Annotated in this window: 98 protein-coding genes, 1 tRNA gene and 3 pseudogenes (2 of these 102 running past the window's edge); 68 read left to right on the top strand and 34 right to left on the bottom strand. The window is 63.9% G+C overall.

Annotation, left to right across the window (positions count from 1 at the left end; genetic code table 11):
* From ACR9ZC_RS14570 to ACR9ZC_RS14580, 3 genes are all read left to right on the top strand, one after another.
* Positions 1-566 carry the 3' portion of a glutathione S-transferase gene (locus tag ACR9ZC_RS14570; protein WP_481580842.1) on the top strand. The gene continues 55 nt to the left of window position 1, outside the view, so only the last 566 of its 621 coding nucleotides appear in the window; its start codon lies beyond the left edge, outside the window; the stop codon is at positions 564-566.
* Between the two features lie 152 nt (positions 567-718).
* Positions 719-919 (top strand): hypothetical protein, encoded by a 201-nt coding sequence (locus ACR9ZC_RS14575; protein ID WP_331566824.1) that lies wholly within the window; start codon positions 719-721, stop codon positions 917-919.
* 23 nt (positions 920-942) lie between these two features.
* Complete coding sequence (locus tag ACR9ZC_RS14580) at positions 943-1419, top strand: metallophosphoesterase family protein (protein ID WP_481580843.1); 477 nt, start codon at positions 943-945, stop codon at positions 1417-1419.
* Between the two features lie 73 nt (positions 1420-1492).
* On the opposite strand, the pseudogene ACR9ZC_RS14585 reads toward ACR9ZC_RS14580, so the two are convergent.
* Positions 1493-1767 (bottom strand): annotated as a pseudogene (locus tag ACR9ZC_RS14585) (oxidative damage protection protein).
* 67 nt (positions 1768-1834) lie between these two features.
* Positions 1835-3214, bottom strand: a complete 1380-nt coding sequence (gene argA, locus ACR9ZC_RS14590) for an amino-acid N-acetyltransferase (RefSeq protein ID WP_331566830.1) — start codon at positions 3212-3214, stop codon at positions 1835-1837.
* A 22-nt stretch (positions 3215-3236) separates the two neighbouring features.
* On the opposite strand from argA, the gene hrpA reads away from it, so the two are divergent.
* The 5 genes from hrpA (at position 3237) to ACR9ZC_RS14615 (ending at position 11252) form a co-directional block, all read left to right on the top strand.
* Complete coding sequence (gene hrpA / locus ACR9ZC_RS14595) at positions 3237-7343, top strand: ATP-dependent RNA helicase HrpA (protein WP_481580844.1); 4107 nt, start codon at positions 3237-3239, stop codon at positions 7341-7343.
* A 133-nt stretch (positions 7344-7476) separates the two neighbouring features.
* Positions 7477-8502 carry a YVTN family beta-propeller repeat protein gene (locus tag ACR9ZC_RS14600; RefSeq protein ID WP_481580845.1) on the top strand — a complete coding sequence of 342 codons (1026 nt, stop codon included), beginning with the start codon at positions 7477-7479 and terminating at the stop codon, positions 8500-8502.
* 22 nt (positions 8503-8524) lie between these two features.
* Positions 8525-9523, top strand: a complete 999-nt coding sequence (locus ACR9ZC_RS14605) for a sterol desaturase family protein (RefSeq protein ID WP_481580846.1) — start codon at positions 8525-8527, stop codon at positions 9521-9523.
* Between the two features lie 12 nt (positions 9524-9535).
* Positions 9536-10396: an EI24 domain-containing protein gene (locus ACR9ZC_RS14610; protein WP_481580847.1), complete on the top strand. Its 861-nt coding sequence runs from the start codon at positions 9536-9538 to the stop codon at positions 10394-10396.
* A 37-nt stretch (positions 10397-10433) separates the two neighbouring features.
* Positions 10434-11252 (top strand): competence/damage-inducible protein A, encoded by an 819-nt coding sequence (locus tag ACR9ZC_RS14615; protein WP_481580848.1) that lies wholly within the window; start codon positions 10434-10436, stop codon positions 11250-11252.
* Between the two features lie 52 nt (positions 11253-11304).
* Here the strand turns inward: ACR9ZC_RS14615 and ACR9ZC_RS14620 are convergent, their stop codons facing one another.
* A complete protein-coding gene (locus tag ACR9ZC_RS14620) occupies positions 11305-11769 on the bottom strand; it encodes a rhodanese-like domain-containing protein (protein WP_481580849.1) in 465 nt (154 codons plus the stop codon).
* A gap of 419 nt (positions 11770-12188) precedes the next feature.
* Here ACR9ZC_RS14620 and glnA point away from each other — a divergent pair, with 419 nt between their 5' ends.
* From glnA to ntrC, 3 genes are all read left to right on the top strand, one after another.
* Positions 12189-13604 (top strand): type I glutamate--ammonia ligase, encoded by a 1416-nt coding sequence (gene glnA, locus ACR9ZC_RS14625; protein ID WP_331566845.1) that lies wholly within the window; start codon positions 12189-12191, stop codon positions 13602-13604.
* A gap of 168 nt (positions 13605-13772) precedes the next feature.
* Positions 13773-14915, top strand: a complete 1143-nt coding sequence (gene glnL, locus ACR9ZC_RS14630) for a nitrogen regulation protein NR(II) (RefSeq protein ID WP_331566847.1) — start codon at positions 13773-13775, stop codon at positions 14913-14915.
* 13 nt (positions 14916-14928) lie between these two features.
* On the top strand, positions 14929-16461 hold the full coding sequence (ntrC, locus tag ACR9ZC_RS14635; protein WP_481580850.1) for a nitrogen regulation protein NR(I): 1533 nt from the start codon (positions 14929-14931) through the stop codon (positions 16459-16461).
* A gap of 92 nt (positions 16462-16553) precedes the next feature.
* On the opposite strand, the gene ACR9ZC_RS14640 is transcribed toward ntrC, so the two are convergent.
* Both ACR9ZC_RS14640 and xth read right to left on the bottom strand, forming a co-directional pair.
* Entirely contained in the window at positions 16554-17132 is a 579-nt protein-coding gene (locus ACR9ZC_RS14640; protein ID WP_481580851.1) for a hypothetical protein, read from the bottom strand.
* Between the two features lie 54 nt (positions 17133-17186).
* Positions 17187-17963 carry an exodeoxyribonuclease III gene (gene xth / locus ACR9ZC_RS14645; RefSeq protein WP_481580852.1) on the bottom strand — a complete coding sequence of 259 codons (777 nt, stop codon included), beginning with the start codon at positions 17961-17963 and terminating at the stop codon, positions 17187-17189.
* Positions 17964-18146: 183 nt separating this feature from the next.
* Here xth and xopAU point away from each other — a divergent pair, with 183 nt between their 5' ends.
* The 10 genes from xopAU to ACR9ZC_RS14695 all read left to right on the top strand — a co-directional run bounded on the left by xopAU (position 18147) and on the right by ACR9ZC_RS14695 (position 27491).
* A complete protein-coding gene (gene xopAU / locus ACR9ZC_RS14650; protein WP_481580853.1) occupies positions 18147-19997 on the top strand; it encodes a XopAU family type III secretion system effector serine/threonine kinase in 1851 nt (616 codons plus the stop codon).
* Positions 19998-20199: 202 nt separating this feature from the next.
* Positions 20200-20679, top strand: a complete 480-nt coding sequence (locus ACR9ZC_RS14655) for an SUF system Fe-S cluster assembly regulator (protein ID WP_331566857.1) — start codon at positions 20200-20202, stop codon at positions 20677-20679.
* Positions 20680-20694: 15 nt separating this feature from the next.
* Positions 20695-22143 (top strand): Fe-S cluster assembly protein SufB, encoded by a 1449-nt coding sequence (sufB, locus tag ACR9ZC_RS14660; protein WP_481580854.1) that lies wholly within the window; start codon positions 20695-20697, stop codon positions 22141-22143.
* Between the two features lie 24 nt (positions 22144-22167).
* Positions 22168-22941, top strand: coding sequence for a Fe-S cluster assembly ATPase SufC (sufC, locus tag ACR9ZC_RS14665; protein ID WP_481580855.1), 774 nt, complete (start codon positions 22168-22170; stop codon positions 22939-22941).
* Complete coding sequence (gene sufD, locus ACR9ZC_RS14670; protein ID WP_481580856.1) at positions 22938-24263, top strand: Fe-S cluster assembly protein SufD; 1326 nt, start codon at positions 22938-22940, stop codon at positions 24261-24263. Before sufC ends, sufD begins: the two co-directional genes overlap by 4 nt.
* A complete protein-coding gene (locus ACR9ZC_RS14675) occupies positions 24260-25513 on the top strand; it encodes a SufS family cysteine desulfurase (protein WP_481580857.1) in 1254 nt (417 codons plus the stop codon). Before sufD ends, ACR9ZC_RS14675 begins: the two co-directional genes overlap by 4 nt.
* Positions 25510-25965, top strand: coding sequence for a Fe-S cluster assembly sulfur transfer protein SufU (sufU, locus tag ACR9ZC_RS14680; protein ID WP_481580858.1), 456 nt, complete (start codon positions 25510-25512; stop codon positions 25963-25965). The genes ACR9ZC_RS14675 and sufU overlap by 4 nt, the downstream gene beginning before the upstream one ends.
* A gap of 10 nt (positions 25966-25975) precedes the next feature.
* Positions 25976-26335, top strand: a complete 360-nt coding sequence (locus ACR9ZC_RS14685; RefSeq protein ID WP_481580859.1) for an SUF system Fe-S cluster assembly protein — start codon at positions 25976-25978, stop codon at positions 26333-26335.
* Entirely contained in the window at positions 26335-26667 is a 333-nt protein-coding gene (locus ACR9ZC_RS14690) for a non-heme iron oxygenase ferredoxin subunit (protein WP_481580860.1), read from the top strand. The genes ACR9ZC_RS14685 and ACR9ZC_RS14690 overlap by 1 nt, the downstream gene beginning before the upstream one ends.
* 104 nt (positions 26668-26771) lie before the next feature.
* Positions 26772-27491: a ferredoxin--NADP reductase gene (locus tag ACR9ZC_RS14695; RefSeq protein ID WP_481580861.1), complete on the top strand. Its 720-nt coding sequence runs from the start codon at positions 26772-26774 to the stop codon at positions 27489-27491.
* A gap of 28 nt (positions 27492-27519) precedes the next feature.
* Here ACR9ZC_RS14695 and ACR9ZC_RS14700 read toward each other — a convergent pair whose 3' ends face one another.
* Positions 27520-28590, bottom strand: coding sequence for an aldose epimerase family protein (locus tag ACR9ZC_RS14700; RefSeq protein WP_481580862.1), 1071 nt, complete (start codon positions 28588-28590; stop codon positions 27520-27522).
* 60 nt (positions 28591-28650) lie between these two features.
* Positions 28651-29865 (bottom strand): XylR family transcriptional regulator, encoded by a 1215-nt coding sequence (locus ACR9ZC_RS14705; protein ID WP_481580863.1) that lies wholly within the window; start codon positions 29863-29865, stop codon positions 28651-28653.
* 316 nt (positions 29866-30181) lie between these two features.
* Here ACR9ZC_RS14705 and xylF point away from each other — a divergent pair, with 316 nt between their 5' ends.
* The 7 genes from xylF (at position 30182) to ACR9ZC_RS14740 (ending at position 38497) form a co-directional block, all read left to right on the top strand.
* Complete coding sequence (xylF, locus tag ACR9ZC_RS14710) at positions 30182-31210, top strand: D-xylose ABC transporter substrate-binding protein (RefSeq protein ID WP_481580864.1); 1029 nt, start codon at positions 30182-30184, stop codon at positions 31208-31210.
* A gap of 76 nt (positions 31211-31286) precedes the next feature.
* Positions 31287-32846, top strand: a complete 1560-nt coding sequence (gene xylG / locus ACR9ZC_RS14715; RefSeq protein ID WP_481580865.1) for a D-xylose ABC transporter ATP-binding protein — start codon at positions 31287-31289, stop codon at positions 32844-32846.
* Positions 32843-34042: a sugar ABC transporter permease gene (locus ACR9ZC_RS14720; RefSeq protein ID WP_481580866.1), complete on the top strand. Its 1200-nt coding sequence runs from the start codon at positions 32843-32845 to the stop codon at positions 34040-34042. Before xylG ends, ACR9ZC_RS14720 begins: the two co-directional genes overlap by 4 nt.
* Before the next feature lie 50 nt (positions 34043-34092).
* Positions 34093-34860: a D-xylose 1-dehydrogenase gene (gene xylB / locus ACR9ZC_RS14725; protein ID WP_481580867.1), complete on the top strand. Its 768-nt coding sequence runs from the start codon at positions 34093-34095 to the stop codon at positions 34858-34860.
* 54 nt (positions 34861-34914) lie between these two features.
* Complete coding sequence (locus tag ACR9ZC_RS14730; RefSeq protein WP_481580868.1) at positions 34915-36684, top strand: IlvD/Edd family dehydratase; 1770 nt, start codon at positions 34915-34917, stop codon at positions 36682-36684.
* Positions 36685-36782: 98 nt separating this feature from the next.
* Entirely contained in the window at positions 36783-38357 is a 1575-nt protein-coding gene (locus tag ACR9ZC_RS14735; RefSeq protein ID WP_481580869.1) for an outer membrane protein assembly factor BamB family protein, read from the top strand.
* A 63-nt stretch (positions 38358-38420) separates the two neighbouring features.
* A tRNA-Met gene (locus tag ACR9ZC_RS14740) sits at positions 38421-38497 on the top strand.
* A 154-nt stretch (positions 38498-38651) separates the two neighbouring features.
* Here ACR9ZC_RS14740 and ACR9ZC_RS14745 read toward each other — a convergent pair.
* Positions 38652-39041 carry a DUF1493 family protein gene (locus ACR9ZC_RS14745; RefSeq protein WP_481580870.1) on the bottom strand — a complete coding sequence of 130 codons (390 nt, stop codon included), beginning with the start codon at positions 39039-39041 and terminating at the stop codon, positions 38652-38654.
* Between the two features lie 517 nt (positions 39042-39558).
* Here ACR9ZC_RS14745 and ACR9ZC_RS14750 point away from each other — a divergent pair.
* The 3 genes from ACR9ZC_RS14750 to ACR9ZC_RS14760 all read left to right on the top strand — a co-directional run bounded on the left by ACR9ZC_RS14750 (position 39559) and on the right by ACR9ZC_RS14760 (position 43766).
* Positions 39559-41130: a methyl-accepting chemotaxis protein gene (locus tag ACR9ZC_RS14750; RefSeq protein WP_481580871.1), complete on the top strand. Its 1572-nt coding sequence runs from the start codon at positions 39559-39561 to the stop codon at positions 41128-41130.
* Positions 41131-41210: 80 nt separating this feature from the next.
* Complete coding sequence (gene dinB / locus ACR9ZC_RS14755; RefSeq protein WP_481580872.1) at positions 41211-42395, top strand: DNA polymerase IV; 1185 nt, start codon at positions 41211-41213, stop codon at positions 42393-42395.
* Positions 42396-42479: 84 nt separating this feature from the next.
* A complete protein-coding gene (locus tag ACR9ZC_RS14760; protein WP_481580873.1) occupies positions 42480-43766 on the top strand; it encodes an amidohydrolase family protein in 1287 nt (428 codons plus the stop codon).
* 74 nt (positions 43767-43840) lie between these two features.
* Here the strand turns inward: ACR9ZC_RS14760 and ACR9ZC_RS14765 are convergent, their stop codons facing one another.
* From ACR9ZC_RS14765 to fixL, 4 genes are all read right to left on the bottom strand, one after another.
* Complete coding sequence (locus ACR9ZC_RS14765) at positions 43841-45979, bottom strand: M3 family metallopeptidase (RefSeq protein ID WP_481580874.1); 2139 nt, start codon at positions 45977-45979, stop codon at positions 43841-43843.
* Positions 45980-46055: 76 nt separating this feature from the next.
* Complete coding sequence (folD, locus tag ACR9ZC_RS14770; protein WP_481580875.1) at positions 46056-46925, bottom strand: bifunctional methylenetetrahydrofolate dehydrogenase/methenyltetrahydrofolate cyclohydrolase FolD; 870 nt, start codon at positions 46923-46925, stop codon at positions 46056-46058.
* A 304-nt stretch (positions 46926-47229) separates the two neighbouring features.
* Positions 47230-47868: an oxygen response regulator transcription factor FixJ gene (gene fixJ, locus ACR9ZC_RS14775; protein ID WP_331570745.1), complete on the bottom strand. Its 639-nt coding sequence runs from the start codon at positions 47866-47868 to the stop codon at positions 47230-47232.
* Positions 47865-50378 (bottom strand): oxygen sensor histidine kinase FixL, encoded by a 2514-nt coding sequence (gene fixL, locus ACR9ZC_RS14780; RefSeq protein WP_481580876.1) that lies wholly within the window; start codon positions 50376-50378, stop codon positions 47865-47867. The genes fixJ and fixL overlap by 4 nt, the downstream gene beginning before the upstream one ends.
* A gap of 266 nt (positions 50379-50644) precedes the next feature.
* Between fixL and aceE the strand changes: the two genes are divergently transcribed.
* The 3 genes and pseudogenes from aceE (at position 50645) to lpdA (ending at position 56892) form a co-directional block, all read left to right on the top strand.
* Positions 50645-53341, top strand: a complete 2697-nt coding sequence (gene aceE, locus ACR9ZC_RS14785; RefSeq protein WP_481580877.1) for a pyruvate dehydrogenase (acetyl-transferring), homodimeric type — start codon at positions 50645-50647, stop codon at positions 53339-53341.
* A gap of 82 nt (positions 53342-53423) precedes the next feature.
* Positions 53424-55084 (top strand): annotated as a pseudogene (gene aceF / locus ACR9ZC_RS14790) (dihydrolipoyllysine-residue acetyltransferase).
* A gap of 29 nt (positions 55085-55113) precedes the next feature.
* A complete protein-coding gene (gene lpdA / locus ACR9ZC_RS14795) occupies positions 55114-56892 on the top strand; it encodes a dihydrolipoyl dehydrogenase (protein ID WP_481580878.1) in 1779 nt (592 codons plus the stop codon).
* Positions 56893-57028: 136 nt separating this feature from the next.
* On the opposite strand, the gene ACR9ZC_RS14800 is transcribed toward lpdA, so the two are convergent.
* Complete coding sequence (locus tag ACR9ZC_RS14800; protein WP_481580879.1) at positions 57029-57610, bottom strand: phasin family protein; 582 nt, start codon at positions 57608-57610, stop codon at positions 57029-57031.
* 685 nt (positions 57611-58295) lie between these two features.
* Here ACR9ZC_RS14800 and pbpG point away from each other — a divergent pair.
* Complete coding sequence (pbpG, locus tag ACR9ZC_RS14805; RefSeq protein ID WP_481580880.1) at positions 58296-59453, top strand: D-alanyl-D-alanine endopeptidase; 1158 nt, start codon at positions 58296-58298, stop codon at positions 59451-59453.
* A 125-nt stretch (positions 59454-59578) separates the two neighbouring features.
* On the opposite strand, the gene ACR9ZC_RS14810 is transcribed toward pbpG, so the two are convergent.
* Positions 59579-60385, bottom strand: coding sequence for an IclR family transcriptional regulator (locus tag ACR9ZC_RS14810; RefSeq protein WP_331570757.1), 807 nt, complete (start codon positions 60383-60385; stop codon positions 59579-59581).
* 160 nt (positions 60386-60545) lie between these two features.
* Here ACR9ZC_RS14810 and ACR9ZC_RS14815 point away from each other — a divergent pair, with 160 nt between their 5' ends.
* The 12 genes from ACR9ZC_RS14815 to iscX all read left to right on the top strand — a co-directional run bounded on the left by ACR9ZC_RS14815 (position 60546) and on the right by iscX (position 69661).
* The gene (locus ACR9ZC_RS14815) at positions 60546-61268 is read left to right on the top strand and encodes a (Fe-S)-binding protein (protein ID WP_331570759.1); all 723 of its coding nucleotides are present in this window, start codon (positions 60546-60548) and stop codon (positions 61266-61268) included.
* A gap of 33 nt (positions 61269-61301) precedes the next feature.
* On the top strand, positions 61302-62714 hold the full coding sequence (locus ACR9ZC_RS14820; protein WP_481580881.1) for a lactate utilization protein B: 1413 nt from the start codon (positions 61302-61304) through the stop codon (positions 62712-62714).
* Positions 62715-62887: 173 nt separating this feature from the next.
* The gene (locus ACR9ZC_RS14825; protein ID WP_481580882.1) at positions 62888-63127 is read left to right on the top strand and encodes a hypothetical protein; all 240 of its coding nucleotides are present in this window, start codon (positions 62888-62890) and stop codon (positions 63125-63127) included.
* An 87-nt stretch (positions 63128-63214) separates the two neighbouring features.
* Complete coding sequence (locus ACR9ZC_RS14830; RefSeq protein WP_481580883.1) at positions 63215-63706, top strand: low molecular weight protein-tyrosine-phosphatase; 492 nt, start codon at positions 63215-63217, stop codon at positions 63704-63706.
* A 105-nt stretch (positions 63707-63811) separates the two neighbouring features.
* Positions 63812-64342 carry a Fe-S cluster assembly transcriptional regulator IscR gene (gene iscR / locus ACR9ZC_RS14835; RefSeq protein ID WP_173255424.1) on the top strand — a complete coding sequence of 177 codons (531 nt, stop codon included), beginning with the start codon at positions 63812-63814 and terminating at the stop codon, positions 64340-64342.
* Between the two features lie 88 nt (positions 64343-64430).
* A complete protein-coding gene (locus tag ACR9ZC_RS14840; RefSeq protein WP_481580884.1) occupies positions 64431-65654 on the top strand; it encodes an IscS subfamily cysteine desulfurase in 1224 nt (407 codons plus the stop codon).
* Positions 65655-65684: 30 nt separating this feature from the next.
* The gene (iscU, locus tag ACR9ZC_RS14845) at positions 65685-66110 is read left to right on the top strand and encodes a Fe-S cluster assembly scaffold IscU (protein ID WP_331570768.1); all 426 of its coding nucleotides are present in this window, start codon (positions 65685-65687) and stop codon (positions 66108-66110) included.
* 6 nt (positions 66111-66116) lie between these two features.
* On the top strand, positions 66117-66440 hold the full coding sequence (gene iscA, locus ACR9ZC_RS14850; RefSeq protein WP_481580885.1) for an iron-sulfur cluster assembly protein IscA: 324 nt from the start codon (positions 66117-66119) through the stop codon (positions 66438-66440).
* A gap of 126 nt (positions 66441-66566) precedes the next feature.
* Entirely contained in the window at positions 66567-67094 is a 528-nt protein-coding gene (gene hscB / locus ACR9ZC_RS14855) for a Fe-S protein assembly co-chaperone HscB (protein WP_481580886.1), read from the top strand.
* 78 nt (positions 67095-67172) lie between these two features.
* The gene (gene hscA, locus ACR9ZC_RS14860) at positions 67173-69038 is read left to right on the top strand and encodes a Fe-S protein assembly chaperone HscA (protein ID WP_481580887.1); all 1866 of its coding nucleotides are present in this window, start codon (positions 67173-67175) and stop codon (positions 69036-69038) included.
* Between the two features lie 67 nt (positions 69039-69105).
* Complete coding sequence (gene fdx, locus ACR9ZC_RS14865) at positions 69106-69447, top strand: ISC system 2Fe-2S type ferredoxin (RefSeq protein ID WP_331570774.1); 342 nt, start codon at positions 69106-69108, stop codon at positions 69445-69447.
* Between the two features lie 16 nt (positions 69448-69463).
* Positions 69464-69661: a Fe-S cluster assembly protein IscX gene (gene iscX, locus ACR9ZC_RS14870; RefSeq protein WP_481580888.1), complete on the top strand. Its 198-nt coding sequence runs from the start codon at positions 69464-69466 to the stop codon at positions 69659-69661.
* A gap of 107 nt (positions 69662-69768) precedes the next feature.
* On the opposite strand, the gene ACR9ZC_RS14875 is transcribed toward iscX, so the two are convergent.
* The 6 genes from ACR9ZC_RS14875 to ACR9ZC_RS14900 form a co-directional block, all read right to left on the bottom strand.
* Positions 69769-70632: an outer membrane lipoprotein gene (locus ACR9ZC_RS14875; RefSeq protein ID WP_481580889.1), complete on the bottom strand. Its 864-nt coding sequence runs from the start codon at positions 70630-70632 to the stop codon at positions 69769-69771.
* A 272-nt stretch (positions 70633-70904) separates the two neighbouring features.
* Positions 70905-72431 (bottom strand): lysine--tRNA ligase, encoded by a 1527-nt coding sequence (gene lysS / locus ACR9ZC_RS14880; protein WP_331570778.1) that lies wholly within the window; start codon positions 72429-72431, stop codon positions 70905-70907.
* 87 nt (positions 72432-72518) lie between these two features.
* A protein-coding gene (prfB, locus tag ACR9ZC_RS14885; RefSeq protein WP_331570780.1) for a peptide chain release factor 2 occupies positions 72519-73623 on the bottom strand; the annotation gives its coding sequence in 2 pieces (ribosomal slippage) (positions 72519-73541 and positions 73543-73623; 1104 coding nt in all).
* Between the two features lie 94 nt (positions 73624-73717).
* Positions 73718-75391, bottom strand: coding sequence for a histidine phosphatase family protein (locus ACR9ZC_RS14890; RefSeq protein WP_481580890.1), 1674 nt, complete (start codon positions 75389-75391; stop codon positions 73718-73720).
* Between the two features lie 207 nt (positions 75392-75598).
* Entirely contained in the window at positions 75599-77314 is a 1716-nt protein-coding gene (recJ, locus tag ACR9ZC_RS14895; protein ID WP_481580891.1) for a single-stranded-DNA-specific exonuclease RecJ, read from the bottom strand.
* An 82-nt stretch (positions 77315-77396) separates the two neighbouring features.
* Complete coding sequence (locus tag ACR9ZC_RS14900; protein WP_481580892.1) at positions 77397-78512, bottom strand: regulator; 1116 nt, start codon at positions 78510-78512, stop codon at positions 77397-77399.
* A gap of 97 nt (positions 78513-78609) precedes the next feature.
* Here ACR9ZC_RS14900 and ACR9ZC_RS14905 point away from each other — a divergent pair, with 97 nt between their 5' ends.
* The 9 genes from ACR9ZC_RS14905 to ftsB all read left to right on the top strand — a co-directional run bounded on the left by ACR9ZC_RS14905 (position 78610) and on the right by ftsB (position 89517).
* Complete coding sequence (locus ACR9ZC_RS14905; RefSeq protein ID WP_331570788.1) at positions 78610-79863, top strand: lipoprotein-releasing ABC transporter permease subunit; 1254 nt, start codon at positions 78610-78612, stop codon at positions 79861-79863.
* The gene (gene lolD, locus ACR9ZC_RS14910) at positions 79856-80599 is read left to right on the top strand and encodes a lipoprotein-releasing ABC transporter ATP-binding protein LolD (RefSeq protein WP_331570789.1); all 744 of its coding nucleotides are present in this window, start codon (positions 79856-79858) and stop codon (positions 80597-80599) included. Before ACR9ZC_RS14905 ends, lolD begins: the two co-directional genes overlap by 8 nt.
* A 33-nt stretch (positions 80600-80632) precedes the next feature.
* Positions 80633-81421, top strand: a complete 789-nt coding sequence (locus tag ACR9ZC_RS14915) for a TatD family hydrolase (RefSeq protein WP_481580893.1) — start codon at positions 80633-80635, stop codon at positions 81419-81421.
* A gap of 51 nt (positions 81422-81472) precedes the next feature.
* On the top strand, positions 81473-84073 hold the full coding sequence (locus ACR9ZC_RS14920) for a DNA internalization-related competence protein ComEC/Rec2 (RefSeq protein ID WP_481580894.1): 2601 nt from the start codon (positions 81473-81475) through the stop codon (positions 84071-84073).
* A 69-nt stretch (positions 84074-84142) separates the two neighbouring features.
* Positions 84143-84946 carry an alpha/beta fold hydrolase gene (locus ACR9ZC_RS14925; protein WP_481580895.1) on the top strand — a complete coding sequence of 268 codons (804 nt, stop codon included), beginning with the start codon at positions 84143-84145 and terminating at the stop codon, positions 84944-84946.
* Between the two features lie 86 nt (positions 84947-85032).
* On the top strand, positions 85033-86694 hold the full coding sequence (locus ACR9ZC_RS14930) for a CTP synthase (protein ID WP_481580896.1): 1662 nt from the start codon (positions 85033-85035) through the stop codon (positions 86692-86694).
* Positions 86691-87545, top strand: coding sequence for a 3-deoxy-8-phosphooctulonate synthase (gene kdsA, locus ACR9ZC_RS14935; protein ID WP_481580897.1), 855 nt, complete (start codon positions 86691-86693; stop codon positions 87543-87545). Before ACR9ZC_RS14930 ends, kdsA begins: the two co-directional genes overlap by 4 nt.
* Before the next feature lie 163 nt (positions 87546-87708).
* A complete protein-coding gene (gene eno, locus ACR9ZC_RS14940; protein ID WP_173255444.1) occupies positions 87709-88992 on the top strand; it encodes a phosphopyruvate hydratase in 1284 nt (427 codons plus the stop codon).
* 84 nt (positions 88993-89076) lie between these two features.
* On the top strand, positions 89077-89517 hold the full coding sequence (gene ftsB / locus ACR9ZC_RS14945; protein ID WP_481580898.1) for a cell division protein FtsB: 441 nt from the start codon (positions 89077-89079) through the stop codon (positions 89515-89517).
* 57 nt (positions 89518-89574) lie between these two features.
* Here the strand turns inward: ftsB and ACR9ZC_RS14950 are convergent, their stop codons facing one another.
* The 3 genes from ACR9ZC_RS14950 to ACR9ZC_RS14960 all read right to left on the bottom strand — a co-directional run bounded on the left by ACR9ZC_RS14950 (position 89575) and on the right by ACR9ZC_RS14960 (position 91641).
* The gene (locus ACR9ZC_RS14950; RefSeq protein WP_481582675.1) at positions 89575-89946 is read right to left on the bottom strand and encodes a hypothetical protein; all 372 of its coding nucleotides are present in this window, start codon (positions 89944-89946) and stop codon (positions 89575-89577) included.
* Between the two features lie 158 nt (positions 89947-90104).
* Positions 90105-91067, bottom strand: a complete 963-nt coding sequence (gene hslO, locus ACR9ZC_RS14955; RefSeq protein ID WP_481580899.1) for an Hsp33 family molecular chaperone HslO — start codon at positions 91065-91067, stop codon at positions 90105-90107.
* A gap of 49 nt (positions 91068-91116) precedes the next feature.
* Positions 91117-91641: a gamma carbonic anhydrase family protein gene (locus ACR9ZC_RS14960; RefSeq protein ID WP_481580900.1), complete on the bottom strand. Its 525-nt coding sequence runs from the start codon at positions 91639-91641 to the stop codon at positions 91117-91119.
* Positions 91642-91849: 208 nt separating this feature from the next.
* Between ACR9ZC_RS14960 and ACR9ZC_RS14965 the strand changes: the two genes are divergently transcribed.
* The 10 genes from ACR9ZC_RS14965 to ACR9ZC_RS15010 all read left to right on the top strand — a co-directional run bounded on the left by ACR9ZC_RS14965 (position 91850) and on the right by ACR9ZC_RS15010 (position 101008).
* Entirely contained in the window at positions 91850-92710 is an 861-nt protein-coding gene (locus ACR9ZC_RS14965) for a ferritin-like domain-containing protein (RefSeq protein ID WP_481580901.1), read from the top strand.
* A 116-nt stretch (positions 92711-92826) separates the two neighbouring features.
* On the top strand, positions 92827-93711 hold the full coding sequence (locus ACR9ZC_RS14970) for an alpha/beta fold hydrolase (RefSeq protein ID WP_481580902.1): 885 nt from the start codon (positions 92827-92829) through the stop codon (positions 93709-93711).
* A 90-nt stretch (positions 93712-93801) separates the two neighbouring features.
* A complete protein-coding gene (locus ACR9ZC_RS14975; protein WP_481580903.1) occupies positions 93802-94632 on the top strand; it encodes a 3',5'-nucleoside bisphosphate phosphatase in 831 nt (276 codons plus the stop codon).
* 113 nt (positions 94633-94745) lie between these two features.
* A complete protein-coding gene (locus tag ACR9ZC_RS14980; RefSeq protein WP_481580904.1) occupies positions 94746-95384 on the top strand; it encodes an L-threonylcarbamoyladenylate synthase in 639 nt (212 codons plus the stop codon).
* Positions 95385-95457: 73 nt separating this feature from the next.
* Complete coding sequence (locus tag ACR9ZC_RS14985) at positions 95458-96123, top strand: site-2 protease family protein (protein ID WP_481580905.1); 666 nt, start codon at positions 95458-95460, stop codon at positions 96121-96123.
* Between the two features lie 4 nt (positions 96124-96127).
* Positions 96128-97330, top strand: a complete 1203-nt coding sequence (locus tag ACR9ZC_RS14990; RefSeq protein WP_331570817.1) for a tryptophan--tRNA ligase — start codon at positions 96128-96130, stop codon at positions 97328-97330.
* Between the two features lie 48 nt (positions 97331-97378).
* The gene (locus ACR9ZC_RS14995) at positions 97379-97984 is read left to right on the top strand and encodes a class I SAM-dependent methyltransferase (RefSeq protein ID WP_481580906.1); all 606 of its coding nucleotides are present in this window, start codon (positions 97379-97381) and stop codon (positions 97982-97984) included.
* A 42-nt stretch (positions 97985-98026) separates the two neighbouring features.
* Entirely contained in the window at positions 98027-98944 is a 918-nt protein-coding gene (gene dapA / locus ACR9ZC_RS15000; RefSeq protein WP_481580907.1) for a 4-hydroxy-tetrahydrodipicolinate synthase, read from the top strand.
* A 125-nt stretch (positions 98945-99069) separates the two neighbouring features.
* Entirely contained in the window at positions 99070-100209 is a 1140-nt protein-coding gene (gene bamC, locus ACR9ZC_RS15005; RefSeq protein WP_481580908.1) for an outer membrane protein assembly factor BamC, read from the top strand.
* A gap of 10 nt (positions 100210-100219) precedes the next feature.
* The gene (locus ACR9ZC_RS15010) at positions 100220-101008 is read left to right on the top strand and encodes an MBL fold metallo-hydrolase (protein WP_440559150.1); all 789 of its coding nucleotides are present in this window, start codon (positions 100220-100222) and stop codon (positions 101006-101008) included.
* 95 nt (positions 101009-101103) lie between these two features.
* On the opposite strand, the gene ACR9ZC_RS15015 is transcribed toward ACR9ZC_RS15010, so the two are convergent.
* Positions 101104-101358: a hypothetical protein gene (locus ACR9ZC_RS15015; RefSeq protein ID WP_414720274.1), complete on the bottom strand. Its 255-nt coding sequence runs from the start codon at positions 101356-101358 to the stop codon at positions 101104-101106.
* Between the two features lie 227 nt (positions 101359-101585).
* Positions 101586-102827: a JmjC domain-containing protein gene (locus ACR9ZC_RS15020; protein ID WP_481580909.1), complete on the bottom strand. Its 1242-nt coding sequence runs from the start codon at positions 102825-102827 to the stop codon at positions 101586-101588.
* 32 nt (positions 102828-102859) lie between these two features.
* Between ACR9ZC_RS15020 and ACR9ZC_RS15025 the strand changes: the two genes are divergently transcribed.
* Positions 102860-103399, top strand: a complete 540-nt coding sequence (locus tag ACR9ZC_RS15025) for an FKBP-type peptidyl-prolyl cis-trans isomerase (RefSeq protein WP_173255459.1) — start codon at positions 102860-102862, stop codon at positions 103397-103399.
* On the opposite strand, the gene ACR9ZC_RS15030 is transcribed toward ACR9ZC_RS15025, so the two are convergent.
* The 8 genes from ACR9ZC_RS15030 to senB form a co-directional block, all read right to left on the bottom strand.
* The gene (locus tag ACR9ZC_RS15030; protein WP_481580910.1) at positions 103379-104698 is read right to left on the bottom strand and encodes a hypothetical protein; all 1320 of its coding nucleotides are present in this window, start codon (positions 104696-104698) and stop codon (positions 103379-103381) included. The genes ACR9ZC_RS15025 and ACR9ZC_RS15030 overlap by 21 nt on opposite strands.
* A complete protein-coding gene (gene mutS / locus ACR9ZC_RS15035; RefSeq protein ID WP_481580911.1) occupies positions 104661-107327 on the bottom strand; it encodes a DNA mismatch repair protein MutS in 2667 nt (888 codons plus the stop codon). The genes ACR9ZC_RS15030 and mutS overlap by 38 nt, the downstream gene beginning before the upstream one ends.
* 216 nt (positions 107328-107543) lie before the next feature.
* Positions 107544-108290 carry a phosphonate ABC transporter, permease protein PhnE gene (phnE, locus tag ACR9ZC_RS15040; RefSeq protein WP_481580912.1) on the bottom strand — a complete coding sequence of 249 codons (747 nt, stop codon included), beginning with the start codon at positions 108288-108290 and terminating at the stop codon, positions 107544-107546.
* A gap of 51 nt (positions 108291-108341) precedes the next feature.
* Entirely contained in the window at positions 108342-109163 is an 822-nt protein-coding gene (locus tag ACR9ZC_RS15045) for a PhnE/PtxC family ABC transporter permease (protein ID WP_481580913.1), read from the bottom strand.
* Complete coding sequence (locus ACR9ZC_RS15050) at positions 109160-109981, bottom strand: phosphonate ABC transporter ATP-binding protein (protein WP_481580914.1); 822 nt, start codon at positions 109979-109981, stop codon at positions 109160-109162. The genes ACR9ZC_RS15045 and ACR9ZC_RS15050 overlap by 4 nt, the downstream gene beginning before the upstream one ends.
* Positions 109978-110853: a putative selenate ABC transporter substrate-binding protein gene (locus tag ACR9ZC_RS15055; protein WP_481580915.1), complete on the bottom strand. Its 876-nt coding sequence runs from the start codon at positions 110851-110853 to the stop codon at positions 109978-109980. The genes ACR9ZC_RS15050 and ACR9ZC_RS15055 overlap by 4 nt, the downstream gene beginning before the upstream one ends.
* Positions 110854-110903: 50 nt before the next feature.
* Positions 110904-111959, bottom strand: a complete 1056-nt coding sequence (selD, locus tag ACR9ZC_RS15060; RefSeq protein WP_481580916.1) for a selenide, water dikinase SelD — start codon at positions 111957-111959, stop codon at positions 110904-110906.
* Between the two features lie 13 nt (positions 111960-111972).
* On the bottom strand, positions 111973-112968 hold the full coding sequence (senB, locus tag ACR9ZC_RS15065; protein ID WP_481580917.1) for a selenoneine biosynthesis selenosugar synthase SenB: 996 nt from the start codon (positions 112966-112968) through the stop codon (positions 111973-111975).
* On the opposite strand from senB, the gene senA reads away from it, so the two are divergent.
* Positions 112967-114178 (top strand): selenoneine synthase SenA, encoded by a 1212-nt coding sequence (gene senA, locus ACR9ZC_RS15070; RefSeq protein WP_481580918.1) that lies wholly within the window; start codon positions 112967-112969, stop codon positions 114176-114178. The two genes, senB and senA, sit on opposite strands and share 2 nt — an antisense overlap.
* A 127-nt stretch (positions 114179-114305) precedes the next feature.
* Here the strand turns inward: senA and ACR9ZC_RS15075 are convergent.
* Positions 114306-114328, bottom strand: a pseudogene (locus tag ACR9ZC_RS15075) (lysophospholipid transporter LplT); its annotated part runs 140 nt beyond the window's last position; the annotation flags it as partial.

Here is a 114328-nt window from a genome sequence, read left to right on the forward strand (position 1 = left end):
TGGCCGTGCTCGATATCGGCTTCGAGCACCGTCCGCTCTCCGTGTTTCGTCATTTCGACGCGTTTTCCGCGGTCAACCCCGTCGTCAAGGCGCCGACGCTGATCGACGACGACGGCACGCTGCTCATCGATTCCAGCCTGATTCTCGACTATCTCGATCAGAAGGTGCCGCCGGAGCGCCGGCTGATGCCTCAGGAACTGGCGCAACGCCGGCGCGCGCTTCATCTGATCGGTTTTGCGCTTGCCGCCGGCGAAAAGACAGTGCAGATCGTCTATGAGCGTAACCTTCGGCCGGCGGAGAAGCAGCACGAACCTTGGGTCGACCGCGTGTCGGGCCAACTGTCCTCCGCCTACGCGCTGCTCGAGCGCGAAGTCGGTTCGGCCGGCGGTGCGGGCTGGCTCACGGGTGAGCGCCTGATGCAAGCCGATATCACCGTGGCGGTGGCTTGGCGCTTCACGCAACACATCCTGCCCGGTGCGATCGATCCCGCGCTTCACCCGGCGCTGGCCGCCTTCTCCGAGCGTGCTGAAGCGCTGGCGGAGTTCGCGGCTGCGCCGCTCGATTGATCGGCCTGGTGTTCCTATTGTTCGCGAAGGCCGACAAGTGACTTTCCATTTTGCGGATTTATCGCGCCTCGCGGTCTGCCTAGAATGGCTTCATGTCGAAGTCGTCATAGCAGGTCGCGGGTCGAGCCGCACCAAGCAAGGGGAAAGCCACCATGAAAGCCCTCATCGAACGTCAGCTTTACAGCCCGTCGGTTGTCTTGCCGATGGTTGCTTTCATGGAACTGCTCGTATCGCACGATTTCAATCTCGGGCAGGTCGGAGCGGTCGTGGCCACCCGCGGGGCGCGCGCGGCGCTGACCCGTTCGCGCGGGCTGCTTTTCCCGCCGCGCAGCCATGCCGGCCTGGCTGCCTGAAACCCGTGGTTCCGATCGTGGCCATGACAGGCATGGCAAACGCGGTACGGATCGGCCTCATTTCCGATACGCACAATCTTGTGCGCCCGGAAGCGCTCGCGTGGTTGTCCGGTGTGCAGGCCATCGTGCATGCCGGAGATATCTGCAAGCCTGAAGTGCTCGACACTTTGTCTGCGATCGCTCCGGTCACTGCCGTTCGGGGCAACAACGACAAGGGCGCGTGGGCCGAGCGGCTGCCGTTGTGGACGACGCTCGTGATCGAAGGGGTGGCGATTCACGTCGTGCACGACATCGCCGATTTGCGGTTGAGCGAGGCCGGCTCACGTATCGATGTCGTCGTGACGGGGCATTCGCATCAGCCCGCGCTCGCGCTTCGCGAGGGCGTGCTGTTCGTGAACCCGGGGAGCGCCGGGCCGCGCCGCTTCAAGCTGCCCGTATCGGCGGGCGTCCTCTTGATCGAAGGCGGGCGCGCACGCGCTGAACTCCATACGCTCGTCTGACCCACGATAAAAAAGCCGGCGCGCTGATGCGGCCGGCCTCGTCGTTCGCGGGCAAGCAGTATGCGCTCGCCGCTCAGCCTTCGGTCGGCGGAACGTATCCGGTTGCCTGATCGGCACCGTCGCCGAAGAAGAACTTCTCCGTTTGCTTCATCAGATACTGACGCGCACGCGGATCGGCCATATTGAGCCGGTTTTCGTTGATCAGCATCGTCTGATGCTTGAGCCAGGCCTGCCACGCCTCCTTGGAGACGCTTTCATAGATGCGCTTGCCCAATTCGCCGGGCAGCGGGGGAAATCGAGGCCCTCGGCTTCCTTGCCGAGCTTCGCGCATTGAACCATGCGTGTCATTGTGGGTTTCTCCAGAAAATCGAATAAGGACGCGCCGCGCGAGCGCGATGTACGGTGCGCGTCGCGCTCAAAGATGCTTCATCAGCACGAGCGACTTGCGCTGCCAGTTGTAGAGGCGCCTGCGGTCTTCGGGTAGGTCGTCGACACTGACTTTCACGAAGCCGCGCTTGAGGAACCAGTGTTCGGTGCGGGTCGTCAGCACGAAGATGCGCGTCAAGCCGCGCGCCCTCGCGCGTTGCTCGACGCGTTTCAAGAGGCGCTCGCCGTCACCGGAGCCCTGGGCGTCCGGGGCGACGGTGAGGCACGCCATTTCGCCGATGCGCTCCTGCGGGTACGGATAGAGCGCCGCGCAGCCGAACAGCACCCCATCGTGCTCGATGACCGAGAAGTGGTCGATGTCGCGTTCGATCTGGTGCCGGCCGCGTTTGACGAGCGTGCCGTCCGATTCGAGCGGCTCGATCAGCGTCAGGATGCCGCCCACGTCGTCGGGCGTGGCTTCGCGCAGGCTTTCGAGGTTCTCGTACGAGATCATCGTGCCCACGCCGTCGTGCAGGAACAGTTCGAGCAGCAAGCTGCCGTCGAGCGAGTAAGGGATGATATGCGCGCGCGGGACGCCGCCGCGGCAGGCGCGCACCGCATGCTTCAGGTAAAAGCCCGCGTCGCCTTTCACTTCGCCGCTTTCGTGCAGACGGTAGGCGTCGTCGAGCGAAAGCTCGCGCACGAGATCGCCGGCTTCGTTCATGATGCCGGGCGTTTCGGTCAGGAAGATGATCTTGTCGGCACGCAGCGCGATGGCCGCCGCGGAGGCGACGTCTTCCATCGAGAGGTTGAACGCTTCGCCGGTGGGCGAGAAACCGAGCGGCGACAGCAGCACGAGCTTGCGGCTCGCGAGCGAATGGCGGATCGATTCGGCATCGATCTTGCGCACGACGCCCGTGTGAGCGAAATCGACGCCATCGAGAATGCCGACGGGCCGGGCCGTCACGAAATTGCCTGACACCACGCTGATGTGCGCATGTGCCATGGGCGTGTTGGGCAGGCCCTGGCTGATCGCGGCTTCGATATCGAGCCGCACTTCGCCCGCCGCTTCCTTGGCCGATTCGAGCGCGCGCGCATCGGTGATGCGCATACCGTGCGAGAACTCCGATTGCACGCCGTGCAGGTTCATCTGTTCCTCGACCTGCGGGCGGGACCCATGCACGAGCACGATCTGGATACCCATCGCCTGCAAGAGCGCGATGTCCGACACGAGCGCGTTCAGGAGTCCTTGATGAACGACCTCGCCGCCGAAGCCCACGACGAACGTCTTGTTTCGAAACGCGTGGATGTACGGCGCGACCGATCGCATCCAGTCGACGAACTGGGCGTGTTGGGAAACGGGGTCGGCCGCGACGGGGCGAGTCGCGACGGGTTCCGGGATGGGGACGAGGTCGGATTGTGCGTTCATGCCGGGATTATAATGCGCCCCCATGTCGAACGTACCCAATAGTCCGGCCGCCGATGAGAGCGGACCGCCGCGCCAGGGTCGCGCCCACGGCTCGCGCCACGCGCGCGTGCCGCCGAACCCGATTCCGCCCTTCGAATTTCCCGCCGCGCTGCCGGTCACCGGTCGCCGCGAGGAGATCGCGCGTGCGATCCGCGACAATCAGGTCGTGATCGTCTCGGGCGAAACGGGCTCGGGCAAGACCACGCAACTGCCGAAGATCTGCCTCTCGCTCGGGCGCGGGCGCGGCGCGGGCGGCAGCGGGCTCATCGGTCATACGCAGCCGCGCCGGATCGCTGCGTCGGCCACGGGGCGGCGCATCGCCGAGGAACTCGGCACGCCGTTCGGCGAGGTGGTCGGCTACAAGGTGCGTTTCACCGACAATCTGGCGCCGGGCGCATCGGTCAAGCTCATGACCGATGGCATTCTGCTCGCCGAGACGCAGACCGATCCGCTGTTGCGCGCCTACGACACGCTCATCATCGACGAGGCGCACGAACGCAGCCTGAACATCGATTTTCTGCTCGGCTATCTGAAGGAGATTCTGCCGAAGCGGCCCGATCTGAAGCTGATCGTCACGTCGGCCACGATCGATGCCGAGCGCTTCGCGCGTCATTTCGGTACTGAGTCGAAGCCTGCACCCGTCATCGAAGTGAGCGGGCGGCTTTACCCGGTCGAGATCCGCTACCAGCCCGTCGAAGACCCGCGCGAGCGCAGCGCGGCGATCAAGACGGCGCAGGGCACGGCAGCCACACCGTCCCCGCGCGAACGCGCGAAGGGTGCGCGCGAAGCCGAGCGCGATCTCATCGACGCCATCGTCGATGCCGTCGACGACCTGTGCCGCGAAGGCCCGGGCGACGTGCTCGTCTTTCTGCCGGGCGAACGCGAGATTCGCGACACCGCCGAGGCGCTGCGCAAGCACCACCCGCCGCACACGGAAATTCTGCCGCTCTTCGCGCGGCTCTCCGCGGCCGAGCAGGCGCGCGTGTTCAAATCGTCGAATGCCCGGAGGATCGTGCTCGCAACGAACGTCGCCGAAACCTCGCTGACGGTGCCGGGCATTCGCTATGTCGTCGATACGGGGCTCGCGCGCGTGAAACGTTACTCGTACCGCAACAAGGTGGAGCAGTTGCAGGTCGAGCCGGTGTCGCAGGCCGCGGCCAATCAACGGGCCGGGCGTTGCGGCCGGGTGGCGGACGGCATCTGCATCCGGCTTTACGACGAAGCCGATTTTCAGGCGCGCGCGCGGTTCACCGAGCCGGAAATCCTGCGCTCGTCGCTGGCGGCGGTGATTTTGCGGATGAAGGCGCTGCACCTCACCGCCATCGAGACGTTTCCGTTCATCGAGCCGCCGCCGGGCCGCGCCATTGCCGACGGCTACCAATTGCTGGCCGAGCTGGGCGCCGTCGACGACGACAATGAACTGACGCCGCTCGGGCGCGAGCTGGCGAAGCTGCCGCTCGATCCCCGCGTGGGGCGCATGATCCTCGCCGCGCGCGATCAGGATGCGCTCGCCGAGGTGCTCGTCATTGCGAGCGCGCTTTCGGTTCAGGACCCGCGTGAGCGGCCGGCCGAGGCGCAGGAGCAGGCCGATCAGGCGCACCGTGCCTTCGCCGACGAGCGATCGGAATTCCTGCAATGGCTCAAGATCTGGCGTTGGTTCGGCGAAGCAGTGGCGCACAAGAAATCGAACCGGCAACTGGTCGATGCGTGCCGCGAGCGCTTTCTTTCGCATCTGCGGCTGCGCGAATGGCGCGATGTTCATTCTCAACTGCTCACCGTGGTGCGTGAGCACGGCTGGCGGATCAACGAAAGCGAAGCGACCTTCGAGCAGATTCATCTGGCCCTGATGACCGGCCTCATCGGCAATCTCGGCCTCAAAGCCGACGACGAGCCGTACTATCTCGGCGCTCGCGGGATCAAGTTCTTTCTCTGGCCCGGCTCGACGCTGGCCAAGAAGGCGGGGCGCTGGGTGATGGCGGCCGAGCTGGTCGAGACGAGCCGCCTCTATGCGCGCTGTCTCGCGAAAATCGAGCCGGAATGGATCGAGAAGGTCGCGTCGCACCTCCTCAGGAAATCGCTCTCGGAGCCGCATTGGGAAAAGCGTGCGGCCCAGGTGGCGGCATTCGAGCGCGCCGTGCTCTTCGGGCTGCCTGTCTACCATCGGCGGCGCGTCGCGTTCGGCTCGCAGGCTCCGGCGCGCGCGAGAGAGCTTTTCATTCGCGGTGCGCTCGTCGAGGGCGAGTTCGATACCAAGCTCGGGTTTTTCGCCCATAACCGCAAGCTGCTTGCCGACATCGAGCAACTCGAGCACAAGTCGCGCCGGCAGGACGTGCTGGTCGACGACGAACTGATCTTCGCGTTTTACGATCAGGCGCTGCCCAAAGGCATCTACACCGGGGCCGCATTCGAGCGCTGGTACCGCAATGAAGTGAAACGCAGCGGCCAGCCGGAGGACAAACTCCGCTTGCTCTATCTGTCGCGCGACGACCTCATGCGTCACGAGGCGGCGGGCATTACGACCGATCTGTTTCCGAAGCGTGCGGCGATGGCGGGTGTCGACATGGCGCTCGCCTATCATTTCGAGCCGGGCTCGCCGCGCGACGGCGTGACGCTCGCCGTGCCGCTTTTTGCGCTCAATCAGGTCGACGCGCTGCGCGCCGAATGGCTCGTGCCGGGCATGCTGAAGGAAAAGGTCCAGTTGCTGCTCAAATCGCTGCCGCAGAAGCTGCGCCGGCATTGCGTGCCGCTGCCGGAGTACGCAGCGGGATTCGTCGAACGTCACGCCGGACGCTTTGGCGTGCCCCCATTGCACTCCTCGAAGGGGGCTGGCGTCGGCGCGGGCGAGTCGCCTCGCGGCGCAGGTGGTCTCGTCGAGGCGCTGATCGCCGACGTGCGCGAGACGACGCAGGTCTCGATGAAACCGACCGACTTCAAGCTCGAAACGCTGCCGGCCCACCTCTTCATGAACTTCAAGGTCATCGACGAGCACGGGCGGCAGCTCGCGATGGGCCGCAATCTGGCCCAGTTGCGTGCCGAGCTCGGCGGCGAGGCGCAGCGGCAGTTCCAGAAGCTGGCCGTCGGTGCGTCGCTCGACGGCGCTGCCGGCATCGGGCAAGCGCGCCCGGATGCCGAGGCCGGCGCGCGCGGACCTGCCGGGGCGCGACAGGCGCCGCGTGAAACCGCGGCGGCCGAGTCCTCCCGCAGTGCGTCGGCCGGCGCGGGCGGCGAGGCGACGGCGCTGTACGAGAAGCTGACGACCTGGAACTTCGGCAAATTGCCGGAATTGCTGGAGATTCGCCGCGGCGGCCAGACGTTGTTCGGCTATCCGGCGCTCGTCGATCGCACGACCCATTGCGACATCGAAGTCTTCGATTCGCCCGACGAGGCGGCGCGTGCGCACCGGGCCGGTCTGCGGCGGCTTTTCGCGTTGCAATTGCGCGAGCCGATCAAATATCTGGAGAAAAACCTGCCCGGCTTGCGCGAAATGGCGCTGCAGTTCATGCCGCTCGGTACGCAAGAGGAGCTGCGCGATCAGCTGATCGACACGGCGCTCGACCGCGCGTGCCTGCAAGATCCGCTACCCGACGACGACGCGACGTTCCACGCGCGCCGCGACGAGGGCAAGAGCCGGCTTTCGTTGCTCGCGCAGGAAATCGCGCGACTCGTCGGACAAATCCTCGCCGAATACGCGGCCGTGACGAAAAAGCTCGTGCAGGCCAAGCCGCACGCGGCCGCCTATGCGGATATGCAGCAGCAACTGCAGATGCTGATCGGCAAGCGGTTCATCGTCGACACGCCGTATGCCCAGCTTGCGCATTTCCCCCGCTACTTGAAGGGCATTGCGCTGCGCATCGACAAGCTGAAGGCCGATCCGGCCCGCGACGCACGGCAATTCGCGGAGCTGCAGCCGCTCGCGCAGCAATACCAGCGCGCGCGGCAGGCCCGCGGCGGTGTACCGGACGCACGGCTCGCCGAGTTCCGCTGGTTGCTCGAGGAGCTGCGCATTTCGCTCTTCGCGCAGGAGCTGCGCACGCCGATGCCCGTTTCGACGAAGCGGCTCCATAAGGTGTGGGAATCGCTGCAAAGATGATCGAGAAAACTTCGACGGTGCCGATAACCCGATTAGGGCGCGCAAACGGAAAAAGCAGTATTTATTCCGAGGCCGTCAACCTCGGCCCGCGCCAAGCCGTTTAAAGGGGCGTTGGCCATTCGAACGAGTTCTCATGCCCAAGATTATTTCCTTCCGCGCGCGGGGCCTGATCGGCACCGCGGCGCTCGCGCTGCTGGCGGCAAGCGCCGCCGCCGTCTCGTTGCCTGCCTATGCCAACAACGTCATCGTTCTGAATTCGGCCGAGGCGACGCTTTCGCTGATCGACGAGGCGACGCATCAGGTCGTCGGTACCGTGCCGACGGGCAAGGAACCTCATCACCTGATGGCGACGCCCGACAATAAAACGTTGATCGTCGCGAATTCGGTCTCGAACGATCTGATCTTCGTCGATCCGAAGACGGGCAAGCCCCAAGGGCGCGTGCCCGGCATCGAGGACCCGTATCAGCTCGGTTTTTCGCCCGATCGCAAGTGGTTCGTCACGACGGGGCTGCGTCTGGACCGGCTCGACATCTACAGCTACGACGCGCCTACCAACGGCCTGAAGCTCGTGCGGCGCCTGCCGCTTGCGACGATGCCGAGCCATATGGCGTTTTCCAACGACAGCCGGACCGTGTTCGTGACGCTGCAGGTGTCGGGCGAACTCGCGGCGATCGATCTGCCGACGCAGACAGTGCTCTGGAAAATGCCCGTGGGTAAGACTCCGGCGGGGCTCTGGATGACGCCGGGCGACAAGTATCTGCTCGTCGGCATGACGGGCGAGGACGACGTGGCAGTCGTCGACTGGCGCACGCGGTCCGTAGTCAAGCGGATCAGGACAGGTAACGGCGCGCACAACTTCCGCTCGCTCGACGACGGCCGCCATGTGCTCGTCAGCAACCGCGTTGCGAATACGATCAGCATCCTCGATGAACAGACGCTGACGAACGTCGGCGATATCACGGGCCTGCTGCCTGGCCCCGACGACATGGAACTCACCGCGGACAAACGCTACCTCTGGGTGACGTTCCGCTTTGCGAAGCACGTCGGCATCATCGACATGACCACGAAAAAGCTCGTGCAGACGATTGCCGTCGGCCGCTCGCCGCATGGGATCTATTTCTACGATCGCGCCCCGGTAACGGCCGCGAACGGCGCGTAAGCCAGGGGCCGCGCGCGCCGCCATGCTGCATTCGGTCATCGCTTCGCTCGACGGCGTCGTTTCGGCGCTGCAGACCTGGGCCTATGTCCACGTGGTCCAGCCGCTCCTGTTCCGGTTCGGCTGGATGGACTACGACGAAGATTCCTACGATGCGCTCTATCCGGTGATCGTCGGCTTGCTGACGATCGGTGCAGCCTATCTGCTGCTGCGCCCCCTCGAGGCGCTGCGTCCGGTCGAACGATGGGAAAACCGCCGGGCCGTGCGCGTCGACGTCCTCTATACGGCCATCTCCAAGCTTGGCCTCTTCAATCTGCTGTTCTTCCTAGGTTTCCAGCCGTTCTTTGCCGACTTGCAGGTCTGGCTGCGCTATCGCGGCATCGCCAACATGGACCTCGATCACCTGTGGCCCGGCGTCACGTCGCAGCCGATCGTGGCATTCCTCATCTACCTCGTCGTACTGGATTTCGCCGGCTACTGGTATCACCGCTGGCAGCATCGCTTCGGCATCTGGTGGGAGCTGCATGCGGTTCACCATAGTCAGCGCCAGTTGTCGCTCTGGTCGGACGATCGCAACCATTTGCTCGACGGGATCGCTCAGGCTTCGTTCTTCGCTGCCATCGCGCTGGCGATCGGGGTGGCGCCGACGCAGTTCGTGGTGCTCACGGCCGTGACGAACTTTCTGCAAAGCGTGCAGCACACGAACGCGCGGCTCGGCTTCGGGCGTCTGGTCGAACGGGTACTCGTCAGCCCGGCGTTCCATCGTCGCCATCACGCGGTCGGCTACGGACACGAGGGCACCGCCTACGGCTGCAACTTCGGCGTGCTCTTCCCCTGGTGGGATATGCTCTTCGGCACTGCCTCGTGGGTTCGGTCCGTCGAGCCGACGGGGATCCGTCAGGAAATCGAGGGCGAATCGTATGGCGATGGCTTTTTCTCGCAGCACTGGCTTGCGTTCGCGCGTATCGCGCGGCGGCTCGGGTTCGGCCGCGGCGCGCGCCGAGGCAGTGCGCCGGCCGCCTGAAGGCGCATGCCGATGAACGAGCTCATGCGTGCATTCGGCCGGGCGCTCGCGGGCGTGCTGCACCCGCGCGTGCTGTGGCTCACGTTCTTGCCGTTCGTGATCGCCTCGGCGGGATGGGGGCTGTTCTTCTGGTTCACCTGGCAGGACCTCGTCGGCACCGCGCGCGGCTGGCTTGCCGGCTCGACGTTGGGGATGGCGCTTTACCGCGCGTTCGACTGGGTGGGCTTGACCAACCTGCATGCGGTGATTGCGCCGCTCATCGTCGTCGCGTTCTCGATTCCGGTCATCGTTTCCACCGTATTGCTGCTGATCGCCACGCTGTCGATGCCGATGGTGGTGCGGCACCTGTCGGCCCGCCGGTTCCCGACGCTGGAGGCGCGGCACGGCGGAACCTGGTACGGCAGCCTCGCGTACGGCATTGCGACGACGCTCGTTTGCCTGCTGCTCATTCTCCTCACGCTGCCGCTTTTCGTTCTGCTTGCGCCGCTGCTGCTGATTCCACCGCTTTTTGCCCTGATTTCGCCGCTCTTCGCGCTGATTCCGACGCTGTTATGGGGCTGGCTCACCTATCGCGTGATGACATACGACGCGCTGGCGCTGCACGCGAGCCGCGCCGAGCGGCTCGCGTTGATGCGGCGCCACCGTGTGCCGCTGCTTGCGATCGGCATTGCGAGCGGCCTCATGGGGACGCTGCCGACGTTGCTCTGGGCCTGGTCGCTCTGGCTCGTCGTGCTCTTTCCCGTCATTGCAGCCGTCACGATCTGGATGTACGCGTTCATCCTCGTGTTCTCCGCGCTCTGGTTCGGTCACTACTGCCTGGAGGCATTGCAGGCGATGCGCGAAGAAGAGGGCTTGCAGCCGTCACGATCATGAACGACGATGAGCGATCTCTCATCTTCGTGAGGCGGTCATGGCATTTGGCGTCATCATCATCGGCGATGAAATCCTGTCGGGTCGGCGTACCGACAAGCATCTGCCGAAGGTCATCGAGCTATTGAACGCGCGGGGCCTGGCGCTCGCCTGGGCCGAGTACGTCGGCGACGACCCCGCACGGATCACGGCCACGCTCGAGCGCAGTTTCGCCTCGGGCGACATCGTCTTTTCGACGGGAGGCATTGGCGCGACGCCGGACGACCATACCCGGCTTTGCGCGGCCAACGCGCTCGGTGTTCCGCTCGAGTTGCACCCGGAGGCGGCCGAACTGATCCGCCAGCGAATCCGCGACATGCACCCGGCCGGCGCGCCCCCGCTCGATCTCGATTCCCCCGAAAATCGTCATCGCCTCAATATGGGCGTCTTTCCGCGCGGCGCCTCGATTATTCCGAACGGCTACAACAAGATTCCGGGGTTCTCGATCGGAGATCACCATTTCGTTCCCGGTTTCCCCGTGATGGCGTGGCCGATGATCGAATGGGTACTCGATACGAAGTACGCGCAGATGCACCATCGAGTCGCGCATGCCGAGCGATCGCTGCTCGTGTTCGAGCTCATGGAGTCGACGCTGACGCCGTTGATGGAGAAAATCGAAGCGGATTTTCCGGGTGTTCGCGTATTCAGCCTGCCGAGCGTGGGCGACGCGGAGCGTGGCGGCGTCTATGCCCGGCGGCACATCGATCTCGGTGTGAAGGGCGAACCGGAAGCCGTCGCCGCGGCCTTCGTCAAGTTGCGCGAAGGGGTGCACCTGCTGGGCGGCGATGTCGTCGAACCCGAAGCCGGGCAGACGCGATAGCGCTCGCCCGAGAGCGCCACGACGCAGGACCTGCGTTCGCGTGGGCGCAAGCTCAGGCGCCGAGCCAGGGCAACCCGCTGTGGCACCAGCCGTCGACCGTCTTGCGATGACCGTTGCCGTCCTTCGCACCTTCGAAACCTTCCAGCAGGTCGAACGCTTTGCCGAATCCCGCCTTTTCGGCTGCGACGGCGGCCAGCTTCGAGCGCGCGGCGCTGCGGCACAAAAAGATGAGGTGCGTATCGGCCGAGACTACGCTGCGTAGTTGTTCGATGAACTCCGTGTTCGGCACGCCGCCGGGGTAGCGCGTCCATTCGATGTGGATATACTGGCCGTCGCCGACGACCGGGCGGCCGACCCAATCGAGTTCGGCGCGCGTGCGGACATCGACGAGCCGGGCCTCAGGCTTGAGCTGGAGAAACTCGAAAGCCTCGGCCGGCGTGAAAGCGCCGGCGTAGGGCAGTTGATGTTCGGCGCGGCGTTTGTCCGCTTGCGCCAGGATCTGTTCGAGCGTACTCATGAAGCCGGTCTCCTCGTGGCAAAAAAGCATTTTAGCGCGGTGAGCTTGCGTGCGAGCACGAACAGGTTGGGGCGTCCCGATAAGGGGGTGCCCCAACGGGGTGCATAATCCCACTGAGTGCACCGAATTAGAGCGCTCCGGCGCGCTGCGTTCGAATCGCGCACCGAAAAGGTGCCTTCTTGCCGACCCGCACGGCGACAAGGCACGTCACGGTGCAGCGCAGCGTTCCAATGCAGGGCGCGGCACTTGGCGTCGGCACGAGGGACCCATTGAGTCGTGCGGGAAAACGAGCATGCCTGGCACGAAAGATGCTCTAACGGGCGGCGACCGCTTGCGCGGTGGTATCCGGCGTACGAAGTCGTTCGCCGGGGCTCTCGCGCAGTGAAGAACCGCCGAACCTATCAAATGGAGAAGAGGATATGAGTAAAACCGTGGCCGACGTCATGCAGCTCGTCAAGGACGAGGACGTCAAGTTCGTCGACTTTCGCTTCACCGACACGCGCGGCAAGGAGCAGCACGTCTCCGTTCCGCTGTCGGCGTTCGACGGCGACAAGTTCGAAAGCGGCCATGCGTTCGATGGTTCCTCGATCGCGGGCTGGAAGGGCATCGAAGCATCGGACATGTTGCTCGTGCCGGACCCCAACACCGCTTTCATCGACCCGTTCTACGAAGAGCCGACGCTCGTGTTGACGTGCGATGTCGTCGAGCCTGCGGACGGCAAGGGTTACGAGCGCGATCCGCGCTCGCTCGCCAAGCGCGCCGAAGCCTACCTGAAGAGCACTGGCCTGGGCGACACCGCCTTCTTCGGACCGGAACCCGAGTTCTTCATTTTCGATTCGGTGCAGTGGAACACGGATATGTCGGGCTGCTTCGTGAAGATCGGCTCGGAAGAAGCGCCGTGGTCGTCGGGCAGGGAATTCGAAGGCGGCAACACCGGTCACCGTCCGGGCACGAAGGGCGGCTATTTCCCGGTCGCTCCGGTGGATTCGTTCCAGGACATGCGCTCGGAAATGTGTCTGCTGCTCGAGCAGATCGGCATTCCCGTCGAAGTGCACCACCATGAAGTGGCCGGCCAGGGCCAAAACGAGATCGGCACCAAGTTCGCGACGCTCGTGCAGCGCGCCGACTGGACGCAGCAGCTCAAGTACATCGTCCACAACGTCGCGCATACGTACGGCAAGACGGCGACGTTCATGCCGAAGCCGGTCGTCGGCGACAACGGTTCGGGCATGCACGTTCACCAGTCGATCTGGAAGGACGGCCAGAACCTGTTCGCCGGTAACGGTTATGCGGGCCTCTCTGAGTTCGCGCTGTTCTACATCGGCGGCATCATCAAGCATGCTCGCGCGCTGAACGCGATCACGAACCCGACGACGAACTCGTACAAGCGCCTCGTGCCGCACTTCGAAGCACCGGTGAAGCTCGCCTACTCGGCGCGCAACCGCTCGGCCTCGATCCGTATTCCGCACGTGTCGAATCCGAAGGGCCGCCGTATCGAGACGCGCTTCCCGGACCCGATGGCCAATCCGTACTTCGCGTTCTCGGCGCTGATGATGGCGGGCCTCGACGGCGTGCAGAACAAGATCCATCCGGGCGAAGCCGCGGACAAGAATCTCTACGATCTGCCGCCGGAAGAAGACGCGAAGATCCCGACCGTCTGTGCCGGTCTCGATCAGGCGCTCGAGGCGCTCGACAAGGATCGCGAGTTCCTCACGCGCGGTGGCGTGTTCACGGACGGGATGCTCGACGCGTATCTGGAGCTCAAGGAAGGCGAACTGCAACGCTACCGCATGACGACGCATCCGATCGAGTTCGAAATGTACTACTCGCTCTAAGCATTGCGATGCGCAGCGCCCACCTCCGTGGCCGTTGCGCAGAACATGCTTGCGATCGGTCTCGAGGGACGGCGCCGCCGTCCCTTTTTTGTGTGTCGGCCGCAGTGAGCGCTTCGGCGCTTGCTGCGGCTTCCTGCCGGGTCGGCCCAGGGTGACCGTGCTTTCACGATGGCGCTAAAAAATCTGATCAAGACCAGCAAAGGGCAGAGCGAGCCTTTGACAGACGATGCCGCGCTTGGCGCATCCGGTCTGTTGCCGGGTCTCGAGGCGTTGCCGACGGTCGTGCTCGTGCTCGAAAAGCGCACGCTGCGCGTCGCATTCGCGAACCCGTCCGCCGAGTCGCTGCTCGATTTATCGCGGCGTCAATTGATGCAGATGTCGTGGCCCGACATCTTTGCGAACGGTGATGTGCTCGTCGAGACGATCGCGGCGATCGCGGAACAACGATTCCATGCGACGCATCTCGACGCGGAATTCGAGCGTCCGGGCCGTGAAACGCTGCAAGTGCACATGGTGGTGGGTTTTCTCGAAAGCGCGCCGGACTACGTGTTGCTCGAGCTGTTCCAGAACGAGCGGCACTTGCGGACCGATCGCGAGGAACGCATTCACGATCTGGCGACCGCCAACAAGCAGTTGATCCGTAACCTCGCGCATGAAATCAAGAACCCGCTTGGCGGTATTCGCGGCGCGGCGCAATTGCTCGAATTGGAGCTCGACGCGCGGGAGCGGCACGAGCTGCGTGAGTACACGCAGGTGATCGTCAAGGAATCCGATCGGTTGCAAACGCTCGTCGACCGCCTGCTCGAGCCGCATCGGCATCCGCATATCGTGGGCGACGTGAATATCCATGAAGTCTGCGAACGCGTGCGCGCGGTCATCCTGGCGGAGTTTCCGCGCGGCCTCACGATCGAGCGCGATTACGACGTGAGCGTGCCCGAGCTGCGCGGCGACAAGGAGCAACTGATTCAGGCGCTGCTCAACATCGTGCGCAATGCGGCCCAGGCGCTGCGCGAACGCATCAGCGAGGGCGATGCGCGCATCGCGTTGCGCACCCGCGTGGCGCGCAATGTCACGATCGCCAAGCGCCTTCATAAACTGGCATTGGACTTGCGTGTCATCGACAACGGCCCGGGCATCCCGCACGACATCCGCGAGCGCATTTTCTATCCGCTCGTCTCCGGACGCGAGGGGGGCAGCGGGCTCGGCCTCACGCTTGCGCAGACTTTCGTGCAACAGCACGACGGGATGATCGAAGTGGAAAGCCGGCCGGGCCACACCGAGTTTCAGATTCTATTGCCGCTAGATAATTGACCAACGACCTTCCATGAAGCCGATCTGGATAGTAGACGACGACCAATCGATTCGCTGGGTGCTCGAAAAGGCGCTCGCGCGCGAGAACCTGGCCACGCGCAGCTTCCCCAACGTGCGCGAAGCGCTGGCCGCGCTCGAGCACGAGACACCGCAAGTGCTCGTCTCGGACATCCGGATGCCCGGTTCGTCGGGCCTCGATCTCTTGCAGTCGATCCGCCAGCGGCTGCCCGAGCTCCCCGTCATCATCATGACGGCGTACTCGGACCTCGACAGCGCCGTGGCCGCGTTTCAGGGCGGCGCATTCGAATACCTCGCGAAACCGTTCGATATCGATCGCGCCGTCGAGCTCATTCACCGTGCCGTCGACGAGAGCTTGCGCGGTGCCCATGCGGCCGATCCGTCGCTTGCCGACGCGCCCGAGATGCTCGGTCAGGCACCGGCGATGCAGGACATGTTCCGTGCGATCGGGCGCCTTTCGCATTCGTCCGCGACGGTGCTCATCACGGGCGAATCGGGCACCGGCAAGGAGCTCGTCGCGCGCGCATTGCACCGGCATAGCCCCCGTGCGGGCGGCCCGTTCATCGCGCTGAACACCGCGGCGATTCCGAAAGATCTTCTGGAGTCCGAACTGTTCGGCCACGAGCGCGGTGCGTTCACGGGCGCGCAGGCGATGCGGCAAGGTCGTTTCGAGCAGGCAGAGAACGGCACGCTCTTTCTCGACGAAATCGGCGACATGCCGTTCGATCTCCAAACGCGGCTGCTGCGCGTGCTGTCGGATGGGCAGTTCTATCGCGTCGGCGGCCACAGTCCGCTGCGCGCGAATGTGCGCGTGATCGCGGCGACGCACCAGAACCTCGATGCGCGCGTGCGCCAAGGCCTCTTTCGCGAAGATCTCTATCACCGGCTCAACGTCATTCGCTTGCGTTTGCCGCCGCTACGCGAACGCAAGGAGGATATCCCGCTGCTCACACGGCACTTCCTGCAAAAGAGCGCGCGCGATCTCGGGGTCGAGCCGAAGCGCGTATCCGAGGCCACCGTTGCCTATCTTGCCTCGTTGCCGTTCCCGGGCAACGTTCGTCAGCTCGAGAACCTCGCGAATTGGCTCACGGTGATGGCGCCCGCGCAGACCATCGAGATCAAGGACTTGCCGCCCGACCTCGTGCCGCTGCAACAGCCTGCGCATGCCGCCAGCGAGATCGTCGCGGGCACGGCGATAGCCGGCGCCTCGGCTGTTGCGGGCAACATGCCGCTCGAGGCAGAGGCCAACGGCGCGTCGATGACGGCGCCGACACCCGCCGTGCTGGGCACCGTGCCGACCGGCTCGCCGGTGGGCGTATGGGAAAGCGGTTTGCGTACCGAAGTGGCGCGCATGCTGCGGGAAAATGCGCCCGACGTGATGGACGAACTGGCTCGCCGTTTCGAAGCCGCGGTGATACGCGAAGCGCTCGACTTCACGCGGGGACGCAAGGTCGAGGCGGCCGAACGGCTCGGTATCGGGCGCAACACGATTACACGCAAGATCCAGGAGCTGCGTCTCGAATCGTGAGGTGCGAAGGGGTGTACACGGGACCGTGCGAGGTACAGCGAAGTGCCTCGCGGTGCGTGGCCCCGTGCTACGCTGCCTGAGCGCGGGTGCTCTCAGCGATTGCCATAACGCGGATTGGCTTCGAGAAACACGCCAACGTTGGAAGCATATTCATCGTATTTGAATTGCACATCGGCAAGACCGGCCAATGATTTCAAATAGTGCGGTTTTGTGCCGTAATACGCATCTACGCACGGTTGCTCGAGCACACGGTTGTTTTTGTCGTAACAAGCGGTAAGCGTTCGGGCGACAGGAATCTTCGTGCCGTATCCGGAGCGATTGGCGTCATATTCAGGGGCCTTCGTCCCCAGGTCTCCCTCGGCGAATTTGACTGCCTCGAATTCCGTGGTGTACTGATCGCCGCTATCGGCGTGCACGGCCGTACATTGGACCTTGTATTGGCCGCTTGGGCCGGCAAGCAGGCTTTGCAAAGTGATGACCGAAGCGCCGCTTTGCTCCTGCCCTTGCGTGGTGGTGCTTTGTCCGCCGCTATGCGTGGCGATGCATTGAACGGATCGATAGGTCCTCGCGGCGCCCTCCTGGTTGACGAAATCGATCGAGGGCGCCGCGCAAGCGACCGTGGCGACGCAAAGAGGCAGCAATCCAAAGACGGCGGTTGTTCCAAACTTCATATAGCGGCTTTTCCTATGGGTTGATGTGAGAAGCGCGCTCAGAATAACGTCGGTTCAGCCGATATTTGCGATCACCGGCGCATGATCGGACGGTTGATCCCATTTGCGCGGCGTTTTATCGACTTCGCAATGGGTGCAGCGTTCGGCGAGCGGCGGCGATAACAGGATGTGATCGATCCGCAGGCCGGCATTCCGCCTGAACGCGAGCATGCGGTAATCCCACCAGGTGAACGTTTTCTCCGGCTGTTCGAATCGGCGAAAAACGTCGACCAGTCCGAGACCGGTCAATTTGACGAATGCCGCACGTTCTTCCGGCGAGACCAGATTTTGCCCCTCCCAAGCTTTCGGGTCATGCACGTCGCGGTCTTCGGGCGCGATGTTGTAGTCGCCCAGCAGCGCGAGCGACGGGTAGCGTGTCATTTCGCCGCGGAGCCATTCGGCGAGCGCTTCGAGCCAGCGTAGCTTGTAGGCGAATTTTTCGGTGGCCGGAGCCTGGCCGTTCGGAAAGTATGCCGAGACGATGCGCAGGCCATTCACCGTGGCGGCGATCAGGCGCTGCTGTTCGTCGGCAAAGCCCGGGATGTTGCGCACGATATCGGTCTCGTCGACTTCGACGCCATCCCGCACGAGGATACCGACGCCGTTATAGGTCTTTTGCCCCGCGCACCAGCTCCGATAGCCCTTTGCGGCAAGCTCGGCATGCGGGAACTTTTCGTCGGGCATTTTCAGTTCCTGCAGGCACAGCACATCGGCTTGACTGAGCTCGAGCCAATCGATGACATGCTGCTGGCGCACCTTGAGGGAATTCACGTTCCACGTGGCGAGTTTCATGTTTTTCCGCATCCTTGCTAAGACGTTTTTATCCGGTCGGGTTGGGGCTCGTCGTTTCGTTCGCTGCGCGTCATTTTCGGCGACGGGAACGCTCGAGTCCGGTTCGATTCGCTAGCCTGCGACAGCGTGCGTTTTCCGGATCGTATCGCGCTTCGGCATACCCTGTCTTGGTCGGCGGCTCCCATGAAAATCAATCTCAGACAACTCGATATCGCTGCGATCGAGCCGGCGGATCCGGAAGCGCTCGCGTCCGAGGTGTCGCCGCGGCGGCAGCGATCGCCGTCGTCGAATGCGGCTTTGGCGCAGTTCAAGGCGCGCTCGGCCGACGAGGGCGCATCGTCGCCGCGATCGAATCGAAGCGATCTCAAGCGGCCGCTCGAGAAAGACGATGACCTGCCGGGGCCGGCGGCGGTGAAACGGCAGCGGCGCCCCGACCTGCCCAGTCCGAAATCCCCGCGCACCGGCCTGTCTCCAGGGGCTGCTTCAACGGCGCGGCCCGTGTCGTCGCCGTACAGAAAATGGGCGTCGTTCATGGACGCGGCCCGGCGTCCTGGCAAGCCACGTATGCCGGGAGACCCGTCGCGAACCGCCACGCCCGATCAACTTCTCAGAGCGGCACGCAAGTACTCGCGCCAGGGCAGCAGCGATCAAATGCTCTTCGATACGCTGAGTCCGAGCCTGGTGGCACGGCTCAATGAACTGCCGATCAAATCGACCTTGGCCTCGGCCATTGCCGCGATGAAGCCGGGCGTCGCGCAAACCAGTTCGGGATTCCGCGAGGTGAGGCTGGCTGAGTCCCCGCGAACGCGGGCTGCGCAGCCCCTCAAAGAGCCGCTCGGCAGGGGCAGGTTTGGCACTGCCTATGCGGTGACGCTTGCGGAAAATCTGATAAGGAACGGCAAAAATCTTGGCCGAGAGTTCGTTTTCAAGGCACTGCTCCGCCCGGATCCCGAGAACCCCGTGCCGGTCGATCTGTATGCGGCGTTACATGGCGACGAAATGAACGACCCGGCGGCAAGGGAAGGGGCGATTCAGAGGAAAAAGCAGCAGATAATCGATGAATTTCAGATCACGGCGGCGCTGACGAAGACCGCTCACGTCATGCAGGTCTACGACCTGGTTCGCATCGACGATGAATTCGGAATTCTGTGCGAAAAGATAAATGGCGAAAATATCGGAGGCGTCGTCAAAAAATCGCGAGCGGCGCTCGAAGCGGTCGTGATCGACGAACGAGACTATCTGGACCTCGTGAAGCAGGCGATCGCCGATATCCTCATCGCGATTGCACTATGCGAGCAGCAAGGGGTGACCCATTCGGACATTTCTCCGAACAACGTCATGTATGACGCGGATGAGAAGATGTTCAAGCTGATCGATATGGGCAATGGTCGTGAGGTAGGACAAAGGCGTCCGCCGGGCACGCCTGGGTACACCGATATCTCGACGTCGGTCGCCGATCACAAGAGCGACATCTACGGTGTCGGACAGTTGCTCGCCTATTTCGTCAAAAGCGGCACAACGCCCACCGGGATAAGTGGCTTCTCCGCCGAGAGCTTGACCGTCGACGACTTCCCGTTTTTCGACGATCTGCAGTATCTGCCATCGACGGACAGGGACGAAATCCTCGACGTCACTCGCCGTATGATTCAGCAGCCGCCTGAAAGCAGGCCTTCGTCGATCGAATTGCTGCGGCATCGATTTTTTGCGGGGCTGGCTCCTCGGGACCAGACGCACCTATCTTACGAAAAGATGGAGCGATGGCATCGCAGCCAGTCGATCTCGTCGAGGTTTACCGCGTGTTATCCCCACATCGAAGACATGCAGGCCAGAGACGCCATCTACGACCTCGTAGTGGGGTTGAACGAAATGTGGCAAGACGATCAACAGCGGAACCGTCAGGCAGACATCGGGGAGCGCTTGAAAAAACTGAGCGACCCGTCGGTTCGGCAACTGTTGGATCGCGCCGAGCAACTGCAATCGGGTGGCGCGGGGCTTGCGTCGACTGAATCCGGGCGGGCCGACGCCGACGCGTGATGCGCTTCGCCCGCGCAGTGACGGACGACCTTGACTGCGACAGGGTTTTGGCGGCGGGTCTACAATGATTCCAGTCGGTTTCAGCGCGCGTCCGGAACGTGCGCCAGTGCATACGGGCGCCCACTGATACCGTCGTCGTCCTGGGTTGGGATCGTGGGGCCTGAATCAGTACTGTTCCGGTCCTGATTAGGAGAACGATGCAATGCTGCGTATGAGCAAGCTGGCCGATTACGGCACGGTCATCCTCGTCGCGATGGCCCGGGAGCCGGAGGCTGTGCAAAGCGCCGGCAACCTCGCCAGCGTCACCGGCATTCCCGTGCCCACGGTCTCCAAGGTCATGAAGATGCTCGTGCGCGGTGGGCTGACGGCCTCGCTGCGCGGCGTCAGCGGCGGCTACCGGTTGAAACGCTCCGCCGCGCTCGTCTCGCTCGCGGACATCATCGCCGCCGTCGACGGGCCGTTCGGCATGACCGAATGCAGCCTGGCGCCGGGCGTGTGCCAGCAGGAATCGATCTGTAGCGCGCGGGCGAACTGGCAAAAGGTCAATCGTGTCGTCTTCGAAGCACTGAGGCAGGTCTCGCTGGCCGATTTGGCAGGGCCGGTGCTCAGCGATGTCGACATCAGCGCGATTCGCGCACGCGAAGCCGTACCGCTCGTACGCGCCGCCGCGCGCCGGAGCTGACCGGGAGAAACGCATATGAGTTCAACGCCATCCAGCCTCGATCGTCTGATCAATCGCGAATACCGCCACGGATTCGTGAGCGACGTGCTGGCCGATACGCTGCCGCGCGGCCTGTCCGAGGACGTGATCCGGCTCATCTCGGCGAAGAAGGACGAACCGGCATTCATGCTCGAATGGCGGCTTGCCGCCTATCGCCATTGGCTGACGATGACGGAGCCCGCCTGGGCCACGGTTCGTCACCCGCCGATCGATTATCAGGACATTGCCTACTATTCGGCGCCGTTCGCACAAAAGGATGGCCCGAAGAGTCTCGACGAAGTCGATCCCGAGTTGCTGCGCACTTACGAGAAGCTCGGTGTTCCGCTCGAGGAGCGCGAATTGCTGGCGGGTGTCGCGGTGGACGCCGTGTTCGACAGCGTCTCCGTGGCAACGACGTTTCGCGAGCAACTCGGCAAGCTCGGCATCGTGTTTTGTTCGTTCTCCGAAGCGGTTCGGGAGCACCCCGATCTGGTGCGCCAGTATCTGGGCTCGGTCGTGCCGCATACCGACAACTTCTATGCCGCACTGAACTCCGCGGTGTTCAGCGATGGATCGTTCTGCTATATCCCGCCGGGCGTACGCTGCCCGATGGAGCTCTCGACCTACTTTCGCATCAATGCGCGCAACACGGGGCAATTCGAGCGCACGCTCATCATCGCGGACAAAGGGGCATACGTGAGCTACCTCGAAGGTTGCACGGCGCCGATGCGCGACGAGAACCAGCTGCACGCGGCGGTGGTCGAGCTCGTGGCGCTGGAAGGCGCGCAAATTCGCTATTCGACGGTGCAAAACTGGTATCCGGGCGATGCTCAGGGGCGCGGGGGCATCTACAACTTCGTCACGAAGCGGGGGGATTGCCGCGAAGCCGGCGCGAAAATCTCGTGGACGCAGGTGGAGACGGGCTCGGCCATCACCTGGAAATACCCGAGCGTGATCTTGCGCGGCGACGATTCCGTCGGCGAATTCTATTCGGTCGCACTGACCAATCATCGTCAGCAAGCCGATACGGGCACGAAGATGATCCACCTGGGCCGCAACACGCGCAGCACGATCGTGTCGAAGGGCATCTCGGCCGGGCATGGCAAGAACGCCTACCGCGGTCTCGTGAAAGTCGGCCGCGACGCGCACGGGGCGCGCAATTACACGCAATGCGATTCATTGCTGCTCGGCGATCGTTGCAGCGCGCACACGTTCCCGTATATCGAGGTGAAGAATCCGAGCGCGCACGTCGAGCATGAAGCCTCGACTTCCCGTATCGGCGAGGACCAGCTCTTCTATTGCCGGCAGCGCGGCCTGTCCGAAGAAGACGCGGTTTCGATGATCGTCAACGGATTTTGCAAGGAAGTATTCAAGGAGCTGCCGATGGAGTTCGCGGTCGAGGCGCAGAAGCTGCTCGGCGTGAGCCTTGAAGGCAGCGTCGGTTGAAGCGGCGCAACAGGAACCAGAACCATGCTCCATATCGATGACCTCCATGTCGAAGTAAACGGCAAGCCCATTTTGCGCGGTATCGATCTGCATGTCGGGGCGGGCGAGGTGCACGCCATCATGGGTCCGAACGGCTCGGGCAAGAGCACGCTCGCACACGTGCTCGCCGGCCGCGACGGCTACACGGTGACGGGCGGATCGGTCCGCTACGCCGAGCGCGATCTGCTGGCGCTGGCGCCCGAAGAGCGTGCGCGCGAAGGGATATTTCTGGCGTTCCAGTACCCGGTGGAAATTCCCGGCGTCAGCAACGTCTATCTGATGAAAGCGGCTTTGAACGCGCAGCGCAGGCACCGCGGCGAGCCCGAACTCGACGCGATCGATTTCCTGCAACTCGTCAAAGCGAAAATGGCGCTGATGCGGATGGACGAGGGCCTGCTTTACCGGGCCGTCAACGAGGGTTTCTCGGGTGGCGAGAAAAAGCGCAACGAGATTCTGCAGATGGCGGTGCTCGAGCCGCGTCTCGCGATTCTCGACGAGACCGATTCCGGTCTCGATATCGATGCACTGCAGATCGTGGCGGGCGGCGTGAATGCGCTGCGAAGCGCCGAACGCGCATTTGTGCTCGTCACGCACTATCAACGGCTGCTCGATTATGTCGCGCCGGACTACGTGCATGTCCTGGCTCATGGGCGCATCGTCAAGTCGGGCGGGCGGGAATTGGCGCTCGAGCTCGAGCGCAAGGGGTATGGTTGGCTTGCCGACGAAGCAGGCAGTCGAGGCGAGGAGGGCCGGCTATGAGCGATTTAACGGTCGATCGTTATCATCACGCGTTTCGCACGCTCGCGAGGACGCTGCCGGGTGCGGAGCTGCCCTGGCTGCGCGGCGCACGACGCAGCGCGTTCGAACGGTTCGACAAGCTGCGGTTTCCGACTACGCGGCAGGAAGACTGGAAATATACGAACGTTGCGTCGATCGGTGCGCGCGAATGGCATTTTGCGTCGCCGCGCGGCGATGTCGACGTATCGGCAATCGTCGACGATCTCATACTGGACAAGTCGGTGCATCGGCTCGTGTTCGTCAACGGTCGGCATGCCCCAAGGCTCTCGCGAACGAGCGGTCTGCCAGAGGGCGTATTCATCGGCAGCCTGACGCGCGCGCTGCGGGAGATTCCCGAGCAGCTCGAGGCGCTCCTTGCCCATCACACACCGCACGACGGTTTCGAGGCGTTGAACACCGCTTTCCTCAGCGATGGTTATGTGCTCGTGTTGCCGCCCGATTGCCGGCTCGACGCGCCGATCCAGATGCTGTTCGTCGCCGAGGAAGCCGGCCTCGCCATCCATCCGTTCAATGTCGTGATAGCGGGCCGCGGCACACGCTGTACCGTCATCGAGCAGTTCGTCGGCGTGGCCGACGACAGCTATCTGACGAACACGGTGACGCGCATCGTCGTCAAGGAGGGGGCCGACGTCGAGCATTGCCGGATTCAGCAGGACGCGCGCCGCGCCTACCATATCGGCCGCCTCGCGCTGGACCAGGAGCGTGCAAGCCATGTTGTATCGCATTCGTTCGCACTCGGTGCCGCCCTGTCGAGGGTTGAGATCGATACACGTCTGATGGGCACCGACGCCGATTGCACGCTCAACGGGCTCTACTTCGCGCTCGCGCGGCAACACGTCGATCATCACACCTGCATCGATCACGAGTCCGCGCGTTGCACGAGCCGCGAGTTCTACCGCGGTGTGCTCGACGGCGCGGCGCACGGCGTGTTCAACGGCCGCGTCGTCGTGCATCAGGATGCGCAGAAGACGGACGCGCACCAGTCCAACCGCAATCTGCTGCTGTCACGCGACGCCGAGATCGACACCAAACCGCAGCTCGAAATCTATGCGGACGATGTCAAGTGTACGCACGGTGCCACCGTCGGCAAGCTCGACGAGGCGCAACTCTTTTATCTGCGCGCGCGCGGCATCGATGAGCCGCAAGCACGCGCGACGCTGATCTGGGCGTTCGCGCGCGATATCGTCGATCGCGTCAGCGACGAAAACGTGCGGTGCCGGCTCGCGAAGATGCTGCTGGCACGCATGCCCGACGGCGAACGGATACAGCGGGAGCTCGCATGAAGCCCATCGAACCGCTCGCTTTTTTCGACGACTCGGCCCATGCGCGGTGGCGCAGCGATTTCCCGATTCTCGACGAACGCGTGCATGGCAAGCCGCTCGTCTACCTCGATAACGGGGCGACGACGCAAAAACCGGCTTCGGTCATCGAGGCGCAACGGGCTTACTACCTGCACTCGAACGCGAACGTTCATCGTGGCGTGCACGAACTCTCGCAGCGTGCGACCGATGCGTACGAGGGCGCACGTGCGCGGATCGCGCGCTTCGTCAACGCGGCGCGCACCGAGGAGATCGTCTTCGTGCGCGGCACGACCGAGGCGATCAACCTCGTTGCGCAAAGTGGCGTACGTCCTCGCCTGCAGCCCGGCGACGAGATCCTCGTGAGCGCGATGGAGCATCACTCGAACATCGTGCCGTGGCAACTCGTGTGCGCCCAAACGGGCGCCCAGCTCAAAGTGGTGCCGATCGACGACAGCGGTACGCTCGATATGGCCGCCTGCGAACGCATGCTCGGCGAGCGTACGCGGCTCGCAGCGTTCGCGCATGTTTCGAACGCGCTCGGGACGATCAATCCGGTGAAGCAACTCATCGAGCTTGCGCACCGGCGCGGGGTGCCGGTGCTGATCGACGGCGCGCAGGCCATCGCACATCTGCGCGTCGATGTGCAGGCGCTCGATTGCGATTTTTACGCGTTCTCCGGACATAAGGTATATGGCCCGACCGGTATCGGCGTGCTCTATGCGAAGGCGCGCCATCTCGAGGCGATGCCGCCGTGGCAGGGCGGGGGCGACATGATTCGCTCCGTCACGTTCGAGCAAACCGAATACAACGCGATTCCATGGAAGTTCGAAGCGGGCACGCCGGACATTGCTGGGGCGATCGGGCTCGCGGCAGCGCTCGATTATGTCGATGCGATCGGCATCGATGCCATCGGGGCGCACGAAGCGGCGCTGCTCGCTTATGCGACGCAGGCCATCGGGGCGCTCCCGCATATACGCCTGATCGGTACCGCGCGCGAGAAGGCCGGCGTGCTCTCGTTCGTTCATGACGAGGTCCATGCGCACGATGTCGGCACGATTCTCGATCACGAGGGTGTTGCCGTGCGAGCCGGGCACCATTGCGCGATGCCCGTCATGCAGCGCTTCGGGGTGCCGGCGACGGTGAGGGCATCGTTCGGGCTGTACAACACGCGTGCCGACGTCGACGCGTTGCTGCGCGGGCTGGCGAAGGTGCAGGAGGTATTCGGCCGATGAGCGATCTGCGCGAGCTCTACCAGGAGGTGATTTTCGATCACTACCGGCACCCGCGCAACCGCGGGGCGCTGGCGGATGCCAATCACAAGGCCGTGGGCTATAACCCGCTGTGCGGCGATCGGATTTCGCTCTATCTGCTCGTCGAGGACGGCATCGTGAAGTCCGTGCGCTTCGAAGGCTCGGGATGTGCGATTGCGACCGCATCGGCATCGATGATGACGGAGGCGCTCGTCGGCAAAAGCGAGATGCAAGTGCAGGCGCTGTTCGAACGGTTTCACGCGATGGTGACCGAGCAACGCGAGCCATCGGCCGACGAGCGCGAAGCGCTGGGCAAGCTGGCGACGCTGGCTGGCGTGCGTGAATTCCCTGCGCGCATCAAATGCGCGACGCTGGCGTGGCACACGTTGCGTGCTGCGTTGAACGATGCGGGCGAGACGGTATCGACGGAATGAGGACGATGCGATGACTGCGATGGATTGGCTAAAACGAAGCGACCGGATCGACCAGTCGAGCGAGGGTGAACTCAAGGAGCGCGTCGTCGAGGCGTTGAGGACCGTCTACGATCCCGAGATTCCCGTCAACATCTACGATCTCGGTCTCATTTATGCGCTCGATGTCGACGAGGCCGCGGGGCGGATCGCGATTCGCATGACGTTGACCGCGCCCGGCTGCCCGGTGGCGCAGACATTTCCCTCGATCGTAGAGGATGCGGTGCTTTCGGTGGCCGGCGTCAACAACGCGACCGTCGAGCTCGTCTGGGATCCGCCGTGGGACCGGGATCGGATGTCGGAGGCCGCACGGCTGCAATTGGGGATGCTCTGATGTCCGGCTGGATCGATGTTGCACCCGTCGAAGATTTGCCGCCCGGTTCGTCGAAAACGACCGATGTGGATGGGGTGCAGATCGCGGTCTTCAATGTGGATGGCACCTGCTACGCGATCGAGGACAAGTGCACCCATGATGGAGGCGTGCTGACGGGAGGCGAGGTACAGGGCGATGTCGTCGTATGCCCTCGTCATGGAGCGCGCTTTTGCATCCGGACGGGCAAAGCGATGAGTCCGCCGGCTTATGAAGACGTGCCGACGTTCGACGTACGCATCGATTCGGGCATCGTACAGGTGCGCGATTCACGCTGGGACGACGAGGCGGACTAGGGGACGATGCGTTTCAGTCCGCTCGAGCCGCCGCAGCCGGCTACTGGACGGATCGTTCGCATTGCAGGATGATGCGGGAAAGCTACGGAGCCGGAGGCACGCCCATGAGCACTTACGATACGACGCTGAAAGTACGCGATATCGTGGCGATGGACACGATGCTGTTTGGGTTCGAACGCCCGGACGGGTTCCAGTTCAAGGCCGGCCAGGCGATGGATCTCGTGCTCGTCGAGAGCGAAATCGAGGCGGCGCGCGGTGCGCGGCACACGTTTTCGATCGTGACCGCGCCATCCGAGGACGGGCTGGCGATCGCCACACGCATGCGCGACAGCCCGTTCAAGCAGGCATTGAAGCGGTTGCCGCTGGGCGCCAAGGTCCGGCTCGACGGGCCGTTCGGTTCACTCGTGCAAAAGGATGCAAAGCGCTCGGCCGTTCTCATCGCGGGCGGCATTGGCATCACGCCGTTCATGAGCATGCTCCGCCAGGCGGCTCACGATCAAGCTCCGCAGCTCCTCATGCTCGTCTATTGCAACCGCCGCCCCGAGGATGCCCCCTTCATTTCCGAGCTGACACAGCTCGAGCGCGCCAATTCGAACTTCCGGCTCGTTGCGACGATGACCCAACCCGGAAAATCGAATATCCATTGGAACGGCCATATCGGCCGGATCGACGAGGCGTTGCTGCGGCAGGTGATGGGCCATGTCAACGAGCCCCTTTATTACCTGGCGGGGCCGCCGGCCATGGTAAGCGATGTCTACCAGACACTGAGCGACATCGGCATTTCCGACGACGCGATCCACAGCGAAGAGTTCTACGGGTACTGATGGATCGCGTCGAGCGCGCAGGCCGGCCTCAAGCGTTCGCCGCCACGGCGAGCCGGTACTTCGTCACCTGACGATACGGCTTGTCGGGCCGCACGATCAAATGATCGCGTTCGAGCCGGTTGATCTCGTTCGGAAAGGCGCCGGCCTCGAGGCAAAACCCGGCGTGCCGTGCGTACCGGCTGCCGTTGCGCCCCGGCTCGTCATCGAGGAAATTGCCCGTATAAAACTGCAAGCCGCGCTGATCGGTCGAGACCGTCAGCTCGCGGCCGCTCGTGGGGTCGTACACGCGCGCGACCTCACGCACGGGCCGCCCTTCCAGCGCCGTGCCGGGCAGTACGTAGCAGTGATCGAAGCCGCCCGCGAGCGTCAGCTGCGCGTGGGGCCAGTCGAGCCGCGCACCGATCGGCGCGCTTTGTCGAAAATCGAATGCGTTGCCGGCAACGAGCGACTCGCTGCATGGAATCAGCGCCCCATCGACCTCGAAAAAGCGGTCCGATTCGAGCGATACGACATGGCCGCGAATATCGGTGCCCGGTTCGCCCGTCAGATTGAAGTACGCATGGTTCGTCAGGTTGATCGGCGTCGGTGCGTCGCTGCGGGCCCCGTATTCGATGCTGAGCTCGCCGTCGTCGTCGAGCGAGTAGCGCACCGTGACATCCACGTTCCCCGGAAAGCCCGCTTCGCCTTCCTCCGAGTGAAGTCGCATGACGAGCCCGCCGTCGTCTTCCTCGGCGTCCCACAGCGCGCGATGAAAGCCGGCATTGCCACCGTGTAGCAGATTCGGTCCTTCGTTGCGATCGAGCGTGTACTCGACGCCGTTCAGCACGAACCGCGCGCCGGCGATGCGGTTCGCCCATCGCCCGACGGTCGCACCCATGTAAGCCGTGGAGGCAAGGTATTCGGCGGGGGTGTCGTGGCCGAGCACGACATCGCCCAGGCGTCCCGCGCGATCGGGGGCGAGCCACGACACGAGCGTCGCGCCGAGGTCGCTGATGGCGACTTTCATGCCCTGGGCGTTGCGCAGCGTGAACAGACGCACAGGTTGCGAGCCGGGCAGCATGCCCCACGGTTCGGAACACGGTATTGCGGTGTTGATCATGACGTATCGTGAAGTGAAGAGCCGGTGAAGAGAGGAAAAGAGCAAAGGGGCGGCGCCAATTCACCCCGTCGCCGGTGCGCTCGCGCGCTCCTGGAATTCGCGCGGCGTGCAGCCGAGCTCGCGACGAAAGACTGCGTGCATGTACTGTAGCGAAGTAAACCCGCAGCGAATGGCGACCTCCGCCGTTGCCATGTCGCGCCGCGCCAGCAGCGCTTTCGCGGCATCGAGTTTCTGCCGCAGGATTTCCTGGTGGATCGTGCAGCTCAGCTCGCGGCGAAAATGCTCTTCGAGGGACGAGCGCGAGACGCCCACGTAATCCGCGACCTGCTCGGTGCGGATGCCCTGGCAGGCGTATTGCCGGATGAAATGACGGGCACGCGCGACATACGGGCTGGCGATGGGGCGATGCTTCGTCGATTCGAGCACATTGATGCCGACGGGCGGCACGAGGATGCGGCGCGCCCCGAAGCGGGCCCCATGCAGCATTTGATGCAGCAGATGGGCGGCCGTACGCCCCATTTCTTCGGTGCCTTGAATGACCGACGACAGCGGAATGCGCGTGAGCGTGCGCGCGAGCGGATCGTTGTCGATGCCGATGATGGCGACGTCCTCGGGTACGGGAATACCCGACATCAGGCACGCCTGGAGCAGGTGCCGCGCTCGTGCGTCGGTCACGGCGATGATGCCAACAGGCTTCGGCAGCGCGTGCAGCCAGCCCGTGAGCTGCTCGATCGCCTGGTCCCACGTGGGCGCGCTCGTGCTGAGACCGCGATAGATTTCGCCTTCGATATCCTCGGGCGTTCGGCCGTCGGCGCGGCGCAGGCGTGCGAACGCGAGCTCACGCTGATGGGCCCAGCGGTGATTCGGCGTGGGCGGCAGGCTGTACAGCGCGAAATGCTGCAAGCCCGCGCCAATCAGATGCGTATAGGCGAGCGAGACCAGCTTGACGTTGTCCGTCGCAATATATGGGACATCGGACGGATAGTCCGACGGGTTCTCGTAGGACGAACCCACCGCCACGACGGGCAGCGGCGAGCCTTCGAGCGCTTCGCTGACGGCCGGATCGTCGAAATCCGCAATGATGCCGTCGCCGTCGAAGCGCTCGATGCCCGTCAGCCTGCAGCGGAAATCCTCTTCGAGAAAGACGTTCCACCCGATGCGCGTGGACAGCAAATAATTGCCGACGCCGGTGATGATCTCGCGATCGTAGACCTTGTTGGCGTTGAAGAGCAGGGCGATTCGGTGCGCCTTGGGCGGCACGGACGGCTTCGTCATCGCGGCGTTCGCCCGCGGGGGCGCGGTGTCTCGTGCATGCTCGTCTCCGGTATCGTTTCTTGTCTCGCTGCTCCGCGATTTTAGGCGCGAAAGCCGTTACGCGTAAGACGTGTGCCCGGCACCCGCAAGAAACGTTATGGCGGATGCGCAATTTCGTAATTGTCGCGGCCCGGGCCGCGCGGCAGTATGGCGTCACTTCGAGGGCGGCATGCTGTGCACGCCGGCGCGTCGAAGCCCGCCCGACAGACGAGGTTGCCGCCACCCGAGCGCTTTTCGTCTGCCGCGGCGTCAAGCCCAATATAAAAAGGAGTGAGACATGCAATCCGCAAAGCGTCGTTCGTTCTTGAGTTCGCTGATATGCACGGCGATCGTCGCCGGTCTGTCGGCGGCCGCCCCGCTCGCGCATGCGAGCAAGGATCGCCCCGAAATCGGTTTTTGCATCGACGATCTACGCGTCGAGCGCTGGTCGCGCGATCGCGACTATTTCGTCGAAGCCGCGAAGAAGCTCGGCGCGACGGTCTCCGTGCAGTCGGCCGATGCGAGCGAGGCCCGCCAGAATGCCCAGATCGAAAACCTCATTTCGCGCGGCGTCGATGTGATCGTCATCGTGCCGTTCAATTCGAAGACGCTCGGCAACGTCGTCGCCGAAGCGAAGAAGGCTGGCATCAAGGTGATCTCGTACGACCGGCTGATTCTCGATGCCGATGTCGACGCCTATATCTCCTTCGATAACGAAAAGGTCGGCGAACTGCAGGCGCAAGGTGTCTTCGACGCTCAGCCGAAGGGCAACTACTTCCTGCTCGGCGGCGCGCCGACGGACAACAACGCAAAGATGCTGCGTGAAGGGCAATTGAAAGTGCTCAAGCCGGCGATCGATCGAGGCGATATCAAGGTCGTCGGTCAACAGTGGGTGCCCGAATGGAGCGCATCGAATGCGCTGCGCATCGTCGAAGACGCGTTGACGGCCAACAGCAACAAGATCGACGCGATCGTCGCCTCGAACGACGGTACGGCGGGCGGCGCGATCCAGGCGCTGGCGGCGCAGCACTTGGCGGGCAAGGTTCCGGTCTCGGGCCAGGATGCCGATCTGGCGGCGGTCAAGCGCGTGATGGCCGGCACGCAGACGATGACGGTCTACAAGCCGATCCGGCAAATCGCGAGCGAGGCGGCGAAGCTCGCCGTGCAATTGGCCAAGGGCCAGAAACCCGCCTTCAACGCTCAGTACGACAACGGCAAGAAGAAGGTCGACACGATACTGTTGCAGCCGATCCTGCTCACCAAGAAAAACGTCGACATCGTCGTCAAGGACGGCTTCTATACGCAGACGCAGCTTTCGAGCAATTGACGCGAAGGCATTCGCGCGGCACTGCTGCCTGGCCCCGGCCGGTGGCGGTGCGCGCGCATCGACGTGGACGAATCGAATGACGCAAGCTCTGCTGACGATGAAAGGCATCGTCAAGACGTTCTCGGGCGTGAAGGCGTTGGACGGCATCGACCTGCGCGTTTCGCCCGGCGAGTGTCTCGGTCTGTGCGGCGAGAACGGCGCCGGCAAATCGACGTTGATGAAAGTGTTGTCGGGTGTCTATCCCCATGGCACCTGGGACGGATCGATCGTCTGGGATGGCGCCGAGCTCAAGGCGGCGAGCGTGCGCGACACCGAGCGCGCGGGCATCGTCATCATTCATCAGGAATTGATGCTCGTGCCCGAGCTCTCGGTGGCCGAGAACATCTTCCTCGGCAACGAGCTCACGCTGCCGGGTGCTCGCATGAACTACGCGGCGATGTACCAGCGCGCGGACGAATTGCTGCGCGGACTCGGCATCGCCGGCATCAACGTCGCCCAGCCCGTCATGAACTATGGCGGCGGGCATCAGCAATTGATTGAGATCGCCAAGGCGCTGAACAAAAAGGCGCGGCTCCTGATTCTCGACGAGCCGTCCTCATCGCTCACCGCGACGGAAACGCGGATCCTGCTCGATATCGTGCGCGATCTGAAGCGGCGCGGGGTGGCGTGCGTCTACATTTCGCACAAGCTCGACGAGGTCGAGGCGGTTTGCGACACGGTCACCGTGATCCGCGACGGACGCCATATCGCGACGCAGCCCATGCGCGGCCTGACGACCGAGCAAATCATCGCGATGATGGTCGGCCGCGAGATCACGAATCTTTTTCCGCGCGAGCCGCACGAGATCGGCGAGACGGTTTTCGAAGCGCGTAACGTCACCTGTCTCGATGTCACGAACCCGCGGCGCAAGCGAGTCGACGACGTGTCGTTCAACGTGCGGCGCGGCGAGATTCTAGGCGTTGCGGGCCTCGTCGGTTCGGGTCGCACGGAACTGATGCAGGCCGTTTTTGGCGCCTATGCCGGAACGAGCACCGCACACGTGCTGCTGAACGGGCAGCCGTTGTCGATTCGAAGCCCAGCCGACGCGATTCGCGCGGGCATTGCGATGGTGCCCGAAGATCGCAAGCGGCACGGCATCGTGCCGCTACTGGGCGTCGGCCACAACATCACGCTGTCGGTATTGCAGCGCTTCACCCGGCACGGCGCGCTCGACGCCGCGGCCGAACTCGATACGATCCGCACGGAGATGAAGCGTCTTTCGGTGCGCGCCGCGCATCCGATGCTGCCGATTGCGAACCTCTCGGGCGGCAATCAGCAAAAGGCGGTCCTCACGCGCATGCTGCTGACGCATCCCAAGGTGCTGATTCTCGACGAACCGACGCGTGGGGTCGACGTCGGCGCGAAGTACGAAATCTACAAACTCATCTTCGAGCTCGCGAAAACGGGTATGGCGATCATCGTCGTCTCGTCGGAGCTGCCCGAAGTACTTGGTTTGAGCGACCGCGTGCTCGTGATCGGCGAAGGCGAAGTGCGCGGCGATTTTGTCAACGACGGGCTCACGCAAGAGCAGATCCTGACGGCCGCGATTCAGCCTGCCGGCCGCCAGGCGCAACAGAACGAGGCCAATGCCGCATGACTCCCGAAACGATTTCCCCAAGCCGTGCCGGAACGACGGACGAACACTCGCTGCCGGGCACCGAGCGCGTCAGGCAACTGTTCGCGCGCTACAAGATTCTTGCGCTGCTCCTTGCGGTGGCGGTGATTTGGGTCTTCTTCGCGGTACTGACCCACGGCGCGTTCGCCACGCCGCGCAACCTTTCCAATCTGCTGCGACAGATGGCCGTGAGCGGCATGCTGGCGTGCGGCATGGTGTTCATCATCATTGCCGGCGAAATCGATCTGTCGGTGGGTTCGCTGCTCGGTTTGCTGGGCGGCGTCGCGGCGATCCTCGATGCCAACCGGCACTGGCCCATCGGGCTGACCGTGCCGGCCGTGATGGTGCTGGGCATCCTGGCGGGACTCTTCAACGGATGGCTTTCGACGTACCGGCGCATACCATCGTTCATCGTCGGATTGGGCGGCATGCTCGCCTATCGCGGCGTCTTGCTCGGTATCACGGGCGGTTCGACCATCGCGCCGGTCTCCGACCCATTCGTCTTCATCGGCCAGGGTTATTTGCCGCGCGCGGCGGGGATTGCGCTGGCGGTGGTTCTGTTCGCGCTCCTCACGTTGTTGACGGTGCGCCAGCGTGCCAACCGCCGCCGCTACGATCTGGCTCTCCTGCCGCTTTGGCAGGACGTGGCCAAGGTCGTGGTTGCCGGCGCCATTCTCGGGGTGTTCGTTGCCGTGCTGGACAGCTACGGCGGCATCCCGCTGCCCGTGCTGCTCGTGCTGGTGCTGCTGGGCGTATTCAGCTGGATCGCGACGCAGACCGTCTTCGGACGCCGGATTTACTCGGTCGGCTCGAACCTGGAAGCGACGCGCCTATCCGGCGTCGACACGAACCGCGTGAAGCTCGCCGTGTTCGCGCTGATGGGGCTCATGTGCGCATTCGCCGGCATCGTGAATACCGCCCGGCTCGCGGCCGGCTCGCCGTCCGCCGGCACGATGGGCGAACTCGACGCGATCGCGGCCTGTTTCATCGGCGGCACGTCGATGCGCGGCGGTTCGGGCACCGTTTACGGGGCGCTGATCGGCGCGCTCGTCATGGCGAGTCTCGATAACGGCATGTCGATGCTCGATGTCGATGCCTATTGGCAGATGATCGTGAAAGGCGGCATTCTTGTTCTGGCCGTCTGGATCGACGTGGTGTCCGGATCGAACCGGCGTTGAAAAACCGGGGCGGCCAGGCGCGCCCCAGATTCGCAACTCTTGGAATTCGCATGTCGTACGCAATTTATCCGAGTCTTACCGGCAAGTCCGTCGTCGTGACGGGGGGCGGCAGCGGCATCGGTGCCGCGATCGTGGAAGCGTTCGCGCGGCAGGGCGCGCGCGTATCGTTCATCGACGTGGCCGAGGACGATTCGCGCGCACTCGTGACGCGTCTGGCCGACTGCGCGCACGTACCGCGCTTTTATCGCTGCGATCTGCGCAGTCTCGACTCGCTGGCGGCAGTGTTCGCCGATATCGAAGCGGCGTCGCAGACGATCGACGTGCTCATCAATAACGCAGCGAACGACGACCGCCACGCTCTAGACGAAGTCACGCCTTCCTACTGGGACGAGCGCATCGCCGTCAACCTGCGCCACCAGTTTTTCTGTGCTCAGCATGCGGCGGCCGCAATGAAGCGGGCGGGGCACGGTGTTATTCTCAATTTCGGCTCGATCTCGTGGCATCTGGCTTTGCCCGAACTGTCGATCTACATGACCGCGAAGGCGGGCGTGGAAGGAATGACACGCGGCCTCGCCCGCGATCTGGGCCGCTTCGGCATTCGCGTGAACGCGATCGTGCCAGGTGCCGTCCGAACGCCGCGTCAGATGAAACTGTGGCAATCGGCCGATAGCGAAGCGAAGCTCGTCGCCGGTCAGTGCCTGCCGCAACGCATCGAGCCCGAGCATGTCGCGCGCATGGCGCTGTTCCTCGCCTCGGACGACGGGGAGCGATGCTCGGGGCGCGAGTATTTCGTCGACGCCGGATGGTACGGCACTTGAACGCGAACTTTCTCTCCTCATGACGAAGACGACAATCGACATGTCCTCCCCCCGATGCGCAAACTGCGCAGCCAGAAGTGGTTCGACGATCCCGCCAATGCCGACATGACGGCGCTCTATGTCGAACGTTTCATGAACTACGGTCTGACGCGCGAGGAGTTGCAGTCGGGCCGCCCCATCATCGGCATCGCGCAAACGGGCAGCGATCTGGCACCGTGCAACCGGCACCACATCGAGCTCGCGCAACGGACCAAGGCAGGCATTCGCGACGCGGGCGGCATTCCGATGGAATTTCCCGTTCATCCGCTCGCGGAGCAGTCGCGCCGGCCGACCGCCGCGCTCGACCGCAATCTGGCCTATCTCGGGCTCGTGGAGATACTGCACGGTTTTCCGCTCGACGGCGTCGTGCTGACGACGGGGTGCGACAAGACTACCCCGGCTTGTCTCATGGCCGCGGCCACCGTCGACATGCCAGCCATCGTCCTCTCCGGCGGCCCCATGCTCGACGGCTGGTTCAATGGCCGGCGCGTCGGATCCGGAACCGTCATCTGGCACGCGCGCAATCTGCTGGCGGCCGGCGAGATCGACTACGAGGGGTTCATGGAGCTCACCGTCGCCGCATCGCCGTCGATCGGACATTGCAATACGATGGGCACCGCGCTGTCGATGAACGCGCTTGCCGAAGCGCTCGGCATGTCGCTGCCGGGATGCGCGTCGATCCCGGCAGCCTATCGCGAGCGTGCTCAGATGGCATATGTGACCGGCAAGCGCATCGTCGATCTCGTGCGCGAAGATGTGCGGCCCTCTGCAATCATGACGCGCGAGGCGTTCGAAAACGCGATCGTCGTCGCCTCGGCGCTGGGTGCGTCGACCAATTGCCCGCCGCATCTGATCGCCATCGCGCGGCACATGGGTATCGAGCTGGATCTGACCGACTGGCAGCGGTTCGGCGAGGACGTACCGCTCATCGTCAACTGCATGCCGGCCGGCGAGTATCTTGGCGAGGGCTTTCATCGCGCGGGCGGCGTGCCCGCCGTGCTCCGGCAACTGCATGCGGCGGGGCGGCTCAACGGAGCGTGCGCCACGGTATCGGGCCGCACGATCGCCGAGATCGCGCAAGCCGCACCTGACGCGGACGGCGACGTCATTCGGCGTTGCGACGCGCCGCTCAAGCATCGCGCCGGGTTCATCGTGCTCGGCGGCAATTTCTTCGACAGCGCGATCATGAAGATGTCGGTCGTCGGCGAGGCGTTTCGCCGAACGTACCTGAGCGAGGCGGGCGCCGAAAATCGTTTCGAAGCGCGCGCGATCGTCTTTGACGGTCCCGAGGACTATCACGCACGCATCAACGATCCATCGCTCGACGTTGACGAGCACTGCATTCTCGTCATTCGCGGTTGCGGCACGGTGGGCTATCCGGGCAGCGCCGAAGTCGTGAACATGGCACCGCCCGCGGCGCTCATCAAGCAGGGCATCGATTCGCTGCCCTGCTTGGGCGATGGTCGACAAAGCGGCACATCGGCGAGTCCGTCGATTCTCAACATGTCGCCGGAGTCGGCGGTAGGCGGAGGGCTTGCGCTGTTGCGCACCGGCGATCGGATTCGCGTCGATCTGAACGCGCGCAGGGTCGATGTGCTCGTCGATGAAACGGAGCTCGCACGACGCCGCGGCGAGACCGCCGCGAGCGTGCCGCCGTCGCAAACGCCGTGGCAGGAAATCTATCGGCAATTCGTCGGACAGCTTTCGACAGGCGGCTGCCTGGAGCCCGCGACGCTTTACCTGAAGGTCATCGAAACGCGCGGCGATCCGCGGCATTCGCACTGACGCGCTTTTGGCGGATGGACGCTTTTGGCGTGCGCAATTGGCGCACGCCGACGCGGGTTTTGTAGCATGATTCTCGCGAGCGACGTCAGGAGCCTATCGTGGAAAAACCGCTTTCGCCGCAGCCCGGCGATTCCACTGTCGCGGGCCGCAGCCCGGCGTTCATCGCGCGCATCGCGGTGCCGCTCGTCGTGCTGGTTTCCTTCGCAGTCCTGATTTTCATGCGCGCCGCTTCGGCGTGGTCGCTCGGCGGTGGCTCGGTGCTCGGGTATCACCGGTCGGCCGATCGCGCCGGTCAGTACGTGATACGTGATCTGACATGGGAGAGCGCGGGGCAGCTTCGCCGCGACAGCGGCTTCGATGGCACGATCGAAGGGCATGTCTACGCGCAACCGCTGTACTGGCATCCGCCTGGAGCGAGCGTCGGGCTCGTGGTCGTCGCGACGGAATCGAACATCGTTTATGCGCTCGACGCGACGACGGGCCGTGTCGTCTGGAAGCGTGCGCTTGGCCAGCCGGCCCGGCGCGGCGATCTGCCGTGCGGCGATATCGATCCGCTCGGCGTGACGGGCACGCCTGTCATCGATCCCACGAAAGGCGCCCTTTACCTGGATGCGATGGTGAAGGACGGAAAGGCGCTCAAGCATCTCGTCTTCGGACTCGCGCTGCGCGACGGAGCGGTGCTGAAAGGATGGCCTGTCGACGTCGCGGCCGGTGTGAAGGCGCTCGGTACCGCATTCGATGCAACGGTGCAAAACCAGCGGGGCGCGCTCGTGCTCGCGGGCGGGCGGCTCTTCGTTCCGTACGGCGGACATACGGGGGATTGCGGCGCATACCGCGGGCGCGTGGTCGCCCTCGCGCTCGACGCGCCGGCGGTATCGGGCGAGTGGCATACGCGCGGCACGCGGGGCGGGATCTGGGCGCCGGCCGGCATCGTCGCGGCTGAGGATCATCTGTTCGTGACAACGGGCAACACGTCGGGCGCGAAGTCATGGGCCGACGGCGAGGCTGTCATTCGGCTCAACCTTGAACTCACGCGCTCGTCGGATCGAAGCGATTTTTTTGCCCCTTCCGACTGGCAGCAGCTCGATAGCGACGACAGCGACCTTGGTGCTACGAGTGCGGTGCCGATCACCGTGCATGGGCGTCGATTGATGCTGGCGCTTGGCAAGGATGGCAAGGCGTATTTGCTCGATCGCGACAAGCTTGGCGGAATCGGCGGTGCGCTCGAGGCCAGCACGGTATCGGGCGCGCCTATTCTCACCGCACCGGCAACCTGGGCCGATGGCGATGCCGCCTTCGTTGCCTTCAGAAGTTCGGCTCAACTCGAATCATGTCCGGGCGGCGGACGAGGGGCGGGGGTCACCGTGCTGCGCATCGACGGCGTGGGCAAGGGCGGCATCAAGTCCGCATGGTGCCGCCCAATGGAGGGCGGCGGCAATCCGATCACGACGACGAGCGATGGCCACTCGAACCGCATCGTCTGGATCGCGGGCGCGGAACGCGACGACCGCCTCCACGGCTTTCGTGCCGACAATGGCGAGCCCGTTTTCTCCGGTGGAGGGGACGAGGACCGCATGCCGGGGCTGCGCCGTTTTTCGACGATCGTTGCCGCGAACGGCCGGCTTTATCTGGCCGGCGATGGCAAGGTGTATGCGTTTTCGTTGCCGCGTTGAGCGCGGTGACTGGGCGCGATGTTTGACGCGTCGTGAGAAAGCGGATATACTTCTTTTCTCTGACGCGGGGTGGAGCAGTCTGGCAGCTCGTCGGGCTCATAACCCGAAGGTCGTAGGTTCAAATCCTACCCCCGCAACCAAACAGCATTCGAAGGTCTGATTTCATCGCGAAATCAGACCTTTTTGCTTTTTGGGCTGTGCTGCATGTCGTTGAAATAAGGCGATTAGATGTTCCTGACGCCTAACCTTTCGGTCTCAATGTAGGTCCGAGAGATCGCCGGTAGGCGCCGTTATTTACTTACCTTTGTTCGCCTCGGTCGCTGCAGTGCCTATGGCTTCGATCTCAGCCGTCTCCCAGCGTCCCCGCCGCATCGCTTCAGCCAACATACCCAGCGTCAGCGGCACAAGCGGGGGCCGTCGGAAATGCTTCGAAAACAATCCAAGGAATGACGAGAGCAGTTCCTGTCCTTCCGGGCTGAAGTAGCGTCTGTAAGGAAACTCCCTTACTTGCACGTTGAATGTCTCTGCCCACTTGGTGATGAATTCGACAGCGTCAAGCCCTGTCAGCCCCAGGTCTTCCTCGAGGCGCGACATCGGCTGCAAGTTCAGCTTGCCTCCAAACAGGGGGCGTCCAAGCTCTTCTCGGGCAAACGCTTCCAGGCGCTCCCAAATCTCGTCTTTCATAGCGGCCCCGATCTCCGATCATCAAACGCGGATCGCTGCTCATTCAGCACCTATCGAATACGGCGCGGAGCCGGTACTTTACACGGCTTATTGGAGCGGCCCGCGCGTTTGCTTTCAATAGCGAACCAAACGGTGCAGGACCGTTTTGACCATGACCACCCGGGTGTCGCTTCATGTTCCCTACGTCCCTAATTAAGCGCCTAAAGCAATCCATCGAGCGCTCCGTTAACACAGACACCATTGCAGTCGTCGCCGCTGCGCCTTCAAGGCGCACTCTGCGATTCTCGCCAACGGCAACTCATCTGCGGGCGCCCGCCCCAATCGATGCTCCGTATCGCTCGGCATGACTGCCTTGTTTCGCACTGCTAACAATGCGATGCGGGCCTCGCTCGCGCGAAAAAGAGACGTTTCGCGTCGCTGCGGGGAAGTTCAATCCGATGAGACGAATGGCGTCGGTCGGCGATGTGGGCATCGGTCCTTACCCACTGCGACAGGCGCATTCACGCGAGGACGCACCATGAAGTGGTTTTACAGCCTGAAGATCGCCCGTAGGCTGATGCTTTTGAATTTGACGGCGGCGCTCGCGCTGTTCCTGATTACCGGCTTCGGCATTTACCAGACACATCGCGTCTACGAAGCGGCCAGCTACTCCACCGACAATACCGTACCGAGTCTGGAAACCCTCGCGCGAGCCGCCGATGCGTTCGATGAGGTTCGTCTGCTCACCGGAAAGTACATTTCGGCGAGCGACCCTCAAGCGGCCAAAAGCGTCGAAGAGGCGATCGCGCAAAAGTCCGAGCAAGCGCGTTCCGCGTTTAAAGCGTACGAGTCGGTCACGTCCGACGACAAGGACCGCGCCCTGCTCGCGGCGGACCGCGAGGCGGTAGCCAAAACCGAGCAAGTGCGCGAGCAGGCGATCGCACTTGCTCGTGATGGCAAGAAGGAAGAAGCCTTTACCTTGTTCACAACCCAGGTCGCCGATGCCGCGCAACTGCGCAGTGCTGCGCTGACCGCGCATCGCGCGTATAACGCGCAACTGGGCAGGCAGGGTGCCGACGAAGCTACCCGCATCATGAGCAACGCTGAATGGTCCGAAGGCGTCAGCGCAGGTCTCGTGTTGATGGGCGTGCTCGCACTGGCGTCCGTGGTGGCCCGTTCGATCACAAGGCCACTGGGCGAGGCGGTCGCATTCGCACACAACGTGGCGCGCGGAGATTTGACGGGGCGCGTGAACGCGGTGAGCTCGGATGAAACCGGCAATCTGCTTGCGGCACTCTCGCAAATGTGCGAAAGCCTCAAAGAGGTAGTCGGCAAAGTCCGCGCGGGCAGCGAGACGATCGCCACCGCCACTTCGCAGATTGCCTCGGGCAACCTCGACCTCTCTTCGCGCACGGAGCAGCAAGCGTCATCGTTGCAGCAGACGGCATCGAGCATGGAAGAACTGACCTCGACGGTGCAACTGAATGCGCAAAACGCGCAGCAGGCCAGCTCGCTTGCCACCAATGCGTCCGATGTGGCGCATAAGGGAAGCGACGTCGTGGGCCGCGTGGTGGAGACCATGTCGCAGATCAGCGAGCGTTCGACGAAAATCGCCGACATCACCGGCATCATCGAGAGCATTGCGTTTCAGACCAACATCCTCGCGCTGAATGCGGCGGTCGAAGCGGCGCGGGCCGGCGAGCAGGGGCGCGGGTTCGCCGTCGTCGCAAGCGAGGTGCGTTCGCTCGCGCAACGCTCGTCGAGCGCGGCCAAGGAAATCAAGGACCTGATTACGGCTTCGGTACAAACGATCCAGGACGGCTCGGCGCTTGCCGGCGACGCGGGTCGAACGATGGCCGACGTCACGCAGGCGATCGCACGTGTCACCGACATCATGGGTGAGATCGCTGCCGCCTCGAACGAACAAAGCCGCGGCATCGAGCAAATCGGCGTGGCGATCACGCAGATGGACGAGGTGACGCAGCAAAACGCGGCACTCGTCGAAGAGGCCGCCGCCGCCTCGCAATCGCTCGACGAGCAGGGGCGGCAGTTGAGCCAGGCAGTGGCGTTCTTTCAGGTGGTGGGTAGGGCGGCTCGCGAGCCCGCTTGAACACCTCCCGAAAGCCGCATTCCTCGCCGCGGTGACGTAGCGCCGCATCACCGGCGTGCGCGGTGCTTGAATTGCCTACTGTGGTTTTGTACAGTAGTGCCACTTTGAGCCCGCGCGATTCTTCCTCTTCCGATGCGCCGAGCGCACCGTCCGGTGTGCCGGCTCCGTTCGCCCGCAAAATCATCCATTGCGATTGCGATTGTTTCTACGCGTCGGTCGAAATGCGCGACGATCCCAGCTTGCGCGGGCGCCCGCTCGCCGTGGGCGGCCGGCCCGAGCACCGAGGCGTCGTCGCCACCTGCAACTACGAAGCGCGGCGGTTCGGCATCCATTCGGCGATGTCGTCCGCGCTCGCCGTGCGCAAGTGCCCCGACTTGCTGATCCTGCCGCCGGCGATGGAAAAATACCGCATCGCCTCGCGCCAGATCATGGCGATCTACCGCGAATACACGGCCGATGTCGAGCCGCTCTCGCTCGACGAAGCCTACCTCGATGTCACCCATTCCCCCCATTGCAAGGGAAGCGCCACGTTGATGGCCGAGCAGATCCGCGAGCGCGTGCGAGCGACCGTGGGCGTGACCGTTTCGGCCGGTGTGGCACCGAACAAGTTCGTCGCCAAGATCGCATCGGATTGGAACAAGCCCGACGGCTTGTTCGTCGTGCGTCCGCATGAAGTCGACGCCTTCGTCGCCGCGTTGCCCGTGCGCAAGATTTTCGGGGTGGGGAAGGTGACGGCCGCCAAGCTCGAAAAGCTCGGCATCGTGACTTGCAACGATTTGCGAGCATGGCCGCTGGTCGACCTTCACCGCCGGTTCGGCGTCTTCGGCAAACGCCTTTACGAGCTCTCGCGCGGTATCGATCATCGGACAGTGCAGGCGGATCAGGAAAGGAAATCGGTCAGCGTCGAGACGACGTACGTAACCGATTTGCGCACGCTCGACGAATGTGCGCGGGAACTGCGTCGTCTGGCGGAACAACTCGACGTGCGCATCGAACGCGTGGGTGCCGCGGCCGCGATTCGCAAGATGTTCGTCAAGATCCGGTTCGCGGACTTTCAACGGACGACTGTCGAGTGCGTCGCCGATGCGACGCACCTGCCCACGCTGCTCGTGCTGCTCGAAAAAGGCTTGGCGCGACGAGACCGCCCGGTGCGGCTGCTCGGCGTGGGTGTGCGTCTGGAGGAAGACGAAAGCCGCATGAACGGCCAGTTTCCGCTTTTCGAGGATGGGGCGACGCAAGAGGGCGAGCCCGCGGGCGAGGGTTAGAATCGATGGCACGCCGTTCGTCGGCGTGCCGCAGCGCGCAGTGTCTGCTCCTACCTCATTCACTCATTACCCGAGGACTCGCCGATGGACCTCATCATTCGCCGCGCTACGTTGCCCTCACATGTAGCGGGGCGTGATCGGCCCGTCGACATCGGCATCGTCGGCGAACGCATCCAGGCTGTCGAACCGGATCTCGGCGCATCGGCCCAGGAGGAGATCGATGCCGCCGGTGCGCTCGTGATCCCGCCGTTCGTCGATGCGCATTTTCACCTCGATGCCGCGCTCTCATATGGGTTGCCGCGCGTGAACGAATCGGGGACCTTGCTCGAAGGCATTGCGCTATGGGGCGAGCTCAAGCCGCAGCTCACGCACGAGGCAATCATCGAGCGTGCGCTGCAGTATTGCGATTGGGCTGTTGCACGCGGCTTGCTGGCGATCCGCTCTCACGTGGATGTTTGCGATCCGCGGCTGCTCGCGGTTGAAGCGCTGCTCGAAGTGAAGCGCCGCGTTGCGCCGTATCTGGATCTCCAGCTCGTCGCTTTCCCGCAGGATGGCCTGCTGCGCAGTCCGGGCGCCTTCGACAACCTGCAGCGTGCGATTGCGATGGGCGTCGACGTGGTGGGCGGCATTCCGCATTTTGAACGGACGATGGCGGACGGCGCGGAGTCGATTCGAATGCTGTGCGAATTCGCGGCGGACAAGGGCCTGCCCGTCGACATGCATTGCGACGAATCGGACGATCCGCTGTCGCGCCATATCGAAACGCTCTGCGCGCAAGCGCATCGGCTCGGGCTTGGCGGACGTGTGACCGGCTCGCATCTGACTTCGATGCATTCGATGGACAACTACTATGTCAGCAAGCTGCTGCCGCTGATGCGCGAATCCGGTGTGGCGGCGATTGCCAATCCGCTCATCAACATTACGTTGCAAGGGCGCTCGGATACCTATCCGAAGCGGCGCGGCATGACGCGCGTACCGGAGATGCTGGCGGCCGGCATTCCGGTAGCGTTCGGCCACGATTGCGTGATGGACCCGTGGTACAGCCTGGGCTCGGGCGATATGCTCGAAGTCGCGCATATGGGGCTTCACGTGGCCCAGATGACAGGCCAAGCCGCGATGCGAGCCGCGTTCGATGCGGTCACGGTCAATGCGGCTCGTATCATCGGGCTCGATGGCTACGGCATCGAGCCGGGCTGCCGGGCCGATTGCGTCGTGCTCGACGCGCGCGATTCCGTAGAAGCGATTCGTCTGCGTGCCGCGCGGCTCGCCGTCATCAGGCGGGGAAAAGTGATCGCACGTTCTCCCGCGGCGCGGGCATCGCTTGCGATCGACGGCCGTCCGCGCGAAGTCGATTTCAAGCTCTATCGCTAAACAAACCGGGTGCGCACCGTGAGCGACACAGGCGCGGCGTGCCGGCCGTGCCGCTCCCGGAGTGCTCCCCGCGCCTACTGCGCGGGTGCCCCGGCCATGCCGTTGTGGCGCAACAGTGCGTCGATCGTCGGTGCGCGCCCGCGGAATGCCTTGAACGATTCCATCGCGGGCCGACTGCCGCCGACCTCGAGGATCTCCTGGCGATACCGCTCGCCCGTGCGTGCATCGAGCACGCTGCCATCCGCCAGCTTCGCTGCGTCCTCGAATGCCGCGTACGCGTCGGCCGACAGCACTTCCGCCCACTTGTAGCTGTAATACCCGGCAGCATAGCCGCCGGCGAAGACGTGGCTGAACGTATTCGGCCAACGCGAGAAAGACGCCTGCGGGATCACGTGGTAACGCTCGTTGATCTCCCGCGCGAGATCGTTGGCGCTTCCGGCGCCTCCAGCATCGAAGTCGATATGCAGACGCATATCGAACATCGAGAAGACGATCTGCCGCATCGTCGCGAGCCCGCTCTGAAAGTTCTTGGCGGCGAACATCTTGTCGAAGAGCGCGCGCGGCAGCTTCGCGCCCGTATCCACATGGGAAGACATATCGGCCAGGACGTCCCATTCCCAGCAGAAGTTCTCCATGAACTGCGATGGCAGCTCGACCGCATCCCATTCGACGCCGTTGATACCCGACACCGCGAGCTCGTCCACGCGCGTCAGCATGTGGTGCAGACCGTGCCCGAACTCATGAAATAGCGTAATCACCTCGTCGTGCGTAAAGCAGGCCGGCTTGCCGCCGACCGGTGCCGAGAAGTTGCAGGTCAGATAGGCGACGGGCGTTTGCAGGCCGCCCTCGTCCTCGCTTTTGCGATGGCGCGAGCGCGCATCGTCCATCCACGCGCCGCCGCGCTTGCCTTCGCGCGCGTACAAATCGAGGTAGAACTGAGCGACGAGCGAACCGTCGCTGTTCTCCACGCGGAAAAACCGTACGTCCGGATGCCAGCGCGCCGCCTCATCGGCGCGGATCCGTACGCCAAAGAGCGCCTCGGCGACCTTGAACAGCCCGCCCAGCACGGCCGGTTCCGGGAAGTACTGCTTGACTTCGTTCTCGGAGAACGCATAGCGCTTCTCCCGCAGCCGTTCACCGGCGAAAGCGATGTCCCACGGCTCGAGCTGCGCCAAGCCCAGCTCAGCGGCGGCGAACTCGCGCAGTTCCTGCCAATCCTTTTCAGCATAGGGCCGGGCGCGGTTGGCGAGATCGTCGAGGAACGCCACCACCTGTTCCGGCGAATCGGCCATCTTGGGTACGAGCGAGACTTCGGCGAAGTTGCGGTAGCCGAGCATGCGCGCTTCCTCGCGCCGCAGCTTCAAGAGTTCGGCGACGATCGCCGTGTTGTCCCACTCGGCTTTGCCCGCCCCGTAAGTACCGCCGAGCTCCGAGGCGCGGGTCACGTAGGCGCGATACATCGCTTCGCGCATCGGGCGATGTGTGGCGTACTGCATGACCGGAAAATACGAAGGAAAGTGCAGCGTAAACTTCCAGCCCTCGACACCCGCGCTCTCGGCCGCCTGGCGCGCCGCCTGGACGACGTCGTCGGGCAACCCCGCGAGCTCGGCATCGGTCTTCGCGATATACGCGTACGCATTCGTGGCATCGAGCACGTGATCGGAAAACGCCTTGGCGAGCGCGGCCTGACGCTCCTGCAGTTCCATGAAGCGCGGCTTTTGATCTTCCGGCAGTTCGGCGCCAGATAAACGGAAATCGCGCAGCGCATTCTCGAGGATCTTCTTGCGCTCGCGGCTGAGTGCCGTAAAACCCTCGCTTGCGGCGATGGCTTTGTATTTTTCGAAAAGCTCGAGATTCTGGCCGACGCTCGACCAGAACTCGGTCACGCGCGGCAGGTTCTCGCCGTAGGCTGCGCGCAACTCCGGCGTATCGGCCACGGCGTTCAAGTGACCGACGATGCCCCAGGCGCGCGAAAGCGGCTCGGTCGCCTGCTCGGTGGCCTCCACCACATCGGCCCACGTGGCCGGCGTATGCGGATCGAGCGCGTGGTCGATCGCCGCCTGCGCATCGGCAAGCAGCACGTCGAGCGCTGGCGTGACGTGTTCCGGACGGATTTCGCCGAAACGCGGCAAACCGGAGAAATCGAGCAGCGGATTGTCCTCACGCGAGCGCGTGCCGGAGGAGGCGGACGTATCGTGCGTGTTGTTGGCCATGGCGCTTCCTGTCTGTCGTTGATCGAATCCGGACATTGTCCTGCGGACCGGATAACCGTATTGGAGAACTCGTGTCCTAACGGGACTGCTCGCGATGCGAGGCGCAGCGTTCGGCCGCTTCGATCGTGTTCACGAGCAGCATCGTGATCGTCATCGGTCCGACGCCGCCGGGCACCGGTGTAATGAACCCGGCCACCGCGCTGACCCTGGCGAAATCGACGTCGCCGCAGAGCTTGCCGGCATCGTCGCGGTTCATGCCGACATCGATGACAGCGGCGCCGGGCTTGACCATATCGGCCGTGACGATGTTGCGTCGCCCCGTCGCGGCGACGATCACGTCCGCACCGCGCGTGTGCGCCGCCAGATCGCGGGTCTTGCTATGACATATGGTGACCGTTGCACCGGCTTCAAGCAGGAGCAACGCCATGGGTTTGCCGACGATGTTCGAGCGGCCGATGACGACGGCGTTCGCGCCACGCAGATCGATGCCCGAGGCCTCGAACATCTTCATGATGCCGTAGGGTGTGCAAGGACGGAAAAGCGGCTTGCCGGTCAACAGTGCACCGGCATTGGCGATGTGAAAACCGTCGACGTCTTTCTCCGGCGCGATCGCTTCGATGACTTTGTGGCTGTCGATGTGCGGCGGCAGCGGCAGTTGAACCAGGATGCCGTGAATCGACGGATCGCGGTTGAGCGCGTCGATGCGTTCGAGCAGCGCGGCTTCGGTCAGCGTGGCCGGATAGCGGTCGTACGAGGAGTGGATGCCGTTGTCCCGGCACGCTTTCACTTTGTTGCGGACGTAGACCTCGCTCGCCGGATCGTCGCCGACGAGCACGACCGCAAGACCGGGCTGGCAACCTTGTGCCGTCAACGCGGCGGCGCGTGCGGCGACGTCGCTGCGCAGGGTCTTCGAAAGGGCGATGCCGTCGATCAGTGTGGCTGTCATGGTGGTCGGTCGAGATTGAAAAAATGACGATGCGATACGCGAGACGGCGTGCCGCGGCGCGGACTTCGAAGCGAAGGGAAGAGGCGGCGTCGTAGGGCCGCGTTTGTCGCGCTGGGGCGGCGCTTATGCAACGGCGCGCAAAAGGGGGATTATACCGCCGGGCCGAAAAGCGACGCGTACTAGATCAATAGCGACATCGATGCGCGGTGCGCTCGAGAGAACGCACCGCTGCGAGGTGCTGCCGCCACCCGACTGACTGATCTGTCCGGCTGGGCGCCCCGGTGGCGCCGCCGCCGGGAAGCGATTATTGCTGCGGCTTGTTCGACAATGCGAGCCGCAGCAGATCGGCGACCGTATTGACGCTGAGCTTTTCCATGATGTTGGCGCGATGCGCCTCGACGGTCTTGATGCTGATGCCCAGATCGTCGGCGATCTGCTTGTTCAGACGCCCGGCGATGATGCGCTCGAGCACCTGATGTTCGCGGGCCGTCAGCTTCGAGAGCCGCTCGGCAGCGGCACGCTGTTGCTGCACGCTGGTGCTCTCGCTGCGGGCCTTGTCGAGCATGCGCTCGACGAGCTTGCGCAGTTCCGCCTCGTCGAACGGCTTTTCGATGAAATCCATCGCGCCTTTTTTCATCGTCGAGACGGCCATCGGCACGTCGCCGTGACCTGTCACGAAAATGATCGGCAGCGAGGCGTTTTCGGCGATAAGCCGCTCTTGCAACTCGAGGCCGCTCATGCCCGACATGCGTACATCGAGGATCAGGCAGGCGATCTGGCCGGCCTGATGTGCGGGCTGATAAGCCTCGAGGAATTGTTCAGCGCTCGAGAAGCACTGCACCCGATAGCCGTTCGCCTCGAGCAGCCAACGCAACGAATCGCGCACGGCCTCGTCGTCGTCGACGACAAAGACGGTTTCCTGACTGGTGACTGGGCTACTCATAGCTCTCCCGTAACGGTTTGTGGTCGAGGTGCCTCGGACCCGCCTTGGTTCGGATCGGCAGGTTCGCCGATCGGCAGACTACAGTGAAACGTCGCGCCTGTGATCTTTCCGTTGGTGTCGACGTTGTTCACAACCCACAGGCGGCCGCGATGCGATTCGATAATCGAACGGCATATATTGAGCCCCATGCCCATGCCATCCGATTTGGTGCTGTAAAACGGTTCGAACAGCCGTTCGATGGCGGCTTCGTCCACACCCGGCCCCTGATCGACGACGCTGATGCAGGCGAAACCGGCATCGAGCTTGACGACGACGCGGATCACGGCGTCGGTGGCGTTCGGATGGGCCTCGTGCATGGCCTCGGCGGCGTTCTTGAGCAGATTGACGAGCACTTGCTCGATGAGCACCGGGTCGACGTAGATGACAGGTAGACGCGAGCGAATCTCCGTCAGGATCCGGATGCGGCGCTTGCGCGCTTCGATCTCGGCCAGGCCCACCGCATCGGCGACGATATCCGACACGCGCGCCGCCTGCCGCTTGGGCTCGCTGCGTTTCACGAACTCGCGAATACGCTTGATGATCATGCCCGCGCGCACCGCCTGCTGAGCCGTTTTTTCGAGCACGGGCAACAACGTATCGGACTGCGTACGGCCTGCTTTGACGAGCGCGACCGTGCCCGAGCAGTAGTTATTGATCGCCGCGAGCGGCTGGTTGAGTTCGTGCGCGAGCGACGAGGCCATTTCGCCCATCGTCATGAGCCGGCTCGTGAAGTGAAGCTTTTCTTCCTGCTGGCGCGCGAGTTCCTGCGCCTGCTTGCGCGTCGTGATGTCGGTCGCGATTTGCATCTGCGCGAGATGGCCGTCGACCCACTGAATGTACTGGCGCCGGACCTCGAACCACTTCTGAATGCTCTGCACGTAGACTTCCTGCGCGTCGGCCGTGCTCTCGGTGAGCGCGGCGGCCGGCAATCCCGCATAGGTATCGATCATGTCGATCGAATCGGAAGAGGCCTGGGTGCTGTCGAAGCCACCGCCCGCGAGCTCGAGATGGCCGTCGGGCCGGATGCCGAACAGGTGCCGGTAATAGCGGTTCGCGAAAAGCAGCTCGGCTTCGTCGGCCGCGAGCACCGAGACGGCCGCGTCGAGGCTCTCGAGTACCGTGGTGAACCGCTCGTGCGCTGCCGCGAGCTCCTCTCTTGCGCGCTTGGGCTCCGTGATGTCGGTCATCGAAGACATCCAGCCCGTTTGCCGCCCCGAACTGTCGATGAGCGGCGAGACATAAAGGCGCGCGTGAAAGATTGAGCCGTCCTTGCGGCGCACCCGCAATTCGAAACCCGAGGACGGCGCCTTGCCGCGCAGCGTCATGTCGAGCTGGCGCTGCATTTCGGGGTAGGCGTCGCGCGGCCAATAGGGGAAGGGCGCCGTTTTGCCGACGAGGTCGCTTTCGTCCCAGCCCGTCATCCGGCAAAACGCCGGGTTCACGTGAGTAATGCGTCCGTGCATGTCGAGCACGCGCATGCCGATCAACACCGAGTTTTCCATCGCCCGGCGAAAGAACGCCTCGGCGTACAGTGCCTGCTGCGCCTCGAAACGCTGGCGCGTATGCTTCCAAAGACTCCACAAACTCCAGAGCACGAAGCACGACAAGCCGGCCACGAGCCATACGAGCGTGTTGTCGGTGAAGTTCGTCAACTGCGGGAACGCGTAGACCCGGACCGTCAGCCCCTGGCCCGGCGGATCGAGCGGCAGGTCGTAGAACAGATCGCGCGGCAGGCGCGGACGCGTCGACGTGGTCGCGAGCTCGCGGTTGTTCGCATCGAGCAGCGAGATCTTGTACTTCGCCGAGAGCTCGGGCGGGATATCGTGCTTGAGCACGCCTTCGATCGAAAAGACGGCGGCAATGGCGCCCAGGAATTCACGGTCGCGATAGATCGGCGTTTGCAGCGTCAGGTAGCCGTTGCCGAGGTCATCGTAGATGAGCGGCGAATAGATCTGGCGCCGCGTGGCGCGCGCTTCGCCGAATCCGGCCGTGACGGCGACATCCATCTGCGCGTCGGTGAGCCGCGCGAATCGCTGGCCTGCGAGCGGCAACGGCGTGTCGGGCCAGCGGGGCTGCTTCTGGCTCGTATACCAGTTGACGTAGAGGATTTCGGGGTGAGCTTGCACGATGTCGGTCATCGACATCTGGAACGAGTGCTGGTCCGCGTGTCCGGCCGCGAGATCGCGCGCGAGCGCCTGCAGCTGTTCCTGGGCTCCGGTCATCGAGAGCCGGATCTGCTGCTGCGCCCAGGCGACATTGCGGTACAACGTATCTTCTTGCTGCTGCTGCTCCCTGCGGTTCAGACTCCACAGGATGAGGCTCATGACGACGAGGAACACCAGGATCGACAGGAGCGGCGTCAGCAAATAGGAATTCGACCACCACGGTCCGTGGTGCCAGCGGGACGGCGTCGAGTCCGCCCGGGGACCGGACGGCCGCGCCGAGCGTGCGAAAAGCCGATCGGTCAACATGGCTCGAATTGTAGCGCAGCGCCGCCCCGCCAATTGGCGTAAAACAGGGAGAAACCCGAGGCGATTCGGACGATTGGCTGCTTTGGGTCCCGTCTTGGGCGGATTCCCGGTGCGTCGCAACAATATTCCGCATTATGAGAAATGATCTCGTAATTTGAAAAATCGATTGCGCATGAGGGGCCAGCCTCTTTACAATCGCCGACAATTGCCGCGGCCGTACCCGGCCTGCGTATGTCCAAAGAGCATTCCCTATCCAGGAGACGAGAATGTCCGCTGTGCCCGACGAAGTCATGAAGTATGTCGCCGCCGATAAAGACGACGATCCCCAGGAAACAGGCGAATGGCTCGAAGCGCTCGAGGGCGTGATCTCCGCCGTCGGTCCTGACCGCGCGCACTACCTCATCGAAAAGCAGATCGAATTCGCGCGCGTGCATGGCGAACATCTGCCGTTTTCGGCGAACACCCCCTACATCAATACGATTCCCGTTGCCAGCCAGGCGAAAATCCCGGGCGACCAGGATATCGAACATCGCATCCGCTCGTACACGCGCTGGAATGCCATTGCCATGGTGCTGCGCGCCGGCAAGGACACCAACGTCGGGGGCCATATCGCCTCGTTCGCCTCGGCCGCGACGCTTTACGATGTCGGCTTCAATCATTTTTGGCATGCGCCGTCGGACAAGCACGGCGGCGACCTCGTCTTCGTACAGGGCCACTCGTCGCCCGGTATCTACTCGCGCGCATTCCTGCTGGGCCGTCTCACTGAGAAACAGCTCGACAACTTCCGTCAGGAAGTGGGCGGCGAGGGCATTTCCTCGTATCCGCACCCGTGGCTGATGCCCGACTTCTGGCAATTCCCGACGGTGTCGATGGGCCTCGGTCCGATCATGGCGATCTATCAGGCGCGCTTCATGAAGTATCTGCACGCGCGCGGCATTGCCAACACGGATGGCCGCAAAGTCTGGGCGTTCCTGGGCGACGGCGAGACGGACGAGCCGGAATCGCTGGGCGCCATCGGCATGGCCGGCCGGGAGCGGCTCGAGAATCTGGTCTTCGTCATCAATTGCAACCTGCAGCGTCTCGACGGTCCGGTACGCGGCAACGGCAAGATCATTCAAGAGCTCGAATCCGAGTTCCGCGGCGCGGGCTGGAATGTCATCAAGGTCGTCTGGGGCAGCCGCTGGGATGCGCTGTTCGCACGCGACAGGACGGGCGCGCTGATGCGCCGCATGATGGAAGTCGTCGACGGCGAATATCAGACGTACAAGTCCGAATCGGGCGCGTTCGTGCGCGAGCACTTCTTCAATACGCCTGAGCTGAAGGCGCTCGTCGCGGATTGGTCGGACGAGGACATCTGGAACCTCAATCGCGGCGGACACGACCCGCACAAGATTTACGCGGCGTTCCATGCGGCCACGAACACGAAGGGCCAGCCGACCGTCATCCTCGCGAAGACGATCAAGGGCTATGGCATGGGCGAAGCCGGCCAGGCCATGAACATCACCCACCAGCAAAAGAAAATGCAGGTGGAGCAGCTCAAGGGGTTCCGCGACCAGTTCCGCCTGCCGATCTCGGACGAAGAGATCGGCAATGTCCCGTACCTCACGTTCGAGGAAGGCTCGAAGGAACTCGAATACATGCGTGCGCGACGGCAGGAGCTCGGCGGTTATCTGCCGACGCGCCGCGAGAAAGCGCAACCGCTGCCGGTGCCGGAGCTGTCGGTATTCGAGCCGCTGCTCAAGGGCACGGGTGAAGGGCGCGAGATTTCGACGACGATGGCGTTCGTGCGGATTCTCAACATCCTCTTGAAGGACAAGGCGCTCGGCAAGCGCATCGTGCCGATCGTGCCGGATGAGTCGCGCACCTTCGGCATGGAGGGCCTGTTCCGCCAGATCGGCATCTGGAATCAGGACGGGCAGAAGTACGTGCCCGAAGACTCCGACCAGCTCATGTTCTACAAGGAATCGGAGACGGGCCAGATTCTGCAGGAAGGCATCAACGAAGCCGGCGGGATGTGCGACTGGATCGCGGCCGCGACGTCGTACTCGACGCACGGCGAGATCATGGTGCCGTTCTACATCTTCTATTCGATGTTCGGCCTGCAGCGCATCGGCGACCTCGTCTGGGCCGCGGGCGACATGCGCTCGCGCGGCTTCCTGCTCGGCGGCACCGCCGGCCGCACGACGCTGAACGGCGAAGGCCTCCAGCACGAAGACGGCCATTCGCTGTTGTGGGCGTCGTCGGTGCCCAATTGCGTGACCTACGATCCGACGTTCGGTTACGAACTCGCCGTGATCATGCAAGACGGTATGCGCCGCATGATGCAGGAACAGGAAGACGTCTTCTACTACATCACGGTGATGAACGAGAACTACGAGCACCCGGCCCTGCCGCAGGGCGAGCACGTAGCGGAAGACATCATCAAGGGCCTGTACTCGTTGAAAAAGAGCGACGCGGCGGCCAAGGCACCGCGCGTGCAACTGATGGGCGCGGGCACGATCCTCAATGAAGTCATCGCCGCTGCCGATCTGCTCAAGAACGACTGGGGCGTCGCGGCCGATCTCTGGAGTGCGCCGAGCTTCACCGAGCTGGCCCGCGAGGGACAGGCCACGGCGCGCTGGAACCTGCTGCATCCGAACGAGCCGCGCAAGCTTTCGCACGTCGAGACACTGCTCAAGGACGCACCGGGCCCCGTCGTCGCGTCGACCGATTACGTGCGGGCGCTGGCCGAACAGATCCGCGCCTACGTGCCGCAGCGCTATGTCGTGCTCGGCACGGACGGCTTCGGCCGCTCGGATACGCGCGAAAAGCTCCGTCACTTCTTCGAAGTCGATCGCTACTGGGTCACCGTCGCGGCGCTCAACGCGCTCGCGGACGAAGGTACGATCGAGCGCAAGGTCGTCGCCGACGCGCTTGCCAAGTACCAGCTCGACCCGAACAAACCCAACCCGATGACCGTTTAAGGCATTGCCAACGCGCGCGCCCCAAGCCCGCCTGCCGCGCCAATGCGGCGGGCAGGCTCGCGAGCCCTGGAGACACCAACAAATGAGTGAAGCGATCGAAGTCAAGGTGCCGGACATCGGCGATTTCAAGGACATCCCCGTCATCGATATCCTGGTGAAGCCGGGCGATGCCGTCGAGAAGGAGCAGTCTCTCATCACGCTCGAATCGGATAAGGCGACGATGGACGTGCCGAGCCCCGCGGCGGGCACGGTGAAGGAGATCAAGGTGAAACAAGGCGATCCCGTGTCCGAAGGCACGTTGATCGTCGTGCTCGAAGGCGGGGGCGCTCCGGCCGCCGCCAAACCTGCCCAGGGCAACGGTGCAGCGGCGCCTGCCGCGGCACCGGCCGCGCCTGCTCGAGCTGCCGCGCCCGCGGCGGCAGGCGGCCAGCAGGAGGTCAAGGTTCCCGATATCGGCGATTACAAAGACGTGCCGGTCATCGAGATCGCCGTCAAGGTGGGAGACCGCGTCGAGAAGGAGCAGTCTCTCATCACGCTCGAGTCGGACAAGGCGACGATGGATGTGCCGAGCCCGGCCGCCGGCGTAGTGAAGGCGATCAACGTCAAAGTCGGCGATACGGTATCCGAGGGCGTTGTGATCCTCACGCTCGAATCGGAGAGCGGGGCCGCTGCGGCGGCACCGGCCGCGCAGCCGGCCGCGCCTGAGCCAAAGAACGTCGAGCCGCTCGATTCGCCGCGTCCCGCGGGCCCGCAAAGCGTGCCGGCGCACCCGTCGGCACTCGCGCAGGCGCCGTCGATCCCGGCCGGCGAGGGCGGTTCGCGCCAGCCGAGTCATGCATCCCCGTCGGTGCGCAAATTCGCGCGCGAACTCGGCGTGGATGTGGCGCAGGTGCGCGGCAGCGGACCGAAGGGGCGCATTACGCAGGACGACGTCACGGCTTTCGTGAAGGGCGTCATGACGGGGCAGCGCGCCCCGCGGGCACCGCGGCGCCTGCCGCGGGCGGCGGCGAACTCGGCTTGTTGCCGTGGCCGAAGATCGACTTCACGAAGTTCGGCCCGATCGAGGCGAAGCCGCTTTCGCGCATCAAGAAGATCTCGGGCGCGAACCTGCATCGCAATTGGGTGATGATCCCGCACGTCACGAACAACGACGAAGCCGACATCACCGAGCTCGAGGCGCTGCGCGTCACGCTGAACAAGGAAAACGAAAAGGCCGGCGTCAAGATCACGATGCTCGCGTTCGTCATCAAGGCCGTCGTTTCGGCGCTGAGGAAGTTCCCGACGTTCAATGCGAGCCTCGACGGCGACAACCTGGTCTTCAAGCAGTACTACCACGTCGGCTTTGCCGCGGACACGCCGAACGGCCTCGTCGTTCCTGTCATTCGCGACGCCGACAAGAAGGGCTTGATCGAGATCGCCAAGGAAATGGCGGAGCTTTCCAAGCTTGCGCGTGAAGGCAAACTCAAGCCGGATCAGATGCAAGGCGGGTGCTTCTCGATTTCGTCGCTGGGCGGCATCGGCGGCACGCACTTCACGCCGATCATCAACGCCCCCGAGGTGGCCATTCTCGGCCTGTCGCGCGGTGCGATGAAGCCCGTATGGGACGGCAAGCAATTCGTGCCGCGCCTCACGCTGCCTGTCTCGCTGTCGTATGACCATCGCGTCATCGACGGCGCCGAAGCGGCGCGCTTCAACGCCTACCTTTGCGCGCTGCTCGCCGATTTCCGGCGCGTGATCCTGTGACTGTCGACGCTAACAAGAAGGGGACGTGAATGAGTCTCGTCGAAGTAAAAGTGCCGGATATCGGCGACTTCAAGGACGTCGATGTCATCGAGGTCAACATCAAGCCGGGCGATGTCATCGAAAAGGAGCAATCGCTATTGACGCTGGAGTCGGACAAGGCGTCGATGGAAGTGCCGAGCGATACGGCCGGCACCGTCAAGGAAGTGCGGATCAAGGCGGGCGATAAGGTTTCGCAAGGCACGGTCATCGCGCTCGTCGAAGCGCAAGAGGGCGCGGCCGCGAAGCCGGCCGCGGCGGCCAGTGCGCCGGCGGCTGCATCGGCACCCGCACCTGCACCCGCACCCGCGAAAGCGGCCCCCGCGGCTGCGCCGCAGGCCGCCAGCTATGGCGGCGGCGCCGACATCGAGTGCGATATGCTCGTGCTCGGCGCGGGCCCTGGCGGCTATTCCGCCGCGTTCCGCAGCGCCGATCTCGGCATGAAGACGGTGCTCGTCGAGCGCTACTCGACGCTCGGCGGCGTCTGTCTGAACGTCGGTTGCATTCCGTCGAAGGCGCTGCTGCATACGGCGCTCATCACCGACGAGGTGGCCGCGCTCGCGGCGCACGGGATCACGTTCGGTGCGCCGCAGATCGACCTCGACAAGCTGCGCGGATTCAAATCGGGTGTCGTCAAGAAATTGACCACGGGCCTGGCCGGCATGGCGAAGGCGCGCAAGGTCGAGGTCGTCACCGGCGTCGGCACGTTTGCCGATCCGCATCATATGGAAGTGCAGACCGAGGGCGGCAAGAAGGTCGTCAAGTTCAAGCAGGCCATCATCGCGGCGGGCTCGCAGGCGGTGATGCTGCCATTCATGCCCGAGGATCCGCGTGTCGTGGACTCGACCGGCGCGCTCGAGCTGCGCCAGATTCCCCAGCGCATGCTCGTCATCGGTGGCGGCATCATCGGTCTGGAAATGGCGACGGTCTATGCCACACTCGGCGCGAAGATCGATGTCGTCGAAATGCTCGATGGCCTCATGATGGGCGCCGACCGCGATCTCGTGAAAGTCTGGGAGAAGTACAGCGGCAAGCACTTCGCCAACATGATGCTGAAGACGAAGACGACGGCTGCCGAGGCCAAGCCCGACGGCATCTACGTGAAGTTCGAAGGGGAGAAGGCGCCGGCCGAACCGCAGCGTTACGATCTCGTGCTCGTGGCGGTCGGCCGCAGTCCCAACGGCAAGAAGATCGGTGCCGAGAAAGCCGGCATTGCCGTCACCGACCGAGGCTTCATCGACGTCGACAAGCAGATGCGTACGAACGTGCCGCACATCTTTGCGATCGGCGACATCGTCGGGCAGCCGATGCTTGCGCACAAGGCCGTGCATGAGGGACACGTTGCGGCCGAGGCCGCGCACGGCGAGAAGGCATACTTCGACGCGATCCAGATTCCGTCGGTGGCTTATACCGATCCGGAAGTGGCTTGGGCGGGCAAGACCGAAGACCAGTGCAAGGCCGAGGGCATCAAATACGGCAAGGCGGTGTTCCCCTGGGCCGCTTCGGGGCGCGCCATTGCGAACGGCCGCGACGAGGGCTTCACGAAGCTGATCTTCGACGAGGCGACGCATCGCGTGATCGGCGGGGGTATCGTCGGCCTCAACGCGGGCGACCTCATCAGTGAGGTTTGCCTTGCGATCGAGATGGGCGCCGATGCGACCGATATCGGGCGGACGATTCATCCGCACCCGACGCTTGGCGAATCGATCGGGATGGCCGCCGAGCTCTACGAGGGTGTTTGCACCGACTTGCCGCCGCAAAAGAAGAAGTAACGGACGAAAGCGTTCGGCACCCGAGGGGGCCGAACGCTCGATGTCCGCTGGCATGTGAGTCGGGCGCTGAAAACAAAAACGGCGCGCTCCTTTCGGGAGCGCGCCGTTTCGTTACTGCTGCTACGGGTGAGAAAGCTTAGGCAGCCGTCTTCTTCGTAGCGGCGGCACGCGAAGCTTGCGAGGCGGCTTGCTGAGCGGCCTTCGTCGCAGCCGTGGCGGCGGCGTTGAAGTTGCTCTCGGCGATTTCGACGGCTTGCTTCGTTGCCTTGTGGACCGTTTCGTACGTCGTGTTGGCGGCCGTGATGGCCGACTTCATGACCGCAACAGCTGTTTCGGAACCAGCCGGGGCGTTCTTGGCGACGTTGTCGACGAGCGCCTGCACCTTGCGGTTCTGCTCTTCGTACTGGGCTTCCGCCACGCGGGCGAACTCAGCTTGCGTGGCCGAGGCGATTTCATACAGGTGGCGGCCATACGACAGCACCTTCTCGGCCACCGGCTGCGCCAGCGAGGCTTGCAGCGCGAGCAGTTCTTGCGCGTCCTTCACCGACAGCGCGCGTTGCGCGTTTTCCTGGCTTTCCGCGAGCGTCGACTTCACGACCTGCAGGTTCAGTTCGACCAGTTTCTCCACACCTTCGAACGCCTTGTTCGTCAAGCCGAAAAGGGATTCGAAATTGGCTTTCTGCGCTGCGGCGAATTGCTCGGGGGTCAACAGAGTCATGTTTTATGCTCCTGAAAAACGACCCGTCTCTCGCGGATCGCGTAGGTTAATGGCACGGCTTCGGAATGTATCGCGTCGTATGCTCGACGCGTATTGTGCGTCGCAACATCAGAGCCTATTTTAGGCTTGCGCGCTCAAATGTCAAGTGCAATTTGGTGCAATGCACAATGTAAAGGATTTCGCGCGGAAACAACGGCTTAGCGCGGGGGAGGGTCCGCACCCTGGAGCGTCCGGGTACGGGAATTGCTGCGGCGCGCCCGCATGCCGCATTGCCATGACAGCGGCGTGGCAAAATCACAAAAAGGGTGTCAACGCAGCGCTCCTCGCGCGCGTTATCTGATCTTCCCGACGGCCAGCAGCGGTGTGTGCGGCGCAAAGCGGTGCGGAGAAAGGGTGCGAACCTTTTGCCTGTCCCTTCGGTCCCATACACGTTTCGTCGCTCGAATGCCGGTGTTTTCCCGGCCATTCGCTTAAGTTTGCATGAGGCGCGCCGATATGTGGGTATGGCCCTACTGCTCGGCGTCGACTTGTCCCAATATACAAGCATCGATGCCGTTGGCCGTGCAGCTAGCTACAAATTGCTTCAAAGACCGACGATAAGTGCTTCTGATTGCTAATTTTTAGTAGCTTTACTACACTTGCCGTCAACGCTTCGTCTCTCGCCACCTCCGTATCAAGAACACCAATGAAAACCGCACTGTTTTCGTCGCTCAAAGTGAGGCACGGCGTGGCGCTTACGAGAGTCGTCTCGGTCACCGCAACCCTCCTTGCCGCCGTCATTTTCGCGGCTCCTATCGACGCGCTCGCAGCGTCGGGTTCGACCGATGCGGCTTCGTCCAAGCCCGCAGCCACCAAAGCACATTCATCGAAAAAAGCCGTCAAGCAAGCCGTCCGAACCGAGAAGGCGGCCGCAGCGCCCGACGAGCGCTCGCGTAAAAAGCGCGTGTCGTACACGCTGCGCACGCGTGGCCGTCATGGCGCAATGCACAGGATTGCGTTCGAGCCGCGCTCGCCCGTGGCCGGTCAGCCGTTCGGACTGCAGGAAGGCCCCGAGGGCCTCGCGTTGCGTTCGAATGTCGCTTATGTCATCGATCAAAACACGTCAGAAGCGCTTTTCGACAAGAATTCGCATTCCGTCGTACCGATCGCCTCGATCACGAAGCTGATGACGGCCATGGTGGTGCTCGATGCCAACCTGCCGCTGACGGATCTGCTCGAAGTGACCGACGAAGATCGCGATCTTGAAAAACACACGGGCTCGCGTCTTTCCGTCGGCTCGGTGCTTTCGCGTGAAGACATGCTGCACATTGCGCTGATGGCATCGGAAAACCGTGCAGCCGCGGCGCTCTCGCGCTATTTCCCGGGCGGACGTCCGGCGTTTATCGCCGCGATGAATGCAAAGGCCAAGGCGCTCGGCATGGCCGATACCCACTTCGAGAACCCGACGGGTCTGACGAGCCGCAATGTCTCGACGGCGCGCGATCTCGTGAAGATGGTCGATGCCGCGTATCAGTATCCGCTCATTCGGAAGTTCTCGACCGACCGCAGCTACACCGTCGATACGGGCAGGCGCGAGATTGCTTATAACAGTACGAACGCGCTCGTGCGTAGCGCGAAGTCGAACTGGGAGATCGGTCTGCAGAAAACCGGCTTCATCAATGAGGCGGGTGAATGCCTCGTCATGCAGGCGACGATCCAGGGCCGGCCCATCATCATGGTGTTGCTCGATTCGGCCGGGAAGTACTCGCGGTTTGCCGATGCGGCGCGCCTGCGCACGTGGCTCGATAACGGCGGCGGCGATCAGCGTATTACGAGCGCCGACACGGGCGGACACGGCACCTGAGCGCCGGTTTCTCCTGTAGTGACAAAGCATAAAGCCCCGCATTCGCGGGGCTTCGTGTTTGAGGCGGTGCGGCGGGGTGGCGCTTTGGCGGCTTGCGCGTTTGCTCCTGCGTTCGCCCCCTTTCCTCAGGCTGTTTTCGCTTTGGCGTTTTCGGTCGCTGCTTCCGGGCGATAACCGAGGGCTTCGGAAATGACGAGCGCCGTGCGGCTCAGGTGGACGAGCCAGGCGTCCTGGAGCCGGTCTGCCGGTGCCGACAGCGACAGGCCCGCGACGAGCTTGCCCGTATCGTCATGGATCCCGGCGGCGATGCAGCGTACGCCGAGTTCGAGCTCCTCGTTATCGCGCGCGCACGCTTGCTGGCGAACCTGCATGAGTTCCCGCTCGAGCCGGGCCAGATCCGTGATGCTGTTTTGGGTATGGCCGGACAGGCCGGTGCGCGTGGCATAGGCGCGCACGCGCGCAGCCTCGTCAACGGCGAGAAAAAGCTTGCCGACCGAAGTCAGGTGCAATGGAGCGCGCCCGCCGATCGCGCGGACCACTTGCATGCCCGAGCGCTCCGAATACGCACGTTCGATATAGACGATCTCGTCTCCCTGCCGGACGGACAGATTGACGGTCTGTCCCGTGAGGCGGTGCAATTCCCGCATCGGCATCAGAGCCGCATCGCGCACCGACAGCCTCGCCTTGACCAGATTGCCGAGTTCGAGCAGCCGCATGCCCAGCCGGTAGGTGCCCGGGTCCGAGCGATCGACGAGCCGGCACGTGACCATATCGTTGAGGATGCGGTGTGCCGTGGACGGGTGGAGCTCCGTCCGGATCGCCAGCTCCTTGAGGCTGACCGGATCGCTATGCGCGGCCAGGGCGTCGAGCAGCCGCATCATTCGTTCGATCACCTGGATCGATGTCTTGGAGTCCTGATTCGTATCGCTCATCGTGGATCGATTGACGCAAAGCAAAAAAACATTGTATCTCGTATTGTGAAAAAAGCGAACGGCGTTTGAATATCGCTTGAACTCTGTGTTCCGGCTCGATTCGTGTTGCCGACGCCGGCAAACGACGCATAATGACAGGCGTTTTTCCAACGGAGCCGCTATGCGAGTCGGATTGTTCGTTACCTGTCTCGTCGACCTCATGCGCCCGGAGATCGGGTTTGCCGCAATCAAGCTCATCGAGCGTGCAGGGTTCGAAGTCGTCGTGCCGCCCGCGCAGACTTGCTGCGGGCAACCCGCCTACAACTCGGGCGAGCGGGGCATCGCGCGCGATCTCGCCGAAAAGGCGCTGCGAGAGTTCGAGCAATTCGATTACGTCGTCGTTCCGTCCGGTTCGTGCGGCGGCATGATCGGCGTGCATTACGCCGATCTCTTTCGCGACGATCCGGAGCTCATGGGCCGCTACGAGCGGATGCGGGCAAAGGTTTTCGAGCTGACCGATTTCCTCGTGAATGTGGCGAAGATCGAGTTGCCGCGGGCCGAATCCGCCGGACCGGTCACTTATCACGACTCCTGTGCCGGGCTGCGCGAGCTTGGCGTGAAGCAGCAGCCGCGCGCGTTGCTCGCCATGCGGGGCGTGGCGGTGACGGAAATGCCAGGGTGCGAGCACTGCTGCGGTTTCGGCGGCACTTTCGCGGTCAAATACGGCAACATCTCGACGGCGATCGTCGACGAAAAGTGCGAGAACATCCGCGCGAGCGGCGCCGCGACCGTCGTACTCGGGGACCTCGGCTGCATGCTGAACATCGAGGGCAGGCTTCGCCGCACGGGCGATGCGACGACGCGAGTGCTGCATATTGCCCAGGTGCTCGCCGCGGATCTCTGACAGGGCTTTTTTCTTCGTTACCTCGGGCCGACCATGCAAGTCCAATCGATGCATTTCAAGGCGCGCGCCAAGGAAAATCTGGCAAATCCGCGATTGCAGCACAACCTGACCAAGCTCTCGACGAAGTTCGTGAGCGCGCGTGCCCAGGCCATGCAGGCGATCGACTTCCCGGCAACGCGCGCGGCGCTGAAGGCACGCCGCGATCGTGCGCTGGAGAATCTCGACGTCTGGCTCGAAACGTTCGAGCGCGAAGCGACCCGGCGCGGTGTCACCGTGCTGTTCGCCGAAACGACGCGCGAGGCGGCGCAACTTGTCGGAGAGATCGCGCGCAAGCATGACGTCAAGAAGGTCATCAAGACGAAGTCGATGGTGTCCGAGGAGATGCGTCTGAATGCCGTACTGGCGGAGATGGGCGTGCAGTCCGTGGAGACCGATCTCGGCGAGTACATCCTGCAGATCAACGACAACGAGCCGCCGAGCCACATCATCGCGCCCGTCGTCCATAAGGACAAAGAAGAAATCGCCGATCTGTTCGCCAAGACCCACGGTCGGGCGCGTCTCACCGAAATTCCCGCCATGACGCGCGAAGCTCGCGAGGTGCTGCGTCCCCAGTTTCTTTCCGCCGACATGGGCGTGACGGGCGGCAACTTCGTGATTGCCGAGACGGGCTCCGTCGCGATCGTGACGAACGAGGGCAATGAAGGGATGTGTACCGTCATGCCGCGCGTGCACGTGGCGGTGACCGGCATCGAAAAAGTGTTGCCGACGCTGGAGGATCTGGCTGTTGCGATGCGCCTCTTGCCACGCTCGGCGACGGGGCAGACGGTCTCGAACTATTTTTCGCTGCTGACCGGGCCGCGCGGCGAGGCCGATGGCGACGGGCCGGAGCACATGTACGTCGTGCTCGTCGATGGCGGACGCACGGGCCTCATCGGCGGAGCGTTCCAGGAGATGCTGCGCTGCATCCGCTGCGGAGCCTGCATGAATCATTGCCCCGTGTATCAGAAAGTCGGCGGCCATGCGTATGGATGGGTTTACCCGGGACCGATGGGCTCGGTACTCACGCCGAGCTACGTCGGGCTCGACAAGGCACTCGATCTGCCGCAGGCGGCGACGCTGTGCGGGGAGTGCAACAGTGTCTGTCCGGTGGGGATTCCGATCTCGGACCTGCTGCGCAAGTTGCGCGAGAAGCAGACCGAGCGTCATCTCCGGCCGGTGACCGAGCGCGCGGCGCTGGCGGTGTGGGGCTTCGTCGCCTCGCGTCCCGCGCTTTATGCGCTCGTCGCGAAACTGATGGTGCGCGTGCTCGAGCGCATGGGCGGCGAGCGCCGCGCGATCACCCGGCTGCCGTTCGGCCAGGGATGGACTGCCACGCGCGACATGCCGGCGCCGGTCGGGCGCACGTTTCGCGAGCTCTATGCCGCGCAGCGCAGTCATCGCGACTAGCCGGCGCGAAGAGTAACGCGAATATCGATGCCGCCGATGCGGCGCATTGTTTGCGTTGGCGTAACGCTGAATTCGCTATTCGCATCTTTGTCTCGATAGGCGGCGTCTATAAAATACGTCTCACAGAATGCGGGCATGCGAGGGCGCATGTCCGTTGCGAAACGAGGCGCACTATGAAAACGAAAATATCCGTCTATTGGCCCCTGGCCGTCGTTCTGATGCTTGCCGCGATGGCAGCGATGCTCGGTTATGGCGAGCGCCGGCAACACAGTTCGCATGCGCCGCTGGCGGCGGCGCAACTCAGCGCCGAGCTGGCGCGTGCAGTCTCGTACGGGCTCGTCGGTACGCAGCCGGTGCGCGCGTCCTCGAGCGTCTCGGCGGCTGGGGACACCGCGCCGTCGCAAGCGCTGTAACGCTCCCGGTCCTATAATGCCGGGTCGGCAGCGGTGGCCGGCAGTCGACCTGTATCCATGTGTCAACCCGGACGCGCCGGGTGCTTTATGAAACCCGTTGCCATTTGCTTCGTTTGCCTGGGAAACATCTGTCGATCGCCGACGGCTGAAGCCGTCATGCGCGCGCAAGTCGAAGCCGCGGGCCTCACGGAATGGATCACCGTCGATTCGGCGGGTACGGGTGACTGGCATGTCGGCGAGGCGCCCGATCATCGCGCGCAGACGGCCGCAAGCCGGCGCGGGTTCGACTTGTCGGGACTACGAGCCCGGCAGATCGCCGCGCCCGACTTCGAGCGATTCGATCTGGTGCTTGCGATGGACGCCGCGAATCTCGCCCATTTGCGGCAGTTGTGTCCGCCCCCGCTGCGCTCGCGCGTCCATCTTCTGATGGAGTTCGGCAGCCAGCCGGCGGTGAACGAGGTCGCGGACCCGTACTTCGGTGGGGGCGAGGGGTTCGAACTCGTGCTCGATCAATGCAAGGATGCCTGCCGCGGCTTGCTCGCGCGCCTGCGTGCCGGGCTGGCCGGTGAGACGGCTTGATTTGTTCGTGCACCCATAACCGCCCCGGAAGGAGGGATACTTGACTAAAATCCTCATGTATTTATACTTGACCAAAATCGTCGAGAATCCGGTCCCCCCGCAATCATGAGACTCACCACCAAAGGCCGTTTCGCCGTCACGGCGATGATCGACCTGGCCTTGCGCCAGGATCAAGGTCCCGTGACGCTTGCCGGCATCAGCCAGCGCCAGCGCATTTCGCTGTCCTATCTGGAACAACTGTTCGGCAAGCTGCGCCGCCACGAGATCGTGGAGTCGGTGCGCGGGCCGGGCGGTGGATACAACCTCGCGCGCCGCGCGCAGGAAGTCACTGTCGCCGACATCATCATTGCCGTCGACGAACCGCTCGATGCCACGCAATGCGGCGGCAAGGGTTCGTGCGAGGGGACGAAGCAAAACGACGGCCACTGCATGACGCATGAGCTCTGGTCCACGCTGAACCAGAAGATGGTGGAGTATCTCGATTCGGTTTCGCTGCAAGACCTGGTCGATCAGCAGCGCTCGCGCGAAGGCGCGTCCACGGTGCTCCACGATCGGCGCAGCGAGCCGGCCGCGCCCGAGGCACCGCGCCTAGCGCCCAAAGGACCGAACTCGGTATTCAACATCGCGAGTTCGTGAACGAATGCTGCGCGCGCCGGCATATGAACGCGGATGCCATGGCCGAGCGGGCGCCTGACCCAAAACAACGATTTCCCCGGAGCGATTGATGAGTAACCCGAGCCCCCACCTGCCCATCTATATGGACTACAGCGCGACGACGCCCGTCGACCCGCGCGTGGTGGACAAGATGATTCCCTATTTGCGGGAGCAATTCGGCAATCCGGCTTCGCGCAGCCATGCTTATGGCTGGGAAGCGGAGCGTGCAGTGGAAGAGGCGCGCGAGCAGGTTGCGGCGCTCGTGAAGGCGGATCCGCGCGAAATCATCTGGACGTCGGGTGCGACCGAATCGGACAACCTGGCCATCAAGGGCGCTGCGCACTTCTACAAGAGTCGCGGCAAGCACATCGTGACGGTCAAGACCGAGCACAAGGCGGTACTCGATACCTGCCGCGAACTCGAGCGCGAAGGGTTCGATGTCACCTATCTCGATGTCAAGAGCGACGGCCTCATCGATCTCGACGCTTTCAAGGCGGCGCTGCGGCCGGACACGATCGTCGTGTCGGTCATGTACGTGAACAACGAGATCGGTGTTATTCAGGACATCGAAGCGATCGGCGAAATCTGCCGTGAAAAGAACATCATTTTCCATGTCGATGGCGCGCAGGCCACCGGCAAGGTGGAGATCGATCTGGGCCGGCTCAAGGTCGACCTGATGTCGTTCTCGGCTCACAAGACCTATGGCCCGAAGGGTATCGGTGCGCTCTACGTGCGCCGCAAGCCGCGCGTGCGGATCGAAGCGCAAATGCATGGCGGCGGCCACGAGCGCGGTATGCGCTCGGGTACGCTGCCGACGCATCAGATCGTCGGCATGGGTGAGGCTTTTCGCCTCGCGCGCGAGGAAATGGCCACGGAAAACGAACGCGTGCGGATGTTGCGCGACCGCTTGCTGCGCGGGTTGTCGGAGATCGAAGAGGTCTACGTCAACGGCGACATGGAGCGCCGGATTCCGCACAACCTGAATTTGAGCTTCAATTTCGTCGAGGGCGAATCGTTGATCATGGCCATCAAGGATGTGGCCGTGTCGTCCGGTTCGGCCTGTACGTCGGCGTCGCTGGAGCCTTCCTACGTGCTGCGCGCGCTGGGTCGCAACGACGAACTCGCGCACAGCTCTATCCGGTTTACGGTCGGCCGGTTCACGACCGAGCAGGACGTCGATTACGTCATCGACTTGCTCAAGAGCAAGATCGCCAAGCTGCGCGACCTTTCCCCGCTGTGGGAAATGCACCAGGACGGCATCGATCTTTCCACGATCAAGTGGGCCGCGCACTAAACGAATCAGGCGAATCAAGGAGTTTTGACCATGTCTTACAGCAACAAAGTATTGGATCACTACGAGAACCCCCGCAACGTCGGCTCGTTCGCCAAGGACGACGACGCAGTGGGCACCGGCATGGTCGGCGCGCCGGCCTGCGGCGACGTCATGAAGCTGCAGATCCGCGTCGGCGCCGACGGTCTGATCGAGGACGCCAAGTTCAAGACCTACGGTTGCGGTTCCGCCATCGCGTCGAGCTCGCTCGTGACCGAGTGGGTGAAAGGCAAGACGCTCGACGAGGCGCTCTCGATCAAGAATACGCAGATCGCCGAGGAGCTCGCGCTGCCGCCGGTCAAGATCCACTGCTCGATTCTGGCGGAAGACGCGATCAAGGCCGCGGTCGCCGACTACAAGCAACGCCACACCGGCGCTGCTGGCGAGGCCGCGCAGGAAGTGAAACAGCAAGTTGCTTAACGTGCCATGGCAATTACATTGACGGACAAGGCAGCGCAGCAGGTGCAGAAGTACCTGACACGGCGCGGCAAGGGCATCGGATTGCGGCTGGGCGTGCGTACGACGGGCTGCTCGGGTCTCGCCTACAAGCTCGAGTACGTCGATGAACTCGAGCCCGAGGATCAAGTGTTCGAGTCGAACGGCGTGAAGGTCATCGTCGATCCGAAGAGTCTCGCGTATATCGACGGCACGCAGCTCGATTTTGCGCGTGAGGGATTGAACGAGGGCTTCAAGTTCGACAATCCGAACGTCAAGGACGAGTGCGGCTGCGGCGAATCGTTCCGCGTCTGACGCTGCAATCGGCGGGCAAAGGGCGGCGCGGGCCGCCTTTTTGTCGATCGGAGTTCGCGCTTCGGCGTCACACATGGGCGCGGTATCGCTGCGATGCCGGGTGCTTTTAACCGACAACCGATTTTCATGGCCTCGATTCAGCAAAGCCACTTCGATCTCTTTCATCTGCCCGAGCAGTTCGCGCTGGACATCCAGGCGCTCGATGCCGCTTACCGGACGGTCCAGACGCAAGTTCATCCGGACCGCTTCGCCGCCGCGGGCGACGCGCAAAAGCGGGTGGCCATGCAGTGGGCCGCGCTCGCAAACGAGGCTTATGGCACGTTACGCGATCCGTTGAAGCGCGCGCGCTATCTTCTATCGCTGCGCGGCGTGGATGTCGATGCCGAGAACAATACGGCGATGGAGCCGATGTTCCTGATGCAGCAGATGGAATGGCGCGAGCGCGTGGAAGATGCCGCGTCCGCGCGCAGCGTTCCGGCATTGGACGCCTTGCTCGAAGAACTGCGCGAGGAGGAACGCGTGCGCTTCGACAAGCTCGCCGCGTTGCTCGACAGCGGTGCCAATCAGCCGGCCGCGGAAGCGGTGCGGCAGTTGATGTTCATCGAGCGCGTCGTTGCCGAGCTCGGCAAAGAGATCGAGCGGCTCGAACATTGAGACTGAGCCGAGCCCGATGCGAACGGCTAGGGCTCATATTCGACAACGGCAGCGCAGTCTCCCCGAAGATAACTACAGATGGCTTTACTGCAAATCTCCGAACCCGGCATGGCACCGGCGCCGCATCAGCGGCGGCTCGCCGTGGGTATCGACCTCGGTACGACGAACTCCCTCGTTGCCGCGGTGCGCAACGGCGTGCCCGACGCGCTGCCCGATGAGCACGGTCGCGTATTGCTTCCGTCCGTCGTTCGCTATCTCGAACGAGGCGGGCGCCGCATCGGACTGAGGGCGAAGGAAGAAGCCGTCCTCGATCCGCGCAATACGATCGTTTCCGTGAAGCGCTTCATGGGACGCGGCAAGGCGGAAGTCGAAGGCGCCGAGAACGCGCCTTACGATTTCGTCGAGGCGCCCGGCATGGTGCAGATTCGCACGGTCGCGGGCATCAAGAGTCCGGTCGAGGTGTCGGCCGAGATTCTCGCAACGCTGCGTCAGCGCGCCGAGGATACGCTGGGCGACGAGCTCGTCGGAGCGGTCATCACCGTGCCCGCCTATTTCGACGAGGCGCAGCGCCAGGCAACGAAGGACGCCGCACGCCTGGCCGGGATAGATGTTCTCCGGCTGCTCAATGAACCGACTGCGGCGGCGATTGCCTACGGCCTCGACAATGGTTCCGAAGGCTTGTACGCCGTCTACGATCTGGGCGGCGGAACGTTCGATCTCTCGGTCCTCAAGCTGACCAAGGGTGTCTTCGAGGTTCTCGCGGCGGGCGGCGATTCGGCGCTCGGCGGCGACGACTTCGATCATCTGCTCTATCGCCATGTCTTGAGCGAGGCCGGGCTGGCTCAGCAGCATTTGCCGCCCGAGGATGTCCGCCTGCTGCTCGATCGCGTGCGCGCGGCCAAGGAGGCGGTATCGACTGTCCCCGAGGTCGTGCTCGAAGCGACGCTTTCCGATGGCACGATGATCTCGATTCCCGTGACCGAAGCGGCGTTTTCGGCGCTGGTAAAGCCGCTCGTGCAGCGCACGCTGACGCCGACCAAAAAGGCGTTGCGCGATGCCAAGGTGTCGCCGGCCGAGATCAAAGGCGTGGTGCTCGTTGGAGGCGCAACGCGCATGCCGGTGATTCGGCGTGCCGTCGAGGCATTCTTCGGGAAACCGCCGCTGACGAACCTCGATCCCGATCAGGTCGTCGCACTCGGTGCGGCGATTCAGGCCGACCTGCTTGCGGGCAATCGCGGCGGCGACGATTGGCTGCTGCTCGACGTCATTCCGCTGTCGCTCGGCATCGAGACGATGGGGGGACTCGTCGAGAAAATCATTCCACGCAATTCGACGATTCCGGTCGCGCGTGCACAGGAGTTCACGACGTTCAAGGACGGCCAGACCGCGATGGCGATCCACGTCGTGCAAGGCGAGCGCGAGCTCGTGTCCGATTCGCGCTCGCTCGCCCGTTTCGAGTTGCGCGGCATCCCGCCGATGGCCGCCGGTGCGGCGCGCATTCGCGTGACGTTCCAGGTCGATGCGGACGGATTGCTTTCGGTCGTGGCGCGCGAGCAGCACTCGGGCGTGGAGGCATCCATCGTCGTCAAACCGTCGTACGGCTTGGCCGATGACGAGATCGCGCGCATGCTGGAGGACAGCTTCCAATCCGCCGAAGTCGACATGCGGGCACGCGCGCTGCGCGAGGCGCAGGTCGAAGCTCAGCGGCTCAGCGAAGCGACCGAGGCCGCGCTGGCCGCGGACGGCGAACTGTTGGGCGCCGCCGAGCGTTCGCGCGTCGTTAGCGCGCTCGACCGTCTTCGCTCGGCGGCGAGCGGCGCCGACGCGAATGCGATCGAGGCGCAAACGAAAGCGCTTGCCGCCGAGACCGATGAGTTTGCCGCTCGGCGGATGAACAAGAGCATCCGCGCTGCCTTGCAGGGGCGCAAGCTCGACGAAATCTGACTGGCAGGCGGAGCGTGCTCGACAGCGCGCCCGCCGCCGCACATCTTACTGACCGAACGGAATCCGTATGTCGCAAATCGTGGTGCTGCCTCATGTCGAACTGTGCCCGGAAGGGGCTGTCATAGAAGCCGAGCCGGGCAAGAGCATTTGCGCAACGCTGCTCGAAAACGGCATCGAGATCGAGCACGCTTGCGAAATGTCTTGCGCGTGTACCACTTGTCATGTGATCGTTCGAGAAGGCTTCGGAGCGCTCGAACCCTCGGAAGAGAACGAGGACGATCTGCTCGACAAGGCGTGGGGGCTGGAGCCGACATCACGACTATCATGCCAGGCGATCGTGCCGCCCGGCGAGGACCTCGTGGTCGAGATCCCACGTTATTCGATCAACCACGCGAAGGAAAACCACTGAGGAGGAGGGAGCAGCCATGAAGTGGACGGACACCCAGGACATCGCAATGGCCCTCACGGACAAGCATGCCGATGTTGATCCGCAATATGTGCGGTTCACCGACTTGCATCGTTGGGTCACGGAGCTCGACGGCTTCGACGACGACCCCGAGCGTTCGAACGAAAAGATCCTCGAAGCGATTCAGCTGGCCTGGATCGAAGATGCTCAGGAGTGACCGGCGCCCGCGCGATGGGGCCGGCCGGTCATGAATAAAAAGGCGATCCGCCGAGCGGATCGCCTTTTTGTTTGTGGGCTCGATCGAGCCCGGGGCTGCCTTTGCGCCTAACGTGCGACGAGCGCGCCATGCTCGATCCGCACGGGTTCTCCCTGTTGGAACGGCGGTGCCTGGTGATAAGTGAAATAGCGCGTACGTCCGTTCTGCATTCGCACGCGGACTTGGTAAACGGTCGAACTGCGCAAATGTTTTTCGACGGCGTTGCCGGCAAAACCGCCACCCACGGCCCCCAACGCGGTCATGCCCAAGCGGCCAGTTCCAGCGCCGAACTGGTTGCCGATCAAGCCGCCGGCAACGGCACCGCCGACCGCGCCGAGCCCCGTGCCACGGCCCTCATGGCGCACGGCCGAAATCGATTCGACCGTTCCGCAGCTTGCGCACGGTGCAGCCGCGCGTTGCTGCGGCGGCGTGTAGGGCTGCTGGGTTTGCTGCGGCGCGTACGAAGGCTGCGGGTTGCCTTGCTGCTGGGCGTACTGTTGCGGCTGTCCGTAGGGCTGTTGAGCGTACTGCGGTTGTGGCTGTGGCTGCGGTTGCTGCGCATAGGCGCTCTCAGCCGGCGGCTGGGCAGCAGACTGGCTGGGGCTGACCGACGATTGAAGCGGTTGCGAGGGCTGCCGCTGGCCGGCGTATCCGCTCGTCGCTTCGCCGGCCTGGGCACCCGGAGGCTGCGCGGCGGCCTGCTGTTGGCTACCGCCAACGGCGGCGGGCGCGGCGGTGTCCACGACGGGCTGATTGGCCACCTGGGCCACCTGGGCCGATTGGGTCTGAGCAGTCTCGCCGCCGGTGCCCGATGCTTTCGGAAACACGCCCGTGATCGCGGCGGTCGCGGCAAGACTTGCAATGATGATCGTCGCAGCCGCGGTAGCGATCAGCGGATGAAGGCGGCGTGGCGACGTGGTGGGTTGATTCATGTCGGACCTCGTCGAGACGATGTAGTGCTTGCTGTGCGCGCTGATTTAGACACAGACAGTTTCGGCGAAAGGTCCACGGCCGACGTTTCAATTTGTAACCGCTTGCACGAGGCGCGTTTTTCGGGAGCATAGGGCTGCTCCGCCGCGGCGGAGCGTCCTCTGCGGAGCGCAAAGGGTGCGACACCTTCAACGCCACGCCCACCGTACGCTGCGCGCGGCAGCTTTTACCGATGGTTACAAAGTCGAACGACGCGCGCCGCCGGGAGCGGCGCTCAATCCTCGCGGCGCAGGTGGGGGAAGAGAATGACGTCGCGAATGCTGGGGCTATCGGTGAGCAGCATCACGAGCCGGTCGATGCCGATGCCGCATCCGCCTGTGGGCGGCATGCCGTATTCGAGCGCACGGATGTAGTCGGCGTCGTAGTACATCGCCTCTTCGTCGCCCGCATCCTTTTGCTCGACTTGCTTGCGAAACCGTGCAGCCTGGTCCTCGGGATCGTTGAGCTCGGAAAAACCGTTCGCGATCTCGCGTCCGGTAATGAAGAGCTCGAAACGCTCCGTGATGCCGTCGACCGAATCCGATGCGCGGGCAAGCGGCGAGACTTCGACCGGGTAGTCGATGATGAACGTCGGCTCCCACAGCTGAGCTTCAGCCGTCTCTTCGAACAGCGCAAGCTGCAGGGCGCCGAGGCCGGCATTCAGGAACATCGGTTGCGTCGTGTCGACGCCAAGGCGCTTGAGCTCCGAGCGCACGAACGCCGCATCGCCCAGTTGCGTGTCCGTATAGTCGGGCGCGTACTTGCGGATGGCCTGGGTGATCGTCAATCGATGGAACGGCTTCGACAGATCGAGCTCACGACCTTGGTAAGTGATCGTCGCGGTGCCGAGCGCGTCGACGGCCGTCTGACGGATCAGGCGCTCGGTGAAGTCCATGAGCCACACGTAATCGGTGTAGGCCGCATAGAACTCCATCATCGTGAATTCGGGGTTGTGCCGCGGCGAGACCCCTTCGTTGCGGAAGTTGCGGTTGATCTCGAACACGCGCTCGAACCCGCCAACGACAAGCCGCTTCAGATAGAGCTCCGGCGCGATGCGCATGAACATCTGCATATCGAGCGCGTTGTGATGCGTAACGAACGGCTTGGCCGCCGCGCCGCCCGGAATCGGGTGCAGCATCGGCGTTTCGACTTCCATGAAATTCGCATCCGACATGAACTTGCGAATCGAGGAAATCGCCTTCGTGCGCGCGACGAAGGTCTGGCGTGCTTCGGGTGTCACGATCAGATCGACATAGCGCTGCCGATAGCGCGTTTCCTGATCGGCGAGGCCGTGGAACTTGTCGGGAAGTGGCCGCAGCGCCTTCGACAGCAGCCGCAATTCAGTGCATCGGACCGACAGCTCGCCCTTGTTCGTCCGGAAGAGCACGCCGCGCGCCGCGACGATGTCGCCGAGATCCCATTTCTTGAATGCATCGTAGGTGTCGGCGCCGACATCGGCGGGTGTCACGAAGAACTGAATCTGACCCGAGCCGTCCTGGACCGTGGCGAAGCTCGCCTTGCCCATGACGCGTTTGAGCATCATGCGGCCGGCGACGGCCACTTGCAGCGCCGTGGCCTCGAGCGCGTCCTTGTCCGCATCGGCGTAATCGGCCTGCAGACTGCCCGCCTCGTGCGTCGGACGGAAGTCGTTCGGATAGGCTACGCCCGCCGCGCGCAGCGCATGCAGTTTCTCGCGACGCTCGGCGATGATCTTGTTTTCGTCGACGCTGGCGTCCTGGCTCGAAAGGGTCGGTTCGGTCATGATTCTCTACTGTGGGGGAGGGCGGCGCACGTCGCGTGGCCGCCCGGTGCCGGCTGTCGCGCGTCCGACACTACAAGATTCGGCGCTTTACACGCCTTGTTTCAGGCTCGCGCTGATGAACGCATCGAGATCGCCGTCGAGCACACTTTTCGTATTACTGATTTCGACATTGGTGCGCAGATCTTTGATACGGCTGTTGTCGAGCACGTAGGAACGGATCTGGTGACCCCAGCCTACGTCCGTCTTGCTCGATTCGAGCTTGTCCTGCTCCGCCTGGCGCTTGCGTATTTCCGCTTCGTACAGCCGCGATTTCAGCATCGCCATGGCTTCGGCGCGGTTGCGGTGTTGCGAGCGGTCGTTCTGGCACTGCACGACGATGCCCGATGGCAAGTGCGTGATACGCACGGCGGAATCGGTCTTGTTGATGTGCTGACCGCCCGCGCCCGACGCGCGGTAGGTATCGATCCGCAGATCGGCCGGATTGATGTCGACTTCGATCGAATCGTCGATTTCGGGGTAGACGAACACCGACGAGAACGACGTATGACGACCGCCTGACGAGTCGAACGGCGACTTGCGCACGAGGCGGTGCACGCCGGTTTCGGTGCGCAAAAAGCCGTACGCGTATTCGCCTTCGACCTTGATCGTCGCGCTCTTGATGCCCGCAACATCGCCTTCCGATTCTTCGAGCACTTCGGCCTTGAAGCCCTTGCGTTCGCAGTAGCGCAAGTATTGACGCAGCAGCATCGACGCCCAATCGCACGCCTCCGTGCCGCCCGCGCCCGCTTGAATGTCGATGAACGCGTTGTTCGGATCGGCCGGATTCGCGAACATCCGGCGGAATTCCATGTCGGCGACGCGTTGCTCGATTTTCGCAGCGTCGCTTTCGACGCCGACGAGCGTGTCTTCATCGCCTTCTTCGCGCGCCATGTCGAAGAGATCCTTCGTGTCGCGCAGGTCGTTGTCGAGCGTGCTCAGTACGTCGACGACGCCTTCGAGCATCTTCTTTTCCCGGCCGAGGGCCTGGGCGTGCTTCGAATCGTTCCAGACGTTCGGGTCTTCGAGTTCCTTGTTGACTTCGATCAGCCGTACAGCCTTGGCGTCGTAGTCAAAGATACCCCCGTAGCTCGCCTGCGCGGCGGCGCAGGTCGGCGAGAGAGCTCTCGATGGCATTCAGGCGTTCCGCTTCCATGTCGATCTGCTTTTGCGTCGTCAAAAGGGGAAATTATAGCCGATCGGCGTCCACCGCTTCGCACCGTCTCGAGCGCATTTCGCCGTCGAAAGAATCACGGCTCGCTGCTCGAGACGAGCTGCAGCGTTTCACCAGAACCCCCACGCGGCGCGTCGGCCAACCGACGATCGCGGCGATGCGCACCGAACATCGTCAGTGTCACACCAAGCCGAAACTGCCTCACGACGATCGTTTCATCGATCAGCGCGAAAGCAAAGAACCCGAGCAGCGTGCCCGCGACGAGTGTCGGCGCGTGGCGAAACGCCTCCGGCATGAGCAGGCTCAGCCACAGAAAAATGTTCGGCGAAGTTTGCAACAGATGAATGTCGCGTGCGACGGCCGGCGCGATCGTCCGCGCACTCAGGCGCTCCTGGATGAGCATATACAGCGCGCTGCCGATACGGCTCGCTCCGAAGAGGAGGAACGGCAGCAGCAACGCCGCCCACGGATGCCAGCTGCTGGAATGCAGCGCGGCGACGACGAGCGGCCCGCCCGAGCGAAGCGCTACGAGAAAGGCGAGGAAGACCATTGCGAGGGAACCGGTCCAACCCCAGTTCGTATTCAGCCGGCCTGCGGCGATCGGTCGAGCGTACCGCCAGCTCTGGGCGAAAAGCGAGGGCAGTGCGAGCGCGATGACCAGCACCACGAAGAACCGCTGCAGCGCGCGCACGTCGCCGACCACTTGATGATGCCCCACGAAGAGCGCGAGCAGGATGACCGGTAGCACGATCGAGAGCGCGAGCGTGTAGCGCGCGGCGAAAAAATAGTCGCCGCCGCGAGCCAGCGAGAACGTCGGCACGGAAAGCGCGGGCGGCACGATCAGCAACAATCCGACCAGATGAAGCCATTCGCTGCGAAAGCAGGTGAGCAAAATGCACGCGCCGGCCACACGCGCGGAACTCATGACCGCGAGCGCGACGTTCTCCGGACCGCCGCTTGCGCGCAGCGATTGCGGCTCGATTCGCAGCGCGAGAAAAAACGCATTCAGTGCGAGCAGTGCCACGATGGCGGCGCTGCTCCACGTGTGCGGCAAGGCCATGCCGAAGAACGAAAATACGAAACCGGCGAGCGCGGCAGCGAGCATCCATTGCAGCAGGTAGATCTCGACGTGTTCGCCGATATAGTTGAGCGTCGACGAACTGCGCGCCGTCATCGATTTCAGATCGTCCCACGAGAGCGGACGTGAATTCGGCAACCGGAAGTCGATGTAGTCTTCGGTCGGCAAGCCTGAGGCAATCAGCGCGAAGATCTCCACGACATACTTGTGCGCGACGACGAGCACGTTCTTGCCTTGCCGATCGAGCGGTGCAAGGACGTCCTCGTAGTAGGCCTTGCAACAACTGAACAAATCCATCCAATGCTCGCCTTGCGGCGGCGCTCCATCCGGGTGGTGAAAACAGAAATCGTAGAGCCCGTGTCCGATCGATTTTTTGATCAGCGTTTTGTTCTTGCCGGCGAAGATCCCGAAGTCGCGCTCGACCAGCATTTCGCTGTGCACGATGCGCGGTGTGCCGCCAGCGCCTTCGAGAATAATGGTGGCCGTTGCCTGGGCACGCTCGAGCGTTGATATGTGCACTTCGTCGAACGTCAGGCCGAGGCGGCGAACGTAGCGCGCGGCCTGCTGCGCTTGCCGGCGGCCGAGCGAAGTCAATGGCGAATTCTTCGATCCTGCGAAGTAGTTCTGCTCGTTGGCGAGCGATTCCCCGTGGCGCACAAAATACAGCGTCATTGCAGTCATCTCCCTTTTCGCGATCGGCCAGCCGTGACAGGCTGTGACGACGATAGCCGTCGCGAGTCGTACATCCGAGGCGCATGGCCCCATTTGCACGTAGGTGACGTTGCAGCGCAAAAAAGTTGCGACTTCCCGATGAGGAGTCGAATTCGATGGAGGAGGGCATCGGTCATCCCGATGCGAATGACGCAAGCAGTCGAGCCGCTAGCCGGCCTCGTCCGGGCCGACCGCATGTTCGACGAAAAGCTGCACGCGCGCGACACCGTTCCAACTATCGCAGGCGAGCCGATATGCGATATGCGCGCGCGCCGGAAGCGGCTCCGTGTGATTGAACCAGATCGCCTGGAATCGCTGACGCCCGCGCATCAGTTGCAGCTTCAGGTGCTTGTCCTTCACGAGCGCCTGCGACACGACATCGAAATCGCCCGAGAACGTCGGCGCCGGAAAACCCTGACCCCAGACGGCCGCGTCGAGCATTTCCACGATCTGCGGCGTGAAGTAGGCGTCTTCGAGATCGCCGTCGGTGAAAACGACGCGCGCCAGGACATCCTCGCTGAGCCATTCGCGTCCTACTTTTTCGAACGCTGCTGCAAAGCGCGGCACATCGGCCGCGGCGAGCGTGACGCCGGCCGCCATCGCATGACCGCCGAACTTCGCAAGCAGGCCCGGCTCGCGTTTGGCCATCAAATCGAGCGCGTCGCGCAGATGAAAGCCTTGGATCGACCGGCCCGAACCTTTGGCGACGAGACCACGCTCGTCGGCGGGCGCGAACGTGAACGCCGGCCGGTGGAACTTCTCCTTGAGCCGGCTCGCGACGATGCCGATCACACCCTGGTGCCACGCCGTATTGAAGAGCGTGATCGTCGTCGTGCCCGATGGATCGACCCCGGCGAGATCGGCCAGCGCCTGCTCCTGCATGCCGGCTTCGATCTCGCGGCGCTCGCGGTTCATCGCATCGAGCTGCTGGGCAAGCTCCCACGCCCGCCCGACATCGTCGGTGATGAGGCACTCGATGCCGAGCGACATATCGGAGAGCCGCCCGGCCGCGTTCAGGCGCGGCCCGAGTGCAAAGCCGAGGTCGAAGCCCGACGCATTGCGGGCATCGCGTCCGGCGGCTCGGAAAAGCGCCGCCACGCCGGGCTGCATACGGCCGCGCCGGATACGCGCGAGGCCCTGCGCGACGAGGACGCGATTGTTACCGTCGAGCTTGACGACATCGGCGACCGTGCCCAGTGCGACGAGATCGAGCAGCCCGTCGAGCCGCGGCTCGGTCGCGCCGGGCGCGTCGAACGCTCCGCGTTCGCGCAACAGGGCCCGCAGCGCGAGCAGCACATAGAACATGACGCCGACGCCGGCGATACACTTGCTCGGGAACGTGCAGCCCGGCTGATTCGGATTGACGATGGCGCGCGCGTCCGGCAGGACGTCGCCGGGCAGGTGGTGATCGGTGATCAGCACCTCGATGCCGCGGGCGCGGGCTGCGGCCACGCCGTCGACGCTCGCGATGCCGTTGTCCACGGTGATCAGCAGGTCGGGCGAGCGCGCGGCTGCCAGCTCGACGATCTCGGGCGTCAGCCCGTAGCCGTATTCGAACCGATTGGGCACGAGATAGTCGATCGTCGCGCCGAACATACGCAGACCGCGCACGGCCACCGCGCATGCCGTCGCGCCGTCGCAGTCGTAGTCCGCGACGACGAGCAGGCGCCGCTTGGCGGCAATCGCATCGGCAAGCAGCTCGGCCGCGTCGCTGGCGCCCTTCAGAGCGACCGGCGGGACGAGCCGGGTGAAGGCGGTTTCGATTTCTTCCGGCAGGCACACGCCGCGGGAAGCGTATAGACGCGCCAACACAGGGTGCAGGCCTCGGCTGATCAGCGCAGCAACGTCTGCGGGCGAGGGCGCGCGCGTCACGATTCGGGTCATGGCAAGTCGGAAAAGATCGGAAACGGTGATGTTGTCGCGCAGACCGTGCGCCTTGCGCGCGATGCCTGATATGAGCGGCGCGTCATTCGAACAGCGAAGCGAGCACGCGTCGACGCCAGAACCGGCGCAAATCGCCGCGCCCGGCGGCAAGCGTCACCGATGCCGTATCGCCGCACAGCGTCAAGGCCAGTGAGCCGATGTCTCCGCCTTCCAGCGCCGCGAGTGCGGGCGCGAACCACGCCTGCTCGAGTTCGGTGAGTGCATGACTCCAGCCGGGCCAGTCCTGGTCGATGAAGGGCGTCGCGAACGCTTCGAGTTCGACCAGCGTGCCGCCGCCCGCCAGGCCGGCTGCCGCCGGATTGGCGGCGGCCGGCAGCCGTTCGTACGAGGAGGGCGGCGCGCTCGCCGCGACGCCGGCGGCCAGCGCGAGCCCGCGCGTGGCGGCGGCGTGGGAGAAGACTCGTGCGAACGGACTGCGCACGCTCTGGCGGGCACCTTGCGCGTGCAGCCAGAGCGAGTTGATCGCGGGCAGGCCACGTGCCTCGCGTGCTTCGTTGATCGGATGTTCAAACCACGCCATCTGGACTTCGTTCTGAAGCTTCATCCAGGCACGCGAGCGTTGCCCCGTGCGGGCGTCGTGCGGCAGCCAGATTCCGACGCTGCGCCCGCTCGCGCGCAGCGGCGAGGCGCCGGCCAGCGAGCCCAGCGCCTCGCCGCTCAGATACCAGCGCTCGGGGCGCGGCGCCTCGATGCGCATTCCGAGCTCTTCGACGAGCGGCCTCGCGATGTCGAAAAGCGCGCAGGCCTCTTCGTCCTGGAGCTGAAGCGATGCCGGATCGAGCAATACCAGATGGTCGTGCGCTACGCGCAAATGGACGGGTTCGACACAGGCCCAGACCGCTTCGCCCGGGTCGGCACCATCGGCCAGCATCATATAGGGCGCGAGCGGCGCCTCGTCGGCGGCACTCGCTGCGGCAGCGTCGGCGAGCACGCCGAACTGGCGCGCCACCCAGCGCTCGTGCGGCAGGGTGCGCTGAAAGTCTTCGCCCGCCACGCGCTCGACGAGCGTGGCGCGTGCGAGCAGTTTGTCGAGGGCTGGGGCGCGCAGCGAATGCAGTTCGCTTGGCGCGTCGGCGGCCGTCGGCAACGCGAACGGCAAGAGCAGATGAAGACGGTTGGCGTGCATGATGGGGGGCATTGTATGGCAAACTGCGCCCTTGATCGGCAGTGCGCGCGCTGCGGCACGTCCATTGCGTCGCATGCGATGCCGATGGGCAACGGATTTAAGGACTCGCTTGAAACTCCCTTACGAATGGCAAATCGGCTGGCGCTACACGCGCGCCGGCAAACGTACGACGGGCAACGGTTTCATCTCGTTCATCGCACTGGTGTCGATGTCGGGCATCGCGCTCGGGGTCGCCGCACTGATCGTCGTGCTCTCCGTCATGAACGGCTTTCAGAAGGAAGTGCGCGACCGGATGCTCTCGGTGCTCGCGCACGTGCAGATTTTTTCTCCGAACGGTGCGATGCCCGAATGGCAGTTGACGGCCCAGGAAGCGCGCCGGAATCCGGAGGTGATCGGCGCCGCGCCTTATGTCGATGCGCAGGCGCTGCTCACGCGCGGCGACGCGGTGAGCGGCGTGGCCCTGCGCGGCGTCGAGCCTTCGCTCGAGCCGCAGGTATCGGACATCGGCAAGGAAATGAAAGCGGGACGCCTCACGGATCTCGCCCCCGGCCAGTTCAATATCGTGCTCGGCGCCGATCTGGCCGACGGGCTCGGTGTGACGGTCGGCGACAAGATCACGCTCGTCGCGCCGGAAGGATCGATCACGCCGGCCGGCATGTTGCCGCGGCTCAAACAGTTCACCGTGGCGGGCGTGTTCCAGTCCGGGCATTACGAATACGACAGCACGCTCGCCCTCGTGAACATCCGCGATGCCGAGGCGCTGTTCCGGCTCACGGCGCCCACCGGTGTCAGGCTGCGCCTGAAGGACATGCAGCAGGCACCGCGCGTGGCGCACGAGCTCGCGCGCAGCTTGTCGGGGGAGTTGTACATTCGCGATTGGACGCAGCAGAACAAGACCTGGTTCTCGGCGGTCAAGATCGAAAAGCGCATGATGTTCATCATCCTGACGCTCATCATCGCGGTCGCGGCGTTCAATCTCGTGTCGTCGCTCGTCATGACCGTCACGAACAAGCAGGCCGATATCGCAATATTGCGCACGCTCGGCGCGCAGCCGGGCTCGATCATGAAGATCTTCGTCGTGCAGGGCATGACGATCGGCTTCGCGGGTACGGCAACCGGTGTGGCGCTCGGTACGCTCATCGCCTGGAGCATCCCGTGGCTCGTGCCGATGATCGAGCATCTGCTCGGCGTGCAGTTTTTGCCTCCGTCCGTCTATTTCATCAGCGAGCTGCCGTCCGAGCTCGTACCCGCGGACGTCTTCCGGATCGGCGTGATTGCATTCGTACTGTCGTCGCTCGCTACGCTCTACCCGAGCTGGCGTGGCGCGAAGGTCCGGCCCGCGGAGGCGCTGCGCTATGAGTGAACTCATGATCGGCCGAGGCGCGGCGACAGGTCCGGCCGTTGTGGCGGAAAGCGTGCTCGAGGCAACCGGAATCTCGAAAACGTTCGTGCAAGGCGGCTTGAATGTCCCGGTGCTCACGGGCGCGAACCTATCGGTGCGGCGCGGAGAGAAGCTCGCAATCGTCGGCGCGTCGGGCTCCGGCAAGAGCACGCTGCTGCACGTGCTGGGCGGGCTCGACGAGCCGAGCGCCGGACACGTGTCGCTGCTCGGCAAGCCCTTCACGCAACTGGCGGAGCGCGAGCGCAACGACTTGCGCAATCGCGCCCTGGGCTTCGTCTATCAGTTCCATCATCTGTTGCCCGAATTCAGCGCGCTCGACAACGTCGCGATGCCGCTTCGCATTCGCCGGCTCACGAGCGCCGACGCGAGACGCGAAGCGATGCGCATGCTGGAACGCGTCGGGCTCGCGCATCGGGCACAACACCGGCCCGGCGAGCTTTCGGGCGGCGAGCGCCAGCGCGTGGCGATCGCGCGCGCGCTCGTCACCGAGCCGGCCTGCGTCCTGGCGGACGAGCCGACCGGCAACCTGGACGGCGGCACGGCCGATACGGTCTTCAACCTGATGCTCGAGCTCTCTGAGAAGCTCCAAACGAGCTTCGTCATCGTCACGCACGATCACGATCTCGCGGCGCGCTGCGATCGCACGCTGCGGCTGCGCGACGGCGTGCTGCACGAAGATCCAACGGTGCCGGTCTGAGCCGGGCCTCATCGATATCGCGGGCCGCCCGTCATGTGGATCGATACGCACTGTCATCTCGACGCAGCCGAATTCGACGCTGACCGCGAGGCGGTAGCGGGGGCGGCGCACGACGCGGGCGTCTCGCGGATCGTGATTCCGGCCGTGGCCGCAGGCAATTTTGAAACCGTACGGCGGCTGGCCCGGCAAATCGAGGGCGGTGCCTACGCGCTCGGCATTCATCCCCTGTTCACGCGAGAGGCGCGCGAAGACGATCTTGTCATTCTGCGGCGGGAGATCGAGACGAGCCTCGCCGATCCACGCTTCGTCGGCATCGGTGAAATCGGCCTCGATTACTTCGTGCCGGGGCTCGACGACGAGCGCCAGCGGTTTTTCTACGAAGCGCAACTGCGGCTCGCGCGCGAATTCGATCTACCCGTCATTTGCCACGTGCGCAAATCGCAGGACCTCGTACTGAAAGGGCTGCGCCGCAGCGGCGTGAAATGCGGCATCGCGCATGCTTTCAACGGCAGCTTTCAGCAGGCGCACGCCTTCATCGAGCAAGGCATGCGTCTCGGATTCGGCGGCAACGTCACCTTTGAGCGGGCGCGTCAGATTCGCCGGCTAGCCACCGAGCTGCCGCTCGAAGCCATCGTCGTCGAAACCGACGCGCCCGATATCGCGCCCGCGTGGCGCTACAAAGGACGCAATACGCCGGATCAGACCGCGCGCATCGGCGCGATCATCGCCGAGCTGCGCGGCCTCGACATCGACCGATTGGCCTTAGGCACGACGGCCAACGCTTACGCCGCATTGCCTCGACTCGAACCGCGCCACCCATAATCGCTCGTTCCAATGCGCCACGTTTTCGGCGCTTGCGAAAGGAGGGGCGGGATGCGGATGGTGCTCTGCGGGTTCGTGCTCGGCATCGCTACGTTGCAGCAGCGCGCGGATCTGCCCGGCGGGTTCGCATGGACTCTCGGCGCACTCGTGGGCTTGGCCGCGCTCGGATGGTTTCTCCTGGGGGCGATCCCACGGCTGGCTGGCACGAGGGAGGATGAACCGACATGGTGCGCTCGCGCGGTGCAATGGAGCCGGCGCAATCCGGTGAGCCGCTGGGGCGCACTCGCATTGGCGGCCGCGCTGATAGGCCATGGCTACGCCGCGTCGCGCGCCGAGTGGCGTTTGCGCGAGGCTTTGCCGCCGCATTGGGAGGGGCGCGAGCTCATGCTGCGCGGCGCCATCCGCGGGCTGCCGGCGCATGAACCCGGCGTTGTGCGTTTCTTGTTTTCGGTCGACGTCGTCGATGTACGCACCAGGTTGGGCATCGACGATTTTCCGTCTCTCGTTCAGCTCAGTTGGTCGGAACGCGCCGGCGGCCGGGTGCCCGAACTGGTCCCCGGTGCGCGTTGGCGTCTGACCGTGCGCTTGAAGCGGCCGCATCGCAATGCGAACTTCAACGGTCGCGATGGGGAGGCCGCACTGTTCGCACGCGGGGTGCGCGCAACCGGTTATGTCGTCGCGCCGTCGACCGCGCGCCTGGAGCCCGGCCGTGTGGGCACTCTCGCGGCACGCGTCGACCGTTGGCGTTTCATGCTGGCCGCCCGCATCGATACGGCACTCGCCGGGGCGCCGCACCTTGGCATCGTCAAGGCGCTCGCGATCGGGGCGCAGGAGGCGATCGACGCGGCGGACCGCACGATATTGCGCCGCACCGGGACGAGCCACCTCGTCGCGATCTCCGGGCTGCATATCGGCTTCGTGGCCGGCGCGAGTGCCGCATTGGCCGCATGGCTCTGGCGCCGCTCATGCGGTTTCGGCGTGTGGCTCGCGCGTCGCGGCCGGCGCGAATGGCCGCTCATCGTGCCTGCGCCTGTTGCGGCTGCGCTGACCGGCACGCTGTGCGCAACCGGCTATGCCGCGCTCGCAGGGTTCAACGTGCCCGCGCAGCGGGCGTTGTGGATGCTCGTCGTCGTCAGCGCCGCCGCGGCGCTCGGACGCAATATCGCGTCGTCGCTCGTGCTGGCGTGGGCTGCGGTGCTCGTGCTCGCCGCCGATCCTTGGGCCGTGCTCGCCCCCGGCTTCTGGCTCTCGTTTGGCGCGGTCGCCGTCATCGCGCTGGCGATGCAGTTCCATTTGCGGCGCCCTGGCGATCGCGAGCTCGACACCCCTGAGATCGACGATCCGTTGCAGCCCGGCAGCGAGCGGCGCGCGTCATGGCGCGACCGATGGCGCATGGGTTCGCGACGGCTGGGCGAAAGCCTGGTGGGCGCGGCGCGCGCGCAATACGCCGTGACGATCGGGCTCGCGCCGTTGACCGCGTTCTGGTTTTCGCAAATCTCGCTGGCGGGACCGCTCGCCAACGCGTTCGCCGTGCCTTGGGTGAGCCTCGTCGTCACGCCGGTCGTGCTCGTCGCCGTGGTGTTGCCCGCACCGCTCGATGCATCCGCATTCGAGCTGGCCCACACGCTTCTTGCACCGCTCATGCGGCTTCTGGCCAGGCTGTCGGCGTATGAATGGGCCGAGTGGCGGCTCGCGCGACCCTCGACATGGGCAATGGTGTCGGCCGCCGTGGGCGTTCTGTGGTGCTTGATGCCGCGGGGCTGGCCGATCCGGTTTGCCGCTCCCTTGGCGTGGCTGCCTCTGGCGCTGCTGCCGCCCGCGCCGGCGCCGGGCACGTTCAGGCTGACGGCTCTCGATGTGGGCCAAGGTGCGGCGATCCTCGTCGAAACGGCACGACACGCGCTGCTTTTCGACGCCGGGCCGGGCCCCGAGTCGACGAGTGCCGGCGAGCGCATCGTCGTGCCATCTCTCGTCGCCAATGGTGTGCCCACGCTCGATGCGCTCGTGCTGAGCCACGGCGACGCCGATCACGCCGGGGGCGCGCCGGCAGTACTCGATGCGGTGCCCGTACGCCAATTGCTCGGCGGCTTGCCGCCGTCGAATCGCCTATGGGCGCTGGCGCAGGCGGCCGATGCGCAGGGCCGGCGCTGCGCTTCGGGGCAGCGCTGGCGATGGGACGGCGTCGAGTTTTCCGTCCTGTGGCCCGACGCAGGCCCCTTGCCGAGCAAATCGAACGCGCATTCCTGTGTATTGCGGATCGAGGCGCCGGGCTTCGTGGCGCTGTTGACCGGCGACATCGATGCGTCCATCGAAAAGACCTTGCGCCTGCGTGCCCAGGCAGCGCTGCGGGCCGATGTATTGCTCGTGGCCCACCACGGCAGCCGCACGTCGTCGACCGAACCTTTCCTCGATTCGGTAAGGCCGCGCATCGCGATATTTCAGGTAGGCTATCGCAACCGCTTCGGCCATCCGCATCCGAGTGTATGGGCGCGCATTGCAGGGCGCGGCATCGAGCTCGCGAGAACCGATCGCGACGGTGCGGTGCGCGTGGAGCTCGATGACGGCGTGCCGACGCTCGAGCGCTATCGCGATACGCATCGACGATATTGGATGGATCAGACGGACAGCGGGCCTCGCGGCGCGGCGGGGTAGCGCCGGCATGACCAGGCACGAGCGGGTGGTGCAGGCAACGGCGGCGGATAACGACGGAGGCAGCGGCGCTTGAAAGACATCATTCACTTTTCGCACGCGAACGGTTTTCCGGCACCGATCTACCGGACGATGTTTGCGGAGCTCTCCGACGACTACGAGATCCGCTACATCGAGCGCATCGGGCACGATCCGCTTTTTCCGGTCACGAGCGACTGGCCGCATCTCGTCGACGAACTGCTCGCCGACATCGAGCGGCGATATGAGGCACCGGTATGGCTCGTCGGCCATTCGCTGGGCGGCTATGTATCGCTGATGGCGGCGCTCAAGCGTCCGCATTGCGTGCGCGGTGTACTGATGCTCGATTCGCCCGTCGTCGCGGGCTGGCGTGCGAGCGTGCTGCGCGTGTCGCAATGGACGGGCCTCGACGAGCGGCTCTCGCCAGCGGCCGCCACGCGCAACCGCCGCACCCACTGGGCGAGCCGGGAGGAAGCCTGGCGTCATTTCCACGCGAAGCCTGCGTTTGCACGCTGGGACGAGCGGGTCTTGTCCGACTATGTCGACTTCGGCATTCCGCAGACCGCCGTGGACGGTACGCGCGCGCTCGCATTCGATCGGCAGATCGAGTACCTGATCTACAGGACACTACCGCGCACGCTCGGTGCGCGTCTCGCGCACGGCTCGCCGGTGCCGGTCGGCTTCATTGCGGGCACGCATTCGAAGGAGGTGCGCCAAGTCGGCCTCGAAGCGACGCGTCTCGCAACGCGGGGGCGTCTCGAATGGATCGAGGGCACGCATCTTTTTCCCATGGAAAAGCCGATCGAGACGGCGCGCGCGGTGCAGCGGGTGCTGCGCTCGCTGCGTGAGGCTGGATAAGCACGCAGGGAGCGCCGCGCGCTCCTCGGCACGCTGAGCGCGCGAACCTTTACGGTATAATCCGTTTTTCCCGCGAGCATCCAGCGATGACTAAATATGTTTTCGTCACCGGCGGCGTAGTGTCGTCCCTTGGCAAGGGCATTGCCGCCGCCTCTCTCGCCGCGATCCTCGAGTCGCGCGGTCTCAAAGTCACCCTCCTCAAACTCGATCCCTACATCAACGTCGACCCGGGCACCATGAGTCCGTTTCAGCACGGCGAGGTGTTCGTGACCGAGGATGGCGCCGAGACCGATCTCGATCTCGGGCACTACGAGCGCTTCATCAGCACGAAGATGCGCCGGGCGAACAACTTCACGACGGGCCAGATCTACGAATCGGTGATCCGCAAGGAACGCCGTGGCGATTATCTCGGCAAGACCGTACAGGTCATTCCGCACATCACGAATGAAATTCAGGCGTTCATCGAGCGCGGCGCGGCGTCGGCCACCTGCGGCGAGCCCGACGTGGCCATCGTCGAGATCGGCGGCACGGTCGGCGATATCGAATCGCTGCCGTTTCTCGAAGCCGCGCGGCAGATGAGCCTGCGTCTCGGACGCAACAGTGCTTGCTTCGTGCATCTGACGCTCGTGCCTTACATCGCGACAGCCGGCGAATTGAAGACCAAGCCCACGCAGCACAGCGTGCAAAAGCTGCGCGAAATCGGCATCTTGCCGCACGTGCTGCTGTGCCGCGCGGATCGCCAGATTCCCGATGACGAATCGAAAAAGATTTCGTTGTTCTCGAACGTGCCCGAAGACGCGGTGATCTCGGTCTGGGATGTCGACAGCATCTACAAAATTCCGCAGATGCTGCACGATCAGGGGCTCGACACGATCATTTGCGACGAGCTCAAGCTCTCGCCCAAGCCCGCCGATCTCACGCTGTGGGCCGATATCGTCGAGAAGCTCGAGCACCCGCGTCACGAGGTGACGATCGGCATGGTCGGCAAGTACGTCGATCTGACCGAATCGTACAAATCGCTGATCGAGGCGCTGCGTCATGCATCGGTCCATACGTCGACGAAGGTCAACATCGAATACATCGATTCCGAGCAGATCGAGCAAGAAGGTGTCGCGAGCCTCGCGCATCTCGATGCCATTCTCGTTCCGGGCGGCTTCGGTCGCCGCGGCACCGAAGGCAAGATCGCGGCGATCCGTCACGCGCGTGAGGCCAAGGTGCCGTACCTGGGCATCTGCCTCGGCATGCAGCTCGCGGTCATCGAATTCGCGCGCGATGTCGTCGGCATGAAGGATGCGAACAGTACCGAGTTCGATCCGGCCACGCCGCATCGCGTCGTGGCGCTCATCACCGAGTGGTATGACCGCGAGGGTCGCGTCGAGAAGCGTAGCGAGGGATCGGACCTGGGCGGTACGATGCGCCTGGGCTCGCAGCGTTGCCCCGTCAAGCCCGGCACGATGGCCGAAGCGATTTACGGCAAGGATGTCAACGAACGGCATCGCCATCGCTATGAAGTCAACAACCGCTATGTCCCTCAACTCGAGGCAGGCGGCCTCGTCATCAGCGCGCGTACGCCCAGCGAAGATCTGCCCGAGATGATGGAGCTGCCGCGCGAAATGCATCCGTGGTTCGTCGGTGTGCAGTTCCACCCCGAATTCACGTCGACACCGCGTGACGGACATCCTCTGTTCAAGGCGTTCGTCGAAGCGGCCCGTGCGTGCCATCTCGCGCGAGTCGGGGAGAAGGTATGAAGCTCGCCGGTTTCGAGATTGGCCTCGACAAGCCGTTTTTTCTGATTGCGGGAACCTGCGTCGTCGAATCGGAGCAGATGACGATCGATACGGCAGGCGCGCTCAAGGAAATCTGCGCTGGACTTGGCGTACCGTTCATCTACAAATCGTCGTATGACAAGGCCAACCGCAGTTCGGGCAAATCGTTTCGCGGGCTCGGAATGGACGAAGGCCTGCGCATCCTTGGCGAAGTGAAGCGGCAACTGAACGTGCCCGTGTTGACGGACGTGCATTCGATCGAGGAAATCGAGTCGGTCGCGTCCGTTGTCGACGTGCTGCAAACTCCGGCGTTTCTGTGTCGCCAGACCGATTTCATTCACGCCTGCGCGCGCTCGGGCAAGCCCGTCAATATCAAGAAAGGGCAGTTTCTCGCGCCGCACGACATGAAAAATGTGATCGCGAAGGCGCGTGACGCGGCGCGCGAGGCCGGGCTTTCGGAAGATCGCTTCATGGCCTGCGAGCGTGGCGTTTCGTTCGGCTACAACAACCTCGTTTCGGATATGCGCTCGCTTGCCATCATGCGCGAAACGGGAGCGCCCGTCGTATTCGATGCGACGCATTCGGTGCAACTGCCGGGCGGGCAGGGCACGAGCTCGGGCGGTCAGCGCGAATTCGTCCCTGTGCTCTCGCGCGCGGCGGTGGCCGTCGGCGTGGCCGGGCTTTTCATGGAGACTCACCCCGACCCGGCGTGCGCGCTGTCCGATGGCCCCAATGCCGTGCCGCTCAAGCGGATGGCCGAGCTGCTGGAAACGCTCGTTGCGCTCGATCGCATCGTCAAGCGTGCGCCGCTGCTCGAGAGCCACTTCGACTGACGAACAGACGAACTGACGCACCCCCACGCTTCGCGGACGATTCGTGGCGCGGCGACGGCACCGCATAGTGACTCGCAAGCGCGGCGACTCCGGGATGCAGTGGGAAAAACAAGCAAAAACGAGATAGAAGAAGCGGAATTCAACTTCATTTCTAGAGGAAATCATGAGTGCAATCGTAGATATCATCGGCCGCGAGATTCTGGATTCGCGAGGCAACCCGACCGTCGAATGCGATGTGTTGCTCGAGTCGGGCACGATGGGCCGTGCGGCCGTGCCGTCGGGCGCGTCGACGGGTTCGCGCGAGGCCATCGAGCTGCGTGACGGCGAAACCGGCCGCTATAGCGGCAAGGGCGTGCTGAAGGCCGTCGAGCACATCAATACCGAGATTTCCGAAGCGATCATGGGTCTCGATGCGTCCGAGCAGGCGTTCCTGGACAAGACGCTGCTCGAGCTGGACGGCACCGATAACAAGTCGCGCCTGGGCGCGAATGCGATGCTGGCCGTTTCGATGGCGGTGGCCAAGGCTGCGGCCGAGGAAGCGGGCTTGCCGCTTTACCGTTATTTCGGCGGATCGGGCGCGATGCAACTGCCGGTGCCGATGATGAACATCGTCAACGGCGGCGCGCATGCGAACAATAGCCTCGATATCCAGGAATTCATGATCGTCCCGGTGAGCCAGCCGACGTTCCGCGAGGCACTGCGTTGCGGCGCTGAAGTGTTCCATGCGCTCAAGAAGATTCTGGCCGATCGCGGCATGAGCACAGCCGTTGGCGACGAAGGCGGGTTCGCCCCGAATTTCGGCAGCAACGACGAGTGCCTCTCGACGATTCTTCAGGCCATCGAGAAGGCCGGTTACCGCGCGGGCGAAGACGTGCTGCTGGCGCTCGATTGTGCGGCAAGCGAGTTCTATCACGACGGCAAGTACCAGCTTGCGGGTGAGGGCTTGCAGCTGTCGTCGGCCGAGTTCACGGACTATCTCGCCACGCTCGCCGACAAATTCCCGATCGTGTCGATCGAAGACGGCATGCACGAGGGCGATTGGGCGGGCTGGAAGCTGTTGACCGACCGCCTCGGCAAAAAGATTCAGTTGGTCGGCGACGATCTGTTCGTGACCAACACACGCATCTTGAAGGAAGGCATCGAAAAGGGCATCGCGAACTCGATCCTGATCAAGATCAACCAGATCGGCACGCTCACCGAGACGTTCGCCGCCATCGAAATGGCCAAGCGCGCCGGTTATACGGCCGTTATTTCTCATCGCTCGGGCGAAACGGAAGACTCGACGATCGCCGACATCGCAGTGGGCCTCAACGCCGGACAGATCAAGACCGGTTCGCTCTCGCGCAGCGATCGCATCTCGAAGTACAACCAACTGCTGCGTATCGAAGAGGATCTCGGCGATATCGCCAGCTACCCCGGCAAGTCGACGTTCTACAATCTGCGTTGATTCAGGGTTTTTCGTCAACGATCGTTTTGCTCGCCGCCTCGTGCCTAGCCGCGGGGCGGTTTTGAATTTACGGCGCTTTCTCGCATGCGGCTCGTCACTGTCGTTCTCGTCGTCCTGCTCGTGCTGATCCAGTATCCGCTCTGGTGGGGACACGGCGGCTGGTTGCGCGTGCACGAGCTGCGCGAGGCGCTCGACGCGCAGGCGCATAAGAACGCCGATGCCAAGGTGCGCAACCAGCGCATCGAGGGAGAAGTGCAGGACCTGCAAGGCGGCACGGCCGCGGTCGAGGAGCGTGCCCGTTATGAAATGGGCATGGTCAAGGACGGCGAAGTATTCGTGCAGTTCGTCTCGCCGAATACGCCGGCAAGCGCGCTCGCGCCCGCCGCGGCGAGCAATACCTCGACGCGCGGCGAAGTATCGGCCGCGCCTGTCAGCGTAGTGCCCAATCCGGTTTCGCGCGCGAAGTCGCGCGGCAAAGAAGAAAAATCAGCCAAGAAGCGCGCCGCCGAAAAGACCCGGCAGTAGCCGTCGTCAGCCGCCCGTTACCGCCGTTCGCAACGCGTCATTCGCCGCGCGCTACCGCTACCACCACCAGCCGGGATAGAAGCCCGGGCTGTAGTACCCGAAGCCCCCACCGCTGACGTAGCCACCGTAGATCGTAGGCGCCGGATAGTAATACGGCGCGTAGTAGGGCGCGTAGTAGCGAGCCCAGTTATCGGCTGCGATTGCGGCGTCCTGGTCCTTCAACACCTGTTTGTCGATCTCGTCGTAACGCTTCTTCTCCGCACTTGTGAGCGGACGGGCCGGCGATGCCGCGCCTGGAGCGTCCGGCGGCAGGCGGCTCAGGATGGGGCCGGGGGGCGGCTCGACGACGCAGGCGGCGAGCGTCGTGGCTGCGGCGAGCACGAGCGCGAGTCTCACCGGTACGGTGCGGCCGTTTTCGACTCGTTTCATCGATGGGCGTTGAATGTGCGTTTTCATGATGGCCTCGCGAAGCCGCCTCTTGTGAATCCGTGTATCGGGTATCGGGTATCGGGTGAACCCCTCTGCGGCTGCCAGTGACGCTTCGACCGGGCGCGCCGTCCGAAAGTGCCGCGGTCCGCGGCCCGCCGTCAATGCCGCTGCGAGGCGGCCGGCGTCACCCCGACGGTGACATCGTTGGCCGAAAAGAGCTGCACGACGTCGACGGGGTCGAACTCGAAGCGCTGATTGCAGTATTCGCAATGGATCTCGATGTGACCGTGCTCGTCGATGACACTGTCGACTTCCTCACGCCCGAGCATTTTGAGCATCGATCCCACCTTTTCGCGCGAGCAACTGCAGGCGAAGTGTGCCTGTGCCGGCGCGAAGTGCTGGACGTTCTCCTGCCAGAAAAGGCGCTTGAAAAGCGTCTGAGGTTCTTCCTTCAACAGCTCTTCTTGCGAGAGCGTCGAGCCGAGCACGCACACGCGTTCCCACGTATCGGCGTCATGCTCGCCCGCGTGCGGCACGATACCGCCGTCGCCGGGAAGTTTCTGCAGCAGCACTCCCACCGCCCGCTCGGTATTCGCGGCGAGCCACAGGCGCGTTTCGAGTTGTTCGGAGTGGCGCATATAGTGTTCGAGCACTTCGGCCATCGACTGGAGGGGGCCTGCCTCGCCATTCAACGGGACGATGCCCTGATAGGGCTCGTGCCCCGGGCGGCGGTCCTGCGGGTCGAGCGTGATGACACACCGTCCGTGCCCGCTCGCGTTGAGCAGATCCGCGAACGGTATCTGCGTGCCCTTGGCGGCTTCGGCTTCGGCTTCGAGCTCCGCGGAGAATTTCGCGGTGGCGCGCATGGCGAGCGACGAGCTGCATTGGACGACGAGCATTTTCACCGGGCCGTCGCCGAAAATCTGCATGATCAGCGTGCCGTCGAATTTGAGATTCGCGGACAGCAGCGCGCACGCGGCCATCATCTCGCCGAGTATGTTGCGCACGGGAGCGGGGTATTGCCGGCGCGTCAGCACTTCCCGCCAGGTGTTGTGCAGCGAGACGATCTCGCCGCGCACCGGCGCCGTGCTGAACATGAATTTTTGCAAATGGTCTTCCACAGCCTGTTCCTTCGATCGTCGATATCGGCCGAGCCTGGTTCGCGCTGCATCAACCGATGCGCACGAGCTGTTCCTTGTAGAGCGCCCTGCGTTCGATGTAGCCCTGGGCATTTTGCGCGAGGCGGCTCACCTCCTCGTCGGTGAGTTCCCGCACGACCTTGGCGGGTGCGCCGAGGATCAGCGTGCGTTCGGGAAACACCTTGCCTTCGGTGACGACGGCGCCCGCGCCCACCAGACAATTGCGGCCGATCACCGCACCGTTCAGCACCACGGCCTGAATGCCGATGAGGGCACCATCCGATACCGTGCAGCCGTGCAGCATCGCCTGATGCCCGACCGTCGCGTTCGTGCCGATGACGAGCGGGTAGCCCGGATCGGTGTGAAGCACGGCGCCTTCCTGAATGTTGGTGCCGGCGCCGACTTGAATGGGCTCGTTATCGCCCCGTAGCGACGCGCCGAACCAGACGCTGGCATTTTCTTCGAGCGTCACGCGGCCGACGATGGTGGCCGTGTCGGCGACGAATACGCTTTCGTGAATGGTCGGGCCATGCTCGCCCAGCTTGTACATCGCCACAGTGAATGTCTCCCGTGCAAGGCCATGCCGCAGCCGTGGAGTGTGGCCGCGCACCGAGTAAAATGGCCGCCCTTGTCACGCGCTCCACGGCACGCGCGAGGCCGAATCGCGTATTGTAAACGGTCCCGCCTGTCACCGCGGCGTTCGCTGCCGGTGGGCCGCAGCGGCCGTGCCGCGTTGCTTTTTATCGATGAGTCCCGACTCAGTAATGTCTGCAACAGATTCTTCCGAAAGCGACGAAATCGAGCGTGAAGACGATGTTCGTCATCTCGCGCTTTGCGTGCTCCTCGAATGCGAGCCGTCGGCGAAGGCCGCTCATGCTCAGGCGCTGCATCGGCGCTGGCTGGCGCGCGAGTTGCCCTGTGGGGCTCAGGCGAGCATCGCCGAGCCGGCCGGCCTGCCGGGCAGGCCACGCGCGCCACTGCTCGTCGAACCGCGCTTGCTCGCGCATCGCGGCATGCGCTCGCCGGAGGGCCGCGCGGTGCTTCTGCATGCGCTTGCCCATATCGAATTCAACGCGATCAACCTCGCGCTCGATGCCGTCTGGCGTTTCGGACAGATGCCGGAAGCGTTTTACGGCGACTGGCTGCAAGTTGCCGCCGAAGAGGCGCATCATTTCACGTTGCTCGCTGCGCGGCTCGCTCAACTCGGGCACGCCTATGGCGAGTTCCCCGCGCACAACGGACTCTGGGACATGTGCGAGCGCACGCGGGCGGACGTACTCGCGCGCATGGCGCTGGTACCGCGCACGCTCGAGGCGCGCGGGCTCGATGCGTCGCCGCCGATTCGCGCGCGGCTCGTGCAGGCGGGCGATCTCGATTCGGCTGCCATTCTCGATGTCATTTTGCGCGATGAAATTGGCCATGTTCGCATCGGGAATCATTGGTTTCGCTACCTGTGCGACGCGCGAGGGCTCGATCCGCATCCCACGTACGTCCGGCTGGCCGAGCAATACCGCGCGCCGCGCTTGCGCGGGCCGTTCAACTTCGAGGCACGCCGCCAGGCCGGATTCGATGAATTCGAACTGTCGCGGCTGAACGGCGATGAGGGCGCGCCAAGCGACGCCTGATGCGCCCGACGAGGCGATCGTTCGAATCGATCCCGGCTATGCCCAAATCCGCGGCGCGCAGACAAAGCGTTTCTCCCGATATAATCGAACGACCATTCGTTTTTCGGCGACGCTTCATGACTACTTCGCAATCCGACTTCCTGACCGTTCGCGGTGTGCGTCTGCACGTGCGCCGTTGGGGCCCGCCCGGCGCTCCAACGCTTTTCATGCTGCATGGCTGGATGGACGTTTCCGCGTCGTTCCAGTTCGTGGTGGATGCGCTGGGCGGCGATTGGCAGGTGATCGCGCCCGACGCACGCGGTTTCGGTCTGTCCGATTGGCCCGTGGCGGAGCGCGGCGGCGGCCATTATTGGTTCCACGAGTACCTGGCGGACCTCGAAGCCTTGCTCGACCATTACGCACCGAGCGGACAAGTCAATCTCGTCGGACACAGCATGGGGGCAAACGTCGTGTGCCTGTACGCCGGCGTGCGGCCCGAGCGCGTGCGACGAGTCGTCGACCTCGAAGGGTTCGGGCTGGCGCCCGCAAAGGCTGCGCAGGCGCCGCACCGGCTCGCCGCCTGGCTCGACGACCTGCGCGCGCCTCCCACGCTCAAGACGTACGCGACGCTCGACGACGTCGCCGCGCGCTTGACGAAGAATAATCCGCGCCTTGCACCCGAGCGTGCGCGCTTTTTGGCCCGGCATTGGGCGAAACGCGGCGACGACGGGCGCTATCTGTTGCTGGCGGATCCGGCGCACAAGATGCATGGTCCGCTGCTTTACCGGCTCGACGAAATAATGGCGGTGTGGGCGAAGGCCAGCGCGAAAGTCCTGCATGTCGAGGCCGTCCGATCGCCGACGCTTGCGATGCTGGCGGGTGCCATTCCGCTGGACGAGTTCAAGGCACGCTTCACGGCTTTTCGAGACTGGCGCGAAAAGATGATCGAAGACGCAGGACATATGGTTCATCACGATCAACCCGAGCAGGTGGCGGCGCTGATCGAGGCGTTTTGCGCCTGAGAGGGGCAAGCGCGTCCGGGGCGCGCTAGGGAAGCCCGAGCGGAACGCCGCATTGCAGTAAAATGCTTGGATACTCCCTCCGCTCGAAGCATGAACGCCGATCTGCATTGCCATTCCAACGTATCCGACGGGCTGCTCGCGCCCGCGGAGGTCGCGCGCCGTGCGCATGCGGGGGGCGTGACCGTCTGGTCGCTGACCGATCACGACGAACTCGGCGGTCAGAGCGAGGCTCGCGCCGCGGCCGAGGCGCTTGGCATCCGTTATTTGCCGGGGGTCGAAATTTCCGTGACGTGGGCCGCTCGCACGTTGCACGTCGTGGGGCTGGGCGTGGACCCGTCATGTCCGACGCTCGTCGAGGGGCTGAGTGCGACGCGCAACGGGCGTACCGCGAGGGCGCAGGCCATGGCCGCGGCACTCGAGGCAGTCGGCATTCCCGGTGCCTATGAAGGCGCGCTGCGGTTCGTGTCGAATCCCGACCTGATTTCACGCACGCATTTCGCGCGCTTCCTCGTCGAAAAAGGTTTTGCCCCGTCGACAGCCGACGTGTTCGATCGCTTTCTCGGCGAGGGTAAGCCGGGCTATGTTCCGCATCGTTGGGCGACCCTTGAAAACGCAGTCAGCTGGATTGGCGCGGCCGGCGGCATTGCGGTCATTGCCCATCCGGGGCGCTACCGCTATACGCCGCTCGAATTCGACGCGCTTTTCGGCGCCTTCGTCGATCTGGGCGGCCGCGCCATCGAGGTTGTCACGGGTAGTCACACGCCCGATCAGTACCGCGAATACGCCGATGTCGCGCGTCGTTTCGGATTCGAGGCGTCGCGCGGTTCGGATTTTCATGCGCCCGGCGAGGGTCGCGTGGAGCTTGGCGCGCTGCCGCCGCTGCCGCCCGATCTGACGCCTGTCTGGGACCGCCTGCTCTGATGCACGCGCGACGAGCGCAGTTTTCCGCGAGACCCGGCTGGGCGGCAGTGCGTCGCACGGCATCCGGTGCCTGCCATGCTCGCGCGTCGCGTCGCTGAACGCTCACTTCTTCCATGTCCCAATACTTCCGGATCCACCCCGATAACCCACAGCCGCGCTTGATTGCGCAGGCGGTCCATATCGTGAAAGACGGCGGCGTGATAGCGCTGCCGACCGATTCGAGTTATGCACTCGGGTGCCGTCTCGACGATAAGGACGCCGTGACGCGTCTGCGCCGCATTCGCGGTCTCGATGAGCGGCAGCATTTGTCGTTGCTCGTGCGCGACCTGTCCGAGCTCGCGAATTTCGCGATGGTCGACAACGGGCAGTTTCGCTTGATCAAGTCGGTGACGCCGGGGCCTTACGTATTCATCCTGCAGGCGACGAAGGAAGTGCCCCGGCGGCTCTCTCATCCGTCGCGCAAGACGATCGGGCTGCGCGTGCCGGATCACGCCATCACGCTCGCGTTGCTCGAGGCGCTCGGGGAGCCGCTCATTGCCACGACGCTGATCCTGCCGCCGGACAGCGAACCTGTGAACGATCCCGAGGCGATCCGCACACGGCTCGAAAAGCAGATCGATCTCGTGATCGACGGGGGCGCCTGTCCGCGCGAGCCATCGACCGTGGTCGATCTGACGGGCGATGAGCCGGTTCTCGTGCGTGCGGGGCGCGGTGCGCTCGAACCGTTCGGACTGAGTGCCATGGAGCAGTGAACGCAAGACGCTTGCCGCGCGAGACCGGCCCGCGACCAGTGCGGTACGGCCCCCTTGTTACAATAAGCCCGATATGGATGCTTCCCTGATACAAACGATAGCGGTCTATGCGTTGCCCGTGATCTTCGCGATTACGCTGCACGAGGCGGCGCACGGCTACGTGGCCAAGCTGCTTGGAGACAATACGGCCTACATGATGGGGCGGGTTTCGTTCAATCCGATGCGCCACATCGACCCGCTGGGCACGATCGCCATTCCGCTGCTGCTTTATTTCGCCACGGGCGGCGCGTTCATGTTCGGCTACGCGAAACCCGTTCCAGTCGCGTTCAGCAACCTGCGCAATCCGCGCTGGGGCAGCCTGTGGGTGGCGCTCGCCGGTCCGGTCTGCAACTTTGCGCAGGCGCTGCTGTGGGGATTCATCGGCGTTGGCCTGTCGCTGTCGTCGGTCGACGAGCCGTTCTTCTCGCGCATGGCGGGCGCCGGCGTCAGCGTGAATCTCGTGCTGGGTATCATCAACCTGTTTCCGCTGCCGCCGCTCGACGGCGGGCGCGTAGTCATGGCGCTGTTGCCGCCGCGCCAGGCGATCGGCTTGGCGCGCCTCGAGCCGTATGGCTTTTTCGTCGTGATGGCGCTCGTGATCACGGGCGTGCTGACGAGGTTCTGGCTGCGGCCGCTCATGTCGCTCGGTTACGATGCCTTGACGGCCATCCTGACTCCCTTTGTCTCGCTCTTCAACTAAGACCATGTTTCCAGACCGCATTTTCTCCGGCATGCGACCCACCGGCTCGCTCCACCTCGGCCACTACCATGGCGTGTTGAAGAACTGGGTGCGCCTGCAGTCCGAATACCCGTGCTTTTTCTGCGTGGTCGACTGGCATGCGCTCACCACCCACTACGAGACGCCCGAGGTCATCGAAACCAACGTCTGGGAAGTACTGATCGACTGGCTCGCATCGGGAATCGATCCCGCGCAGGCGACGCTTTTCATCCAAAGCCGAGTTCCCGAGCATGCGGAGCTGTCGCTGCTGCTCGGCATGAGCGCGCCGCTCGGCTGGCTCGAACGTGTGCCGACCTATAAGGAGCAGATCGAGAAGCTGAAGGACAAGGACCTCTCGACATACGGTTTTCTCGGCTATCCCGTGTTGATGGCGGCGGACATTCTGCTTTATCGCGCCTCGCTCGTGCCGGTCGGCGAAGATCAGGTGCCGCACGTCGAGATGACGCGCGAGATCGCGCGGCGCTTCAATCATCTTTATGGGCGCGAGCCCGATTTCGAAGAAAAGGCGCTCGAGGCAGCCAAGAAGCTGGGCGGCAAACGCGCGAAGCTGTACCGCGAGTTGCGCAATGCCTATCAGCAAGAGGGCGACGACGAAGCACTCGAGCAGGCGCGTGCGCTGCTGCAGGAGTCGCAAAGCATTTCGATGAGCGATCGCGAGCGGCTTTTCGGCTACCTGGAAGGTGCGCGCAAGATCATCCTCGTCGAACCGCAGGTGCTGCTGACGAAGGCTTCGCGCATGCCGGGGCTCGATGGGCAGAAAATGTCGAAGTCCTATGGCAACACCATCGGGTTGCGCGAGGACGCCGATACGATCGCCAAGAAAGTCCGCACGATGCCGACGGATCCCGCGCGGGTGCGCCGGACCGATCCGGGCGATCCCGACAAATGCCCCGTTTGGCAACTGCATCAGGTCTATACCGACGAGGCCACCCACCAATGGGTGCAAAAGGGCTGCCGCTCGGCCGGTATCGGCTGTCTCGAATGCAAGCAACCCGTTATCGAAGGTATCTTGCGCGAGCAGCAGCCGATGCTCGAGCGGGCGCAAAAGTATATGGACGACCCGACGCTTTTGCGGGCCATCGTGGCCGACGGCTGCGACAAGGCGCGCAAGTTCGCCACCGAGACGATGCGCGACGTACGCGAGGCCATGGGCCTTTCGTACTCCTGATCGGTCGGCGTTTGCGATGCACGCGCAATGTGCCCGGGCGGGGTTGCGATGAGCGGCGAGCACACGGCGGCGCCGGGCGCTTCCGCCTGGATCGTCCGGTGGTCGCATCTGCTTGCGCCGGATGCGACCGTGCTCGACGTTGCCGCGGGTAGCGGTCGTCATGCACGCTGGTTCGCCGCGCGCGGGCATCGCGTGATCGCCCTGGAGCGCGCCCCCGACGCGCTTGCGGCACTGGCGCAGATCGAGGGCGTCGAGCCCCTCGCAGCCGATCTCGAAGACGGCAGTCCGTGGCCGTTTCCCGATGCGGCACGGTTTGCGGCGGTCGTTGTCACGAATTACCTTCATCGCCCGCTGTTGCCGCGTCTCGTCGCATCGCTCGCGCCAGGCGGCTTTTTGTTGTACGAAACTTTCGCGCAGGGCAATGAAACGCTCGGGAAACCTTCGAACCCGGCGTTTCTCCTCGCGCCGGGCGAGCTGCTCGACGCCGTGCGCGGCACGTTACGGGTCATCGCGTTCGAAGACGGTTACACCGCATTACCGCGGCCTGCGTTCGTGCAGCGCCTGTGCGCGGTGCGCGAGGCCGAGAGGGTTCGGGATGCCGTGGGCGGGGCGGGCGCAACCCCGGGTCAGCCGCGTTACGATTTGAGCGGCTAATCCGCTACAATCGCGCTTTCGGAATGGAATTCATGGCGTTTCATGGCTAACGGCACATCCAGCAGCAACCGGGACGGCGTCCGGATTCGCGGCAGCATTCCCGCGATCGTCACGCCGATGCTCGACGACGGCGGCCTCGATCTGGCGGCGTTTCGCAAGCTGATCGACTGGCATATCGAGGAAGGCACCAACGCGCTCGTCGTCGTGGGTACGAGCGGCGAATCGGCCACGTTGTCGGTCGAGGAGCACGTCCTCATGATCGAAACGGCCGTTACGCACGCGGCCGGCCGTATTCCGGTGATTGCCGGCGCCGGGGGCAATTCGACCTCCGAGGCGATCGAGCTGACCGAGCGGGCGAAAGCCGTGGGCGCCGAGGCGACGCTGCAAGTCGTCCCTTACTACAACAAGCCGACGCAAGAGGGCATCTACCGCCATTTCGCGAAAATCGCGGAAGCGGTCGATTTGCCCGTCATTCTCTATAACGTGCCGGGCCGTACGGTGGCCGACATGTCGAACGAGACGATCCTGCGCCTCGCACAGGTACCGGGCATCATCGGCGTGAAGGAGGCGACGGGCAACATCGATCGCGCAGCACATCTGATCAAGGCCGCGCCGTCGCATTTCGGCATCTATAGCGGCGACGACCCGACCGCGATCGCGCTCATGCTGCTCGGGGGCCATGGCAACATTTCCGTGACGGCCAATGTCGCGCCGCGCGCGATGAGCGAGCTGTGCAAAGCGGCGCTCGAGGCCGATGCGAAGACCGCCCGTGAAATTCATCTCCGTTTGCTTTCGTTGCACAAGACGCTTTTCATCGAATCGAATCCGATCCCGGTGAAGTGGGCGCTCGAGGAGATGGGCCGGATACAAGGCGGCATCCGCCTGCCGCTGACGCGTCTCGACGAGCGCTGCCACGGCGCCGTGCGCGATGCGTTGCGCGAGGCAGGCGTGCTGCGATAAAGGCGGTACCGATGTCCGCGCGCGCACGCAACGGCGCGCCGGCTGCTGTCATTCACTAACCGAGATCGTTCTCGACTCGCGCTCCAGCATCGTTGCAGGCACGCGTTCGCATCACGAAGGGTTCCATGAAACGTTCTGTTTTTTTCATTCATGCCGCGCGTACGGCGGCGCTTGTGCTCGCGCTCGGATCGCTTGCCGGCTGCGACACCCTCAACGAATGGTTCTCGTCCGATAAAGTCGATTACAAGGCCACGCGTTCGGCCCCGTCGCTGACGGTCCCGAGCGATCTGACGGCGAGCACCGCGCCGACACAATACACGGCCCCGCCGTCGAACGCGGCACTCGGCGGCGCGCCCGAGCGCAATCGCACCACCGCGGGCAATGCGACGGAAGGGGTGCCGAGCGCGCAAGACCCCTATGGCATGCATATCGAGCGCGATGGCGACCGCCGCTGGCTCGTCGTCGACGGCCGCTCGCCCGACCAGCTTTGGCCGCAGTTGCAGGAATTCTGGCAGGACAATGGCTTCGCGCTGAAAACCAATGCGCCCGCAACGGGCATCATGATGACGGACTGGGCGGAAAACCGCGCCAACATACCGGACGATTGGTTTCGCCGCACGATTGGCCGGGTGATCGATTTCGCGTACTCGTCGGGCACGCGCGACAGATTCCGTACGCTCGTCGAACGCGGCCCGAACGGCGCGACCGATATTTCGATTACGCATAGCGCGCTCGAAGAAGTGCTGACCGGGCAGGACAAGGACTCGTCGCGCTGGGTGGAACGTCCGCGCAATCCGGTGCTGGAAGCCGTGTTTCTTTCGAAGCTGATGCAGAAGTTCGGCCTGACCGACGCACAATCGAAGGAACTCCTCGCGAACGCGCGTCCCGGCACGGCGCCTGTCACGATCGATATGGCCGGTGCCCAGACGACGCTCGAGCTTCAGGAGTCTTTCGATCGGGCGTGGCTGCGCGTCGGGCTGGCGCTCGACAGGACGAATTTCACGGTCGATAACCGCGATCGCGCCAAGGGGCTCTATTACGTGCGCTACGCCGATTCGATGGCCGAGCTCAAGCGCGACGGCCTGTTCGGCAAGCTCTTCTATCGCAAACCGGTGGCATCCGCACCGGGGCAGTCGTTCCTCGTCAATGTCCGCCAAAAAGGCGAGGGCCAGACGCAGGTCGCAATCGTGGATGCAAACGGCCAAGTCGATACCTCGCCCGAAGCGAAGAAGATTCTGTCGCTGCTGCATGCCGAACTGAACTGACGGGCCGTTCATGCGTTTTGCCAGTCTCGGCAGCGGAAGCGAAGGCAACGCGCTCGTCGTCGAAGCGACGAGCGGGACGACGGCGACGCGCGTATTACTGGATTGCGGATTCTCGGCGAAAGAACTCGAACGGCGGCTCGCGCGCGTCGAATGCGGCATCGAGCAGCTCGACGCCATTCTCGTCACGCACGAGCACAGCGACCACATTGGCAGCGCGTTGACGGTCGCTCGCAAATGGAGTGTCCCGCTTTATATGAGTTGGGGCACGGCACGCGCGGTGGGTGCGGACGTGGCGCCGGGCGTCGATCTCCACGTGTTGTGGGGTGACGAGACGGCCGCTATCGGCGACCTGCAAGTATGCCCTTATACGGTTCCCCACGACGCGCGCGAGCCGCTGCAGTTCGTTTTCGGGGACGGCGCGCATCGATTGGGCGTGCTGACGGATGTCGGTACATCGACGCCGCATATCACAGCGATGCTCCATGACTGCGACGCGCTGGTGCTCGAATGCAATCACGATGTCGATATGCTGGCGACGAGCCGCTATCCGGCATCGCTAAAGGCGCGAATCGGCGGTAACCACGGGCATCTCAGCAACGACGCGGCTGCGGTCATTCTGGCGTCGCTGCGTCGCTCACGGCTCAAGCATATCGTTGCGGCGCATCTGAGCCAGCAAAACAATCAGCCAGAGCTTGCTCAGGCCGCGCTGGCGCGTGTGCTGGGCTCCGCTATACACGACGTGATGGTTGCATCGCAGGACGACGGTTTCGCGTGGCTGACGCTAGGCGGTGTCGAGTAAGGGCGTGTCGGTTCGCGGCAACGCAATTCGCAATTGGCGCAGACAAGAAAAAACCGGCTCGAAGCCGGTTTTTTCTTGCCTTGCAGCTTGACAGCTTACTGGCTTGCGCCCGAAGCCGGAGCGGCAGCCGACGCAGCAGCGTCCGAAGCAGCGGCAGCAGCACCCGAAGCCGCAGCAGCGTCGCTCGCAGCAGCACCAGCGCTCGAAGCAGCGTCCGAAGCGGCAGCAGCGGCGGGAGCCGAAGCAGCAGCAGCGTCGCTAGCCGGCGCAGCAGCTTGATCGCTGCTCTTGTTGCATGCGGCCAAAGCCATGGCAGCCAACAGGGATGCTACGAGGAGGGATTTCTTCATGATCACGTCCTTTTATGGTTAAAGGTAAGCAACAGCGCGAAATAATACCGGTAATGTGCTCCAACACCAACCTGGGCCGCTGGTGGGATGCACATCAGAGCGTGAATCTTCCCCACGGCTTGGGCGGAAATTATATGCACTTTCGTACGGACCGTCGACAAACCAGGGTCAATACGTTGCCTTTCTCATACAGAATTTCAGCTTTTTGAACAATAGGGACGATTACCTCAAGCGGATGCGCCGATCCGTACCCAGCCGGCAAGATACCACTCGTGCAACAGCGCTGTCATCGACGAATCGGCAGATAGTGTTACAAACCGTTTCCCCTCGAGGCGCCTCGCGTCGGCGAGTTCGAGCAGCCACTTTTTGCTCCGCGGCAGACGGTCTTCCTCGCCGTTGAGAAAGTAGCTGTCCTTTCCGTACAGGAGCGTCGTCTTCCTGTCGAGCCGAACCCCATGGCGAAGCGCCTTTTTCACGAACGCCGCCTCGTTTGCCGGCCGCTCGGGCGCCTCGAAGACGACGTGAGCCTTCGGTTCGCCCAGATAGCTGCCAAGGAACGAGACGATGTCGCGCTCGTTCCATCGTATACGAGCAAGGATCGCGCCGACTTGCTCGATCAGACCATCCGGCAGCCGTGCGGGATGCTTGACGGCGTCTTGCCGGGGATCGCGATAGCGGTCGTCCTCGCGCGCTTGCTGCGCCACGCTGCCGCGTTCGGCCAGGTGATAGAGAAATTGGCCGATCAGTTCGCGCGCCGAAGGCGAGCGAAAGCCGATCGAGCACGTCATGCATTCGCCGAGCGCCACGCCGTCGTGAGCGATGTGCGGCGGCAGATACAGCATATCGCCCGGTTCCAGTACCCATTCTTGCTCGGGCTCGAAGCGCTGTAAGACTTTCAACGGCAATCCGTCTTTCAGGGAAAGATCTTTTTGAGCGGAAATTCGCCAGCGTCGCTTGCCCTGCACCTGCAGCAAAAACACGTCATAGGAATCGAAATGTGGGCCCACTCCGCCGCCATCGGTGGCGTACGAGATCATGAGGTCGTCGAGCCGCGCGTCCGGAGCGAAGCGGAACCTGTCGAGCAAAGCGCGAGCGCGGTCATCGTGCAAATCGACGCCTTGCACGAGCAGCGTCCATTCGCGGCGCCGCACGCTCGGGATTTGCTCGGGTTCGAAGGGGCCGTGTGCGAGGCGCCATGCGCTCCGAAAATGCGTAATGAGCCGTGCTTCCGCGTCGTCGCTCGCCGCCAGAGCGAAGAGCTCGTCGCGCGTGAGCGGGGGCGCGATGCCGGGCACGGCCTGACGGACGAGCAACGGTTTTTTCTGCCAATACCGACACATGAATTCGGACGGCGTCAAATTCGCGAGCAACGGCGTCGGTAAGTCGGGTGGAGGGGGCAAAACGGCGGACGCGGCAGAAGTGGCGGACGGAGCTGAGGGCGGTGTGTGGTCAAGGGGCCGCTTGGGCATCGTATAATGAGACCGTATTTTGGAGATTCCGAATGAAAATCGCGAAGAACACTGTCGTCTCGGTCGCCTATAAGTTGTCGGACGCGCAAGGCAATCTGATCGAGGAAAGCGACGAGCCGATGATCTATCTGCACGGCGGGTATGATGGCACGTTCCCCAAGATCGAGGAAGAACTCGATGGGCAAGAGCCGGGCTACCAAACGCAGATCCAGCTCGAGCCGCAGGACGCGTTCGGCGAATATGACCCAGACCTCGTGAAAATCGAGCCACGCAACCGCTTTCCGGAACCGCTCGAAGTCGGTATGCAGTTCGAGGGTACGCCGGAAGACGGCGACGACGACATCGATACACTGATTTACACCGTGACGGACTTGGCCGAAGACAAGGTCGTACTGGATGGCAATCATCCTCTGGCGGGCATGGCGTTGCGCTTTGCACTGACGGTCAAGGAAGTTCGCGAGGCGACGGCCGACGAGATCGAACACGCCCATGTGCACGGTGCCGATGGCCTCGAAGTCCTCGACGAGGACGACGACGAAGACGAGCCGGGCTCAGCTCCCACCTTGCACTGAACCTGGGCCGCTGCGCGTTGGCGCCGCAGGCGCTTCGGGCTGCGGTATCTTCCTGTCGATACTGCCGCTCGCGCTGCCTGCCTGCGGCCACCCAGGCGGTTGCGGTAGTAGCGGCGGTTCGGAGGCAGGCGCTTCCGGGACGGCGGGCAGTGCGGTCGGAGGCGTCGGGAGAAGTTCCGAAGCGCCCGGCACGACAGACGGGGAGGCGATGCGCGGCGGCATCGCAGGCATCTCCCGCATCTGTGCCGGAATACGGCGCACGGTGACCTGAAACGGCGGCGTCCTGTCGAAATTCACATCCACTCTGACCCATTGCCTCGTTCTCTCTCGCGGCGCAATCGCGATGCGCGTGACGTTCGTCATGCGCGAACCCTTGTCGTCAAAAAGCGGCTGGTCGATGGTAAAGCCTCGAGACAGGGCCGCCGTGTCGTCGTGAATGACGACGACCGGCCCTCGGTACGTCTCGGCCGCTTTAACGAGAGAGCGTTTGAATTCCAGGTAGCCGTCGCGCTTGCGCGCGCGGCCCATGCGGAGCCACGAGAAGCGTTCCGCATGTTCGTAGCGCGCGAAGTCCGGGTCCGCCTCCACGAAAACGACGAGCGCATGCGCATTGCGTCGACGGGCGTATTCGGCCGCGTGTTCCAACCAAAAGGCGGAGGCGATGGCGCGGTCGTCGTATTCCCCGTTGCGGCCACCGCCGCTCAGATAATGATTATTGCCGCCGACGACGTTCAGGCTCACGAATACAGTGTCGTCCAGCTGCCAGCGGACGTTTTCCCGATATGAATGAAACCGTGCGACGTCGCTTTCGCGTTTGAGGACAATCGGCGATTGGCCGAGCGAGACGTTGTCCGCATAAATCGTTTGACGCAGGAAATCGAGCCGCTCCGGCGCGTCGTAGCCGCCGCCGTTTGCGCTGCCGCATTCCGCCCAGTCGTATTGCCCCGGCACGACGATGAGGGGCACGTGCGAGGTTGCCAGGATTTGCTGGCGCTGCGCATAGACGTTGTCGGTGCAGCGCTCGGAGGGCCCTTTCAGGTTGCCGTCGTAGACAACGAATGCAATGTCCTCCTCGAGTCCGATCGCTTGAAGGAGTCGCTGCGTAGCCGCCTCGTCGGCACTTGTTCGCATCGTTCCCGCAATGACGGAGAAGGCGAAATGCGCTCTGGCCGCGACAGCGGCCTCACCGTAAGCGAGCGCAAGCAGTGCGGCGAGCCCTACCGCTACCGGGCGCAGCCCGGCGCGCGCAAGCCGGCCTTTCTCAGTGTCGGTCGTCTTGCGCCGCATTGGCCTGTTCATGCAGCTCGTAGAGGAGATCGAGCGCGGCGCGCGGGTTGAGCTCGTCGGGGTCGATGCCGCGCAGGCGACTGATGACCGGGTGCGGTGGAGCATCGTGTTCGTGCGCGGATTCGTCGGGTGCGTCTTCGACGAACGGTGCCGCCGCGAACAAATCGAGTTGCGGTGTTGCGTAACCGACCGATTGTTGCTCGAGATGCGCGAGGTGTTTGCGTGCGGCGCGTATGACGGCGGCCGGCACGCCCGCCAGTTGCGCCACCTGGAGCCCGTAGCTCTGGCTTGCGGGGCCTTCTTCGACGGCATGAAGAAAGACGATCCCATGCCCATGCTCGACGGCGGACAAGTGGACGTTCGCGGCTTGCGGGAATTCAGCCGGCAGTTGCGTGAGCTCGAAATAGTGGGTGGCGAAAAGCGTCTGACAACCGTTGTGCGCGAGCAGGTGCCGAGCGATGGCCCAAGCGAGTGCGAGGCCGTCGAACGTCGACGTACCGCGCCCGATTTCATCCATCAATACGAGGCTTGCCGGCGTTGCATCGTTGAGGATCGCGGCGGCCTCCGTCATCTCCACCATGAACGTGGAGCGGCCGCCGGCCAGATCGTCGGCGGCGCCGATGCGGGTGAAGATTCGATCGATCGGCCCGAAGGTGGCGCGGCGGGCCGGCACGTAACTGCCGACATAGGCGAGCAGCGCGATCAACGCCGTTTGCCGCATGAAGGTCGATTTGCCGCCCATATTGGGACCGGTGATCAACAGCAGTTTGCGCTCGGGGCTCAAGCAGCAGTCGTTCGCGACGAACTGTTCGACCTGCGCTTCGACGACGGGGTGCCGTCCCTGCTCGATATCGATGCCGATCTCCGTCGTGAACGTGGGTGCGACCCAGTCGAGGGCTTGCGCACGTTCCGCGAAGGCAGCCAGCAAGTCGAGTTCGGCAAGCGCCGACGCCACGCGCTGACATTCGCCGATGTACGGCAGCAACGCTTGAAGCACGGCATCGTAGAGCGCTCGCTCGCGTGCAAGCGCGCGTTCCTGCGCCGATAGCGCCTTGTCTTCGAATGTCTTGAGCTCCGGAGTGATGTAACGCTCCGCATTCTTGAGCGTCTGACGCCGACGGTAGTCGTCGGGGACCTTGTCGGTTTGCCCTCGCGTCACCTCGATATAGAAACCGTGGACCTTGTTGTATTCGACGCGCAGATTGGCAATGCCGGTGCGCGCGCGCTCACGCGCTTCGAGGTCGATGAGGAATTGCCCGCAGTTTTCCGAGATATCGCGCAACTCGTCGAGATCGGCGTCATAGCCACGTGCGATGACGCCGCCGTCGCGCACCATCGCAGCCGGCTCCTGGGCGATGGCACGCTGGAGCAGTTCGCCGCATTCACGCGGCGGCTCGAGGGCGGCCGCGATGCGTTCGAGCGCAACCGCGCCGGCCGCGGCGTGCGCCACCTGTTCGCGCAGCGCAGGCAGGGCGGCGAACGTATCGCGCAAGCTCGACAAGTCGCGCGGGCGCGCCGATAGCAATGCGAGGCGGCCTGTAATGCGTTCGATATCGGCGATGTGCCGTAAGACCGCTCTGAGCGCATCGAGACTTGCATGGACAGGCGCATCGAGGAGGGCACCGATCGCGCCGTGCCGCTCGCGCGCCGACCCTGCGTCGCGCGGTGGGTGATGGAGCCAGTGACGCAGCAGGCGGCTGCCCATCGTCGTACAGCAGGTGTCGAGCAATGAGCACAGTGTCGGCGATTCGCCGCCGCGCAGCGTTTCGGTCAGCTCGAGATTGCGACGCGTCGCAGGGTCCAGCCCGATATATTCGGATTCATACTCGACTCTGAGACTGCGGACGTGTCGCAGTTGTTGCCCTTGTGTCGCCGAGGCATATAGCAGCAGCGCGCCGGCCGCTCCGCACGCGGCCGTCAGCGATTCAGCACTGAAGCCGTCGAGGCTCGCTACGTTCAGCTGATCGCAAAGCCGCTGTTTGCCCGACGCGATATCGAAATGCCATGTGGGCACGCGCGTGACGGTACCGGGCACGGTGGCCGGGAGCGGCGCTGCCGGCGAATCGGCGGCCAGGATTTCGGCCGGCCGGATGCGTTCGAGCGCGGCAGCGAGCTGGTCTGGCGCTACCTCGGCCAGCCTCAGTGCGCCGCTCGCGAGATTGAGCCAGGCGAGGCCGACGCCCGTTACGACGCCGCGTTTATTGTGCGCGGGGCTCATCGCGAGCAGATAGGCGTCGCTCTTGTCTGCGAGCAGCGCTGCATCCGTCAGGGTGCCGGGGGTCACCACGCGCACGACCTTGCGCTCGACCGGGCCCTTCGACGCAGCCGGATCCCCGATCTGCTCGCAGATTGCGACGGACTCGCCGAGTTTGACGAGCTTCGCCAGGTATTGCTCGACCGCGTGATGCGGCACGCCGGCCATCTTGATCGGATTGCCGGCCGATGCACCGCGCTGCGTGAGTGTCAGATCGAGCAGGCGCGCCGCTTTTTCAGCGTCGTCGAAGAACAGCTCGTAAAAGTCGCCCATCCGATAGAAAACGAGCGTGCCGGGGTGTTCGGCCTTGATGCGCAGGTACTGCTGCATCATCGGCGTATGCGCGGCTACGTCAGGGGCGCTGGGTGCTTCGGTTGGATTGCCCATCTCAGTGTCTTTCGTGCTTGCGAGTACAGGGCGAGAGTGTACCGCGACGAAGGGTTTGAGCAGTCGGCCGAATGGCTGACGAGGGCCTTTCGATCAGCTTCACGAAGCCCGTGGCCGCCATCTTGCTTAGCGTACCGCTCACGTTGGGGACGGCGAGCGTCGGCAGTCGGTCGAACGACCAACGATGAGGGAAAGGGAGGCCGCGCCTTGCGGGCTTCAGTGCGCGAGGACGCTGCGCCGGCGCAGCAGTGCGCTGGCCGTATCGACGAAGGCCGCGAGCACGAGCATCGCGACGATCACCGTGCATGCTTGCGGCAGGTGGAATAGGGAGAGCTCGTAGTAGAGCATCTGGCCGAGACCGCCCGCACCGACGAAGCCCAGAATCGCTGCCATGCGGATATTGGTCTCCCATCGATAAAGGACATAGGCCAGGAACTGCGGCTGGACGCAGGGCAGCGTTCCGTAGACAAACGCCATCGCATGGGAGCTTCCCACTTCCGTCAGCGCACGCGCGGGCGCGTCTGGCGCATTCTCCAGCGTTTCCGCGAAAAGGCGGCCCAGGACGCCAGCGGTATGCAGCGCCAGCGCGAGGGTACCGGCGAACGGCCCCAGTCCGGCGACGAGAACGGTCAAGGTCGCCCATACGAGTTCGGGGACGGCACGCAGCAGATTCAACAGCAAACGCGATAGCGCGCGCAGACTCGTTCCGTACATGCCCGATGCCGGCAGCGCCAACGCAAAGCCGACTAATGCCGCACAGAGCGTCCCGATGGCGGAAACGGCAAGCGTTTCGAGCATGCTGAAAGCTGTCTTCGAGAGAAACGCTGGCGCTAGTTCAGGCGGGAAGAACGACAGCAGGAAATGCAGCATGTCGCGGGCGGCGGCCGCCGAAACGAGCTGGCCGATATCGAGCGAGAGATAGGCGAAGCTGCCCGACACCGCCGTGGCGACAGCGATTCCCATTAGCAGGCATTTCGTGCAGATACGGACCGGTTTAGCTTCGCTCGCCATCGCTCAGTCCAACAGTTTGCGCAAGCCCGCGCTGAGTGCATCCGCGAGCAGCACGAGTAGCAAAAACGTCACGAGGATCGTCGCCGTTTCGCCGCCGTCGAGCATCTTCATCGCCTGATCCATCAATTGGCCGAGCCCGCCGGCCCCGACGAATCCCATGACCACCGATGCGCGGATTGCGCACTCCCAGCGATATACCGTGTAAGACACGAGTTCGCGCGCCGCATTGGGCAATAGCCCATAGGCCAGCGCCGACAGTCGCGGGCTGCCGCTGCCGAGCAGCGCATGTGCGGGGCGCGCGTCGCTCGATTCGAGGATTTCCGTATAGACCTTGGCCAGCATGCCGCCATAGGTGATTGCGAGCGCCAGCACGCCGGCGGCGGCCCCGAGTCCCAGCACCCGTACGAACACCAGCGCCCAAACGAGCTCCGGTATGCCCCGTAGCAGCAGCACGATGGCGCGCACGCCGGCGCGCGTCACTGCGCGTATTCGGTATCCGCGGCCGGGGCCGATCCGTGAAATCGACAAGTTGCGCGCCATGGCCGCAGCCAGCGGCGCGGCGAGGACAAACGCGAGCGCGATTCCGGCCGTGGCGATGGCCAACGTTTCGACCGTGGCCTTGGCGACCAAGCCCAGAAACTCCGCCGAAGCGTCCGGCGGAAGGAAGTGGCCAAGAAAGCTTCCGGCGACCTTCAAATTGCCGGGCTCGAACAGGACCGCCGGATGAAATTGCGACAGCCTCAAGAGCGGCCACAGCACGATCAGCGCAAGCGCCAGGGTGGACGCGCGACGCAGCGCGAGAGGATCGCGGGGATGCGCGATCATTGGCAGGCCGCCCGTGGTGAGGGACCGCGCGTCGAGCGGATCGATACGGCGTCGTTGCCTTGTACCGGCGGGACGTCGCCTTCGGATGCGTAAAGCTCTCGCAGCAATGCATCGCTCACGCGCGCGACGGGCAAGTCGAAGGCGATTTCGCCCGACCTCAGGCCGACGATGCGCGGAAACCAGCGCAGCGCGAGATCGACCGCATGCAGGCTGGCTACCAGTGCCGCGCCATCCGCGTCGGCCTGCTTGCACAGTTCGCCGAGAGCAAGGTTGGACAACGTGGGATCCATGGCCGATACGGGCTCGTCCGCCAGGATCAAATCGGGACGCTGGTACAGCACCCGCGCGATGCCGACGCGCTGCAACTGACCGCCGGACAATCGATCGCAACGATCGAACAGGCGATCGGCAAGCTCGAGCCTCGCGAGCTGATCGCCGGCCCCCGTCGTATCGAGCGGATAGACCAGAGAGAGCAAAGACTTCCATCCGGGCCAAGCCCCGAGGCGGCCCGCGAGAACGGCGGTGACGACGCGTTGGCGTGGCGGCAGGGGGGGCGCCTGGTGCACCATGCCGATGCGCGATCGCAATCGCCGCAGGCGTGCCGCCGAGAGCTCCCACGGGCTGAGCCCGAGGACCTCGATACGACCCTCGCTGGGCCGCAGCGAAGTGGCGAGCAAGCGCAGCATCGAAGTCTTTCCCGCACCCGATGGACCGATGAGCGCAATGCGCTCGCCGCGCTTCGCGGACAGCGTGATCTGCCTGAGCGCCCGATGCCCGTTGGGGTAGCCGAGGCCGACCGCGTCGAGCTGGAAGCTCACTTGATGAGGCCGGCGGTGCGAGCCGCGGCTTCGATGCCGGCATAGTTTTCCGGCTTGGTCGGAATGAACTTGACGGTCCGTTGCAACGCCATGATGGCCCGTTGCTCGGGATCGTGCGGATCCAGGCGGAGGAAAGCTTCGGTCAAAGTCTTGCGCAAGGCCGGATCGAGCCCGCCGCGCACGGTCCAGTTGTAATCGTAGTAGGGCGGTGTCACGGCGAATACCCTGACCTTCGTCGGATCCACCTTGTGCTGCTCGACCAGCTTGTCCCACACGGACGCGTTGAGCACGCCCGCGTCAGCCCGGCCGGACTCGACGAAAGCGGCGGTTGCGTCGTGCGCGCCCGAAAACGCCACCGTCTTGAAGTCCTTGTCGGGATCGATGCCCGCTTGCAGCAGGAAATAACGCGGCATCAAATGGCCGGACGTCGATGACGGTGCGCCGAAGACGAACGTGTGGCCCTTCAGATCCGCTAACGATTTGATGCCAGGGACAGCCGTAATGAACTTACTGGTGAACGTCGCGTCTTCCTGCCGCTGTACGATGGGCACGGTTGCGCCATTCGTGCGGATCTTGCTTTGTACATAGGTAAAGCCGCCCAACCAGGCGAGGTCGATCTTTCCGGTCGCCAGCGACTCGACTACCGCCGCATAGTCCGTGACCGGCACGAACTCGACCTTCATTCCCGTTTTCTTCTCGAGGTATTTCCCGAGTGGCGCGAACTTGCGCTGTAGTTCGGTCGGCGATTCGTCGGGGATGGCCGACACCCTCAGCACATGTTGCTGTGCCCTGGCGGGCGCGAGAAAAACAAGCCCGAAGAGGGCGATTGCGGCAAGGCGTTTGAGGACGGGCCAGAGGGCGATGAAGGGCATGGTGTGCCGAAATCCAATGATGGTTGAGTGAACGGTCGATGCGAAACCGGTTATGCCACGGCGACCCGGGCGGGACCCGGGATCATCTCGCCGATCACGGCCGCGTCTTCGAATCCTTCACTGCGGAAAATATCGAGAATCGCGTCCGCTGCGCTCGGTGCGCAGGACACGAGCAGACCACCGCTCGTTTGAGGATCGGTCAGGAGCGCTTGCAGGCTAGGCGTGATCGGCGAGGCCAGGTCCACCGCATCGCCATAGCTGGCCCAGTTGCGCGCCGACGCGCCGGTCACCATGCCGGCACTCGCGAGTTCGAGCACGCCCGGCAGCAACGGAATGCGATCCATGTTCAAGCTCGCGCCGAGACCCGCGCCGCGGCAAAGTTCCAACAAATGGCCGAGCAGACCAAAGCCGGTGACGTCGGTCAGCGCATGGACGTCCATCACATCGGCGAGCCGCCGTCCCGGTGTATTGAGCTGCGTGGTGCACGCGATAAGCGCCCGGTAGCCGGCCGCATCGAGTTTGTCTTTCTTGACCGCCGCGGATAGTACGCCCACGCCCAGCGGTTTGCCCAGGATCAGCTTGTCCCCGGGCTGGGCCGCGTCGTTTTTCTTGACTCGATCGGGGTGCACGAGCCCCAGCACCACGAGCCCATAAATCGGTTCGACGGAGTCGATCGTATGGCCGCCGGCGACAGGAATGCCGGCTTGTGCGCAGACCGATTCCCCGCCCTCGAGGATTTTGGCGATGACTTCGGTCGGCAGCTTGTCGATGGGCATACCCACTAGCGCGAGCGCCATGATGGGCGTTCCACCCATTGCATAGACGTCGGAGATGGCGTTGGTGGCGGCGATACGCCCGAAGTCGTATGGATCGTCGACCACCGGCATGAAGAAGTCCGTAGTGGCGATCAGCGCCTGGCTTTCGTTGAGCTTGTAGACAGCGGCGTCATCGCTGGTTTCCTTGCCGACGAGGAGTGCTGCCGGAGCGGGCAGGCGCATCGAATTCTTCAGAATTTCGGACAGCACGCCCGGGGCAATTTTGCATCCGCATCCGCCGCCGTGGGAGAGCGATGTGAGTTTGATCGTTGCGTTGGCTGGCTGATTCACGAGAGGTCTCCGGTTATGTCGGGCGCAGGGCGTCGGCCACAAGTTTAATCACTTCGGCGCGCTCCCGCGCAGGCGCGAAAAGCGGCGCGCGTTGCGCGCACTGTTGGCGCAGGCGCGTCAGAAAGCCGATATCCTGGCTTGCGCGCTGGAGTAGTTCGGCCAGCTGCGCGGCGTTGCCGGGCGGGAAATAGCCTTCGTAATCCCGGCCCAGCATCCCGATATTGCCCGGGATGCGGCTCGCCAGCACGGGTACGCCGCTCGCGATCGCTTCGACGATGACGTTGGCGCCGCCTTCCATGACGCTCGAAATCACCAGCGCTTGCGCGCCGGCGATGCGTCGCCGCGTCTGGGCATGCGGTAGATTCGCCAGCCACGAATAGCGCTCGCCGAGCGGCCATGTTTGCGCTTGCAGCGCCTGGGCTGCCCGCTGATATTCATCGTCGAGCGCACCGCCGATGTGGGTCATGCGTATGCGCGAATCGTCGGGAAGAAGGGCGAGAGACCGCATGGCGGTCAGCGGATCCTTTTCCGGCCGCATATGGCCGACGAGTACGACGTCGAAGTATTCGGAATCCACGGAGGGAGAATGGCACGCGATTGCAGATTGATAGATCACACGGCACTTCGCGCGATGGGCGGCGGACAGCTCGAACGGGCCTTCGTCTTGCAGCGCCACGAGATGCGTCGCGAGCTCGAGGGAACGCTGCGCGGCAGGATCGCTGCGGATGTCCCGGTAAAGGTCCGTTCCCGTGAGTACCACGATCAACGGGCGTTTCGGGCAGGCATCGGCGAATCGCGCGACGGCGTCGGCCGAGCGCCGCGCATGCAGCGCGATCAGGCATGCGGGCGCCGGGTCGCCCGCGGCGGGCCCCGCCCATTCGCTCGCCAGCGTGACATCGTAGCCGGCGCGCAGAAACCGGGACCAGCGATGAGCGGTTTGCCAATTGCCGTTGTTGGCTTTGCGCAGCGCCGGGCTGATAATCGCAACGGTTGGGTTCGGAGGACGCATGACATTCGGCTCTGAGGGAATAGCGGCAAGACACATCGGTAAGGTCGAGCTGGCCGCGGCATTCGCCGATGCGCACCGGCGAACCTGGGACGTCCTTCGGGATCTGTCGCCGTCCCAATGGCAGGTCCGCTACGATCGCGGCATCAACCCGCCCTTGTGGGAGTATGCACACATCGCGTGGTTTACGGAGCATTGGGTGCTCAGGGCGCCGCGCCCCGACCCGGATGGCCGCCTGAGCGCGACATTGCCTTCCACGATGGAGCAGGCGGATGGCCTTTTCGATTCGATGCGCGTGGCACATCAGGATCGCTGGCATCTGGTGTTACCGTCGCATGCCGAAATACGCCAGTATGTCGCTGATGTGCTGGAGCGGGTCCTTGCCGCGCTGGACGCGGCGGACGAAACGGATCGGGATCTCTATTTTTTCAGGCTTGCATTGTTCCACGAGGACATGCATGCGGAAGCGTTGACTTACATGCGCCAGACGCTCGACTACCCGCCGCACGCGCCGCTCGTCCTGCCTGCGGTACGCTCGAACGCGGGGGCCGCAGCGGCGGGTGGGGAAACGTTCGCGATGGGGTCGCAGCCCGGGCAAGGATTCGTCTTCGACAACGAGAAGTGGGCGCATCCGGTCGAGGTCCCCCCGTTCCGGATCGATCGAACGTGTGTCAGCAATGCGGCCTTCGCGCAATTCGTGGACAGCGGCGGATACGTCGACCCGCAATGGTGGTCCGCATCCGGTACCGCGTGGCTGCGGCAAAGCGGCCTTGCTCATCCCGCGCGGTGGCGTCCGGCCGGCGACGCAGCCGTGGCTGGCCGCCCCGGCCAATGGGAATGGCGCTGGTTCGGCGAATGGGTGCCGCTGCCGCTCGAGTTGCCCGTATGCCATGTCAATGCCTTCGAGGCCGAAGCGTATTGCCGCTGGGCGGGCAAGCGTTTGCCGACGGAGGCGGAATGGGAATACGCGGCCACGCGTGAGCTCATCGACTGGGGCGGTTCGGTGTGGGAGTGGACATCCGATTCGTTTTTGCCGTACGCGGAGTTTTCCGCCGATCCCTACCAGGAATACTCGGTGCCGTGGTTCGGTAGCCACCGGTCGGTTCGCGGAGGCTCGCTCGTGACCCGCGAACGCATGCAGCACCCTCGGTATCGCAACTTCTATTTGCCGCATAGAAACGACATCTTCGCCGGATTTCGCTGCTGCGCGTGACCCGTTTGACCGGCGGCGGGCACTGAGGCTCATTCGTCGGTCATCGCCGCGATGTCCAGATGCCGCGCGGTAGCATCTGAGCCAGCTTGTCCACCCATAGCGTGTTGAAGCAAGCATTGGAGGAAGTCGGCGAGCATCATTGCACTGCCG

Source organism: Trinickia sp. HAY1-2D (assembly GCF_056754935.1).

What these genes read in the sequence shown, in the direction of transcription:
- ACR9ZC_RS14575 (WP_331566824.1), top strand. Translation starts at nt 719, where the DNA reads ATGAAAGCCCTCATCGAACGTCAGCTTTACAGCCCGTCGGTTGTCTTG.
- ACR9ZC_RS14580 (WP_481580843.1), top strand. Translation starts at nt 943, where the DNA reads ATGACAGGCATGGCAAACGCGGTACGGATCGGCCTCATTTCCGATACG.
- argA (WP_331566830.1), bottom strand. Translation starts at nt 3,214, where the DNA reads ATGAACGCACAATCCGACCTCGTCCCCATCCCGGAACCCGTCGCGACT.
- hrpA (WP_481580844.1), top strand. Translation starts at nt 3,237, where the DNA reads ATGTCGAACGTACCCAATAGTCCGGCCGCCGATGAGAGCGGACCGCCG.
- ACR9ZC_RS14600 (WP_481580845.1), top strand. Translation starts at nt 7,477, where the DNA reads ATGCCCAAGATTATTTCCTTCCGCGCGCGGGGCCTGATCGGCACCGCG.
- ACR9ZC_RS14605 (WP_481580846.1), top strand. Translation starts at nt 8,525, where the DNA reads ATGCTGCATTCGGTCATCGCTTCGCTCGACGGCGTCGTTTCGGCGCTG.
- ACR9ZC_RS14610 (WP_481580847.1), top strand. Translation starts at nt 9,536, where the DNA reads ATGAACGAGCTCATGCGTGCATTCGGCCGGGCGCTCGCGGGCGTGCTG.
- ACR9ZC_RS14615 (WP_481580848.1), top strand. Translation starts at nt 10,434, where the DNA reads ATGGCATTTGGCGTCATCATCATCGGCGATGAAATCCTGTCGGGTCGG.
- ACR9ZC_RS14620 (WP_481580849.1), bottom strand. Translation starts at nt 11,769, where the DNA reads ATGAGTACGCTCGAACAGATCCTGGCGCAAGCGGACAAACGCCGCGCC.
- glnA (WP_331566845.1), top strand. Translation starts at nt 12,189, where the DNA reads ATGAGTAAAACCGTGGCCGACGTCATGCAGCTCGTCAAGGACGAGGAC.
- glnL (WP_331566847.1), top strand. Translation starts at nt 13,773, where the DNA reads ATGGCGCTAAAAAATCTGATCAAGACCAGCAAAGGGCAGAGCGAGCCT.
- ntrC (WP_481580850.1), top strand. Translation starts at nt 14,929, where the DNA reads ATGAAGCCGATCTGGATAGTAGACGACGACCAATCGATTCGCTGGGTG.
- ACR9ZC_RS14640 (WP_481580851.1), bottom strand. Translation starts at nt 17,132, where the DNA reads ATGAAGTTTGGAACAACCGCCGTCTTTGGATTGCTGCCTCTTTGCGTC.
- xth (WP_481580852.1), bottom strand. Translation starts at nt 17,963, where the DNA reads ATGAAACTCGCCACGTGGAACGTGAATTCCCTCAAGGTGCGCCAGCAG.
- xopAU (WP_481580853.1), top strand. Translation starts at nt 18,147, where the DNA reads ATGAAAATCAATCTCAGACAACTCGATATCGCTGCGATCGAGCCGGCG.
- ACR9ZC_RS14655 (WP_331566857.1), top strand. Translation starts at nt 20,200, where the DNA reads ATGCTGCGTATGAGCAAGCTGGCCGATTACGGCACGGTCATCCTCGTC.
- sufB (WP_481580854.1), top strand. Translation starts at nt 20,695, where the DNA reads ATGAGTTCAACGCCATCCAGCCTCGATCGTCTGATCAATCGCGAATAC.
- sufC (WP_481580855.1), top strand. Translation starts at nt 22,168, where the DNA reads ATGCTCCATATCGATGACCTCCATGTCGAAGTAAACGGCAAGCCCATT.
- sufD (WP_481580856.1), top strand. Translation starts at nt 22,938, where the DNA reads ATGAGCGATTTAACGGTCGATCGTTATCATCACGCGTTTCGCACGCTC.
- ACR9ZC_RS14675 (WP_481580857.1), top strand. Translation starts at nt 24,260, where the DNA reads ATGAAGCCCATCGAACCGCTCGCTTTTTTCGACGACTCGGCCCATGCG.
- sufU (WP_481580858.1), top strand. Translation starts at nt 25,510, where the DNA reads ATGAGCGATCTGCGCGAGCTCTACCAGGAGGTGATTTTCGATCACTAC.
- ACR9ZC_RS14685 (WP_481580859.1), top strand. Translation starts at nt 25,976, where the DNA reads ATGACTGCGATGGATTGGCTAAAACGAAGCGACCGGATCGACCAGTCG.
- ACR9ZC_RS14690 (WP_481580860.1), top strand. Translation starts at nt 26,335, where the DNA reads ATGTCCGGCTGGATCGATGTTGCACCCGTCGAAGATTTGCCGCCCGGT.
- ACR9ZC_RS14695 (WP_481580861.1), top strand. Translation starts at nt 26,772, where the DNA reads ATGAGCACTTACGATACGACGCTGAAAGTACGCGATATCGTGGCGATG.
- ACR9ZC_RS14700 (WP_481580862.1), bottom strand. Translation starts at nt 28,590, where the DNA reads ATGATCAACACCGCAATACCGTGTTCCGAACCGTGGGGCATGCTGCCC.
- ACR9ZC_RS14705 (WP_481580863.1), bottom strand. Translation starts at nt 29,865, where the DNA reads ATGACGAAGCCGTCCGTGCCGCCCAAGGCGCACCGAATCGCCCTGCTC.
- xylF (WP_481580864.1), top strand. Translation starts at nt 30,182, where the DNA reads ATGCAATCCGCAAAGCGTCGTTCGTTCTTGAGTTCGCTGATATGCACG.
- xylG (WP_481580865.1), top strand. Translation starts at nt 31,287, where the DNA reads ATGACGCAAGCTCTGCTGACGATGAAAGGCATCGTCAAGACGTTCTCG.
- ACR9ZC_RS14720 (WP_481580866.1), top strand. Translation starts at nt 32,843, where the DNA reads ATGACTCCCGAAACGATTTCCCCAAGCCGTGCCGGAACGACGGACGAA.
- xylB (WP_481580867.1), top strand. Translation starts at nt 34,093, where the DNA reads ATGTCGTACGCAATTTATCCGAGTCTTACCGGCAAGTCCGTCGTCGTG.
- ACR9ZC_RS14730 (WP_481580868.1), top strand. Translation starts at nt 34,915, where the DNA reads ATGCGCAAACTGCGCAGCCAGAAGTGGTTCGACGATCCCGCCAATGCC.
- ACR9ZC_RS14745 (WP_481580870.1), bottom strand. Translation starts at nt 39,041, where the DNA reads ATGAAAGACGAGATTTGGGAGCGCCTGGAAGCGTTTGCCCGAGAAGAG.
- ACR9ZC_RS14750 (WP_481580871.1), top strand. Translation starts at nt 39,559, where the DNA reads ATGAAGTGGTTTTACAGCCTGAAGATCGCCCGTAGGCTGATGCTTTTG.
- ACR9ZC_RS14760 (WP_481580873.1), top strand. Translation starts at nt 42,480, where the DNA reads ATGGACCTCATCATTCGCCGCGCTACGTTGCCCTCACATGTAGCGGGG.
- ACR9ZC_RS14765 (WP_481580874.1), bottom strand. Translation starts at nt 45,979, where the DNA reads ATGGCCAACAACACGCACGATACGTCCGCCTCCTCCGGCACGCGCTCG.
- folD (WP_481580875.1), bottom strand. Translation starts at nt 46,925, where the DNA reads ATGACAGCCACACTGATCGACGGCATCGCCCTTTCGAAGACCCTGCGC.
- fixJ (WP_331570745.1), bottom strand. Translation starts at nt 47,868, where the DNA reads ATGAGTAGCCCAGTCACCAGTCAGGAAACCGTCTTTGTCGTCGACGAC.
- fixL (WP_481580876.1), bottom strand. Translation starts at nt 50,378, where the DNA reads ATGTTGACCGATCGGCTTTTCGCACGCTCGGCGCGGCCGTCCGGTCCC.
- aceE (WP_481580877.1), top strand. Translation starts at nt 50,645, where the DNA reads ATGTCCGCTGTGCCCGACGAAGTCATGAAGTATGTCGCCGCCGATAAA.
- lpdA (WP_481580878.1), top strand. Translation starts at nt 55,114, where the DNA reads ATGAGTCTCGTCGAAGTAAAAGTGCCGGATATCGGCGACTTCAAGGAC.
- ACR9ZC_RS14800 (WP_481580879.1), bottom strand. Translation starts at nt 57,610, where the DNA reads ATGACTCTGTTGACCCCCGAGCAATTCGCCGCAGCGCAGAAAGCCAAT.
- pbpG (WP_481580880.1), top strand. Translation starts at nt 58,296, where the DNA reads ATGAAAACCGCACTGTTTTCGTCGCTCAAAGTGAGGCACGGCGTGGCG.
- ACR9ZC_RS14810 (WP_331570757.1), bottom strand. Translation starts at nt 60,385, where the DNA reads ATGAGCGATACGAATCAGGACTCCAAGACATCGATCCAGGTGATCGAA.
- ACR9ZC_RS14815 (WP_331570759.1), top strand. Translation starts at nt 60,546, where the DNA reads ATGCGAGTCGGATTGTTCGTTACCTGTCTCGTCGACCTCATGCGCCCG.
- ACR9ZC_RS14820 (WP_481580881.1), top strand. Translation starts at nt 61,302, where the DNA reads ATGCAAGTCCAATCGATGCATTTCAAGGCGCGCGCCAAGGAAAATCTG.
- ACR9ZC_RS14825 (WP_481580882.1), top strand. Translation starts at nt 62,888, where the DNA reads ATGAAAACGAAAATATCCGTCTATTGGCCCCTGGCCGTCGTTCTGATG.
- ACR9ZC_RS14830 (WP_481580883.1), top strand. Translation starts at nt 63,215, where the DNA reads ATGAAACCCGTTGCCATTTGCTTCGTTTGCCTGGGAAACATCTGTCGA.
- iscR (WP_173255424.1), top strand. Translation starts at nt 63,812, where the DNA reads ATGAGACTCACCACCAAAGGCCGTTTCGCCGTCACGGCGATGATCGAC.
- ACR9ZC_RS14840 (WP_481580884.1), top strand. Translation starts at nt 64,431, where the DNA reads ATGAGTAACCCGAGCCCCCACCTGCCCATCTATATGGACTACAGCGCG.
- iscU (WP_331570768.1), top strand. Translation starts at nt 65,685, where the DNA reads ATGTCTTACAGCAACAAAGTATTGGATCACTACGAGAACCCCCGCAAC.
- iscA (WP_481580885.1), top strand. Translation starts at nt 66,117, where the DNA reads ATGGCAATTACATTGACGGACAAGGCAGCGCAGCAGGTGCAGAAGTAC.
- hscB (WP_481580886.1), top strand. Translation starts at nt 66,567, where the DNA reads ATGGCCTCGATTCAGCAAAGCCACTTCGATCTCTTTCATCTGCCCGAG.
- hscA (WP_481580887.1), top strand. Translation starts at nt 67,173, where the DNA reads ATGGCTTTACTGCAAATCTCCGAACCCGGCATGGCACCGGCGCCGCAT.
- fdx (WP_331570774.1), top strand. Translation starts at nt 69,106, where the DNA reads ATGTCGCAAATCGTGGTGCTGCCTCATGTCGAACTGTGCCCGGAAGGG.
- iscX (WP_481580888.1), top strand. Translation starts at nt 69,464, where the DNA reads ATGAAGTGGACGGACACCCAGGACATCGCAATGGCCCTCACGGACAAG.
- ACR9ZC_RS14875 (WP_481580889.1), bottom strand. Translation starts at nt 70,632, where the DNA reads ATGAATCAACCCACCACGTCGCCACGCCGCCTTCATCCGCTGATCGCT.
- lysS (WP_331570778.1), bottom strand. Translation starts at nt 72,431, where the DNA reads ATGACCGAACCGACCCTTTCGAGCCAGGACGCCAGCGTCGACGAAAAC.
- ACR9ZC_RS14890 (WP_481580890.1), bottom strand. Translation starts at nt 75,391, where the DNA reads ATGACGCTGTATTTTGTGCGCCACGGGGAATCGCTCGCCAACGAGCAG.
- recJ (WP_481580891.1), bottom strand. Translation starts at nt 77,314, where the DNA reads ATGACCCGAATCGTGACGCGCGCGCCCTCGCCCGCAGACGTTGCTGCG.
- ACR9ZC_RS14900 (WP_481580892.1), bottom strand. Translation starts at nt 78,512, where the DNA reads ATGCCCCCCATCATGCACGCCAACCGTCTTCATCTGCTCTTGCCGTTC.
- lolD (WP_331570789.1), top strand. Translation starts at nt 79,856, where the DNA reads ATGAGTGAACTCATGATCGGCCGAGGCGCGGCGACAGGTCCGGCCGTT.
- ACR9ZC_RS14915 (WP_481580893.1), top strand. Translation starts at nt 80,633, where the DNA reads ATGTGGATCGATACGCACTGTCATCTCGACGCAGCCGAATTCGACGCT.
- ACR9ZC_RS14920 (WP_481580894.1), top strand. Translation starts at nt 81,473, where the DNA reads ATGCGGATGGTGCTCTGCGGGTTCGTGCTCGGCATCGCTACGTTGCAG.
- ACR9ZC_RS14930 (WP_481580896.1), top strand. Translation starts at nt 85,033, where the DNA reads ATGACTAAATATGTTTTCGTCACCGGCGGCGTAGTGTCGTCCCTTGGC.
- kdsA (WP_481580897.1), top strand. Translation starts at nt 86,691, where the DNA reads ATGAAGCTCGCCGGTTTCGAGATTGGCCTCGACAAGCCGTTTTTTCTG.
- eno (WP_173255444.1), top strand. Translation starts at nt 87,709, where the DNA reads ATGAGTGCAATCGTAGATATCATCGGCCGCGAGATTCTGGATTCGCGA.
- ftsB (WP_481580898.1), top strand. Translation starts at nt 89,077, where the DNA reads ATGCGGCTCGTCACTGTCGTTCTCGTCGTCCTGCTCGTGCTGATCCAG.
- ACR9ZC_RS14950 (WP_481582675.1), bottom strand. Translation starts at nt 89,946, where the DNA reads ATGAAACGAGTCGAAAACGGCCGCACCGTACCGGTGAGACTCGCGCTC.
- ACR9ZC_RS14965 (WP_481580901.1), top strand. Translation starts at nt 91,850, where the DNA reads ATGTCTGCAACAGATTCTTCCGAAAGCGACGAAATCGAGCGTGAAGAC.
- ACR9ZC_RS14970 (WP_481580902.1), top strand. Translation starts at nt 92,827, where the DNA reads ATGACTACTTCGCAATCCGACTTCCTGACCGTTCGCGGTGTGCGTCTG.
- ACR9ZC_RS14975 (WP_481580903.1), top strand. Translation starts at nt 93,802, where the DNA reads ATGAACGCCGATCTGCATTGCCATTCCAACGTATCCGACGGGCTGCTC.
- ACR9ZC_RS14980 (WP_481580904.1), top strand. Translation starts at nt 94,746, where the DNA reads ATGTCCCAATACTTCCGGATCCACCCCGATAACCCACAGCCGCGCTTG.
- ACR9ZC_RS14985 (WP_481580905.1), top strand. Translation starts at nt 95,458, where the DNA reads ATGGATGCTTCCCTGATACAAACGATAGCGGTCTATGCGTTGCCCGTG.
- ACR9ZC_RS14990 (WP_331570817.1), top strand. Translation starts at nt 96,128, where the DNA reads ATGTTTCCAGACCGCATTTTCTCCGGCATGCGACCCACCGGCTCGCTC.
- ACR9ZC_RS14995 (WP_481580906.1), top strand. Translation starts at nt 97,379, where the DNA reads ATGAGCGGCGAGCACACGGCGGCGCCGGGCGCTTCCGCCTGGATCGTC.
- dapA (WP_481580907.1), top strand. Translation starts at nt 98,027, where the DNA reads ATGGCTAACGGCACATCCAGCAGCAACCGGGACGGCGTCCGGATTCGC.
- bamC (WP_481580908.1), top strand. Translation starts at nt 99,070, where the DNA reads ATGAAACGTTCTGTTTTTTTCATTCATGCCGCGCGTACGGCGGCGCTT.
- ACR9ZC_RS15010 (WP_440559150.1), top strand. Translation starts at nt 100,220, where the DNA reads ATGCGTTTTGCCAGTCTCGGCAGCGGAAGCGAAGGCAACGCGCTCGTC.
- ACR9ZC_RS15015 (WP_414720274.1), bottom strand. Translation starts at nt 101,358, where the DNA reads ATGAAGAAATCCCTCCTCGTAGCATCCCTGTTGGCTGCCATGGCTTTG.
- ACR9ZC_RS15020 (WP_481580909.1), bottom strand. Translation starts at nt 102,827, where the DNA reads ATGCCCAAGCGGCCCCTTGACCACACACCGCCCTCAGCTCCGTCCGCC.
- ACR9ZC_RS15025 (WP_173255459.1), top strand. Translation starts at nt 102,860, where the DNA reads ATGAAAATCGCGAAGAACACTGTCGTCTCGGTCGCCTATAAGTTGTCG.
- ACR9ZC_RS15030 (WP_481580910.1), bottom strand. Translation starts at nt 104,698, where the DNA reads ATGAACAGGCCAATGCGGCGCAAGACGACCGACACTGAGAAAGGCCGG.
- mutS (WP_481580911.1), bottom strand. Translation starts at nt 107,327, where the DNA reads ATGGGCAATCCAACCGAAGCACCCAGCGCCCCTGACGTAGCCGCGCAT.
- phnE (WP_481580912.1), bottom strand. Translation starts at nt 108,290, where the DNA reads ATGGGAATCGCTGTCGCCACGGCGGTGTCGGGCAGCTTCGCCTATCTC.
- ACR9ZC_RS15045 (WP_481580913.1), bottom strand. Translation starts at nt 109,163, where the DNA reads ATGATCGCGCATCCCCGCGATCCTCTCGCGCTGCGTCGCGCGTCCACC.
- ACR9ZC_RS15055 (WP_481580915.1), bottom strand. Translation starts at nt 110,853, where the DNA reads ATGCCCTTCATCGCCCTCTGGCCCGTCCTCAAACGCCTTGCCGCAATC.
- senA (WP_481580918.1), top strand. Translation starts at nt 112,967, where the DNA reads ATGACATTCGGCTCTGAGGGAATAGCGGCAAGACACATCGGTAAGGTC.
- senB (WP_481580917.1), bottom strand. Translation starts at nt 112,968, where the DNA reads ATGCGTCCTCCGAACCCAACCGTTGCGATTATCAGCCCGGCGCTGCGC.